104 protein-coding genes and 1 riboswitch (2 of these 105 only partly in view) are annotated in these 115,343 nt (G+C 66.2%); of the genes, 63 read left to right on the top strand and 41 right to left on the bottom strand.

Going from position 1 to position 115,343, the window contains the following annotated elements; genetic code table 11:
• From OG203_RS01510 to OG203_RS01500, 3 genes are all read left to right on the top strand, one after another.
• On the top strand, positions 1-517 hold the final stretch of the coding sequence (locus tag OG203_RS01510) for an MMPL family transporter (protein ID WP_405163829.1). 1,808 nt of this gene lie to the left of the window's left edge; 517 of the gene's 2,325 nt are visible here — the last part of the coding sequence; its start codon lies beyond the left edge, outside the window; the stop codon is at positions 515-517.
• A 27-nt stretch (positions 518-544) separates the two neighbouring features.
• Complete coding sequence (locus OG203_RS01505; protein WP_405163828.1) at positions 545-1,477, top strand: TIGR03621 family F420-dependent LLM class oxidoreductase; 933 nt, start codon at positions 545-547, stop codon at positions 1,475-1,477.
• A gap of 124 nt (positions 1,478-1,601) precedes the next feature.
• A complete protein-coding gene (locus OG203_RS01500) occupies positions 1,602-2,117 on the top strand; it encodes a MarR family winged helix-turn-helix transcriptional regulator (RefSeq protein WP_405163827.1) in 516 nt (171 codons plus the stop codon).
• Here the strand turns inward: OG203_RS01500 and OG203_RS01495 are convergent.
• Positions 2,077-3,267: an amidohydrolase family protein gene (locus OG203_RS01495; RefSeq protein WP_405163826.1), complete on the bottom strand. Its 1,191-nt coding sequence runs from the start codon at positions 3,265-3,267 to the stop codon at positions 2,077-2,079. The two genes, OG203_RS01500 and OG203_RS01495, sit on opposite strands and share 41 nt — an antisense overlap.
• Positions 3,268-3,361: 94 nt before the next feature.
• Between OG203_RS01495 and OG203_RS01490 the strand changes: the two genes are divergently transcribed.
• Complete coding sequence (locus OG203_RS01490) at positions 3,362-3,967, top strand: nuclear transport factor 2 family protein (RefSeq protein WP_405163825.1); 606 nt, start codon at positions 3,362-3,364, stop codon at positions 3,965-3,967.
• A gap of 402 nt (positions 3,968-4,369) precedes the next feature.
• On the opposite strand, the gene rox is transcribed toward OG203_RS01490, so the two are convergent.
• Positions 4,370-5,809 carry a rifampin monooxygenase gene (rox, locus tag OG203_RS01485; RefSeq protein ID WP_405163824.1) on the bottom strand — a complete coding sequence of 480 codons (1,440 nt, stop codon included), beginning with the start codon at positions 5,807-5,809 and terminating at the stop codon, positions 4,370-4,372.
• A 281-nt stretch (positions 5,810-6,090) separates the two neighbouring features.
• Here rox and OG203_RS01480 point away from each other — a divergent pair, with 281 nt between their 5' ends.
• The 3 genes from OG203_RS01480 to OG203_RS01470 are packed head-to-tail and all read left to right on the top strand — an operon-like array spanning position 6,091 to position 8,088.
• Entirely contained in the window at positions 6,091-7,416 is a 1,326-nt protein-coding gene (locus OG203_RS01480; protein WP_405163823.1) for a family 1 glycosylhydrolase, read from the top strand.
• A gap of 15 nt (positions 7,417-7,431) precedes the next feature.
• On the top strand, positions 7,432-7,641 hold the full coding sequence (locus OG203_RS01475; RefSeq protein ID WP_405163822.1) for a hypothetical protein: 210 nt from the start codon (positions 7,432-7,434) through the stop codon (positions 7,639-7,641).
• A 39-nt stretch (positions 7,642-7,680) separates the two neighbouring features.
• Positions 7,681-8,088, top strand: coding sequence for a hypothetical protein (locus OG203_RS01470; RefSeq protein ID WP_405163821.1), 408 nt, complete (start codon positions 7,681-7,683; stop codon positions 8,086-8,088).
• Here OG203_RS01470 and OG203_RS01465 read toward each other — a convergent pair.
• Both OG203_RS01465 and OG203_RS01460 read right to left on the bottom strand, forming a co-directional pair.
• Complete coding sequence (locus OG203_RS01465) at positions 8,077-9,228, bottom strand: helix-turn-helix domain-containing protein (protein WP_405163820.1); 1,152 nt, start codon at positions 9,226-9,228, stop codon at positions 8,077-8,079. The two genes, OG203_RS01470 and OG203_RS01465, sit on opposite strands and share 12 nt — an antisense overlap.
• Positions 9,229-9,335: 107 nt before the next feature.
• A complete protein-coding gene (locus OG203_RS01460; RefSeq protein ID WP_405163819.1) occupies positions 9,336-10,040 on the bottom strand; it encodes a TetR/AcrR family transcriptional regulator in 705 nt (234 codons plus the stop codon).
• 175 nt (positions 10,041-10,215) lie between these two features.
• Here OG203_RS01460 and OG203_RS01455 point away from each other — a divergent pair, with 175 nt between their 5' ends.
• Positions 10,216-11,937 carry a GMC oxidoreductase gene (locus OG203_RS01455; protein WP_405163818.1) on the top strand — a complete coding sequence of 574 codons (1,722 nt, stop codon included), beginning with the start codon at positions 10,216-10,218 and terminating at the stop codon, positions 11,935-11,937.
• Positions 11,938-12,183: 246 nt separating this feature from the next.
• Positions 12,184-13,752 (top strand): S10 family peptidase, encoded by a 1,569-nt coding sequence (locus OG203_RS01450; RefSeq protein ID WP_405163817.1) that lies wholly within the window; start codon positions 12,184-12,186, stop codon positions 13,750-13,752.
• A 6-nt stretch (positions 13,753-13,758) separates the two neighbouring features.
• Here OG203_RS01450 and OG203_RS01445 read toward each other — a convergent pair whose 3' ends face one another.
• On the bottom strand, positions 13,759-14,667 hold the full coding sequence (locus tag OG203_RS01445) for a helix-turn-helix transcriptional regulator (RefSeq protein WP_405163816.1): 909 nt from the start codon (positions 14,665-14,667) through the stop codon (positions 13,759-13,761).
• A gap of 152 nt (positions 14,668-14,819) precedes the next feature.
• On the opposite strand from OG203_RS01445, the gene OG203_RS01440 reads away from it, so the two are divergent.
• Entirely contained in the window at positions 14,820-16,049 is a 1,230-nt protein-coding gene (locus OG203_RS01440; protein ID WP_405163815.1) for a glycosyltransferase 87 family protein, read from the top strand.
• Positions 16,050-16,056: 7 nt separating this feature from the next.
• Positions 16,057-16,806 carry a nucleotidyltransferase domain-containing protein gene (locus tag OG203_RS01435; RefSeq protein WP_405163814.1) on the top strand — a complete coding sequence of 250 codons (750 nt, stop codon included), beginning with the start codon at positions 16,057-16,059 and terminating at the stop codon, positions 16,804-16,806.
• Between the two features lie 5 nt (positions 16,807-16,811).
• Here OG203_RS01435 and car read toward each other — a convergent pair whose 3' ends face one another.
• Positions 16,812-20,321 (bottom strand): carboxylic acid reductase, encoded by a 3,510-nt coding sequence (car, locus tag OG203_RS01430; protein WP_405163813.1) that lies wholly within the window; start codon positions 20,319-20,321, stop codon positions 16,812-16,814.
• Between the two features lie 242 nt (positions 20,322-20,563).
• Between car and OG203_RS01425 the strand changes: the two genes are divergently transcribed.
• The 4 genes from OG203_RS01425 to OG203_RS01410 all read left to right on the top strand — a co-directional run bounded on the left by OG203_RS01425 (position 20,564) and on the right by OG203_RS01410 (position 26,217).
• Positions 20,564-22,015: an MFS transporter gene (locus OG203_RS01425; protein ID WP_405163812.1), complete on the top strand. Its 1,452-nt coding sequence runs from the start codon at positions 20,564-20,566 to the stop codon at positions 22,013-22,015.
• A 264-nt stretch (positions 22,016-22,279) separates the two neighbouring features.
• Positions 22,280-23,329, top strand: a complete 1,050-nt coding sequence (locus tag OG203_RS01420) for an LLM class flavin-dependent oxidoreductase (protein WP_405163811.1) — start codon at positions 22,280-22,282, stop codon at positions 23,327-23,329.
• A 15-nt stretch (positions 23,330-23,344) separates the two neighbouring features.
• The gene (locus OG203_RS01415) at positions 23,345-24,709 is read left to right on the top strand and encodes an NtaA/DmoA family FMN-dependent monooxygenase (RefSeq protein WP_405163810.1); all 1,365 of its coding nucleotides are present in this window, start codon (positions 23,345-23,347) and stop codon (positions 24,707-24,709) included.
• Between the two features lie 161 nt (positions 24,710-24,870).
• Positions 24,871-26,217, top strand: coding sequence for a cytochrome P450 (locus OG203_RS01410; protein WP_405163809.1), 1,347 nt, complete (start codon positions 24,871-24,873; stop codon positions 26,215-26,217).
• A 55-nt stretch (positions 26,218-26,272) separates the two neighbouring features.
• Here OG203_RS01410 and OG203_RS01405 read toward each other — a convergent pair whose 3' ends face one another.
• From OG203_RS01405 to OG203_RS01365, 9 genes are all read right to left on the bottom strand, one after another.
• Entirely contained in the window at positions 26,273-26,758 is a 486-nt protein-coding gene (locus OG203_RS01405) for a glutathione peroxidase (protein WP_405163808.1), read from the bottom strand.
• A complete protein-coding gene (locus OG203_RS01400; RefSeq protein ID WP_405163807.1) occupies positions 26,755-27,981 on the bottom strand; it encodes a cytochrome P450 in 1,227 nt (408 codons plus the stop codon). Before OG203_RS01400 ends, OG203_RS01405 begins: the two co-directional genes overlap by 4 nt.
• Before the next feature lie 78 nt (positions 27,982-28,059).
• Positions 28,060-29,646: a succinic semialdehyde dehydrogenase gene (locus OG203_RS01395; protein WP_405163806.1), complete on the bottom strand. Its 1,587-nt coding sequence runs from the start codon at positions 29,644-29,646 to the stop codon at positions 28,060-28,062.
• A 107-nt stretch (positions 29,647-29,753) separates the two neighbouring features.
• The gene (locus OG203_RS01390; protein WP_405163805.1) at positions 29,754-31,358 is read right to left on the bottom strand and encodes an acyl-CoA synthetase; all 1,605 of its coding nucleotides are present in this window, start codon (positions 31,356-31,358) and stop codon (positions 29,754-29,756) included.
• A 24-nt stretch (positions 31,359-31,382) separates the two neighbouring features.
• Positions 31,383-32,627: a hypothetical protein gene (locus tag OG203_RS01385; protein WP_405163804.1), complete on the bottom strand. Its 1,245-nt coding sequence runs from the start codon at positions 32,625-32,627 to the stop codon at positions 31,383-31,385.
• Positions 32,628-32,632: 5 nt separating this feature from the next.
• Positions 32,633-33,181 (bottom strand): nuclear transport factor 2 family protein, encoded by a 549-nt coding sequence (locus OG203_RS01380; RefSeq protein ID WP_405167746.1) that lies wholly within the window; start codon positions 33,179-33,181, stop codon positions 32,633-32,635.
• Positions 33,181-33,387, bottom strand: coding sequence for a ferredoxin (locus OG203_RS01375; RefSeq protein ID WP_405163803.1), 207 nt, complete (start codon positions 33,385-33,387; stop codon positions 33,181-33,183). Before OG203_RS01375 ends, OG203_RS01380 begins: the two co-directional genes overlap by 1 nt.
• Positions 33,384-34,190 (bottom strand): SDR family oxidoreductase, encoded by an 807-nt coding sequence (locus tag OG203_RS01370; RefSeq protein WP_405163802.1) that lies wholly within the window; start codon positions 34,188-34,190, stop codon positions 33,384-33,386. The genes OG203_RS01375 and OG203_RS01370 overlap by 4 nt, the downstream gene beginning before the upstream one ends.
• Positions 34,190-35,392, bottom strand: coding sequence for a cytochrome P450 (locus tag OG203_RS01365; protein ID WP_405163801.1), 1,203 nt, complete (start codon positions 35,390-35,392; stop codon positions 34,190-34,192). The genes OG203_RS01370 and OG203_RS01365 overlap by 1 nt, the downstream gene beginning before the upstream one ends.
• A 302-nt stretch (positions 35,393-35,694) precedes the next feature.
• Between OG203_RS01365 and OG203_RS01360 the strand changes: the two genes are divergently transcribed.
• From OG203_RS01360 to OG203_RS01330, 7 genes are all read left to right on the top strand, one after another.
• Positions 35,695-37,164, top strand: coding sequence for an aldehyde dehydrogenase (locus OG203_RS01360; RefSeq protein ID WP_405163800.1), 1,470 nt, complete (start codon positions 35,695-35,697; stop codon positions 37,162-37,164).
• A gap of 13 nt (positions 37,165-37,177) precedes the next feature.
• Entirely contained in the window at positions 37,178-37,927 is a 750-nt protein-coding gene (locus OG203_RS01355; RefSeq protein WP_405163799.1) for an SDR family oxidoreductase, read from the top strand.
• Positions 37,924-38,793 carry an NAD(P)-dependent oxidoreductase gene (locus OG203_RS01350; protein ID WP_405163798.1) on the top strand — a complete coding sequence of 290 codons (870 nt, stop codon included), beginning with the start codon at positions 37,924-37,926 and terminating at the stop codon, positions 38,791-38,793. Before OG203_RS01355 ends, OG203_RS01350 begins: the two co-directional genes overlap by 4 nt.
• Complete coding sequence (locus OG203_RS01345) at positions 38,790-39,191, top strand: carboxymuconolactone decarboxylase family protein (RefSeq protein ID WP_405163797.1); 402 nt, start codon at positions 38,790-38,792, stop codon at positions 39,189-39,191. The genes OG203_RS01350 and OG203_RS01345 overlap by 4 nt, the downstream gene beginning before the upstream one ends.
• Positions 39,192-39,203: 12 nt before the next feature.
• Positions 39,204-40,673 (top strand): FAD-dependent oxidoreductase, encoded by a 1,470-nt coding sequence (locus tag OG203_RS01340; RefSeq protein ID WP_405163796.1) that lies wholly within the window; start codon positions 39,204-39,206, stop codon positions 40,671-40,673.
• Positions 40,674-40,701: 28 nt separating this feature from the next.
• Positions 40,702-41,280 carry a TetR/AcrR family transcriptional regulator gene (locus OG203_RS01335; protein ID WP_405163795.1) on the top strand — a complete coding sequence of 193 codons (579 nt, stop codon included), beginning with the start codon at positions 40,702-40,704 and terminating at the stop codon, positions 41,278-41,280.
• Between the two features lie 68 nt (positions 41,281-41,348).
• Positions 41,349-41,759 carry a helix-turn-helix domain-containing protein gene (locus OG203_RS01330; protein ID WP_405163794.1) on the top strand — a complete coding sequence of 137 codons (411 nt, stop codon included), beginning with the start codon at positions 41,349-41,351 and terminating at the stop codon, positions 41,757-41,759.
• Here the strand turns inward: OG203_RS01330 and OG203_RS01325 are convergent.
• Positions 41,708-42,151, bottom strand: a complete 444-nt coding sequence (locus OG203_RS01325; RefSeq protein ID WP_405163793.1) for a nuclear transport factor 2 family protein — start codon at positions 42,149-42,151, stop codon at positions 41,708-41,710. The genes OG203_RS01330 and OG203_RS01325 overlap by 52 nt on opposite strands.
• A 227-nt stretch (positions 42,152-42,378) precedes the next feature.
• Between OG203_RS01325 and OG203_RS01320 the strand changes: the two genes are divergently transcribed.
• Positions 42,379-43,965 (top strand): GMC family oxidoreductase, encoded by a 1,587-nt coding sequence (locus tag OG203_RS01320; protein ID WP_405163792.1) that lies wholly within the window; start codon positions 42,379-42,381, stop codon positions 43,963-43,965.
• Position 43,966: 1 nt separating this feature from the next.
• Here the strand turns inward: OG203_RS01320 and OG203_RS01315 are convergent, their stop codons facing one another.
• Positions 43,967-44,314, bottom strand: a complete 348-nt coding sequence (locus OG203_RS01315; protein WP_405163791.1) for a DoxX family protein — start codon at positions 44,312-44,314, stop codon at positions 43,967-43,969.
• 134 nt (positions 44,315-44,448) lie between these two features.
• On the opposite strand from OG203_RS01315, the gene OG203_RS01310 reads away from it, so the two are divergent.
• Positions 44,449-45,318, top strand: a complete 870-nt coding sequence (locus OG203_RS01310; protein WP_405163790.1) for a sigma-70 family RNA polymerase sigma factor — start codon at positions 44,449-44,451, stop codon at positions 45,316-45,318.
• A 215-nt stretch (positions 45,319-45,533) separates the two neighbouring features.
• A complete protein-coding gene (locus OG203_RS01305) occupies positions 45,534-46,754 on the top strand; it encodes a PucR family transcriptional regulator (RefSeq protein ID WP_405163789.1) in 1,221 nt (406 codons plus the stop codon).
• Here OG203_RS01305 and OG203_RS01300 read toward each other — a convergent pair.
• Complete coding sequence (locus OG203_RS01300) at positions 46,672-47,259, bottom strand: 4Fe-4S cluster-binding domain-containing protein (protein WP_405163788.1); 588 nt, start codon at positions 47,257-47,259, stop codon at positions 46,672-46,674. The genes OG203_RS01305 and OG203_RS01300 overlap by 83 nt on opposite strands.
• A gap of 554 nt (positions 47,260-47,813) precedes the next feature.
• Here OG203_RS01300 and OG203_RS01295 point away from each other — a divergent pair.
• From OG203_RS01295 to OG203_RS01275, 5 genes are all read left to right on the top strand, one after another.
• Positions 47,814-48,509: a response regulator transcription factor gene (locus OG203_RS01295; protein ID WP_405167745.1), complete on the top strand. Its 696-nt coding sequence runs from the start codon at positions 47,814-47,816 to the stop codon at positions 48,507-48,509.
• The gene (locus OG203_RS01290) at positions 48,506-49,693 is read left to right on the top strand and encodes an ATP-binding protein (protein WP_405163787.1); all 1,188 of its coding nucleotides are present in this window, start codon (positions 48,506-48,508) and stop codon (positions 49,691-49,693) included. Before OG203_RS01295 ends, OG203_RS01290 begins: the two co-directional genes overlap by 4 nt.
• On the top strand, positions 49,690-50,772 hold the full coding sequence (locus OG203_RS01285) for a hypothetical protein (RefSeq protein WP_405163786.1): 1,083 nt from the start codon (positions 49,690-49,692) through the stop codon (positions 50,770-50,772). Before OG203_RS01290 ends, OG203_RS01285 begins: the two co-directional genes overlap by 4 nt.
• A 126-nt stretch (positions 50,773-50,898) precedes the next feature.
• Positions 50,899-51,180 (top strand): LuxR C-terminal-related transcriptional regulator, encoded by a 282-nt coding sequence (locus tag OG203_RS01280; protein ID WP_405163785.1) that lies wholly within the window; start codon positions 50,899-50,901, stop codon positions 51,178-51,180.
• Positions 51,181-51,405: 225 nt separating this feature from the next.
• Positions 51,406-51,948: a hypothetical protein gene (locus OG203_RS01275; protein ID WP_405163784.1), complete on the top strand. Its 543-nt coding sequence runs from the start codon at positions 51,406-51,408 to the stop codon at positions 51,946-51,948.
• On the opposite strand, the gene OG203_RS01270 is transcribed toward OG203_RS01275, so the two are convergent.
• On the bottom strand, positions 51,841-52,956 hold the full coding sequence (locus OG203_RS01270) for an esterase/lipase family protein (RefSeq protein ID WP_405163783.1): 1,116 nt from the start codon (positions 52,954-52,956) through the stop codon (positions 51,841-51,843). The two genes, OG203_RS01275 and OG203_RS01270, sit on opposite strands and share 108 nt — an antisense overlap.
• 283 nt (positions 52,957-53,239) lie before the next feature.
• Positions 53,240-54,445: an esterase/lipase family protein gene (locus OG203_RS01265; protein WP_405163782.1), complete on the bottom strand. Its 1,206-nt coding sequence runs from the start codon at positions 54,443-54,445 to the stop codon at positions 53,240-53,242.
• Between the two features lie 343 nt (positions 54,446-54,788).
• On the opposite strand from OG203_RS01265, the gene OG203_RS01260 reads away from it, so the two are divergent.
• A complete protein-coding gene (locus tag OG203_RS01260; RefSeq protein WP_405163781.1) occupies positions 54,789-55,769 on the top strand; it encodes a MaoC family dehydratase N-terminal domain-containing protein in 981 nt (326 codons plus the stop codon).
• Here the strand turns inward: OG203_RS01260 and OG203_RS01255 are convergent, their stop codons facing one another.
• From OG203_RS01255 to OG203_RS01240, 4 genes are all read right to left on the bottom strand, one after another.
• A complete protein-coding gene (locus tag OG203_RS01255) occupies positions 55,770-56,795 on the bottom strand; it encodes an LLM class flavin-dependent oxidoreductase (protein WP_405163780.1) in 1,026 nt (341 codons plus the stop codon).
• Positions 56,796-58,846: 2,051 nt separating this feature from the next.
• Positions 58,847-59,848: an alpha/beta hydrolase gene (locus tag OG203_RS01250; protein ID WP_405163779.1), complete on the bottom strand. Its 1,002-nt coding sequence runs from the start codon at positions 59,846-59,848 to the stop codon at positions 58,847-58,849.
• Positions 59,849-59,877: 29 nt separating this feature from the next.
• On the bottom strand, positions 59,878-60,864 hold the full coding sequence (locus OG203_RS01245) for an acyl-ACP desaturase (protein WP_405163778.1): 987 nt from the start codon (positions 60,862-60,864) through the stop codon (positions 59,878-59,880).
• A gap of 59 nt (positions 60,865-60,923) precedes the next feature.
• Positions 60,924-61,895 (bottom strand): transcriptional regulator, encoded by a 972-nt coding sequence (locus tag OG203_RS01240; protein ID WP_405163777.1) that lies wholly within the window; start codon positions 61,893-61,895, stop codon positions 60,924-60,926.
• A gap of 616 nt (positions 61,896-62,511) precedes the next feature.
• Between OG203_RS01240 and OG203_RS01235 the strand changes: the two genes are divergently transcribed.
• Positions 62,512-64,059 (top strand): acyl-CoA carboxylase subunit beta, encoded by a 1,548-nt coding sequence (locus tag OG203_RS01235; RefSeq protein ID WP_405163776.1) that lies wholly within the window; start codon positions 62,512-62,514, stop codon positions 64,057-64,059.
• Between the two features lie 203 nt (positions 64,060-64,262).
• Here OG203_RS01235 and OG203_RS01230 read toward each other — a convergent pair whose 3' ends face one another.
• The 6 genes from OG203_RS01230 to OG203_RS01205 form a co-directional block, all read right to left on the bottom strand.
• Positions 64,263-64,847, bottom strand: a complete 585-nt coding sequence (locus tag OG203_RS01230; RefSeq protein ID WP_405163775.1) for a hypothetical protein — start codon at positions 64,845-64,847, stop codon at positions 64,263-64,265.
• Complete coding sequence (locus OG203_RS01225; protein ID WP_405163774.1) at positions 64,844-65,488, bottom strand: TetR/AcrR family transcriptional regulator; 645 nt, start codon at positions 65,486-65,488, stop codon at positions 64,844-64,846. Before OG203_RS01225 ends, OG203_RS01230 begins: the two co-directional genes overlap by 4 nt.
• 183 nt (positions 65,489-65,671) lie before the next feature.
• Complete coding sequence (locus tag OG203_RS01220) at positions 65,672-66,619, bottom strand: helix-turn-helix domain-containing protein (protein ID WP_405163773.1); 948 nt, start codon at positions 66,617-66,619, stop codon at positions 65,672-65,674.
• A 237-nt stretch (positions 66,620-66,856) separates the two neighbouring features.
• Positions 66,857-67,915 (bottom strand): fused (3R)-hydroxyacyl-ACP dehydratase subunits HadA/HadB, encoded by a 1,059-nt coding sequence (locus tag OG203_RS01215; RefSeq protein ID WP_405163772.1) that lies wholly within the window; start codon positions 67,913-67,915, stop codon positions 66,857-66,859.
• A gap of 199 nt (positions 67,916-68,114) precedes the next feature.
• Entirely contained in the window at positions 68,115-69,560 is a 1,446-nt protein-coding gene (locus OG203_RS01210; protein ID WP_405163771.1) for a lipase family protein, read from the bottom strand.
• A gap of 221 nt (positions 69,561-69,781) precedes the next feature.
• The gene (locus tag OG203_RS01205; RefSeq protein WP_405167744.1) at positions 69,782-71,005 is read right to left on the bottom strand and encodes a lipase family protein; all 1,224 of its coding nucleotides are present in this window, start codon (positions 71,003-71,005) and stop codon (positions 69,782-69,784) included.
• Positions 71,006-71,305: 300 nt separating this feature from the next.
• On the opposite strand from OG203_RS01205, the gene OG203_RS01200 reads away from it, so the two are divergent.
• Positions 71,306-71,548, top strand: a complete 243-nt coding sequence (locus OG203_RS01200; RefSeq protein WP_405163770.1) for a hypothetical protein — start codon at positions 71,306-71,308, stop codon at positions 71,546-71,548.
• Between the two features lie 104 nt (positions 71,549-71,652).
• Here OG203_RS01200 and OG203_RS01195 read toward each other — a convergent pair whose 3' ends face one another.
• Entirely contained in the window at positions 71,653-72,777 is a 1,125-nt protein-coding gene (locus OG203_RS01195) for a lipase family protein (protein ID WP_405167743.1), read from the bottom strand.
• 210 nt (positions 72,778-72,987) lie between these two features.
• On the opposite strand from OG203_RS01195, the gene OG203_RS01190 reads away from it, so the two are divergent.
• From OG203_RS01190 to OG203_RS01175, 4 genes are all read left to right on the top strand, one after another.
• Complete coding sequence (locus OG203_RS01190; protein ID WP_405163769.1) at positions 72,988-73,503, top strand: DUF2599 domain-containing protein; 516 nt, start codon at positions 72,988-72,990, stop codon at positions 73,501-73,503.
• Positions 73,504-73,537: 34 nt separating this feature from the next.
• Positions 73,538-74,233: an NAD(P)H-binding protein gene (locus OG203_RS01185; protein ID WP_405163768.1), complete on the top strand. Its 696-nt coding sequence runs from the start codon at positions 73,538-73,540 to the stop codon at positions 74,231-74,233.
• A gap of 30 nt (positions 74,234-74,263) precedes the next feature.
• A complete protein-coding gene (locus OG203_RS01180; protein ID WP_396993548.1) occupies positions 74,264-74,563 on the top strand; it encodes a putative quinol monooxygenase in 300 nt (99 codons plus the stop codon).
• A 296-nt stretch (positions 74,564-74,859) separates the two neighbouring features.
• Positions 74,860-75,087: a hypothetical protein gene (locus OG203_RS01175; RefSeq protein ID WP_405163767.1), complete on the top strand. Its 228-nt coding sequence runs from the start codon at positions 74,860-74,862 to the stop codon at positions 75,085-75,087.
• Between the two features lie 1,935 nt (positions 75,088-77,022).
• On the opposite strand, the gene OG203_RS01170 is transcribed toward OG203_RS01175, so the two are convergent.
• Together OG203_RS01170 and OG203_RS01165 are read right to left on the bottom strand one after the other, a co-directional pair.
• Positions 77,023-77,916: a helix-turn-helix domain-containing protein gene (locus OG203_RS01170; protein ID WP_405163766.1), complete on the bottom strand. Its 894-nt coding sequence runs from the start codon at positions 77,914-77,916 to the stop codon at positions 77,023-77,025.
• An 89-nt stretch (positions 77,917-78,005) separates the two neighbouring features.
• The gene (locus tag OG203_RS01165) at positions 78,006-78,227 is read right to left on the bottom strand and encodes a DUF397 domain-containing protein (RefSeq protein WP_405163765.1); all 222 of its coding nucleotides are present in this window, start codon (positions 78,225-78,227) and stop codon (positions 78,006-78,008) included.
• Positions 78,228-78,553: 326 nt separating this feature from the next.
• Between OG203_RS01165 and OG203_RS01160 the strand changes: the two genes are divergently transcribed.
• The 4 genes from OG203_RS01160 (at position 78,554) to OG203_RS01145 (ending at position 81,801) form a co-directional block, all read left to right on the top strand.
• Positions 78,554-79,354, top strand: a complete 801-nt coding sequence (locus OG203_RS01160; RefSeq protein ID WP_405163764.1) for an SAM-dependent methyltransferase — start codon at positions 78,554-78,556, stop codon at positions 79,352-79,354.
• A 210-nt stretch (positions 79,355-79,564) separates the two neighbouring features.
• Entirely contained in the window at positions 79,565-79,795 is a 231-nt protein-coding gene (locus tag OG203_RS01155) for a hypothetical protein (RefSeq protein ID WP_405163763.1), read from the top strand.
• Positions 79,796-80,035: 240 nt separating this feature from the next.
• On the top strand, positions 80,036-81,298 hold the full coding sequence (locus OG203_RS01150; protein ID WP_405163762.1) for a PucR family transcriptional regulator: 1,263 nt from the start codon (positions 80,036-80,038) through the stop codon (positions 81,296-81,298).
• A gap of 68 nt (positions 81,299-81,366) precedes the next feature.
• Entirely contained in the window at positions 81,367-81,801 is a 435-nt protein-coding gene (locus OG203_RS01145) for a CBS domain-containing protein (RefSeq protein WP_405163761.1), read from the top strand.
• 21 nt (positions 81,802-81,822) lie between these two features.
• On the opposite strand, the gene OG203_RS01140 is transcribed toward OG203_RS01145, so the two are convergent.
• Positions 81,823-82,245, bottom strand: a complete 423-nt coding sequence (locus tag OG203_RS01140) for a pyridoxamine 5'-phosphate oxidase family protein (RefSeq protein WP_405163760.1) — start codon at positions 82,243-82,245, stop codon at positions 81,823-81,825.
• 154 nt (positions 82,246-82,399) lie between these two features.
• Here OG203_RS01140 and OG203_RS01135 point away from each other — a divergent pair, with 154 nt between their 5' ends.
• The 9 genes from OG203_RS01135 (at position 82,400) to OG203_RS01095 (ending at position 93,384) form a co-directional block, all read left to right on the top strand.
• A complete protein-coding gene (locus tag OG203_RS01135; protein ID WP_405163759.1) occupies positions 82,400-83,716 on the top strand; it encodes an aminotransferase class V-fold PLP-dependent enzyme in 1,317 nt (438 codons plus the stop codon).
• Positions 83,713-84,993, top strand: coding sequence for a heavy-metal-associated domain-containing protein (locus OG203_RS01130; protein ID WP_405163758.1), 1,281 nt, complete (start codon positions 83,713-83,715; stop codon positions 84,991-84,993). The genes OG203_RS01135 and OG203_RS01130 overlap by 4 nt, the downstream gene beginning before the upstream one ends.
• A complete protein-coding gene (locus OG203_RS01125; protein ID WP_405163757.1) occupies positions 84,990-86,471 on the top strand; it encodes a decarboxylase in 1,482 nt (493 codons plus the stop codon). Before OG203_RS01130 ends, OG203_RS01125 begins: the two co-directional genes overlap by 4 nt.
• Positions 86,471-87,793 (top strand): pyridoxal-phosphate dependent enzyme, encoded by a 1,323-nt coding sequence (locus tag OG203_RS01120; RefSeq protein WP_405163756.1) that lies wholly within the window; start codon positions 86,471-86,473, stop codon positions 87,791-87,793. Before OG203_RS01125 ends, OG203_RS01120 begins: the two co-directional genes overlap by 1 nt.
• 110 nt (positions 87,794-87,903) lie before the next feature.
• A complete protein-coding gene (locus tag OG203_RS01115) occupies positions 87,904-88,311 on the top strand; it encodes a hypothetical protein (RefSeq protein ID WP_405163755.1) in 408 nt (135 codons plus the stop codon).
• Positions 88,312-88,382: 71 nt separating this feature from the next.
• Positions 88,383-89,012 (top strand): TetR/AcrR family transcriptional regulator, encoded by a 630-nt coding sequence (locus tag OG203_RS01110; protein WP_405163754.1) that lies wholly within the window; start codon positions 88,383-88,385, stop codon positions 89,010-89,012.
• A 106-nt stretch (positions 89,013-89,118) separates the two neighbouring features.
• Positions 89,119-89,289: riboswitch (M-box (ykoK) riboswitch) on the top strand.
• 258 nt (positions 89,290-89,547) lie between these two features.
• Entirely contained in the window at positions 89,548-90,264 is a 717-nt protein-coding gene (locus tag OG203_RS01105) for an MgtC/SapB family protein (RefSeq protein WP_405163753.1), read from the top strand.
• Positions 90,261-91,997: an ABC transporter permease gene (locus OG203_RS01100; RefSeq protein ID WP_405163752.1), complete on the top strand. Its 1,737-nt coding sequence runs from the start codon at positions 90,261-90,263 to the stop codon at positions 91,995-91,997. The genes OG203_RS01105 and OG203_RS01100 overlap by 4 nt, the downstream gene beginning before the upstream one ends.
• Before the next feature lie 40 nt (positions 91,998-92,037).
• Positions 92,038-93,384: an AAA-associated domain-containing protein gene (locus OG203_RS01095; RefSeq protein WP_405163751.1), complete on the top strand. Its 1,347-nt coding sequence runs from the start codon at positions 92,038-92,040 to the stop codon at positions 93,382-93,384.
• A gap of 48 nt (positions 93,385-93,432) precedes the next feature.
• On the opposite strand, the gene OG203_RS01090 is transcribed toward OG203_RS01095, so the two are convergent.
• Both OG203_RS01090 and OG203_RS01085 read right to left on the bottom strand, forming a co-directional pair.
• The gene (locus tag OG203_RS01090) at positions 93,433-96,771 is read right to left on the bottom strand and encodes a tetratricopeptide repeat protein (RefSeq protein ID WP_405163750.1); all 3,339 of its coding nucleotides are present in this window, start codon (positions 96,769-96,771) and stop codon (positions 93,433-93,435) included.
• A 21-nt stretch (positions 96,772-96,792) separates the two neighbouring features.
• Positions 96,793-99,822: a tetratricopeptide repeat protein gene (locus tag OG203_RS01085; RefSeq protein ID WP_405163749.1), complete on the bottom strand. Its 3,030-nt coding sequence runs from the start codon at positions 99,820-99,822 to the stop codon at positions 96,793-96,795.
• Positions 99,823-99,988: 166 nt separating this feature from the next.
• On the opposite strand from OG203_RS01085, the gene OG203_RS01080 reads away from it, so the two are divergent.
• The 5 genes from OG203_RS01080 to ligD all read left to right on the top strand — a co-directional run bounded on the left by OG203_RS01080 (position 99,989) and on the right by ligD (position 103,996).
• A complete protein-coding gene (locus tag OG203_RS01080; protein ID WP_405163748.1) occupies positions 99,989-100,222 on the top strand; it encodes a hypothetical protein in 234 nt (77 codons plus the stop codon).
• A 19-nt stretch (positions 100,223-100,241) separates the two neighbouring features.
• Positions 100,242-101,342 carry an SPFH domain-containing protein gene (locus OG203_RS01075; RefSeq protein WP_405163747.1) on the top strand — a complete coding sequence of 367 codons (1,101 nt, stop codon included), beginning with the start codon at positions 100,242-100,244 and terminating at the stop codon, positions 101,340-101,342.
• Positions 101,343-101,376: 34 nt separating this feature from the next.
• A complete protein-coding gene (locus OG203_RS01070; RefSeq protein WP_405163746.1) occupies positions 101,377-101,781 on the top strand; it encodes a cold-shock protein in 405 nt (134 codons plus the stop codon).
• Positions 101,782-101,915: 134 nt separating this feature from the next.
• A complete protein-coding gene (locus tag OG203_RS01065) occupies positions 101,916-102,998 on the top strand; it encodes an ATP-dependent DNA ligase (protein WP_405163745.1) in 1,083 nt (360 codons plus the stop codon).
• A complete protein-coding gene (gene ligD / locus OG203_RS01060) occupies positions 102,995-103,996 on the top strand; it encodes a non-homologous end-joining DNA ligase (RefSeq protein ID WP_405163744.1) in 1,002 nt (333 codons plus the stop codon). The genes OG203_RS01065 and ligD overlap by 4 nt, the downstream gene beginning before the upstream one ends.
• A gap of 7 nt (positions 103,997-104,003) precedes the next feature.
• Here ligD and OG203_RS01055 read toward each other — a convergent pair whose 3' ends face one another.
• Positions 104,004-104,771 (bottom strand): DUF4190 domain-containing protein, encoded by a 768-nt coding sequence (locus OG203_RS01055; RefSeq protein WP_405163743.1) that lies wholly within the window; start codon positions 104,769-104,771, stop codon positions 104,004-104,006.
• 195 nt (positions 104,772-104,966) lie between these two features.
• On the opposite strand from OG203_RS01055, the gene OG203_RS01050 reads away from it, so the two are divergent.
• A complete protein-coding gene (locus tag OG203_RS01050; RefSeq protein WP_405163742.1) occupies positions 104,967-105,320 on the top strand; it encodes a hypothetical protein in 354 nt (117 codons plus the stop codon).
• Between the two features lie 22 nt (positions 105,321-105,342).
• Here OG203_RS01050 and OG203_RS01045 read toward each other — a convergent pair whose 3' ends face one another.
• From OG203_RS01045 to OG203_RS01035, 3 genes are all read right to left on the bottom strand, one after another.
• Complete coding sequence (locus OG203_RS01045) at positions 105,343-106,029, bottom strand: TetR/AcrR family transcriptional regulator (protein ID WP_405163741.1); 687 nt, start codon at positions 106,027-106,029, stop codon at positions 105,343-105,345.
• Positions 106,013-107,158: an acyl-CoA dehydrogenase family protein gene (locus OG203_RS01040; protein WP_405163740.1), complete on the bottom strand. Its 1,146-nt coding sequence runs from the start codon at positions 107,156-107,158 to the stop codon at positions 106,013-106,015. The genes OG203_RS01045 and OG203_RS01040 overlap by 17 nt, the downstream gene beginning before the upstream one ends.
• A gap of 187 nt (positions 107,159-107,345) precedes the next feature.
• The gene (locus tag OG203_RS01035; RefSeq protein ID WP_405163739.1) at positions 107,346-108,032 is read right to left on the bottom strand and encodes a TetR/AcrR family transcriptional regulator; all 687 of its coding nucleotides are present in this window, start codon (positions 108,030-108,032) and stop codon (positions 107,346-107,348) included.
• 302 nt (positions 108,033-108,334) lie between these two features.
• Here OG203_RS01035 and OG203_RS01030 point away from each other — a divergent pair, with 302 nt between their 5' ends.
• The 7 genes from OG203_RS01030 to OG203_RS01000 all read left to right on the top strand — a co-directional run bounded on the left by OG203_RS01030 (position 108,335) and on the right by OG203_RS01000 (position 114,630).
• On the top strand, positions 108,335-109,264 hold the full coding sequence (locus OG203_RS01030) for an alpha/beta fold hydrolase (RefSeq protein ID WP_405163738.1): 930 nt from the start codon (positions 108,335-108,337) through the stop codon (positions 109,262-109,264).
• Between the two features lie 44 nt (positions 109,265-109,308).
• Positions 109,309-109,524, top strand: a complete 216-nt coding sequence (locus OG203_RS01025; protein WP_405163737.1) for a hypothetical protein — start codon at positions 109,309-109,311, stop codon at positions 109,522-109,524.
• Positions 109,521-111,044 (top strand): hypothetical protein, encoded by a 1,524-nt coding sequence (locus OG203_RS01020; protein ID WP_405163736.1) that lies wholly within the window; start codon positions 109,521-109,523, stop codon positions 111,042-111,044. Before OG203_RS01025 ends, OG203_RS01020 begins: the two co-directional genes overlap by 4 nt.
• Before the next feature lie 46 nt (positions 111,045-111,090).
• Positions 111,091-111,873: a hypothetical protein gene (locus OG203_RS01015; RefSeq protein WP_405163735.1), complete on the top strand. Its 783-nt coding sequence runs from the start codon at positions 111,091-111,093 to the stop codon at positions 111,871-111,873.
• Positions 111,874-111,959: 86 nt separating this feature from the next.
• On the top strand, positions 111,960-113,390 hold the full coding sequence (locus tag OG203_RS01010; protein WP_405163734.1) for an SDR family NAD(P)-dependent oxidoreductase: 1,431 nt from the start codon (positions 111,960-111,962) through the stop codon (positions 113,388-113,390).
• Between the two features lie 54 nt (positions 113,391-113,444).
• Positions 113,445-114,224 carry an O-methyltransferase gene (locus OG203_RS01005; protein ID WP_405163733.1) on the top strand — a complete coding sequence of 260 codons (780 nt, stop codon included), beginning with the start codon at positions 113,445-113,447 and terminating at the stop codon, positions 114,222-114,224.
• Between the two features lie 16 nt (positions 114,225-114,240).
• Positions 114,241-114,630 (top strand): DUF2784 domain-containing protein, encoded by a 390-nt coding sequence (locus tag OG203_RS01000; RefSeq protein WP_405163732.1) that lies wholly within the window; start codon positions 114,241-114,243, stop codon positions 114,628-114,630.
• A 34-nt stretch (positions 114,631-114,664) separates the two neighbouring features.
• Here the strand turns inward: OG203_RS01000 and OG203_RS00995 are convergent, their stop codons facing one another.
• Positions 114,665-115,343 carry the 3' portion of a thioesterase II family protein gene (locus OG203_RS00995; RefSeq protein WP_405163731.1) on the bottom strand. Its footprint extends 95 nt past the window's final position, so 679 of the gene's 774 nt are visible here — the last part of the coding sequence; its start codon lies off the right edge, out of view; its stop codon occupies positions 114,665-114,667.

Genomic DNA, 115,343 nt, shown 5'->3' with positions numbered 1-115,343 from the left:
CATCGCCATCATCTACGGCCTCTCCACCGACTACGAGGTATTCCTGTTGTCCCGCATGGTCGAAGCCCGCTCCAAGGGCGCGACCACCACCGAGGCGATCCGCACCGGCACCGCGCACACCGGCCGCATCATCACCGCCGCCGCACTAATCCTGCTCGTCGTCACCGGCGCGTTCGCGTTCTCCAAACTGGTGATGATGCAGTACATCGCCTACGGCATGATCGCCGCACTCATCATCGACGCCACCATCCTGCGCATGCTGCTGGTACCCGCCGTCATGAAACTCCTCGGCGACGACTGCTGGTGGGCACCGGCCTGGATGAAACGCCTGCACGAACGCGTCGGCCTCGGCGAACCGGTCCTCGCCGACGAGCACCCCGCCACTCGCAACATGACCGACCTCGTCGAAACCACCCCCGTCACCGACCCCGTCACGGTACGACTCCCCGTCCTCACCGCGGAACAGCCGAATTCGCCCTCAGCGGAACCACTTACGCCACACACCCGCCGGAATTAGCGTTGGCAGCTCGAAGGGAGGTCGAGCATGAACGCACCGATCAAGTTCTCGATGACCGCCGATGTGATCGAGGTCGGCTCCTGGCCGGACTTCGCCCGAGGATGCGAGCGCGAGGGCTTCGACGCCCTCATGGTTCCCGACCATCCCGGCTCGTTCGCCTCGCCATTCGTCGCCCTCGCCGCGGCCGCGACAGCCACGGAGACCATCCGGCTCGGGACCAACGTGGTCAACGCCGGGATGTGGGAGCCGTACCTGCTCGCGAGTGAGGTCGCCACGCTCGACCTCGTCTCGGGTGGGCGGGCACTGTTCGGGATCGGGGCGGGACACACCCCGGCGGAATGGACCATGCAGGGACGCCAGCACCCCTCGGCCGCCGCACGCGTCCATCGGATGATCGAAGTCACCGACACCACGCGGCAACTGCTCGCCGGTGACACCGTGACCTTCGCCGGTACACACGTTCAACTCAAAGACGCCGTGCTGACCCGACCACGACCGGTACAGGAGCCGGTACCAGTTCTGGTCGGCGGCAACGGCACTCGCGTCCTCCGATACGCCGCCGCGACCGCGGATATCATCGGCCTCTCCGGCCTCGGCCACACCCTGCCCGACGGTCACAGTCATGAAACCCGGTGGGCCCGCGATCAGATCGACGCACAGATCGACATCGCACGAACCGCCGCCGCAGGCCGCACACCCTCCTTCGAGGCACTCGTGCAACACGTGGAAATCACCGACGACGCCGAGGCCGCCTGCGCCCGCTTTGCCGAGGACATCCCGACCACCAGCGTCGCCGAGCTACTCAACGCTCCCTACGTGCTGATCGGCACGGTAGACGAGCTGGTCACCGAGGTGCGCGCACACCGGAAACGCTGGGGCTTCGACCGATTCGTCATCCGGGCCGCCGCCCGCCAAGCCGGTGCCCAACTCCTCGACGCACTCACCTCCGCAAAGGTCTAACACCCGCCACGCCGAACCCAGCACTACAGTCACCGACTGCTTGGGCACCGCCCTCGCCCTGGCTCCACCCACGGCGGGTGAGCCTCTCCGGGTTCTCATATACGTGTTGTTATATACTGCGTGGATGGCAGCCGACCAGAACGTGCCCAGCGGTGTCGATATCGCGATGCTGTTGCGGCGGGCGCAGCTGCGTAAGCAGACGGCCTGCGAGGCCGCGCTCGCTCAGGTCGGGGTGACATTGCCGCAGTGGGGCATGCTGTACGCCGTTGCGGCCGAGCCTGATTCCTCGACCCACGCGCTGGCCCTGTTCATCGGACAGTCCGATCAGTCGGCGGGCGCGGTGGTCGCCCGCCTCGAACAGCGAGGGCTGCTCGAACGCAGGCCCGGTGCCGGTAAGGCGATTCTGCACAGGATCACTCCGGATGGTGCGGAACTCCTGCAACGCTGCAACACCATTGCCGAGGACGTCATGACCCGGCTGCTCACCGGTCTCACCGATCAGAGTCTTCGGATACTGCGGACCTCGTTGGGGTCGATCGCCGATGCCGCCCTCCCAGCGCCTAACAGCTCGGATGCCGGGAGGGGGCCTGGCGATCCGCTCAGCGGGCTGTCCTGGATCCGCTCCGCCACACCTCCCTGATCGACAGGGTGTCGGCGATCGTGCTGGTGGGGTCGCCGCCGACCAGCAGCAGATCGGCCCGCGCGCCAGGGGTGATCCGGCCACGGTCATGGAGGCCGAATGTCGTCGCGGGCAGGCTGGTGGCGGCCCGTAGCGCCTCGACCGGGGTGAGACCCGCCCGGACGAGAAGCTGTAGTTCGCCGTGCAGGCTCACACCGTGTGCCATGCCGCGCGCACCGAAGTGATAATTGGCGTCCGAGCCGGCGAGGATCGGTACGCCGGCGGCATGTAACGCCCGCACCGCGGCGAGTGCGGCATCGAAGTTGCCGGTCGGGAGCGTGTCGAATTGAGCGCCGAGATTGTCCGACCAGGCCTGCGGCAGGCGCCCGGCGACCCGGCTGTCGCGCGCGAGGCCGGCACCGAGGCGCTGGTTGGTGATCGAGGCAAGGAGGTTCAGCGTCGGGATCATGAAAACCCTTGCCGCGGTGAACGCCTCGACCAGATCGGGCGTGCACGGGCCGTCGATGAACAGGTGGGTAAACCCGTCGACGCCAGCGGCCAACGCCGCCCGAGTCGCCTCGATGGTCAAGGCGTGGGCGAGCACCATGCGGTCGCGGTCGTGCGCGGCGACCACCGTCGCCTTGACGATGTCCGCATCGATGACGGGGACCTCCTTGCCGAGCGTCTCGCCGCTTTCGATCATCACCTTGATGTAATCGGCTCCCTCCGCGATCCGCGCGTCGACGAAACCGGCGGCGTCCTCGGGCCGGGCGACCGTCGGCAACTCAGGGTCGTTCACGCTGCCTCGCAGCTGAGTCGGATGCCCGCCGGGCGCCGTGATGCCCACCGAGGATGAACGGACATCCGCGATATCGGTCCGTTCGGCGGCGGCGCGACGAAGCGCATCCATCGTGCTCGGGAACGAGAACAGATCGAGCTCGGTGGTCACGCCGAACCGCAGGGCCTGGCCGAGCATTTCCAGGTCGGCGTGGGTATGCGCGTCGATCAGGCCGGGCAGCAGCGTGGCGCCGCTGCCGTCGATTCGCTCGACCCCGGCGGGCACGGGTGCGCCGACCGCGACGATCCGCGCACCCGCCACCTCCACTGTCCGCACGCCGATCGGCTGCTCGCCGTCGAACACCCGAGCACCCTCGATGACATATCTCGTCATGATCACTCCTATATACGTCTTGGTATACACTAAACCATATATGCGGAGTCTGCGGCGATGCGACAAGACTTCGGCCCGATCAAAGGAGTGCGCGATGCGACCCCTGTCCGAAAATGACTCCGAGCTGGCGAAGGTGCTGACCCTGGTCACCCATGAGCGACAGGCCCGCGACCGGGGGTGGTGGTCCATCCTCACGCGGTGCTACACGCCCGAGGCGACGATCCAGACAAGCTGGTTCGACGGCACCGCGGTCGAGTACATCGAGGTGTCCAAGCGCGTGTTCGACCACACCCCGTCCAACCACCGCCTCGGACAGCCCGTCATCGACGTCAACGGCACCCGCGCGATCGTCGAGGTGCCGATAACCATCGAGATGCGCGACACCTTCCGCGGCGTCGAGGTCGACCTCACCTCGTACTTGCGGATGCTGCATCGCGCCGAGAAGGGGAACAGCGGCTGGCGGTTCGCCGCGTCGGTGGCGATCTTCGACCACGACACGATGACCCCGGCTCTGCCCACCGCCCCGCCGACACTGCACCCGGAAGACCTCGAGGGCGCTCGGCCGTCCTATCGCATGCTGCGCCTGTGGATGACCGAGCGCGGGTACACCGTCCCCACCGATCGCTACGGCATCGACCGGCCCGCCGAGCTCACCACGCTGTATGACGCGGCGTACGACTGGGCCGGTCTGGCGCGCTGACCTGGTCAGCCACCTGCACTACGCCGCAGTGCCCCGACCCGTAAGAGGGTCGGGGCACGATTCGGTTCGGGCAGATGCCGCACCGCTACGACGAGCCCGCCCCTCTTCTCTTGGCTGATGAGGGGGCTGGGTTAGATGGTTCGGCAATGGTGATTTGTGGGAGGTTCCTATTGGAGCGATCTGCATGCGTAGATGCGCATATCTAAGTAACTATATGGATTATTCTCTTTGAAACCTTCCACGGACCTCGACGGAACCCCTTGTTCACTGGCCGTGAGACCTTCGGAATCCGAAGTCCCCCAACACAACTCCCTCTCCAGTTGCGCCCACTCCCCTACCTCCCACCGGAAGACCCGCCCGCCTGACTCCTCCCCCACGGGCCTTCCGGTGGTCACTCCTCGCTCAGCTGGCGACAGCTCCGAACCACTCGGACAGCCCGCCGAGCAGACTCTCCTGATCTTCACCGACCCACACCACGTAACCGTCCGGCCGCAGCAACACCGCGGGCACGTCCAACTCCTCGCTCACATCGACGACGAGGTCGACCCGGTCCGCCCAGCCTGCCACTGAGAGCTGGCCGGTCTGGTCGAGCAGCAACCCGCGCCCGCCGTGCATCAGCTCATACAGGCGTCCTTGCTTCAGCTCGATATCCCGCAGCCGCTTGCCGAGCAGCTCGTGCCCTTCGCCGAAGTCGTAGCGGATCCCGATCGCCGTGATCTTCTCGATCAGGTACCGGTTCACGTCCTCGAACTCGATCAGTTCCCCCATCAGCCTGCGCATTGCCTGCGGACCAGGCTCCAGCGACATCAGCAGCATCTGCACGCGCGTGTTGTCCAGCACGGCGGCGGCGATCGGACGTCGTTCGGCCGCATAGGTGTCGAGCAGCCCCTCCGGCGCCCAGCCGTTGACTGTCGCGGCCAGTTTCCAGCCGAGGTTGAACGCGTCCTGGATGCCGAGGTTGAGCCCCTGCCCGCCCACCGGCGGGTGAATGTGGGCCGCGTCGCCCGCCAGCAGCACCCGGCCGACCCGGTAGCGCTCGGCCAGCCGGGTGGCGTCGCCGAAGCGGGAGAGCCAACGCGGTGAGTGCGCGCCGAAGTCGGTGCCGGCGGTCGCCCGCAGCTGCTCCGTGAACTCCTCGAAGGTCGGCGCGACACCGCGGTCCTCGGTGACCCCGGCGGCGGGCACGACCACGCGGTACAGTCCGTCCCCGATTGGCCCGGCACCGAACCGCAGCTGGGTCTTGCGAACTTCGGCCATCACCGCGGTAAGCTCCTCCTGCGACGCGGTCAATTCCATTGCGCCGAGCAATGTCTCGACCCTGGAGGGCTCGCCGGGGAAGTCCACGCCGAGCAGCTTGCGCACCGTGCTTCGGCCGCCGTCGCAGCCGACGAGGTAGCGCGAGCACAGCTGGGTGCCGTCGGCCAATTCGACGGTCACTCCGTCGTCGTCCTGGCTCAGCCCGACCAGCTCAGTGCCGCGCCGGAACTCGACGCCGAGTTCGGTGGCGTGCTCGGCGAGCAGGCGGTCGGTGGTCGGCTGCGGGAGGCTGAGGACGTACGAATGCGCGGTGTCCATCCGTTCGGGCCACGACGTGCCGAGGCCCGCGAAGAAACCGCCGACCTTGTACTGCTTGCCGAGCGCGAGGAAGCGGTCGAGCAGCCCGCGCTGTGCCATCACCTCGATGCTGCGCACATGCATGCCGAGCGAGCGGACCACCTCGGTCGGCTCCGCCGCCTTCTCCAGCACGACCACCCGCACACCTTGCAGCCGCAATTCGCTGGCCAGCATCAAACCGGTCGGTCCGCCGCCGGCAACGATCACATCAATCACAAAAACTCCCATGGTTGCGTTTCGGCGTCCCACCAGACCCATATCCGCAGGTTCTGGCTTCGGCAGGAGATTGTGCGGCACGACCGGGGTCTTGCCGCAAGGCCCCGGGTGCGATATATGTTAGAAGTGGCAAGGAGTGAATGACCTCCCTGCCATTCTTTATGCCGTCTGTCGATGATGGACCCGGGTTTCCTCGAACCAACGCACCGCCACGGATCCACCTAAAACGGACATACGACCAGTTACGCTGTTTCCAGGTCCATGGCCCGGTCATCCCGTCGAACAGGAGTCCGATGCGAGCACAGCGCCGTCACGTCTTGGTCGTCCTCGCCCTCACCACCGCCGCACTGCTCACCGGCAGCACAGCCATCTCCGCAGCACGGCCGGAACCGCCCGCTCAGGTCGCGCCGCTCGGCTCGGATTTCCTGTGGGGTGTCGCCGCGTCGGGATATCAGTCCGAAGGCCATGCGCCCGACAGCAATTGGTCTCGATACGTCGCTGCCGGGAAAACCACTGACCCGTACGGTGATTCGATCGACTTCTTCACGCGCTACCGTTCCGATATCGCGCTGGCCGCGCAGCTCGGCGTGCGGGTCTATCGCATCGGAATCGAGTGGGCGCGAGTGCAACCGAGGCCGGGCGAGTGGGACGAGAACGGACTCCGCTTCTACGACAACGTGATCGCCGCGATCACCGCGGCGGGCATGCGACCGATGCTCACCCTCGACCACTTCGTCTATCCCGGTTGGGAAGTCGACCGCGGCGGCTGGCGCAACCCGGGCATCGTCGACGACTGGCTCGCCAACGCCCGCACCCTCGTCGACCGCTACGCCCCCGCCGACCCCCTGTGGGTCACCTTCAACGAGCCCACGTTTTACATCGTGGGCGAACTGCAAAAGGGCGGCATCTCACCCCTCGACGCGCCCGCCATGCACGATCGAATTGCCCAGGCGCACAACAGCATCTACGACTACATCCACGCCGTGCAGCCCGGCGCGCTCGTCACGAGCAACGTCGCCTACATCCCCACCGGCGAGGACCTCATCAACAAGCCCATGGTCGACAAGATCGCCGCGCACCTCGACTACATCGGCATCGATTACTACTACGGCCTCTCCCCCGAAAGCCTCCTGGCGGGTCCGCCCGACCTCGAAAGACTGTGGACCCAACCACTACAACCCGAGGGCATCTACTACGCCCTCCAGCACTACGCCCGCCAGTTCCCCGGAAAGCCGCTCTACATAGTCGAAAACGGCATGCCGACAGAAAACGGCGCGCCCCGCGCCGACGGCTACACCCGCGCCGACAACCTCCGCGACACCATCTACTGGCTGCAACGCGCCAAATCCGACGGCATGAACGTCATCGGCTACAACTACTGGAGCCTCACCGACAACTACGAATGGGGTTCCTACACACCACGTTTCGGCCTCTACACCGTCGACGTCCTGACCGACCCAACCCGCACCCGCAAACCCACCGACGCGGTCCCCGCCTACACCGAGATCACCCGATCAGGCGGCGTCTCCCCCACCTACCGCCCCACCCGATCCCCCCAACCCTGCTCCCTCGTCGACGCCGCGGCCAGCTGCCTCGACCCCGTCACCCTCCCCCGCTGACCCGATAGGACACCCATGTCCGACCCCCACAGCGAAACCCCCAACGCCACAACAATTCTCCGCCGCTGGCAAGACTCGGGAGCCATCTGGCGAGTAATCACCCGCCGCCCCGGCCACGTAACCATCGGCCTCTACGAATGCACCGGCGCCCAAGAAGTAGACCGCCTGACCTCCACCGACCCCCTCCTCCACCTCCTCGGCACCCGCTCCAGCAACGAAGACTGACCGCAGCGCGGGTCCGCAAACTCTTTGTATCCTGAATCCATGGGCGCCGGAACCGTTGCGAGCTTGCGAGACGCGGTGCAAAGGGCATGGTCCGCGGACACAAGCAACACTGCGGACTGGACCGAAAGCAACCCCGCAGAGGGGCAATGTGCAGTCACCGCATGCGTGGTTCAAGACCACTTCGGTGGCGACATCGTCAATACAGTTGCGACCCTGCCGAGCGGTAGAGCAGTCTCGCATTACTTCAATGTCATAGACGGCGAGAATGTCGACTTCACGTTCCACCAGTTCCCGGAAGGAACAAGTTTCTCTGCGCCAGAACATAAGACCAAAGGCCTACCGTCAACACGCGCTTACTGCATGTCTTTTCAAGACACGAGAGACAGATACGAGCTGCTGAGCAGCAGAGTTTGCCAGTTCATCGGCAAGCCTGCATCACCAGCATGAAGTCCACATGCCCAAGAACTCACGCACTTCTGCCACCGCAGTATGCGGTCGGAGATCTGATGCAATCTCACCGAGCGCTTCCCGCAATCGGGCCGAAGCCACAGCTCCGATGACGCCAAAGTTGTTGACCAGCAACGCACAGCCGTCAGCGATAGCACCGGACCGGATAGAATTCTGCGCCAGCCGGATCTGCCAGGCAAGGTGGTCACGCGGATAAGAGACCGACTTATCGATAGCCTCCTCCAGATAGCCCGCTGCCTCCCGATGACGACCGCCTCGCATGAACGCCAGTCCGGTCAAACCGCTGAACTGCCCTTCTGACAGATGAGCAAAATATTCGGGATCATGTCCCCTAGTAGACTCGTATGCCCGGTGAGCGCGACTCACCGCCGCAACCATTGCCGACTGATCACCAATCGCGCTGTGTGCCTCGGCCTCCCGAATGGCGGCCAGTGCACGTAGTTTCGGCCCGCCATCCCGCCGAGCTGCGAGTTGTGCCGCTTCCGCCAGTTTGACACCCTCCCTTGGTCGCGAGCCTTCCCGATACGACAGCAGGCACGCATTGATCCAGGCATGCCCAGCAGCAATACCGTCGCCTGCCGCAGCGGCGGCTTGGGCGGCACCCGCGTAATAGTGCCGCGCCTCCACATAACGGCCCGCGTCGTAAAAGACCCAACCTGCCGCCGTCTGCATCTCGGCAGCGGCGCTGGTCAAGGCTTTGCCAACCGTGTCGCTGTACTCACCCTGATCGAGCAACTGCTCGACATACCGAACCTGGTGGTCCGCAACCGCGCACAACCGGTCGCCGCCAACCAACAGCTGTAACTCGTGGATCTCATTGATACTGCACGTGATCCGCCCGACGTCGGCGATACCGACCTTCATGCCTACCGGGACAGTTTCGGCGTGACCTGGACCGACGGTCGTGGCAACGGCGACCGCACCCGCCTCGAGAAACTGGCGCCGCTTCAAATCCGCCTCCTCGTCCGACCCGACTATCAGCAAGGCCAATGGCACGTTCAGCGCCTTAGCCACGCGGCGCAGCACGCGCACATCGTAAATCGCCGGACCGTCATGCTCCAGCTGCGATACCGCGGGCTGCGTGAAATGGATGAAGGCGCCGAATTCGGCCTGCGTCATCCCGAGGGAGAGGACTCCCACGCCTGCCCTGCGAGCGACTGTTTCTCGAACCCTGACCCAGTGCCTGGCATCGTCCCGACGCATCGAACGTGACACTCGCTGTGCGGCTATCGGTTTGGTCGATACCCCAGCATGTCCACGAGGGTGTCCAGGTGGAGGTCGAAGAGGGCGTTGCGGTTGGGGAAGGTGTCGGGGCCGTACATGTCGAAGATGTCGGCGCTTACCGCGCCGAGGAGGCTGGTCCAGAAGGTGATGCCGCGGGCGATCAGCCAGTTGGGGAGGTCTAGGTGGAATTCGGTGCGGATTTGGGTGAAAGTGGTTGCGAGAGTGGGGGGTACGTGGGGGTCGACGGAGGGGGCGTTGAGTTGGTTTGTTTGGTAGGCGCGGGCGAGGAGGGTTAGTAGGGTGGTGATTACTCGGGTGCCGGGGGGGACGGTTTGGTCGGCGGGGGCGTTGTAGCCGGGGACGGGGGTGCCGAAAAGTAGTCCGTAGCGGGCGGGTTCGGCGCGGGACCAGCGGTGGATGGCGCGGGCGAGGGTGCGTAGTTGTTCGATCGGGTCGTCGGGGGCGGCCGAGAGGGCGGTGTCGACCTCGTCGCCGAGGGCGTTGTATCCGTCGACGACGAGCAAGGTGAGTAGTTCGTCGCGGCTGCTGACGTAGCGGTAGACGGCCGAGGAGACGACGCCGAGGTCGCGCGCGACCGCACGCAGCGAGAGTGCCGCGGCACCGTCGGTGGCCAGATGTTCGCGGCCGATGCGGACTATGTCGGTCATGGTCTGCGCTCTGGCTCGGGCGCGCGGCGTCGTCGGCATGACTCCACGGTGCAATATGCAGAGAGCGATGTCAACAACAGTGAGCGCTGCTCTCACATGCCGCGCCGAATTGGCTACCCGTGACACAAAGCCGGGTCCCCCGCCCTGGTTCGGCGCACAACCTACTCAGTAGTAGTGTTAGCCGAGTCACTGGCGACACGATCGAGGAGTAGCTATGGACCAGCGAGCAACGGATTTCGACGTTCTCATCGTCGGCTCTGGGTTCGGCGGCAGCGTCACCGCGCTCCGGCTGGTCGAGAAGGGCTACAAGGTAGCCGTCCTCGAAGCGGGCCAGCGGTTCGCCGACGACGAGCTGCCCAAGAACAGCTGGGAGCTGAAGAAGTTCCTCTGGGCCCCGAAGCTCGGCTGCTACGGCATCCAGCGCATCCACCTGCTGCGCGATGTCCTCATCCTCGGCGGCGCCGGTGTCGGCGGCGGATCGCTGAACTACGCCAACACCCTGTACGTGCCGCCGGAGCCGTTCTTCCGCGACGCGCAGTGGCGCGACATCACCGACTGGCAGACAGAACTCGCGCCGTACTACGAGCGCGCCAAGAAGATGCTCGGCGTGGTGCGCAACCCGCACATGACCCCGGCCGACGAGGTGTTCAAACAGGTCGCCGACGACCTCGGTGTCGGCGACACCTTCGTGCAGACCCCGGTCGGCGTGTTCTTCGGCGAACCGGGAAAGACCGTGGCGGACCCGTACTTCGGCGGCGTCGGCCCCGAACGCACCGGCTGCGTCGAATGCGGCGACTGCATGGTCGGCTGCAAGTTCGGCGCCAAGAACACCCTCGTCAAGAACTACCTCTACCTCGCGGAACAGGCTGGGGCGCAGATCATTCCGATGACCACCGTCACCGATCTGCGCCCACATCCGGACGGTACCTGGGACGTGTCCACCGCACGCACCGGCGCCTGGGTGCGCAAGCAACCGCACACCTACACCGCCGCACACGTCGTGCTCGCCGCGGGCACCCGGGGCACCCAGAAGCTGCTGTTCGAGATGCGGGACAAGGGCGCGCTGCCGGAACTCTCCGACAAGCTCGGCCAGTTGACGCGCACCAACTCCGAGTCGATCGTCGGTGCCGCGACCAAAAAGGTCACTCCCGGAGTCGATTTCACCAAGGGCGTCGCGATCACCTCGTCCATCCACCCGACGCCGGACACCCACATCGAGCCCGTCCGCTATGGCAAGGGCTCCAACGCGATGGCGCTGCTGCAAACGATCATGGTCGACGGCGGCGGGCGGATTCCACGCTGGCTGCGCTTCCTCGGCCTGTTGATACGGCGTCCGATGGACCTGATCAGCTTCCTCACCACCAAGGACTGGAGCGAGCGCACCATCATCACGCTGGTCATGCAGCACCTGGACAACTCGATCACCACCTACACCAAGCGCGGACTGTTCGGCCGCAAACTGACAAGCAAGCAGGGCCACGGCGAACCGAACCCGACCTGGATCCCGGTCGGCAACGACGTCACCCGACGGGTGGCCGCCAAGATCGGCGGCATCGCGGGCGGCAGCTGGGGCGAGATCTTCAACATCCCGCTCACCGCCCACTTCCTCGGCGGCGCGGCCATCGGCGCCGACCCCGAGCACGGCGTAATCGACGGCTACCACCGCGTTTTCGGCTACCCGACACTCAGCGTCGTCGACGGCGCGGCGGTCTCGGCCAACCTCGGCGTTAACCCGTCACTGACCATCACCGCCCAGGCCGAGCGCGCCGCCGCCTACTGGCCGAACAAGGGCGAGGCGGACACCCGTCCCGCGCTCGGCACCGCCTATCAGCAGATCGCACCGGTCGCACCGGCCAAGCCCGTGATCCCCGCGAATTCGCCTGCCGCACTGGTACTTCCGATCGTCGAGATCAGGAAAACGCCCGCCGCGGGCTGACCGCACACCTCGGTGGGCTCCCGCCTCGGATCTGCTTGATCCACGGAACCGCGACGTCGTTGCGCGCGCCCAGGGTGGCAAAGTCGCACATTTCCCCTATACCGGCAAAGTCGATACGCGCATTGCGCGTTTCCCCGAGGACGCCGAAGATCGGCCATAGAGCGGGCGAAACGTCCGTTCCGCGTCCGGCGACAAAACCCCCTTGTACGCTGGACACCCGAAGCTCCGACCTTGGGGAAGGTTACGATGAGCGTTCATTCCGCTGCCAGCGAAGGCTCGACCACCGGGGATGGCGGTGATCAGTCGTTCTTCGATCCGGTGGCCTACGGCACCGGTCCTGACGACAATGTCGCCGACACCGCCGAAAGCGCGGCCGTCACGCATCACACGATTACCATCAACGACCGCGAAATCGCGTATACGGCGACGGCGGGCCACCTCGTCACGGTCGATCCGAGCAGCTCACTGCCGAACGCGAAGATGTTCTATGTCGCGTTCACGCAGGACGCACAGCAAGAGGAGACGCGGCCGGTCACGTTTTTCTATAACGGCGGCCCAGGTTCCTCGTCGGTGTTCGTGCTGCTCGGTTCGTTCGCGCCGCGTCGGATCAAAACCAATATGCCCGACTTCACGCCGCCCGCTCCGTATTCGATGGAGGACAACCCCGACAGCCTGATCGACACCAGCGATCTGGTCTTCGTCAATCCCGTCGGCACCGGGTACTCGGCAGCCGTCGCGCCACACAACAATCGCGAATTCTGGGGCGTCGATCAGGACGCCGACTCGCTCAAACAGTTCATCAAGCGCTACTTGACGAAGAACAGCCGCTGGAATTCGCCGAAGTTCCTGTTCGGCGAATCGTATGGCACCGCACGCAGTTGCGTCCTCGCCTACAAACTGCACGAAGACGGCGTCGATCTGAACGGCATCACGCTGTTGTCCTCGATCCTCGACTATCGGCAGTCGGGCAACCCGATCGGCCTGTTGCCGACGGCGGCCGCCGACGCATGGTACCACAAACGCCTCGGAATCACGCCGCCGCCTGCCGATTTGGCCACGTTCATGGCGGAGGTCGACGAGTTCGCCAGCGGCGACTATCTGGCTGCGCTGCAGGCGTTTCCGAAGTCCGATCCGGCCGTGATCGACAAGCTCGCGGCCTATACCGGTATCGATAAGGTCGTCCTGACATCATGGAGCCTTGTCATCGGCTGGCCGTTCTTGACGACCCTGCTGCAGGATCGCAACCGGGCGCTCGGCGCGTACGACGGCCGGGTGACGGGCATCGACTCCGGTATCGCGGGCAAGGTCGACCCGAATTCCGGCGGCAACGATCCGACAATGGCGGCCGTCTCCGGCGTCTACACCGCGATGTGGAATTGGTATCTCGAAGAACAGTTGAAATTCACGTCGGACTCGGCATTCACCGACCTGAATGATCAGGTGTTCGCGAACTGGGATTACAGCCACGTCGATCCGACCGGCACGAAGCAGCCGCCCGATGCGTTCGCCACGGCGGGCGATTTGGCCGCGGTGATGGCGATCAATGTCGACCTGAAAGTGCTCTCGGCCAACGGCTACTTCGATTTCGTGACGCCGAGGTACCAGACGATCCTCGATTTGCAGCACATGCCGCTCGACGATCCGACGGTGCGGCAGAACCTCTCGATCCGCTTCTACCATTCGGGTCACATGGTGTACCTGGACGGCGATTCACGCACCGCGCTCAAACAAGACCTTGTCCGGTTGTACGACATTGTGACGAGCGATAAGGAAGCGATCAGCCGCGTGCTCACATTGTGGCAGAGCAAGCGCTGAACCGGCTCACACCGCGGCGGGCATCGAGTGGTAGCGCTGCCGATGCTCGTCCCAGGGCTCGCGTTGCTGCTCCGGGGTCATCGCGAGCAGCAATCGCAGTTGGGCCCACTGGGTTTCGTCGGTCGGGGTGTAGATCTGCACCCAGGCACCGGCGACGACCGGCAGGGACATGCTCGTGATGAACATCTCCAGCTCGCCGATGGCCAGGTTCCGGATCTGCTTGATCCGGTTCGACGGAACCGCGACGTCATTGCGGGCCCATAGCGCGGCGAAATCGGTACTCGCGCCGCACATTTCCTCGATGAACTCCTGCCAGCTCGGGTCGTCGAGGTTCTTCGCGTAGGCGCCGCGCAGGTAGGCGACCATGCGGCGCAGATCATCCCAGCTGCTCTTGTAGGTGTTGCAGCACGGCGGCGTGAGAAACACCCGCCGCGCGACATTGCGCTCACCCATCAGGAAGCCTGGGCACAGGGCCGCGTAGGAGTCGTTGAACGCCAACACGTCATAGCGTGCGCTCAGCACCGCGGCGGGCAGCGGCGACAGATGGTCGAGGATGGTCTGCATCTCTTCGGGCAGCGCGCTGTTCGAGTGCGGGCTCGGCACGGTCGGCACATCGGCGAGCCGGTAGAGGTGCGAGCGCTCGGCATCGTCGAGCGCCAGCGTCCTGGCCACCGCGTCGAGCACCTGCACGCTGACATTGATCGGACGACCCTGTTCGAGCCAGGTGTACCAGGTGACCCCGATACCGGACAGCTGTGCGACCTCCTCGCGGCGCAGTCCCGGTGTGCGCCGGCGCGGGCCGGGCGGCAGCCCGACGTCGTCGGGCGAGATCTTGGCCCGCCGCGACTTCAGGAAGGTTCCCAGCTCCGCACGGCGCGCTTTGCGCACCGCCCGGACGTCAAGCACATCGGTCATCAGATGATCGTGCCCGAAATCACTAGCGGTATCCAGGTGCTGCTAGTACCCGTTTTGCGGGAAGATTCCGGCATCCGAACGCGACCCGAAGCTTCGGGGCGTGCTCCGGCTCGAGTTATTCGGTAAGTTGATCACTTGTGCCCAAGTCCCGGATGCTGGAGCTTCCACGCTCGGGCCCAACGCTTTTCATACTGGCCGCAAGTGCCGCCCTGGCGGTGATCCTGCTGTTCACCACGGTCGATCCGTGGCTGGACCGGGCAGGCATCCTGGACGGCGGGCTGGACGTGCACGTCTATCGGGACGGCGCCTGGCGCATCCTGCACGACCAGCCGCTCTATACCGAGCCGACCATCGCTGGGCTCCTGTACACCTACACACCCTTCTCCACCATCGCCTTCATCCCCATCGTCGCGATTCCGTGGTCGTATGTCGCCGACACCTGGCTGGTGTTGAACCTGCTTGTGCTCTTCGGCTGCGTGCTGCTGAGCTGGCGCATCCTCGGGTACCGGATCAACGCCCAACTCACCGCCGTGAGCGCGTTATTGGCGATCACCTGCGCGTTCATCGAGCCCGTCCGCACCACGCTGTTCTACGGGCAGATCAACCTGATGTTGATGCTGCTCGTGCTGTGGGACTTCTCCCGCGCGGATCGGAGCAGGCTGCGCGGCATCGGCGTCGGCTTGGCCGCGGGGATCAAGCTCGTGCCGGCCTACTTCGTCGTGCAGTTTCTCGTGCTGCGCCAATGGCGGTCGGCCTGCACCGCGGCGGCGACCTTTGTCGCGTCGATCGTGCTCGCCTGGATCGTGCTGCCCGCCGATTCCCGGCAGTACTGGACTTCGACGTTCTTCCAGTCCAATCGGATCGCCGACGACATGCATCCGTCCAATCAGTCCATTCGCGGCGCGATCGCGCACCTGACGCACCACCCGGCGCCGGTGTGGCTGTGGCTGCTCATCGCTGGCACGGTCACCCTGGTGAGCTTGGCGATCACCGCGGGTCTGTTCCGGCGCGGTGAACGGCTGCTCGCGGTGACGCTGGCGGGCCTCACCGCCTGTGCGGTCTCGCCGTTCTCGTGGGATCACCACTGGGTGTGGTTCGTTCCACTGTTCGTCTACCTGGTGCACCGGGCCCAATCGCAGTGGGGCTGGTGGCTTGTCGCGGCAGCCCTTTTCGGCTCGATCGGCGCATGGACGTGGGAGTACGACCCGAACTATGTGGTCGTCGGGCTGTTCCTGTTCCCACCGTGGTGGCCGGGCGCGCAGATCCTGATCAACAGTTTCGTCATCGTGTACGCCGTGGTGCTGATCGGCGCGGGCCTGGTCCTGGTTCGGCTGCGCCGAGCGGGCGTCGAGGTCGCCGACGAGGCGTACGCGGCGAGATAATGTCGGCATGAGCCTGCCGCCTGGGATCCAAGCCGTACTCGACGAATTCGCGGCAGAGGTCAAACCCGCCGCCGATGTCGTCGCGCTTCAGGTGGGCGGTTCGCTGGCCACCGGTGACTATCGGCCCGGGGTGAGCGATTTCGACTTGGTGGCATTGGTCGAACGGCCGTTGAGCGACGACCAGCGACGACGAGTCGCGCAGCTCCATCGCGGGTTCATCGCCCGCCGCCCCGAGGCGACCAAGCTGCATTGCGTTTACGTGCCGGTACCCGACCTCGACGACGTCACGACACCGCATGTGACGTGGGCAGCCCAGATGATGTTCGAGCGACCATTCACCGGGATCGCCCGAGCGGAGCTGTCGCAGTTCGGGTTCGCCGTATTCGGCGAACCCCCGCGGGCCGTGATTCCGCCGGTGACCGCCGACGAGCTGAAGGAGGCGGTGCGCGCCGACCTCAGTCGATACTGGGTGCCCGCGCTGCGGCGACCGCGAATCTGGTTCCAAGACACCTACATCGACCTCAGCCTGTTCACCCTCGCTCGCGCCGAGGTCACCCTGGCGACCAATGAACTGATCACCAAGCGCGAAGCATTGCCGAGGCTGGCGCGGTTCCACGTCCCCGCCGACCTGATCGAGCAGATACGGCAGCGGCGAGAAGGACATACCGTGCCCATCTCGCCGCTGTCGCGGGTGCGCCGAGCCAAGTCAGTACACGGACTGGTCTCCGACGGTCTTCGAGTTCTGTTGTCCCGCTGAAGCGATCAGAGCAGCCGGAGCAGTTCCAGATCGCTGACGTACTTGTCGATCAATGCCTCCGTCAAATGCGGAATGTCCTTGTCAGGGCCGACTTTCGCGGCCTGCACCGCCGCCTGGAACTTCTTGGCCGGTAGCTGAGATCCCGCGACCGGCGCACGCTGGTAGCGGTAGGCATCGAGCAACGGCAGAACCGAGGCCTGACGCTGCTTTTCGGGCAAGGCGCGGATGGCGGTCTCGAAACGGCTGAACCAGTCCGCATAGTCGGTGATCCGCTGGATCGGCCGACCGGCTTCGATGAGCCAGTCGACGAATTCGTCCAGGGAGATGCCGTCGTCGTGCGGGTTGAGCACGTCGTAGGTCTGGAAGCCGTCGGTGGCTCGCACGCCAAGAGTGGTGATCGCCTCGGCGACGAAATCGGCTGGCAGACCGTCATAGTGGGCCCGCTGCCGGTTTCCGTCGGAATCGGTCTGGTAGAACGAGTACGGCGCGATGCCGGTGGCGACGAGGCTGAGGATCAGCCGGGTGAACACGTCGGGGACGTTGAGCTGACCGGCGTAGCGACGATCGGCCAGGATCATGTCCGAACGGAATACCGCGACCGGCAGACCGCACAGATCGTGCGCCTCCCGCAGCAGCACCTCGCCCGCCCACTTACTGCTGCCGTAGCCGTTCGCGTAGCCCTCGCGCACCTCGCGCACCGAGCTGATCTCGCGGACGTCGCCGTCCTCCTGGAAGGTCGCCGGATCGATCTGATCGGCAACCCCGACCGTCGACAGGTAGGTGACCGGCTTGCGTCGCGCGGTGAGGGCAAGGCGGATGATTTCGGCGGTACCAACCACATTCGGGCCGAACAGCTGGCTGTACGGCAGGACGTGGTTGACCAGCGCGGCCGGATGGATGATCAGGTCGACGGTTTCGGCAAGCCGCTGCCACGTCGCCTCGTCCAGACCGAGATCCGGGTCGCCGATGTCACCCGCGAGCACCTCGAGGTTCCTGGCGGCCAATTCCTGGTAGTGCGCGACCAATGTCGGATCGCCGCTGTCGAACGCCGCGTCGAGCCGCTTGCGCGCCGCGGCCGCGTCACTGCCGCGCACGATGCAGATCAGCTTGCCGCCGGTCTTGTCCAGTCGCTCCAGCCATTCCAGGCACAGGAAGCGGCCGAGGTAGCCGTTCGCTCCGGTCAGCAGGACCGTCTGCGCTGGCACGGGCGCGTGCGGAATGGTGTTGGCGGCGGCCAGGGTTCGCGCGTCGATGAACTTGTCCAACGTGAGATCGGCGGCCCGGATCTGCGAGCCTGCGCCGTGCACCGAGGTGACCGTGGGTCGCTTCGCGCCCGAATCACGTTCGGCCTCGATGTATTTCGCGATCTCGCTGAGGTTGTTCGCCGGGCTGATGATGACACCGACCGGCACCTCGACGCCGAATGTCTCGTTGAGCAGATTCGAAAACGACAGCGCCGACAGCGAATCGCCGCCGAGGTCGGTGAAGTGCGCGTCGGGGCGCAGGTCGGTGGACGCGATGCCGAGCAGTACCCGCGCCGCATGGCTGACCGTGTCCAGCACCGGACGGGTCGTGGCTTCGCTGCGCAGCGCGAGCAATTCATCGCTCTGGCGTGCGTCGTGATCGGTGTAGATCTGCTCGAGGCGCTCGCCGTAGCGCTCCTTCAGCTTGGGCCGCAACAACTTCGCGATACCGGAGAGCAGACCGTTCTCCATGGTGAACGGCTCGGTCTCGATCAGGAATTCGCGAGGAATCTCGTAGGACTGCAGGTCCGCGTCCTTGGCCAGCTGCTGAATCGATTCGGCCAGTGCCGATTTCAGCGCGTCGGTGTCGCCGCCGCGCAACGCGGCATCGGTCGGCACGATCACGGCAACCAGGTAGGAGCGTTCGCTGCTGCCGTAGATGAAGATCTGCCGGATCAGCGGACTGCTCGCGTACACCGCCTCGAGGTGGGCGACGGTCACGAACTCGCCCTGCGACAGCTTGAGCACATTGTTGCGGCGATCGACGTACACCAGCTCGTCGGGCCCGAGTTCGGCCACGATGTCACCGGTCTTGTAGAAACCATTCTCGTCGAAGATCTCCGCGGTGACCTCGGGCCGCTTGTAATACCCGGGAATCTGGGTCGCCGCCTTCACCAGTAGCTCGCCGCGCGGATGCGGCTGATCGGTGCGGAAGTAGCCGAGTTCGGGCACGTCGACGAGCTTGTAATCGGTTACCGGCGGCCGCTGCACCCGGTTGTCGATCAGGATGCCCGCGCCCGCCTCGGTCGACCCGTAGCCGTCGTGCAGCTGCACGTCGAGCACGGACTCCATGAACGTCAGCATCTCCGCGGACAACGGCGCGCTACCGACGATCGCCCCGAGGAAGCGCCCGCCTAGAAAGTTCTGCCGCAGTTCGGTTTTCACCTCTTGATCGAGCGCGGCCTCGTCTACACCCGCACCCGAGCGCCGGTCCATCTCGCTGCGATAGCGCTGAAAGATCATGTCGCACACGCGGGGAACGAAGAAGATCTCGGTGGGTCGCACCAGGGCGATGTCGTCGAACAGCGTCGACATGTCACTTTTCGCCGCGAAATAGGCGGTGCCGCCGCGGGCGAGCACGCCGATGAACGACAAACGTCCGGCGATGTGACTCATCGGCATGTAATTGAGATTGATCCCGACCCCGGCGAGCGTCCCCTGCCACATCAGCCGCGCCAGCTGCTCGGTGTACATCGCGCCCTTCGGCGTGCCGGTGCTGCCCGAGGTGTAGATGAGCAGCGCGAGCGGGTCGTCGTCGGCGTCGGGGACGTACAGCGGTGCTGGCGGCAGCTCGCTGCCCCGTTGGCGCACGGCGTCGAGCGTTTCCACGATCACCGAGCTGCCCGCATCGGCGAGGCGGTGGCGGGCGGCTTCGAATGCCGCGCGCTCGGCGTCGACGTCAGGGTGGTAGTCGAACACCACAAGGCGCTCCGGCGATGCGCCAGCGAGCAGGCACTCGACGGCCCGGTCGAGGTGATCCGGCGTCGAGGCGAGCAGGCGCGGTGTTGTCTCGGTGAGAATCGCGCTCAGCTGCGACACCGCCGCGCTGGCCTGCAACGGAACGGTGACCGCGCCGAGGTGGATGGTGGCGAAGTCCAGCGTCGCGTAGTCGATGCTGGTGAAGCCGAGAATGGCGACGAAATCACCTGCACGCAAAGGCTTTTCGGGGTCGCGCTGCCACGCTGTGGCGACCGCGCCGATGCGCTGCCACAGTTCGCCGTAGGTGATGGTCTCGAACCTCGGCAACAGCCGCAGCGACGTCGCGCCCGACGCGTCATCGGTGACCAGCTCGAACGCCCGCTGCCCGACCGCGGGACGGTCGGCATAGCCCTCCATCACCGTGGCGAGGACCTGCGCCAGCCGCAGGCCGGGTTCCCGCGCGGCGGCCCCGACCGCCTCGATCGGCCGAGCGGCCTTGACCTGCTCGTCCTCGGCGAACAATTGCGCGATTCGGCGCTGTAGCCGCTCGTCTCGTGTGTAGTCAACCGCCATGGCAAATCTCCCTCGTTGACAAAGTAGATGCGCCCTGCATTCTGTAAAACAGGTTAGCTTGTCTAAGTATTTCGGGAAAGGCTGTGCGCCAGCGACAAAACAAGTGGTCTCCACCACATCTGACCGCAATAATATGCCCAGAGCGGACATTCCTCGCGAACCGCGTGTCTTATCCAGGTGTTGCCGGTACCCGTTTTACTGGGCTCCTGTTACTGGTGTCGGGAAGCCCGCAAGATCAGTGCATGACGCAGATCTTGTCGCCGGATTCGGCAGCCGCACAGCCGGTTACCGCGCCACCGGCAGCTCAACCCGCCGCGCACGGTGCGCGGCGCACCCTCGCTATTCTCGCAGTGATCCTCACCGGCCAGTTCATGGCCGTGCTCGACGCCTCCATCGTCAATGTCGCGATTCCGTCGATTCGCAGTTCCTTGCACACCTCCGGCGCGGCTTTGCAGCTGATCGTCGCCGGCTACGTCATCGCCTACGCCGTTTTGCTGGTGACCGGCGCCCGGCTCGGCGATCGATTCAGCCAGCGGCGGATGTTCATCGCCGGTCTGGCGTTGTTCACGCTCGCCTCGCTGGTCTGCGGGCTGGCGTGGAACGAGATAGCGCTCATCGTGTTCCGTTTCGCACAGGGTGTCGGCGCGGCGGCGATGGTGCCGCAGATCATGACGCTCATTCAGCGGAACTTCACCGGCAACGCGCGGGCCAAGGCGCTCAGCGTGTACTCCGCGATCATCTCCGGCGGCATGGTCGCCGGGCAGGTACTCGGCGGGCTCATCGTCAGCGCCGACCTGTGGGGCAGCAGCTGGCGCGGGGTGTTCCTGGTCAACGTGCCGATCGGCCTGGTGCTGCTGGTGCTCGCGCCGCGGATTCTGCCGACGGTGACCCAGCGTTTCGATCGCAAGCTCGACCTGGCCGGGCTCACCATCCTCACCACCGCGGTGCTCGCGCTCGTGCTCCCGCTTGTCCTCGGCCGTGAGCTGAATTGGCCGCTGTGGTCCTGGATTTCGTTGGGCGCCTGCGTGCTCGCGTTCGCGGCGTTCGTCGGGATCGAGCGGGCGGTCGCGGCGCGCGGTGGTGAGCCGTTGTTCTCGCACCGGGTGCTCGCCGCGCCGGGACTGCTGCTCGCCGCGGCAACCCTGTTCGTGGTCATGGCGACCTTCGGCGGCTGGATGTTCGTGATGGCCATCCATCTGCAGAGCACGCTCGGTTACAGCGCGCTGCATGCCGGTCTGATGTTCATTCCGTTGGGCGTGACGTTCGCGATCGCCGGACTGAACTGGGAACGCATCCCGCATCGGTTCCACGCCAGGATGATTCCGCTCGGGCTCGTCCTTTCCGCGGCCAGCATGGTCGCCGTGGGTGCCCTGCTGCGCAACGGTGCCGATGTCGGGCCGCTCGTGCTGGTGCTGCTCGGGCTCTGCGGTATCGGCAATGGGCTCGCGTTCAGCCCACTGATGACCCGGACGCTGGCCAAGGTGCCGATGAGCCTGGCCGCGGACGCCAGCGGAATCCTGGTGACCAATGTGCAGCTCGGCATCGTGGTCGGTATCGCCAGCTTCGGCACGCTGTTCCTCGGTCTGGCGGGTAGCACCGCGTTATCCGCGTCGCACGCGCTCGGCGGTACGGCGATCGCGGAAGGGGTGACGGTGCTGGTCGCGGCGGGTCTGTCCGTCCGTGCCGCGCGGTAGCGAGCACGACACAGATCCCGGGACCCGTGTGGGCCCGGGATCTGTGCTGTGTGAAGGGGGCTTCGAATCATCACGACGCAAACCGTCGCGCGCGTCCGCGCCGGACAGCATGCTGAAGAGGGCTGCTTCGCCAGTCGGGCAGAGAGGTGTCGAGATGTCAGTCGGGCGAACCGGTCTCGTTGGTGCGCCGCGATCGGGCTCGCGCTGGTCGGTGCGGCGCCGGGGGTATCGGACCGTGGTTGTAGTAACGGAAGAAGGTGTCGGATGGGCGTTTTCGCGCTTGGCATAGAACTCGACGGCGAAGGCTTCCACCCGCAGGCGTGGCGGCGTGCCGCGCACGCACCGGACCGCCTGCTCACGGGTGACACTCTGCGCACCCGCGTCGCCACGGCCGAGAACGCGGGCTTCACGCTCGCGACCTTCGCCGACTCCATCCTCGCGCCGCAGCACGTGGCCGGCCGCATCGACGCGGTGACCCGTGCCTCGTTCGTCGCGGCGACCACAAGCACCATCGGCCTGGTTCCCACGGTCGCCACCACCTACGCCGAACCGTTCCATACCTCCTCGCAGATCGCGACGCTCGACTACGCGTCGCGCGGCAGGGCCGGGTGGATCGCCGAGCGGATCGATGACCCGCGCGCCGCCGCAACCTGGGGCCGCACCCAGGTCACCGGCGACGACGAACTCGCCAGGGAACACAGCGATTCCATCGAGGTGGCACGCCGCCTCTGGGACTCGTGGGAGGACGACGCGGTGATCCGCGACTACCCCAACGGGCGCTTCCTTGACCGGAACAAACTGCACTACACCGACTTTCGGGGCGATACCTTCTCGGTGAAGGGCCCGGCGATCGTGCCGCGCCCACCGCAGGGACAACCGGTCGTGTTCGGCGCCGACGGTGACGTCGACGTTCGGCTCGTCGCGGCCGACTCGGTCGCCGCCGCGATCGAATCCGCCGAGCAGGCACGTTCTGCCGGGGCACCGCTCGCCTTCGCCGAAATCGACGTCACCCTCGACACGCCCGGCGCGACGGCCGTCGAACGACTCGGTGCCGCGCCCTCGAATTCCCCTGCCCGGCTTGCCTTTTCCGGGTCCGCGGCCGAGCTCGTCGACCTGCTGACCCACCTCAGCGCCCACCTCGACGGCGTCCGCCTGCATCCGGCGGTCATCGACGAGGACCTTCCGGTGCTCGCCCGCCAGGTGCTGCCCGCGCTCTTGCGCACCGGTGTCGCGCACCGCCCGGTGCCGGGTTCGACACTGCGCGCGAACCTCGGCCTGGTCCGTCCCGCCAATCGCTACGCCGCCTCGCACTGACAGGAGACAACGGCCATGACAGTTCATCCACGTCCGGACGCCCAGGTCCACTTCGGTGTGTTCTTCCAGGGCGTCAACCACACCACCATCTGGTCCGACCCGGCCAGCGGCTCACAGATCGACTTCGAGACCTTCCGCCGGACCGCGCAGACCGCCGAACGCGGGCTGTTCGACGCGTTCTTCCTCGGCGAGGGGCTGCGGCTGCGTGAGCAGGACGGCAAGATCCTCGAACTCGATATCGCGGGCAGGCCGGACGCGATCGCCCAGCTCGCCGCGCTCGCGGGCATCACCCGGCACATCGGCCTGGTCGCCACCCAGAACACCACCTACAACGAGCCCGCGGACCTGGCCCGCCGGTTGAGCGGTCTCGACCTGATCTCGGGCGGTCGCGCCGGATGGAACGCCGTCACCACCGATAACGCGTGGACCGGTGAAAACTTCCGCCGCGGTGGCTATTTGGACCATGCGCTGCGTTACGAGCGGGCCGGTGAGTTCCTCGCGACGGCCCGCGCGATCTGGGATTCCTGGCGCGACGGGGCTATCGCCACGTCGCAGCAGAGCCCGTCGTGGGCGAGCGAGGACGCGGTGCGTCCGGTCGAAAGGTCCACCGACCACTTCCAGGTGTCGATCACCCCGACGCTGCCACGCAGCGCGCAGGGACATCCGGTGATCTTCCAGGCCGGTGACTCCCCCACCGGCCGTGACTTCGCCGCCGCCAATGCCGACGTCATCTTCTCAAGGCACGGAACACATTTCGACGACGCGCTCGCCTTCGCCAACGACATCCGCGCCCGCCTGCGCGCGGCGGGCCGACCGGAGGACGACATCAAGATCCTGCCCGGCACCCAGATCGTGCTGGCGGAGAAGGAATCCGAGGTCGAGGAGAAGGTCCGCTGGGTCAAGAACGGCCAATACACCGGCCAGACCACGCTTTCGCTGGCCGGTCAGGTTTGGGGCCGCGACCTGTCCCACCTCGACCCCGACGGCCCCCTCCCGAAAGAGGACCCCGAACACCGCCCCATCTCCGAAACCCGCGGCGCCCCACGCCACGGCCAAGACCCGCAATCCATCGCCCGCGAATGGCGCGCCCGCGCCGAGGCCGAAAACCTCTCCCTCCGTGAGACAGTCATCGCCAGCACCGAACGCTCCGGCTTCGCGGGCACCCCCGCCCAGGTGGCCGACGAACTCGCCCGCTGGGTCCGCCAAGGCGCCGTAGACGGCTTCAACATCTCCCCCTACCTCATCCCCACCGGCCTGGACGAAATCGTCGACTGGCTGGTCCCCGAACTCCAAGAGCGAGGCGTCTACCGCACCGAATACACCGGCACCACCCTCCGCCACCACCTAGGTCTCCGTCCTCCGCTGACCCACCGCTCCTGAGGTCAACTGCCCCATAGGTCGATCCCGCACCCGTAGAAGGCGTTCCGAGGACCGGATAGCGACGACGAGTCCAGTCCGGCCCTTGTTCGGCCATTCACACCGTAGTACTGTCCAGACAGGTGTCCATGGCAGGTTGGGCCGTGATCTCGGGAGTGCTCCTGATGACTTTGGTTACTCCGCAACGGGTTTCGGGTGGGCAGCGGGAGCACGGTCATCTGGAGGAGTTTCGGAGTGATCCGATCGGGTTGATGCGTCGGGTGCGCGCGGAGTGCGGGGATGTCGGGGCGTTCGAACTGGCGGGGCGGCAGGTGATCCTGTTGTCGGGGGCGCGGGCCAATGAGTTCTTCTTTCGGTCCGGCGATGAGGATCTCGATCAGGCCGCCGCGTATCCGTTCATGAAGCCGATCTTCGGCGAGGGTGTCGTGTTCGACGCACCGCCGGAGCGGCGCAAGGAGATGCTGCACAATCAGGCGCTGCGCGCGGAGCAGATGCGGGGGCATGCCGCGACGATCGGGCGTGAGGTGGATCGGATGCTAGCGCGGTGGGGCGATGCGGGGGAGATCGATCTGCTCGACTTCTTTGCCGAGCTGACCATTTACACGTCGTCGGCCTGCTTGATCGGGATCAAGTTCCGCGACGAACTCGATGAACGGTTCGCGCGGCTGTATCACGATCTGGAGCGCGGAACCGACGCACTGGCCTACGTCGACCCGTACGCGCCGATCGAGAGCTTCCGACGCCGCGACGCCGCACGGGTGGAACTCGTCGAGTTGGTGCAGCACATCATGGACCGCCGGGCCGCGAATCCGCCTGCGGGTAAGGACGATCGCGACATGCTCGACGTGCTGATCTCCATCAGGGACGAGCACGGGACACCACGCTTCAGCGCGAGCGAGATCACGGGCATGTTCATTTCGATGATGTTCGCGGGCCACCACACCACCTCGGGCACCGCGGCATGGACCGTCATCGAACTACTCCGCCACCCAGACCAGTTGCGTCAGGTGGTCGAGGAACTCGACGAGCTCTACGCCGACGGCGCCGACATCAGTTTCGGCGCGCTACGCCAGATCCCGAACCTGGAGGCAGTGGTCAAGGAGACACTGCGCCTGCATCCACCGCTCATCGTGCTGATGCGGGTGGCGCGCGGCGACTTCGAAGTCTGCGGGCATCGCATCGCACCCGGCGATCTGGTGGCCGCCACCCCCGCCATCTCCAACCGGATCGACTTCCCGAATCCGGAACTGTTCGATCCAGGCCGCTACGTTGACCCGCGCCAGGAGGACATCGTCAACCGCTGGACCTGGATTCCGTTCGGGGCCGGGCGACATCGGTGCGTCGGCGCGGCGTTCGCGCTGATGCAGCTGAAGGCGATCTTCTCGGTCCTGCTGCGGGATTGGGAGTTCGAGATGGCACAGCCGTCGGACAGCTACCGCAACGACCACAGCAAGATGGTCGTGCAGCTGCTGCAACCCTGCACGGTGCGCTATCGCAAGCGGCAGCGCTGAAGCGCCAGAACATGATTCGAGGCCCGGCCAACCGGACGGGCCTCGAATCGTGCACTCAGAGCAAAGATTCGATCGCCGCGACGAGCGCCGCCGCGTCGGGGGTGACGGTCGGCCGGAACCGCCCCGCCACCTTGCCGTCGCGATCGATCAGGAACTTCTCGAAGTTCCACTGCACATCACCGGCCGCGCCCTCGGCGTCGGCGGTTTCGACCAGCGTTTCATACAGCGGGTGCTGGTTCGCACCATTGACGTCGGTCTTCGCCAACAGGGGGAAGTCGACACCGTAGGTGGTCGAGCAGAACTCCTGGATTTCCTCGGCCGAGCCGGGTTCCTGTCCCATGAACTGGTTGCTCGGCACACCGACCACGCTGAAACCGCGCGGACCGTAGGTCTTGTGCAACTCGACCAGCCCGGAATACTGCGGCGTCAGCCCACATTTAGAGGCCACGTTGACCAGCAGCACCACCTTGTCGCCAACCAGCTCGGACAGCGTCGCGGATTCCCCGCTGAGCGTCTGCAGCGGTACGTCTCGAAGAGTCATTCGTATCGGACCTGCCAATTCTTGATTCCGTTGATCCACCCCGAACGCAACCGTACCGGATCGGCCACCTGCGTGATCTTGGGCATGGCGTCGGCGATGGCGTTGAACATCAGGTCGATTTCCAGCCGGGCCAGGTTCGCACCGACACAGTAGTGCGCGCCGGTGCCGCCGAAACCGACATGCGGATTCGGATCGCGCAGCACATCGAAGGTGAACGGATCGGTGAACGCGTCCTCGTCGAAGTTGGCCGAACCGTAGAACAGACCGACCCGCTCGCCCTGCCGGATCGGCGTGCCACCGATCTCGGTGTCCGCGGTGGCGGTGCGCTGGAACGCGGTCACCGGGGTGGCCCACCGCACGATCTCGTCGGGCGCGGTGCGCGGGCGCCGCTGCTTATAGAGCTCCCACTGCTCCGGATTGTCCACGAATGCCTTCATGCCGTGCGTGATGGCATTGCGTGTTGTTTCATTGCCCGCCACCGAGAGCAGGATGACGAAGAAGCCGAATTCGTCGGAGCCGAGCGACTCACCGTCGACGTCGGCGTGCACGAGTTCGGACACGATATCCCCCGCCGGAGTGCTACGCCGCTGTTCGGCCATATTCCAGGCGTAACCGAGGATTTCGGCGGAGGCGAGCGCGGGATCGCCGTAATCCGGATCGTCGTAGCTGAGCATCTGATTCGACCAGTCGAACAGCTTGCGCCGGTCGGCCTGCGGCACCCCGATCAGCTCGGCGATCGCCTGCAATGGCAGCTCGCAGGCGACCTGTTCGACGAAATTGCCGCTGCCTGCCTTTTTCGCCTCGTGCACAATGGCATGCGCTCGTTCGGTCAATGCGGCACGCAGTCCTTCCACCGCGCGCGGCGTGAAACCCCTCGTGATGATCTTGCGGAACTTGGAATGCTTCGGCGGGTCCATATTCACCAGCAGCACGCTCGCCGCCGCCGACTGCTCCGGCGTGGTGGCATCGGAGGGCCGGATGATCGAGCCTTTCCGCTCGGACGAGAACAGTTCCGGGTTGCGCGAGATCTCCTTGACGTCAGCGAGTGTGCTCACCACCCAGTAGCCGCCGTCCCTGAATCCGCCGGAATGATCATCGAGTTGCGGGTTCCACCAGACCGGAGCGGTCCGGCGCAGTAACGCGAATTCCTCGATCGGCCTTCGCGTCTCCCACAGCGCCGGATCGGTGAAGTCGAATCCGACCGGCAACGACGGTGTCGCCACGGGTACCTCCTAGGTGGTGCTGGTATTGCGAACCGCGCCCTCAGCGCAGCGAATCTGGCTCAGCGCGGCGAATCCGGCTCAGCGCAGCCGTGTTCGGCGCATCAGCCGCAACGACATCAGCGTGACCTTCAACTGCTTCTCGTACGGCTGCCCCGAGCGCGCCGAGAGCACCTGACGCTTGAGCACGCCGACGTTCACCGTGTCGGTGTACTTCAGTAACCCCTGATCACCGTGCCGCGTCCCTACGCCGGATTGCTTCACCCCACCCGACGGCGTGCCCTTGGCGGCGTAGGTCGCCACGAACCCGTCGTTGATATTGATATTGCCCGCCTGCAGCTGCGCGGCAATGCGGTTGGCGCGGGCCAGGTCTCGACTCCACACGCTCGCGTTCAAGCCGTAATCGGTGTCGTTGGCGAGCCGGATGGCCGCCTGCTCGTCGTCGAACGGATAGACGCTGACCACCGGACCGAAGGTCTCCAGGGTCGCGTGTGTCATCTCCGGAGTGACGCCGGTGAGCACGGTCGCCTCGTAGCACGCGGGACCGATATCGGGCCGCGCCTTGCCGCCGGTCAACACGGTGGCACCCTTGGCGCGCGCGTCCTCGACATGCGCGGCGACCCGATCCCGATGCGGCACCGATACCAGCGAACCGAATTCCGGGCCGTAGTCGTAGGCGGCGCCGATCTTGCCGTTCAATTCGTCAGCGGCGGCGACCAATCCGCGCACGAACTCGTCGAATCGGCTGCGGTGCACGTAGATCCGTTCGATGTGCATGCACGCCTGGCCCGAGTTGGCGAATACCGCGAACGCCGCCCCCGCGATCGCGTCGTCGAGGTTCGCGTCGGCCAGCACCAGCATCGGATTCTTGCCGCCCAGTTCGAGACTGCAGCCGATCAGGTTGCGCCCGGCCTGTTCGCCGACCACGCGGCCGCTGGCGGTCGAGCCGGTGAACATGACGAAGTCGACGCTGTCGATCAGGCTCGGGCCGATATCGGGCCCTTCACCACACACGACCTTGACCAGTCCGCGCGGCAGTCCGGCACGGTAGAGCAGCTCGACGCCGTAGAGGACGCACAGCGCGGTCTTGTTGTCCGGCTTGAGGATTACCCCGTTGCCCGCCATCAGCGCTGGCATCGCGTCGGACAGCGCGATCGCGAACGGGAAGTTCCACGGCGCGATCACCGCGACCAGGCCCTTGGGCCGGTGTTGCTCGGTCGAGGTGGTCACGATCGGCATCGGGCCGCCGCGCCGCTTCGAACGCAGCACGCGGCGTGCGGTTTTCAGGTAGTGGCTGATGACCATCGGCACGTCGCACGATTCCTCGACGGCCATCCGGCGGGTCTTGCCGCAGCCGATCTGGATGAGATCGGCGATGGTCTCGATCTCGGCGAGGATCAGCTCGTGCATCCGCTCGAACACGGGCAGCCTGCGGCGCACCGGCAGCGCGGCCCATTCCTGTTGTGCCGCACGGGCGATCGCGGCCGCGGCGACGACGTCCTCCGGCGTGGACTGCGGGAGCTCACCGACCGGAGCGCCGGTGTAGACCTCGGTCATCGAATACGGCGTGGCGGTGCCGTCTGCGACGACCATGCCGGTCAAGCGGTCGATCAATGATCCGGTGATCCGCGCGGGCAGGACCGGACTCTTCGTGGTCTCTGTACTCATCAGGACTCCATGACGGGTGGAATCGCCGCAGGTATCGGGCCGGGCGCTATCATCAAATTAGAACACGTTCTTATTGCGCGGCGTGGCCGTTCGCGCAGTCTCATCGATCAGTCCGCCTGATAGTCCGGCGCGTGTTTCGCTGTGTAGTCCTTGGCCCACCGGTAGTCGGGTTTGCCGCTGGGTGCTCGTGCGATGGCATCGGCAAGCCAGATCTGTTTGGGGACCTTGTAACCGGCGAGGTGCTTGCGGACGTGCCTGTCCAGTTCAGCGAAATCGACCGGCTGAGCGACCGACACGACGGCCGCGACCTGCCAGCCCCACCGCTCGTGCGCGACGCCGACCACCACGGCGTCATAGATCCCGTCGTGGGCCTTCACCACGCCCTCGACCTCTTCGACGAACACCTTCTCGCCGCCGGTATTGATGACCATATTGCCGCGACCGAGCAGCGTGACCGACCCGTCCTCCTCGATCCGCGCGCGATCGTCGGTGACCACGATGCGTACGCCGTCAACGGTTTTGAACAGTTTGTCGGTCTTGACCGGGTCCTTGTAGTAGCCGAGCGGAACCGCGCCGGTTTTCGCGAGCCAGCCTTCCTCGCCCGGTTGGACCGGACGCCCGTCGTCGCCGACCACGATCGACCCGCGCCCCGTCTGAACTCGCGGCCCGCGACCGGGATTGTCGTCCTTCTGCGCGAAACCCATTCCGCCGAAACCGGTTTCCGACGAGCCGATCGAGTCGGTGACGACGAGCGACGGAAACAGTTCCAGCAGTGCGTTCTTCACCGGCTGCGACAGCAGTGCGGCACCGGAGCCGACGGCGATCAGCCCCGACGCGTCGACAGGTGCGGCGCGGTAGGAGTCGATCAGCGGCCGCGCCATCGCGTCACCGGTGATGACCATGACCTGCGGGCGGTGCCGAACGACCGCCTGCCACACCCGATCCGCGTCGAATCGAGGTTCGAAGAGCACGGCGTTGCCGGACCACAGCGCGGCGAAGGTCGGCATCATGGCGGCCGCGTGGATCAGCGGCGGCAGCACGAACCAGGTGTGCTGCTCCCCCTGCGCACCGACCCGGGACTGCTCGTACTCGTCGGCCACGGGTACGCCGGTGTAGAAGTTGATGCCGCCGCCGAGCACCCGCCACATGTCTTCCTGGCGCCACAGCACGCCCTTGGGCAGGCCCGTTGTGCCGCCGGTGTACATCATGAACAGGTCGTCGGCGCTGCGCGGCGGGAAGGCCCGTGCGGCGGAACCCGCGGCGAGCGCGTCCTCGTAGTGCACGGAGTCGACCGGTGCGGCCGGGTCGGCGCTGTCGTCATGCACCACGATCCGGTGGCGCAGCGACCGGACCTGCGCGGCGGCCTCGTGCACCGCCGGTGCGTAAGTGGCATGGTAGACCAGCGCTTGCAGGTCCGCGTTGTCGTAGACATAGCGCAGTTCTTCGACGCCGTAGCGGTAGTTGATATTGATGGGGACGGCGCGAATCTTGAAGCAGGCGAGCAGCGTTTCCATCGTCTCGATGCCGTTGTGCATCTGGAACCCGACATGGGTGCCCGCACGGAATCCCGCGCCCGCCAGGTGCGCGGCAAGCCGATTCGCTCGCGCGTCGACCTCGGCGAAGGTCAGGCGGCGGTCGCCCGCGAGCAGTGCCACGCGATCGGGCATCGCGTCGACGGAGTGCTCGAACAAGTCGGCGAAGTTACGTGCCACGGCAATTCACTCTCTCGAAACTGGTCACACCACCGTCAGCGGCAGCGGGATGCCACGGTCGGTGAAGGCGAAGACGGCGCCGGTGCTGAATCGAGTCAGCGCGACCTCGGTGGACTCACGGAAGGTCCGGTCCGCGCGAGTCATCTCGATGGTCAGTGCACGATCGGTGGAATCGACTGTGCGCGCGGCGAACCGGGGGTTTACCGCGCGAGCCATCGCTGCGATCGGCGCGAGGTGATCGGCACCGATCAGCGCGGGCCAGGCACCGTCCGATTCGGCTCCGCTGTCACGTGGAATCGTCAGTTGGACGCCGTCTTCGACTTCCGAGACGCGGACGCCCGTGTAGGACAAGGGGTTCCACGCCGGATGCAGACGCAGCACCGTGGCGAGCGCGGCCGGATCGTCGCCGAGGTTCAGTGCCTTGCGCAGTCGTTCGGCGGTGAGCCCGGCGATGCCGGTGAACTGCTTGCGGCACAGCTCGATCGCCGCGGTCGGCTCGAGCCGGGAACGTAGCGCGATCAGGAAGCCGAGGGTCAGCAAGTGGTGCTGCAGGCACACCTCATCCGCCATGCGCACCAGCGCCGATTTCGAGAAGTCCGCGAAGCGAAGATCACTCAGCAGCGGGCCCGCGTAGTCGGACCGGCCCTCGTCCCCGGAGTCGATATCGGCCAGCGCAAGGCTCGCGGCAGCGGAACCTGCTATCTGGTCCGCGTTCGGCGGCACCGGCGGCGGGACGTGCGCGGCGTCGATGGTAACGGTCCACGCGCACATCGGTTTCCGATCGGCGGGCCGGCGCGGCGGCCGATGGATCGGACGAACCCGCGCGTGCGGGTTGGTCGCCAGCGCGGTGGCGTCGAAGGTCGGATCCTCGATGTCGTGGCACATCGCGACCACGAAATCGTCTCCCATCGGCTCCACGTCAAGTAGCGCACCGCAGTGGTCGAGCCAGAACTCGCCGTGCTCGCGATCGTCGACACGGAACCGGAAATCCATGAATTGCGGTGGGGCGCCGATGTCGAGCTGCAACCCCTTGAAGATGGTGACCACATCATCGCCGGTGAAGCCGAACGCACGTTGCATGCGCCGGGTGTACACCGGGCTGGCCAGCTGCCACTCCTCGATGGCGACGGCGGTCATCCCGGTCCGGCCCAAGGCCGCGATGGTGTGTGCCATGCCGGATCGGTCGATCAGATGACCGCACAGCAGCAGCTCGGGTAGCAGTGCGGCGAGCTGTGCCCGCGACAGCTGTTCGAAGTTGCTCCGCGACATGGCATTCACCACAGCGAGGCCGGGGATTTGCCGACTGGGTACCACCCGGGTAGCGGCCCGGCGACCGAGCGTTCGATGCGCTTTCGCATGCCAGCGGGCAGCACGTTGCCGGTGATCATCGCCATGAACATGTGCGAGACATTGCCGAAGTCGAAAAAGTCACGCTGCCAGGACCATTGGTAGTCGCCGCCGTAGCGGAACCAGCTGCCGCCGATGCCCGCTGGCGAATAGTGCTGCCCGTCTGGCCGTTTCACCTCCGACACCTGCTTCCAGAAACCGATGACGCTGCCGCTGCGGTCATCGACGACGAACTCCTGATACGGGTAGGTCCACCCGTCGAGTCCCTGCATCTCCTGGCCGAGGGCGAGGTCACGGATCTCGTCGCGGCCAACGGCCATGAATTCCTGCGTCGGGCCGTAGTTCCAGCCGTAGGTCGCGTCCTCGGTGTACATCTCGGCCAGGGGCTGCCAGTCGCCGTTCTCCTCGCAGCGCCGGTTCTCGATCAGCCAGCGCCGGACCATCTCGTCCAGCTCCTCACGCGCGAAACCCGCCATCATCGGCCGCCTTCCGTCGCAACGATCGACAGCGCCTGCGTCGGGCAGTAGTGGACGGCGCGTTCGATATCGGCACGGGCCGCCCGATCCGGTGCGTCGACGAGGATTTCGACCTTGCCCCGCTTGGGCACCCGGAACGCGTCCGGCGCCTCGTCCTGGCACACGGCATGGCCCTGACACAGGTCCAGATCGGCGATGACTCTCACTGTTGGCTCCCGCCTTGTTCTTTCGACGTGTCCCGCAGCGGCGCCTCCGGCTGGACCTCGACGAGCACGAGGTGCGCACCACGCGGTGTCGACACGACGGCAACCACTGCAGCGGCCAGATCGCGCGGGCGCAGCATGTTCGGATGCCGGGCGAAACCCCAGTCCTGCCACGCCCCGAGCAGCGGGCCGATGATTTCCGGGGTCGAGTTCATGCCCATGCCGGTGAGCGTCGGACCCGGCCGCACCAGGGAGGCGCGGATTCCGGTGCCCTCCAGCTCCATTCGCATCTGCTGGGACATTGCCTCGAGACCTGCCTTGGCCGCGCTGTAGGCGCCGGTGCGCGGCCGAGGCTCGGGCGCGCAGTCCGAGCTGATCAATACGACGTCACCACGCCGTCGGTCGACCATGCCGGGCAGCACCCGGTGCACCAGCCGATGGGCACCGATCAGATGCACCTGAACCTGCTGGAGGAACCGCTCCGGGTCCATCTCGCCCACCGGCGAGAACTCGATGTCCCCGGCACTGGAGACGAGAATCTCGATGGGCCCCAACGCGTTCTCCGAGGCACTCACGAATTCATCGATCGATGCGGCGTCGGTAACGTCCAGCCGGTGGGCGAAGGCTTCGCCGCCGTCGGCGCGAATCTTGTCCGCCACTTCGACGCACTGGTCGACCCGGCGCGCGCCGAGCGCGACCGGATGCCCGAGTTCGGCCAGCGCGACGGCCGTGGCGGCGCCGATGCCCGACGACGCTCCCGCGACGAGAACCGGGCGACGGGCCGGATGCGGTTCGAAACGAGGCACTATTTGACCTCCACCACGATGGGGAGCTTCGCGAAACCACGCACATTCGACGAGTGCACCCGCACGATGCCCGTCTCGACGACGCCGTAAGACCGCACCCGGCAAGCGAACTCACGCAACGCGACTGCCGCCTCGAGCCGAGCCAGGTGGGCGCCGAGGCAGTAGTGCACGCCCGCACCGAAACTCGCCAGCCCGGCCTTGTCGGCACGGTCGATGCGATAGCTGTCACCGTCGTCGAACACCGCCGGGTCGCGGTTGGCCGAGCCGATCAGCAGCAGCACCTTGGCACCAGCCGGAACGGTGTCGCCGTAGTAGTCAAGGTCCACGGTCGCGGAGCGCGCGATCACCTGACTGGAGGTGTCGTAGCGCAGGGTCTCCTCGACCCAATCCGGCACGTGCGCGGGTTCCACCGCGACCTTGGCGTACTCCCCCGGATTCCGTGCGCCCCAGTACAGCGCGTTGCCGAGCAGCTTCGTCGTTGTCTCGTTGCCCGCGACCACCATCAGGAACAGGAAACCGATGATCTCCTCGTCCGACAGTGTGTCGCCGTCGATTTCGGCATCCAGCAGCGCCGAGGTCAGGTCGGCGGTCGGGGTGCGCCTGCGCTCGGCCAGCATCTCGGTGTAGTAGGTAAGCAGCTTGATCGACGCCTCGACGGCCGCCTGCGGAATGTCGAGTACCCCGTCGTCGCGGTGCACGACAAGGTCAGCGAGCCTGCGGATTTCGACACGATCGCGCGCGGGCACACCCATCAGCTCGGAGATGACGTCCATCGGCAGCTTGCCCGCGACCTCATCGATCCAGTCGAAAGACCTAGCGGCGATGGCGGGTTCGAGGTAAGACAGCGTCAATTCCTTGATCCGGCCCTGCATTTCGGCCACCCGCTTCGGCGTGAACCCCTTGTAGACCAGCCTGCGCATGCGCAGATGCCGCGGATCATCCATGGCAAGGAACGACATCACCCGGTGCGCGTGCGGACCCCAGGCAGCCGGATCGAGGGAAACTCCGTTGGCGCTCGACAGCCTTGTGCTGTCCCGGAATCCGTTGGTCACGTCGATGTGCCTGGACAGTGCCCAGAAGTCCAGGTCGGCGTTGTAGTAGAGGGGCGCCTCGGTGCGCAGCCGGTGATACGTCGGATACGGGTCCTCGTGGAACCGGTAGTCATAGGGATCGAACGTCAAGGGTTCCAACGCGGCCGTCACATCACCCACCCACCATTCGAGAACACGTTCTCCCGATCGGCGCTGGGCTTGAAACCGAGGGGCGACACATAGCTGGACATGTGTCTGGACGGTACCATCGGCCAGCACCTCCGACAACGTTTCCGGTGGTTTCACAACACCATTGCGCACAAATCCACCGACCCGCCCGGGAACCGCCGAGATTTCCGTGACGGCCGTCTTGCTCGTAGTTCAGAATGACAGAGTTAGAACATGTTCTTGCCTGAAATCGCGGCAGGAGACTATATTCCGTACACCTGTCCAGACAGCATCGGAGAACCCGCATGACCAGCCTTCTACCCGCCGACGGTGCGCGCCTGCTGATCGGCGGCAAGCTGGTCGAGGGCGGCGACGGACGCTTCGCCACCGTGAATCCGGCGACCGAGGAGGTGCTCGGGCACGCCGCGAACGCGAACGCCGCGGACATGGACGCGGCGATCGCCGCCGCCCGCACCGCGTTCGACGAGACCGACTGGGCCCGCGACCACGCCTTCCGCGCGCACTGCCTCGAACAGCTGCGCACCGCACTGCGATCGCACATCGAAGAACTACGCGAACTCACCATCGCCGAGGCGGGCGCGCCCGCCATGTTCACCAGGGGGCCGCAGCTCGAAGGCCCGGTGGCCGACCTCGCCTACTCCGCCTCGCTCGCCGAAACCTACAGCTGGGAAACAGATCTCGGTCCCGCGACACCGATGGGCATCAAGACCAACCGGGTGCTGCGCCGCGAGCCCGTCGGGGTGGTCGGCGCGATCACCCCGTGGAACTTCCCGCACCAGATCACCTTCGCCAAGCTCGGTCCCGCGCTCGCCGCCGGAAACACCGTGGTGCTCAAGCCCGCTCCGGACACACCGTGGTGCGCGGCGGCCGTCGGCGCGATTCTCGCCGAGGAGACCGATATCCCGGCCGGTGTGGTGAACATCGTGACCTCCGCCGACCACGGGCTCGGTGCGCGGCTCACCGAGGACCCTCGGGTCGACCTGATCAGCTTCACCGGCTCGACGCAGACCGGGCGCACGGTAATGGGCAGCGCCGCAACAACACTCAAGAAGGCATTCCTGGAACTGGGCGGGAAGTCGGCGTTCATCGTCCTCGATGACGCGAATATCGCGGGAGCCTGTGCGGTGGCGGCGTTTTCGGTGTGCGTGCATGCCGGGCAGGGCTGTGCGATCAGCACCCGGCTGCTCGTCCCGCGCGCCGCCTACGACGAGGCGGTGCAGGCGGCCGCCGCGACCATCGCCGGAATCAAACCGGGCGATCCGGCGGACTCGCGGACGGTGTGCGGGCCGCTGATCTCCGGCCGGCAGCGCGCTCGGGTGGAACGCTACCTCGATATCGCGCGCGCCGAGGGCGGCCGGATCGTGGTCGGCGGCGGTCGGCCGAAGAACCGAGAGCGCGGGTTCTTCATCGAACCGACCCTCATCGCGGATATCCCCAATACCGCGACGGTCGCCCGTGAGGAGATCTTCGGCCCGGTGCTGGTGGTCATCCCCTACGACGGCGACGACGACGCCATCCGGCTCGCCAACGATTCCCCCTACGGCCTGTCCGGCTCGGTCTGGGGCACCGACCCCGAACGGATCCGCCACGTCACCGACGGCGTGCGGACCGGGACGCTGAGCGTCAATGGCGGCATCTGGTATTCCGCCGACGCGCCGTTCGGCGGCTATAAGCAGTCCGGTATCGGCCGGGAGATGGGCATCGCCGGGTTCGAGGAATACCTGGAAACCAAGCTGATCGCGACCGCTGGATAAGGAGCACACCGACATGGCCCGTTTCGCGGGAAGATCCGTCATCGTCACCGGTGCGGCACAGGGCATCGGTGCCGCCTATGCCGCCGCGCTGGCCGCCGAGGGCGCGAACGTCGTTGTCGCCGACAAGAATACCGAGGGCGGGCAGTCGACCGTTGCGAAGATCACCGCCGACGGCGGTACCGCGCTGTTCGGTCAGGTCGACGTGTCCGATCCCGAATCCGCCGCCGCGCTGGCCGAATTGACGGTCACCGAGTTCGGCGGCATCGACCACCTCGTCAACAACGCCGCGATCTACGGGGAGATGAAACTCAACCTGCTGCTCACCGTGCCATGGGACTACTACAAGAAGTTCATGAGCGTGAACATGGACGGCGCGCTGAACATGACCCGCGCCGTCTGGCCGCACATGCGCAAGGCAGGCGGCTCGATCGTCAACCAATCCTCCACCGCCGCTTGGACATACTCCAGCTTCTACGGCCTGGCCAAGGTCGGCATCAACGGCCTGACCCAGCAGCTCGCGTTCGAACTCGGCGGCTCCAACATCCGCATCAACGCCATCGCGCCTGGCCCCATCGATACCGAGTCGACCAAGGCGGTGACGCCCGCCGCCATTGTGGCGGACATGGTGAACCGTTTACCGCTCAAACGGATGGGGACACCGGCCGATCTGGTCGGCGCATGCCTCTACCTACTCTCCGACGAGGCGAGCTGGGTCACCGGCCAAATCTTCAATGTCGATGGCGGACAGGTTTTCCGATCATGAGCGATCCCAAGGTCGGCTTCATAGGTCTCGGTGCCATGGGTGCGCCGATGGCCAAGCGCCTGCTCGACTGGCCGGGCGGACTGGCCGTATGCGACGTACGCGCAGAGGCGGTGCGGCCGTACACCGAAGCCGGTGCCGATGCCGCCGACTCGCCCGCCCGATTGGCCGAGCAGGCCACGATCATCTCGGTGGCGGTGGTGAACGACGAGCAGGTGCGCGACGTGATCACCGGACCCGAGGGGTTATTGCGCAGTGGCGCGCCGGGAACCGTGGTGGCGGTGCACTCCACGATCAGTGACCGGACCGCCGAGGAACTGGGCGCCGAATGTGCCACGCACGGTGTCGAATTCGTTGACGCACCGGTGAGCGGTGGCGCACCGGGTGCGAAGAAGGGCACCCTCGCGGTCATGGTCGGCGGCAGCGAGGCGGCCTTCGAGCGGGTCCTCGCACCGTTCGGCTGTTTCGCCGATCTGGTCGTGCACGCCGGTCCGGTCGGTGCCGGAACGCGAATGAAGTTGGCGCGCAACCTGGTCCACTTCATCGCGTTCACCGCCGCCAGCGAGGCACAGCGGCTGGCAGAGGCCGCTGGACTCGATATCACCGTGCTCGCCAAGGTTGTTCGGCATTCCGACGCCGTCACCGGCGGTCCCGGCGCCATCATGCTGCGCGACCGCACCGCGCCGATCGAGGAGGGCGACTTCTGGCTGCCGATCCTGCGGCACGTGCGTGACCTCGGCGAGAAAGACCTTAGCCTCGCCCTCGAACTCGGCGCACGGCTCGACATCCCACTCCCCCTGGCCGAACTCGCGCTCGAACGACTCGGGCCCGGGCTCGGCGTCGGCGCATCCGAAAGGCAATCCAAATGAGCGACAACGGTTCCGCCGATTCCGTGCGTCAGCGCGGCCTCGCCAAGATGGCCGAGGTGTACGGCACCGAGTTCAAGGACTACCCCGGCACCCACTTCGCGGTCACCGCCGACCACCTCTTCGCCGACATCTGGTCGCGTCCCGCACTGTCCATCCGGGACCGGCGGCTGATCCTGCTCGGCGCGCTCACCGCGCAGGGCGCCATCGATACCGCGGGCATCCAGATCGGCGCCGCGCTGCGCAACGAGGAACTGACCGAGGAGCAGCTGCACGAGATCGCGGTATTCCTCTGCCACTACGTCGGTTGGCCGAACGGCACCAAACTCGACCTTCTGGTGGGCACCATTGTGGCGCAACAAAAAAAGGCCGCCCGCCAACAAGCCGAACGCACCGAGTGAAGGACCCGAAACATGTCTGATGCCAACACCCTTCGCCCACTGCGCGCGAGCAGCGTCACCGAATGGGACCTGCAGGCCGACGTCGTCATCGCCGGTTACGGCATCGCCGGGGTGTGCGCGGCGATCGAGGCGGCCCGCGCGGGCGCCGATGTGCTGATCCTGGAACGCACCGGCGGCTGGGGCGGCGCGGCCGCGATGGCGGGCGGCTTCATCTACCTCGGCGGCGGCACCCCGCTGCAACAGGCACTTGGCTTCGAGGACACACCGGAGAACATGGAGACCTTCCTCCTTGCCGCACTCGGCCCCGGCGTGGACAAGGCCAAGATCGCCGACTACACGCGCGGCAGCGTCGAGCACTACAACTGGCTCGTCGCCAACGGTGTGCCGTTCCGCGAGGCCTTTTGGGGTGAACCCGGGTGGGAGCCGCCGCACGACGAGGGGCTCATGTACTCCGGCGGTGAGAACGCCGCGCCGTTCAACGCGATCGCGAAACCCGCACCGCGCGGCCATGTTCCGCAGATGGCGAACAAGAAGATCGGCCGCAAGAGCGGCGGCTACATGCTGATGAAGCCGCTAGCGGAGGCCGCCGAAGCCCTCGGTGTCCGAGTCGAATACGACCTGCGCCTCGGCCGACTGGTCGTGGATGACGACGATCGCGTCGTCGGGGTGATCGCCAAGCGCTACGGCAAGGAGGTCGCGGTCCGCGCCGAACGCGGAATCGTCTTGGCCACCGGCAGTTTCGCCTACCACCAGCAGATGATCGAAGGGTATGCGCCGCGCCTGATCGGCAGGCCGGCGGCCGCGATCGAGGAACACGACGGCATCGGCATCCGGGTCGCGCAAGCCCTCGGCGCCGAGCTGGCGCACATGGACGCGACCGAGGTGGCGTTCTTCGGCGACCCGCAGCTCATGGCCCGCGGCATCCTCGTCAACGGGCGCGGCCAACGATTCATCGCCGAGGACACCTACCCGGGCCGCATCGGCCAGGCAACGCTCATCCAGCAGGAGAACCAGGCCTTTCTGGTCATCGACGAGGCCTCATACGAAGCTGGGCTCGCCACCGAGACCTCGACCCCGTTCTTCCGGCAGCCGCCGACCTGGGCCGCCGAAACGGTGGCCGAGCTCGAAAGCGACATGGGACTGCCGACATTGGCACTGCAGGGCACCGTCGACTCCTACAACCTGCACGCCGCCGACGGCAAGGACCCGCTGCTCGGCAAGAAACCGGAATGGGTTCGGCCACTGCAAGGTTCGCTGGCCGCGTTCGACATGCGCGGGTTCACAGCGGGTTTCACCCTCGGCGGGCTGCGCACCGACCTGGACTCCCGGGTGCTGCACGTCTCCGGCGAGCCGATCGCCGGTCTGTTCGCCGCCGGGCGCTGCACCTCCGGGCTGTGCGCGGGCGGGTACGTGAGCGGAGCGTCCCTGGGCGACGGCAGCTTCTACGGTCGCCGTGCCGGCATCGCCGCCGCGAAGAACTGAATCGGCCTCGGTAGTAGTATCCAGACACATGTCCGAACCCGATTCCGTCATTCTCGAGGCGACCCGCCGCAGACTGTCCGGAAAGCAGGCCGACACCGTCGACAAGCTCACCAGGTCGGCGGTGGAAGTGCTTGCCCGCGAAGGGTTCGCGGGGATGACGATCCGGATGGTCGCCGCGGCGGCGGGCGTCGGCGCGGCGACCGCGTACACCTATTTCTCCTCGAAGGAACACCTGGTCGCCGAGATCTTCTGGCGGCGTTTGATTTCCGCGCCGTCACCGGTCAGCGAGGACGCCGACCCGACGGTCCGGGTGGTCGCCGAATTGCGGAACATCGCCATGCTGGTCGCCGACGAACAGGAACTGTCCGGCGCGGTGACCAGCGCGCTGCTCGGCCGCGACCCCGATGTGGTGCATCTGCGCGGCCGCATCGGAACCGAGATCCGCAAGCGCCTCATCCGAGCGCTCGGCGAGAAACCGGATCTGGATGTCGTCGAATCGCTGGAGTTGTTGTACGCGGGCGCGCTCGTGCGGGCTGGCATGGGCTACGCGTCGTATTCGGAGATCGCCGACCGCATCGAGAAGTCCGCGTTGCTCATCCTGGAATAGCGATCCCCAGTAGCACGTGGCGATGTCCGAAAACTTGGGCAGCCCGTTATTCGACGTACGCTTGACGAGTGCAAGCTGGCGAGGTCGTCGCCGTAGACCAGCCCTACCGCGTGCGGCTGGCGGTGGCCTACGTCAACGGCCACCTCGACCAGGATCTGTCCATCGGCACCCTGGCGGCCGAAATCGGTGTCAGCGAACGACATCTCACCCGATTGTTCGTCACCGAACTCGGCGATACGCCGGGCCGTTTCGTCCGCCGCGCCCGCACGGAGGCGGCTGCCCAACTACTCGCGAGCACCCGCCTGCCGGTCGCGTGTGTCGCCACCCGCTGCGGCTTCGGCTCGGCCGAGACGCTGCGTCAGGCCTTCGTCGACCGCTACGGCACCTCGCCGTCACGCTTCCGTGTCGCGTATGCCGGGACGGGCGATCAGGACTCAGCAGGTATGGGAAGTTCGGTGAAGCCGAACGCGACCAGCTGACGCACCGGATCGTGGTAGCTGACCCACTCGGCGATCTTGCCGTCGCGGAACCGGAAGATATTGAGGTAATCGTTGCGGTACGGCCTGCCGGTTTCTCGAACAACCATGTCGCCCTTGACCTCGACCAGGAAACTGTCCGGATTCAGCATGGGTTCGACCTTGCTCACCGTTTGGGCGGTAGAGCTGTACTTATCCATCGCCCCATTCAATTGGCGAAGATTGTCCTTGCCCTCGCCATGATTGGGGAATCCGGGCAGCTGGTACGGAATCGACATCCGAACGTCGTCGGTGCACAGCTCGTACAGCTTCTCGTACTCCGTCGCCGAGATGAACTCGTAGAACTGTTCGATCATCGCGATCTTGCGCTCGCGCTCGTCGTCGTACATATCCATCACAGCCTCTCGATCAAAGGGAACCGAATGGTCTTAACCGAGCCTAGCAATTAATACGACCGATCGTTCGTTTTGTGACTGCGCTCACTCATTCCACTACCCTATCGGCCCTGCCAGCAAGATCAATATCCCTAGTCTGTGACTTGTCTCCGGTTGCGCCGAAATCGAACCCGGGCCCAACGGTTGCTCGTATCTTTGCCGTAAGCGGCACAGATCGGAGTGGGACAGTGCAACCAGGTGGGCTTTCTGCGGATTACGTGATCGTCGGCGCCGGATCCGCGGGCGCGGTGCTGGCAAACCGGCTCAGTGCCGATCCGAATACCTCGGTGGTGCTGCTCGAGGCTGGGCCGCAGGACAAGAACAAGTTCGCCCACATTCCTGCCGGTTTCGCGAAACTCTTTCGCTCCGAAGTGGATTGGGACTATCTGACCGAGCCGCAGCCGGAGCTGAAGAACCGGCAGATCTATTGGCCGCGCGGCAAGATGTTCGGCGGCTCGTCCTCGATGAACGCGATGATGTGGGTGCGCGGCTTCCGTGCCGACTATGACGAGTGGGCGTTGCTGGCCGGCGAGGAGTGGGGATTCGCGGCCGCCGTCGAGCAGTTCCGGCGGATCGAAAGTGTCGAGGACGCACAATATCCGGACGAAGGTGCCAACGGCCCTTTGCACATTTCGCGGCAACGCAGCCCGCGCGCGCTGACCGCCGCGTATCTGACCGCGGTGCGCGAAGCCGGTTTCGACGTCGAGCCGCCGAATCGGCCGGAGCCGGATGGCTTCAGCGAGACCATGGTCACCCAGCACGGCGGCAGGCGCTGGAGCACCGCGGACGGATACCTGCGGCCCGCGCTGAACCGACCGAACCTGACGATCCGCACCGAGGCACTCGCCACCCGGGTGCTGTTCGAGGGAACCCGCGCGGTCGGCGTCGAATACCACCAGGGCGGCGGACCGCACGTGGTCACCGCGCGCCGCGAGGTGGTGCTGTGCGGCGGCGCGATCAACAGTCCGCAGCTGCTGATGCTTTCGGGCATCGGTGACCGAGATGAGTTGGCGCGCCAGGGTATTCGTGCCCTGCGGCACGTGCCCGAGGTCGGCGCGAACCTACAGGACCATCTCGTCACCGGCGTCGGTTACAGCGTGGCCGCCGACTCGCTGTTCGCCGCAGAAAAGCCGCGCCAACTGCTCGACTACCTCCTCCGGCATCGCGGCATGCTCACCTCCAATGTCGGCGAGGCGTACGGATTCGTGCGCAGCAGGCCCGATCTCGACCTGCCCGACCTCGAGATGATCTTCGCCCCCGCGCCGTTCTACTACGAGGCTCTTGTCGATCCGACCGAACACGGCGTCATCCTGGCGACCGTGCTGCTGCGTCCGCACAGTCGCGGGCGCATCACCCTCGCGTCCGCCGATCCGGCCGCCAAACCGCTGATCGACCCGCGCTATCTCTCCGACAGCGCGGGCCTCGACCGCGCCGCCCTGATGTCGGGCCTGCGTACCTGCACCGACATCGCCCGCGCCCCGGCCATGAAAGCCGTGCTCGGCCCGATCATCTACCCGCCGCAGGCGCCGTCCCAACTGGAAGCGACCCTCGAGCTCGCCCTGAACGGCTACTCGCACACCCTGTATCACCCGGTCGGCACCTGCCGCATGGGCACCGACGTGGCCAGCGTCGTCACCCCGCACTTGGAAGTCCGTGGCGTACAAGGCCTTCGAGTAGCCGACGCCTCCGTCATGCCGTTACTCATTCGCGGCCACACCCACGCGCCTGCGGTCTTCATCGGTGAGCAGGCGGCCCGCTTCATCCAGAACGGGTAGCTCAGGACGCGACGAACAAGGTGAGCGAAGCGGCGGCAAGCACCAGGTAGGGCATCGGGTAGCCGAGGTCGCGGTAGCCGTGGCTTCGGATGATGGCGATGAGCGCCCCGATGAAATAGAGAACCAGGCAGAGGGCGGCGGCCAGGCCGAGCGGCGGAATGGCAAGGCCCGCGAGTAAGCCGAACGCTCCGGCCGCCTTGATGACGGCCAGTGGGTACAGCGTCCACTCCGGGATGCCGTAGCTCTTCATGTTGTCGCGCACCCATTGTGCGCGGAACACATCGACTCCCGACGCGATCAGCATGGCGATCGCGGCGGCGATGGTGACGATGACGTAAGCGGTGGACATGGGGTAACACCCTCCTGGTTCGTAGTGCGGCCGGTCTGCGATCGTGGTGTGGCGCTTGACGCAGCACCACGCCTCGACCGGGCGCTGTGGGATCTGTCGAACGTGTGACGGATGGCGGAACGGAAAGGTGACCGATGCAAGCCCAGGACATGTTGGCGCGGCGATTCGAGACCCATCGCGGCCACCTGCGGGCGGTCGCGTATCGGATGCTCGGGTCGGTCAGCGAGGCCGACGACGCCGTGCAGGAGGCCTGGCTGCGGCTGTCGCGGCACGACGTCGGTGATGTGGAGAATCTGGTCGGCTGGTTGACCACGGTGGTATCGCGGATCTGCCTGGACATGCTGCGGTCACGGGCGGCGCGGCGCGAGGACCCGCTCGACGAACTCGGCGAGACCGCCTACGACGGTGACCCGGAACACGAAGCGGTGCTGATCGATTCGGTCGGCCGGGCACTGCTGGTGGTCCTGGATACCCTCGGACCCGACGAGCGGGTGGCGTTCGTCCTGCATGATCTGTTCGCGGTGCCGTTCGACCAGATCGCGCCGATCGTCGGTCGGACGACGGCGACCACCAAGAAGCTCGCCAGCCGCGCGCGACAACGCGCACACGGCGAAACAACCGCGACGGCAACCGAACTCGCCGAGCAGCGGCATGTGGTCGAGGCCTTCCTCGCGGCCGCCCGCGGCGGCGACCTCGACGCCCTACTCGCTGTGCTCGCCCCCGATGTGGTCCGGGTCGCCGACACCGCCGCGCTGACCGCCGGAATGCCGGCGGTCGTGCGTGGCGCGCAGGCGGTGGCGAAGGAAATCGTACTGCTGCAACGTCGTTCGCGGATGGCGGAGCTGGCCATGGTGAACGGCGCGGTCGGTATTCTCGTCGCGCCGCGCGGCAAACCGCTACTGGCCCTTGTCGTTACGGTGCGCGACGATCGGGTCGCGGCCTACGACGTGATCGCCGACCCCGCCCGCCTCCTCGAGCTCGACCTCGCGGAGCTACCGCAATAAACCTGGGCCACAACGCACATGGCCTTTGGCACCTTTCACGACCCCTGGCATGCACAGCGCGCAAATGGTGACGAATGCACTGTGACGCCGCACAACCACCAACCGACCAGTCTCTGATGCTCGTCATAGAACCGTCGAATCGATCCGCGACCGGTATCGAGCGATTAGTGTGAATGCGCTGTACAGCTAGATCCCGGGGGCGTAAGGAGTCGTCAATGTCGATCGACAACTCGGCACGGCAGAGCCTGACTCTCGCAGGCAAGCCGATGTCGTCCCCGCTCAAGGACGTCCGCGCGCTATCGCGCCAGATGGTCGGGCACTTCGTCGAGAATGTCATCCCCTGTGGCACGTTGCCTGCGGACGCGATCTCCGGCGACGTCACCACCATCACCAGGGTCTGCCTCGAGTTCGCGGTCAGCATGCTCGACGGCCAGGACATCCCGGAGAAGTTGCAGCGCCTGCAGGACGCCGCGTCGAGCTGGGCACGCGAGGGCGTGCCGATCGACACCATTCACCACTCCATCCACGAAGGCTTCAAGATGGGCCTGGACCTGGTGGTGTCCGACGCGTCCATCAAGGACTACGACAGCCTGGTCGACGGCGCCAAAATGGTGCTGGAGATGCTGGACATGATCAGCTCGGCGATCTCGGTGGCCTACATCAGGGAACTGCGCTCGGTGGTCAGCGAGCACCACACCGCCGTGCACACGCTGACCTCCGCCCTGCTCGGCGGGCACAGCACCTCGACCATGGCGCGCGAATGCGGCATCGCCATCGCCACCTCGTATGCGGTGCTCGCCGTGGCGATTCCGCCGCATCGGGAAGAGAGCAATCCGATGCTCGACAGCCAGGTCGTCGCGCGCCGCAAGCTCAGACGGGTGCAGGCCGAGCTCGCCACCCGCTGCGGTGACAGCGCGCTGTCGCTGCTCAGCGTCGACGGCGGCACCGTGCTCATCCCGGCCGCGACGTTCGACAACGAGGGCTACGACGCCATGGTGACCCAGCTGTCGCATGCCGCGCAGGTCGGCATCACCGCGACCATGGTGGAGGCCACCCCCGAACAGATTCCGAACGCCGCCGATCAGTCCCACGAATTGCTCGACATGGTGCAACGATTGGAGGCGGTGGCCGGTCTGTACCGCTTCGACGAGCTCGCGCTCGAATACCAGCTCACCCGCCCCGGCCCCGGCCGCGAGTATCTCGGTCAGCTGCTCGACCCGCTCGACGAGCACCCCGAACTCCTGGAAACCCTGCAACGCCATATCGGCAACAACCTCAATCGCCAGCGCACCGCGCGAGTCCTGCACGTGCACACCAACACCGTCGACTATCGCCTCAAGCGCATCGGTCAACTCACCGGCTTCGACCCGTCCCAACCGTCCGGCCTGTGGTACCTGCGCTCGGCATTGGTCGCGCGCAGTTATCGCACGACCTGAGGGCGGTTTCGAATTCCGGCGCGCCATAGCGGTTCAGGCCGAGCGCTGAGCTGACGACAACTCGTCGCCGCGCCGATCCGCGTAACGCGAGATCGCTGGCCGTATCCGTCACGGCATGTTCGGTAACCAATGCGTCCACCGACGCGGCCAGCCACGGGAGCCGCTCGCCGAGCGCGGCGGTCGAGCGTCCGGAATACAGCAGGATATCGGCGGGACGGGTCAGTCCAGCACGCCACACGGTGATTCCGTCGAGCAGGGCGCGCAACGCGGCGGGCTGGTCGGTCGGCTCGTCACCACAGATCGTCACGCCGTCGACCTGCGCGGCGGGCAGTTCGCGCAGCCAGCCGAGTATCGCCTCGACGCCACACCGGGTGGATTCGTCGAACACCCAGGCCTTTCGGGCGAGGCAGCCGCGGCAGAAGACCGGGCAGCCTGGCAGCCAAATAGCGGCTCGAATTCCATAGCCGATGTGCTCTACCGGAAAACGCAGGCGCGACAACAACATCGTGGCTCTGTCCGGGTGCCGACTCGAGTGCACGTCCATCTCTCCTGAGTCTTGCCGCGGTGCGTCCGTGCGCCCCACGTCCTCACCTAGTGAGCTTCGTGGCGCCGATGCCCGCTGTCTGTCCGCTGAACGCCCGACATCACTCCATGATCCGGGACCTCGGCAACGACCATTCGCCCGTCGGCGAAGTCAAAATAGGTAATTCGAGGCAATTCTGGGAAATAGCGCGGCAGGTTATAGCACCTACACATTTAACACGGTAATGCGAAATTCCACCCGGAAGGGCACACTGAGCGGAGGCACCGGGAATGGACCGGGCCACGACCGAATCCCGCCGCTGATCACCACTGCCGCAACCAGATTCAACCACACAGTTATAAAACCGACCGGTCGACATCAACTTACGCCGTACGAGGCACAATCCAGAACCGACATTCGATCAGCATTGGCTCGACTGGAACCGTCACACAATCGGGATAAGTGAACGACTTCACTTGGCACCTTCGTTATCGAGTGATTTAATTCCATTCATGGTGATCCGTCGACTGCTCACTATGGCGGGGGTAGCCGTCACCGACCTGCCCGGCCCGTACGCGACGCCGGGGACGGTGCGCCGGATCGGCATCGTCGAGGACCACCAGGCGGTCGCGGTCGGCCTGGCCGCGATCCTGTCCGACCAACCCGACCTGACCGTCGTCGCGATCGCGCCGACCGTCCCCGCGCTGCTGGACCAGGCGACCGATCTGGACCTGGCCATTCTGGACCTGCGGCTGCCCGACGGCTCCAGCCCGCGCGCGAACGTCGAGATGCTGCACAACCTCGACATCCCCTGCCTCGTCTACACCACCGGCGATTGGCGCGACCTGATCCGTTCGGCGGCACGCGCCGGCGTGCTCGGCGTCGCGTTGAAGAGCGACCCCGCCGAACGCACCACCGCGATGATCCGCGCGGCCGCCTCCGGCAGGCAGGTCGCCACGATGGCCTGGGCCTCCGCCATCGACAGCGACCCGGCGCTGACCAACATCGATCTGCCGCCGCGACAACGAGATGTGTTGGAGCACTACGCGAATGGTGAGACTGCGGCGTCGGTGGCGCACAAGCTCGGGCTCTCCGAGCACACCGTCAACGACTACCTGAGCCGGATCCGCCGACGGTACGCCGAGGCGGGCCGGCCGGTCCGCTCGCGGGTCGATCTCTACCGCGAGGCGAAGCGGGACGGTTTCCTCGGCGGCGATTCCCGGCCCCGATGATCGAAGCGGCCGCGCCACGGCGCAGCGCCGAAGCCCGCCTCGTTCGCGGCGCTTGCCTGTTCGTCGGGTCGGGCGGCATTTTCTACGCGCTGCTCACCGTGCCGACCGCGCTCGCCCAGGCCGCGCTCGCGCCGCCATGGTGGACACCGTTGGCGCTCATCGTGATCTACGCGCCCACCGTGTTCATCGTCGCCGCCGCGCTGCGCTGGCGCATCGATCTGGTCCGTCATGCGGTACTGGCTTTCGCGCTCGGCTATCTGCTCGCCGCGGCCAGCTGGCTGGTCGTGCGGGCCGATGTCGTTGTGCCGCCCGAGGAATCGTTGTGGATCACCTGGATACCGGGATTGCCAGCGGTCGCGCTCTGTATCTTCTGGCGCCGCATGCCATTCGGATATCTGGTCCTCGTCGCGGCGCTCGCCCAGACCGACGCCGCGTCCGCCCGTGGACCGGACGCGCACAACCCGATCGTGCCGGATTTCCTTTTCGCCGTTGCCTATTCGGCGTTGCCCTGCGCGGCGTGCGTCGTGCTTGTTCGGGTCGGTCGGGCGCTCGATCAAACCTCGCACGCGGTGCGCGCGAAAGCCACCACCACCGCCGCCGCCGAGGCGCGCCGATTCGAGCGGCGCCGCTTCGACGCCCTCGCCCACGACTGGGTCATCGCGACGCTGCTCGAGGCATCGCGCACGCCGAACTCCGCGGTCCTGACCCACCATGCGGACGTGACGCTGCGCGACCTCGAACGACTACGCTCCGGACGGCCCGCACAGGACAACCTCGACCTCGACCAGGTAGTCGCGAGCATTCGCGCGACCGCGGCCGAGGTCGACGATTCGGTACAGCTGCGCACCGACCGGGCCGCGGGTATCGCGCTCGCCGTGCCGAGCGACGTGGCGACCGCACTGTCCGCCGCGGTAGGCGAGGCATTGCGAAACTGGCAGCGGCACGCCGGTTCACACACCCGTGAGGCCGCCTGCGAAGTGCGGGTGACCGCCGACGCGGACTCGGTACAGGTCGATGTGGTCGACGACGGCGTCGGATTCGATCCCGCGACCGTGCCGCCCGACCGGATCGGCTTGCGCGCAAGCATCACCGACCGGCTCGCCGAGCTGCCCGGCGGTTGGTCCGCCATCGATGCCGCGCCGGGTCGCGGCTGCCGGATCAGCACCGGATGGGTGGCGCGATGATGGCGAATCGGACCGTGCGCGACGACGTGCGCGACATTCTCGGGATGCGGACCCCGGCGGCGTGGCTGTTGTCGGGCCTGTTCGCCGTCGCGATCTCCTCGATGGCATTCGCCGCCGACGACGGCATCCGCGACATCCGGTTCACCGCACTCGCGGTGCTCCTCATCCTCGGCGCCGGGTCGGTCATGCTCCTCGCGCCGGGCGATCCGTTGCCGGTCCGGTTCGCCGCGCCCGCCGCGCTGGCCGCCCCGCTCGCGGCCGCGCTCGCCATCTGGCAGCTGCCGGTCCCGATCGTCAACTCCACCCAGATCTGGTTCCTCGGCGCCGGATCGGCGTATCTGAACTTCATCTGCGTGCGGGGTGCCCCACTCTGGGCGTGGGCCGGCGTGCTCGGCCAGATCGTCATCTGCGCCGGGTGGACCGAGTACACCGGACAGGGCTTGCTCACCGGCGTCGGCTTCTCGTTCATCAACCTGACCCCGCTGCTCATGGCGACCTTCTTCGGCAGGGTGGTCCGCCCGATGGCGCACTCGATTCTCGCACTGCGCCAACAAGATACCGATCGCGCCGCGGCTGAGGCCGCCGCCCAGGCCGCGCAGCAGGAACGCGACGAGCGCGTCGCCCGGCTGGACAGCGCGGCGCGGCCGCTGCTGGAGATCATCGCCTCCGGCCGCCCGCTCACCGCGCGGGAACAGGCCGAGTGCCGACTCGTCGAGGCGGAATTGCGCGACGAGATTCTGGGCGGTGTGATGATCGACGCCTCGGTCGGCGCCGCGGCACGTTGTGCCCGACAACGCGGAGTGACCGTCGTGCTCGACGATGGCGGCGGCCTCGACGAGGTCGACACCGACATTCGGGAACAGGTACGCACCGTCTTGCGTGACGCGCTCGACTACGCCGACGGCGGCACCGTCACCGCCCGAATACTGCCGCCGGGACGCAGCACCATCGCGTCAATTCTGTTGCGCGACAACGCGGAACTGCGGATCGAGGTCGAGGCGAACGGCTCGGTGCGCTCCGACCTGGACGGTCGACCACTCGTTCGCAATGCGAAGCAAGACCCTAGACCTGCGGGCTGAGAGCTGGGGAATTCCCAGAAACGACGACGGATCATATATTCAGTGGGCACATCGGTTATTGGACTGCAACCTTCGGGGAGGTGCGGCGCCGGAACCGACTGACACTGCACGAAGCGGGAAAAACTGATGACCTCCATCGTTCCGGATCCCCGATCACAACCGAACCGGATCGGGTTGTGGCGCGACCCGCACTTGTCGGCGCGAGAACTCGAAGTACTCGTCGCCTGGGTCAAGTGCGATTCGAAAACCCAAGTGGGAAAACAGCTCTACCTCTCGATCGGTACGGTCAACACCCACATCACCCGTATTCGCGCCAAGTACGCGGCGGTCGGCCGGGCGGCCAATACCAAGGCGGCGCTGGTGGCCCGCACCCTGCAGGACGGCCTGATCAAGCTGGACGAGTTGTAGTCGCATCGCGTCACTGTCTTTCTCTCACAACGACGCTAACACCGCGGTAGTCGCACCGAAATCATTCGAACGACCGAGGTGAACGAGCGTGACCCATAGGGGTGTCGGACATTTGACCGACAGACAACGATGCGAAATCGTGACATCGTCAGGACATTGTTTGTTCTGACCTCGGTCGCCATTGCGGCACATCGCGACCGCATGCGGAAGGTGTTGGCACCGATCGTGAACCGTCGACATGCGTATGAGGTGACCGTGGCTGCCTCGAATCTGGGCGAGCTCATCCTCGCGGTGCACGACGCCGCGGGACAGTCGGAGGGGCCGACGGCGCGCCGGTGGCGCTACGGCAACGTCGTCGGCATCAGCACGCCGAGGGTGCGTGATCTAGCGCTGGCGACGGTGCAGGTCAAGCATCTCGTCGAGCGCAGGGCGGTCGCGGCGATCACCGTCGCGGTGCACCGCCGAGTCGCCGTCGATGTGATCTTCGCGCTCGACGAGGCCGTGGCTTCAGCCCAGTTCCACTGTGCGACAACGCACTCCGAGACCACGCAGGAGACGTTCTGGGCCGAGTACCTGGCGAGCAGAACGTCGGCGGCGCTCATCGCGACCGATATCGCGACCTGTGTGTCGCGCGGTTGCGTGAGCGCCGCCGAGGCCGCGTTACAGGTGTCCGCCGCCGCCGATCAGCCACGGGTTGAAGGTGCAGGCGAGGTTCGGGTGGCCAGCGGGGTCAAGGGCGCGCAGGGCGATGGACAGGGCCCTGGGTGAGTACATCAGGGTCTGGTGGTCGGACAGGTCGAGTTCGCAACCGTCCTGCAAGGTGATGTTCTGGACGGACGCGCCACGGCCCTGACGAAGGAAGGTCAGGTTGTACGGGGTCATGATCTCGTCGTAGCGGGTGCCGACGACCGTGTAGTCGATGCCGGGGACGGTGTCGCCGTTGGCATTCAACCGGTTGACGAAGTCCGAGCCGATGGTCTGTTCGGCGACGGCGTGGCCGACGACGATGGAGCTGGCGCCGACGATATCGACGCCAATGTTGTTGATGGCACGGCCGAGTTCCGCGATGCCGTCGATGGTGGAGCCGTGATGCGTTGCGCCGTAAGTGATCAGGTGTTGCACCTTGTCGGCGCCGCCCTCGAACTTGGTGTACCAGTTGGCCATCAGGCCGCCCTGCGAGTACCCGATGAGGTCAACGGCGGGCGCGCCGGTGGCCGCGAGCACCCGGTCGACGAAGGTGGCCAGCTGCTTGGCCGAGTCCTCGATATTGCCGGTGCCCATCACGCCGGGCAGCACCGGCGGGACACCGCCGCCCTGCGCCGGGTTGGACCGGCCGTAGTTGAAGGCGAAGGTGCAGAAGCCCGCGTCCTTGATCGGCTGGCTCATGAACGCGAAGCTGTTGTAGGCGTTCATCCAGGTGCCGTGCAGCAGCACCACCGGGCGCGGATGCTCGGCGGTCGGCTTGCAGTTCCAGTCGTTGGCGCCGGGCGGGGCGGCGTCCGGGTTGAAAAGGCCGTAGCCGAAGGCGGCCAGCCAGTAGGGCAGCTGCGGGCCGGAACCGACTGTGTCGCTGGCGAATCCGCCGGACAGGCCCGCGCTGAAGCCGTAATCGGCGACCGCGGCACCCCGCCCGTTCACCTCGATGAGGTCGGCGATGGTCTGTTCGACCGACTCGTCCGGTGCCGCCGCGCTGACGCCGCTACCGGCGACGACGAGCGCCGTGACGCCGACAAGTACCGCCGCGATCGACGACCGGTGGGAAGTCCTTCGCTTCATGGACACACCTTCCTGCGTCGAGCGCAGCGTTCGAGGTAGACGGAAACGGCACAGTCCGGCGCGGGAAGGTTCGGTGGCGGAGTTCCTTCTCCGAACAAACCCGTGCCGGACGGTGTGAGTAATAGGCAAACAGCGGATCATGGAGCGGATATAACCACGTGACCAATTGCGCGTAAATCTCATCCAGATTCGGTAAACCTCTTACAGATTCGATGAAAAGCACACTGCCCACCGGGCGACGCGTGTGGTCGACGCTCGGTGGGCACTGTCGCCACGGGCCGGGTTAAAGCTGACCGCCACCGCCGATGACCCAGGGGTTGAACGTGCACTCCAGGTTCGGGTGGCCCGCGGGGTCGAGGGCACGCAGTGCGATGGACAGCGCGCGTGGCGAGTACATGATCGTCAAATGGTCCGAAACGTCTTGTTCGCAGCCGTCCTGCAGGGTGATGTTCTGTACCGTCGCGCCCGGTCCCTGCTTCAGGAAAGTCAGGTCGTAGGGGTTGGTGATTTCGTCATATCGGGTGCCGACGATCGTGTAATCGACGCCGGGAACGGTGTCACCGTTGGCGTTGAGCATGGTGACGAAATCGGACCCGATCGTCTGCTGGATGCCGGCGTGGCCGACGAAGATCTCGATGAAGCCGAGGATGTCGATGCCGAAGTTGTTGATCGCCCGGCCGAGTGCGCCGATGCCGTCCAGTGACGTGCCGTGATTCGTCGCGCCGAAGGTGACCAGGTTCTTCACCTTGTCCGCGCCGCCGTTGAACTTGGTGTACCAGTTCGCCATCGCGCCACCCTGCGAGTGCGCCACGATGTCGACCTCGGGCGATCCGGTGGCGGCGATCACCCGGTCGACGAAGGTCGCCAGCTGCTTGGCCGAGTCCTGGATGTAGCCGGTGCCCATCACGCCGGGCAGCACCGAGCCGAGGCCACCGCCCTGGATCAGGTTGGACCGGCCGTAGTTGAAGGTGAAGGTGCAGAAACCGGCATCCTTGATCGGCTGGCCCATGAACGCGAAACCGTTGTAGGCGTTCATCCAGGTGCCGTGTAGCAGCACGACTGGGCGCGGGTGGGCCGCCGTCGGCTTGCAGTTCCAGTCGTTGGCGCCGGGCGGGGCGGCATCGGGGTTGAGCAGGCCGTAACCGAAGGCGGCCAGCCAGGAGGTCATCGGCGGGCCGTAACCGACTGTGTCACTGGCATATCCGCCGGATAGTCCCGAACTGCTGCCCGAACCGCCGTAACAGTTCCCGGAGCCGTTACCCGACCCGGCGCCGCTGCCGGAATTGCACGCGGAACCGGACGCGCTGCCGGAATCGGCGACCGGCGCCGCCTTCCGGCCAGCGGCGATGTAATCGGACAGTTCCTGTTCGGTCGATTGCCCCAGCGGTTCGGCGCTCGCACCGATACCGGCGATGCCCATGACGAGCACCGAGACACCCATCATCACCGCCGCCGCGATCGACGACCGGCCGGAGGTACTTCGTTTCATTGCAAGCCTTCCCATTTCGAGCACGGAGTTCGCAGTGCCTGGTATTCCGGTCGGTGGCACCGAAACTGCGCCAACGCTAAATCCGGGTGGCCTGGCGTTACAGCAGACGACCCGGTCTCTGGACACCTCACCAAAGCGGTTGCGGCGGTTAGGGAAACGGCACAGTGCGGCGAATACGGGACGGATCAATCGCGTCGAGGCGAATCGCGTGTGCTTTTCACAAACAAGCCAGCGGCCAGCGGTGAACTGTCCAGAAGATGTGGCCGACCGCTCGGGAAATGTGGCCGGATGTCCGACCATGGGTGGATCTTTACCAGCCGGCGGCCGAGGCAGGGAGCACGTTATGGAACCGTCCGAACAGGTCAGCGCACTGGTCGACCGTCGATGGACAGCTCCGTATGACGTGCTTCCGGGAAAGATCCGCGAATTCGCCCGCGCCGTCCAGGATTACCATCCGGCGCACTGGAGTGAGGGGGCCGCCGCCGACCTGGGTTTCGCCGGGCTGCTCGCGCCCGCGGCATTCGCCTCGACAATCCTGGGCAGGATCCAACAGGAAATGGTGGACGCGTTGACCGAGGCGCAGCGGACCCGAATTCTGCACGTGGATCATGTGCTCGACTTCGGCGGACCGGTGATCGCGGGCGATCGGTTGAGCTGTGCCATCTCGGTTGAATCGTTTCGCCATTTTGCCGATTACGACGTGCTCGCGATCAGAAGCATGGTCACCGATCAGCGTGGGACGGTGGTGCAAACCGGCGCGACCACGCTGCTCGCTCGCATCGGTCGGGGCGATCCTCGGCTCATCGATACGAATGTCGTGCGGGGCTTCTCCCCCAGTCCGGACACCATTGGCGCGCACCGTGTCAGTCCGCCGAATATGACCAGAATTGGTTGCACCGCTGTCGATTTCGAGACGCTCGAGATCGGCACCGAGCTACCGGCGCGCACCGTGCAACTGTCGCGGGGTGATCTGATGACCTACGCGCGAGTCGTCGAAGGCACCATCCCGGACTCGGTCGATACCGCGGCGCGCGGGCGAACCCGGGTCGCACCCGGAATGCTGAAACTCGGTATGGCGTCGGCGTTTGCGAGTTCCTGGCTGGGTGATCCGATGGCAATCACCACGTTTCGCGCTCAGTTCGGGCATTACACGCACTACCTGCGCGTCCCACCGCTTGCTATGAGCGCTCTCGAATTCCGTGGCCGGGTAACCGCACTCGATCCACGCCGTCGTCGTGCCACCGTGGTCATCGACGCACGCGCCAACGGGCGCAAGCTCTTCGGTTACGCGGCCGCGGAAGTCCGCTTCCCCCTTGCCGATTGACTATCTCGCCGCGACGGCGCGATCAGAGCCGAGCAGTCCGGTCAAACGTGCCAGTCGGCGATGCGACTCCAACCGTGCCGCACGGTCGTAAGTGCTTGTGTGCACCAGGATTTCGTCGGCACCGGTCCTGGTAACCAGCTGCTCCAACTGATCGGCGACCTCGTCCTCGGTGCCGTGCACGTGGCCGTGCAACGATTCCTCGAAGATCCTGCGCTCCCGATCGGTCATGGTCAGCGCCTCGATTTCGGCGGGCGGGATCAGCGTCGGAAACTCGCCGCGTGTCCGCGAATACGCGCTCGACCATGCCTCCGGCAACAACAGCCGATGCGCCTCCTCGGTCGTATCGGCGATCACAACCGACCCCGACACCACCACATAAGGCTCAGCACCCCAAGCCGTCGCACGGAACCCGGCGCGATAACGTTCGATCGCCTCGACCATCCGGTCCTGCCCACCCACCGCGGCGATCACCAACGGCAGCCCGAACTTCGCCGCCCGCTCCGCCCCCGAACCGGTAGCCAACAGAAACGCCGGAATCCGCAGCCCCTCGGCAGGCCAGCCATGCACGCCGTTGCGACCGTTGCCGAAGTAGTCGAGCAGTTCGGTCAGCTGGGCGTCGAAGTCCTCGGCGTCCCGCTTATCGTGACCGAGCGCGCGACGCACACCATCGGTAAAACCAACCGACCGCCCGAGCCCCATATCGATCCGCCCCGGATACAGCGACTCCAGCACCCCGAACTGTTCAGCGACGATCAACGGCTGATGATTCGGCAACATAACCCCACCGGTCCCGATCCGGATCCGCTCAGTCGCCGCCGCAACGCCCGCCGCGAGCACCGTCGGCGCCGACCCAGCCACCCCAGGCACACTGTGGTGCTCAGACACCCAAAACCGGTAATAACCCCACTCCTCCGCCAGCCGCGCAAACTCGACAGTGTCACGCAACGCCGCAGGATGGCTCTGACCGCGCCGAACGCGGGAACGGTCCAGGATAGAGAACCGCACGGAGGGAAGTACCGAGGTCATACCTCTGTCAACGCTCCACCTCACCACTGATTCCACAGTGCGGCGTCGATCACTACCAACCTCCACACTGCCCCTCGGCATCCTCCCCACTCCAAACCCCTTAACCCGGCATGCCCCAACAAGCAAGTCCACCACCAACGGCACGCCGAACGGGACATAGCGGCGGGCTTACTCGCACTTCCCCGCCGCCATGTCCCGTTGGACGACCAACCTCACCCCGTTCGGGACATGAGGGCGGCCCCACTCGCACTTCTCCGCCACCATGTCCCGTTCGACGACCAACACCACCCCGTACGGGACATGACGGCGTCCCCACCCACACTTCCCCCGCCACCACGTCCCGTTCGACGACCAACACCACCCCATCCGGGACATGACGACGGCCCCACCCACACTTCCCCGCCACCACGTCCCGTTCGACGGTCAACACCACCCCATCCGGGACATGACGACGGCCCCACCCACACTTCCCCGCCACCACGTCCCGTTCGACGATCAACCTCACCCCGTACGGGACATGAGGGCGGCCCCACTCGCACTCTCCCGCCACCATGTCCCGTTGGGCATGAAGATCCCACTACCTGAGACCGCCCCACCTGGAAAAACGCCCGAAAACAGCACCACAGCCAGTCCTCCCCTCCCCAACCACCACCTCCCACACCCAAGCCGCGGCAGAGAAAGTCGGGTACCCCACCTGACGCGCTCAGCACTACTCGGGCATCCCACGGACGGCCGGAAACCTTGGGGCAGTACACCATTGAACTTCTCTAAGCACTCGATCCTGGGCGGGTATACCAAGAGATATCCGTCAAGGTGAACCTTCCAAGGTGTTTACCCAGCAGTGCTGGGCACGTCGCCTGCCGTACCCGACTGTAGTTATTCGTCAAGTGCGCGGGGTGAATGTTCCAGCGTGGTCATCTGGCTGTGGTTACGTCACAAGCGCTTTGGACAAAAGGCGGGTGGGTCGGAGGCGGTGTAGAGGAAGGCCCACAAGCCGCGCATACCTCTCACAGGCGATAGAGCCCCTGTGAAACGTATGGGCGCTCTGGCGGTTTCGACGGTCGAGGCCCGGTGCAGCCAGTCAGGCGCCAGTCAGCACCACCGCTTCGAGCCCGGACTGAACTCGCGCCCGGTCCCAGGCTCAGCGTCCATGATCCGCACCCCGACTCGGGATCTGCACTCGGAATAGGGCCCTAAAGCCAGTGCAGATCCCGATTCAGAGTGCAGATCCTGCCGAATGCGGTGGCATTCAAGATCATGGGGAACTGGTGGCGGGGGCTTCTCGAACTTTGCCGCCACCAGTTCCCCATGATCTTGAACGCGACCCTCGCAACGCACCATCAACCCCACGCACCCCATCGGGTTGAGACCCGCACCCTAACTCAGGATCTGCACCCGCATTAGGCGCTTTTCCCGGTGCGGAACCCAAGTCAGAGAGCAGATCCTGCCGAATGCGGTGGCGTTCAAGATCATGGGGAACTGGTGGCGGGGGCTTCTCGAACTTTGCCGCCACCAGTTCCCCATGATCTTGATCGTGAGCCTCGGAGCGCACCATCAACCCCACCAGCCCCATCGGATCGAAACCCGCACCCTAACTCGGGGACCCGCACCCACTACGCGCACCTAGAGGGGGTGCGGGTCCCGAGTCAGAGTGCGGGTTCTGCTGAGCGCGGGGCGTTCAAGAGCACTGCCGCTTCGGGCCGGACTGAACCCGCGCCCGGTCCCGGGCTCAGCGTCCATGATCTGCACCCCTACTCGGGATCTGCACTCGGAATAGGGCCCTAATGCCAGTGCAGATTCCGAGTCAGGGTGTGGATCCTGGTTAGTGCGGGGCGTTCAAGATCATGGGGAACTGGTGGCGGTAAAGGTCGAGAAGGGGCCGCCATGAGTTCCCCATGATCTTGATCCTCGGAGTGCACCAGCAACTCCACCAGCCCCGTTGGGGTTGGGATCTGCACCCTGACTTGGGAGCCGCACCCGCTATGGGCGCCTAGAGGGGTCCGGGGAGAGGGGGCGGCTGTTCGAGCAGCGGCGGGGTGGTGGTGGGCGGCTTACTTTGGGGAGGGGAGTTCGAGGGCGGGGGCTAGTACTTGCCAGGCTCGTGGTAGTTCTGCTTCGAAGTCGGGCCAGGAGTGCATGCCTGCGGCGTCGTAGTCGACGGTGGCGGGGATGTTCAGGTCGCTGAGGCGGCCGGCGAAGCGTTCGGTGCAGGAGCGGGCGCCTGCTTCCAATGCGGCGCCGCCGCCTGCTAGGCGCAGGGCGTCGACGACTGTTGGGGACTGTGCGATGGCTACCAGGTCGGCGCCGGTTGGGATGCCGGTGGCGGCCGAGAGGTAGATCGCGGTGCCGCGTAGGGATTCGGCGCCGAGCACGCTGTCGTGGGCAGCCCATTCGGGTGAAGTTGGTGGGCCCCAGAGGTTTTCGACGTTGCCGCCGCGGGAGGCGACGGTGATGGTTGTGACGGCGTGTCCGATCGGGTCGGCGGTGGAGTAGCAGCCGCTCATGCCCGCTACCGCGCGATAGCGGCCAGGATGGCGTTGGGCCAGCATCATTGCCGCCTGCGCGCCCATCGAGACACCGGCGATGGCGCGGCGACCGCTGGACTTCAGCAGCGATTCCACGATCGGTGGGAGTTCCTCGGTGAGGAAGGTTTCCCACCGGTTGAGTCCGAGGGCCGCGTCGTGCCGGTCCCAGTCGCTGTACATGCTGCCGGTGCCGCCGCTGGTCAGCACGACGTCGACGGGCTTGTCCGCGAAGAACTCCGCGGCGCCGCCCTTGGTCAGCCAGCCGGAAGTTGCTTCGCCGTCGACGCCGTCGAGCAGATACAGCGTCGGGCGCGGTGTCGAGCCACTGCCGTGCAGCACGTCGATGTCCATGATTCGTCGCATGGCCGCGGACGCGATCTGCAGGTGGTCGCGGTGCGGGCCGATGCTCTCGACCGAGATCAGCCCGGTCCGCGTCATCGCCGGGTCGATGGCGGGCGGCGGTCCGCTCGGCACGCCGGGCGGATCGGCCACCGCTGGCACAGCGACGGTCGCGGCGATGACTGCCATCGCTGTTACGGCGATCGGACCTCGGAGTCTCATTGTGTCGCGGCGGCTCGTTCCGCCTGTCTGGCCGCCACGCGATCCCGCTGTTCCTCGAATCGTGTTGCCTTCTCGGTCAACTCGTCGAGGTAGGCGCTGAGCTCGTCGCGGGCCCGTTCGCCGTCGCCGGATAGATCGGTGCGCTCGAACACATTCCACGCCCGCAGCACCGGCCGCACCACCACATCGAGGTGCTGACGAAGGTCGTAGATGGCGTGCGGCCTCGGACATTCGTCGCTCGCAAGCGCTTCTTGTTTAGCGAGCACGACGGCGCTGCGTCGGAAGTTCGGCTGGGTGAGGCCAGGCATCTGGAACCGGGTGACGATGTCGGTGATGGCGCGCAGTGTCGCGTTCGGCAGCAGGCCGAGTGCGGCGGCGCTGATGTTGCGATAGCGGATCATGTGCAGGTTTTCGTCGGCGGCGATCCGGTGCAGCATACGCTCGGCGATGGGTTCGGCGCAGGCGGTTCCGGTGTTGCGGTGACTGATTCTGGTCGCCAATTCTTGCAGGGTGACATAGGCTATCGAATGCAGAAACTGCTTGCCCTTTTCGGGTTTCGCGATGCCCGCGGTCATATGCGTCATCCTGGTCTGTTCGAGCAGCACGGGATCGACCGCGCGGGTGACCACCAAGTAGTCACGTATGACGATCGCGTGCCGGTTTTCCTCGGCGGTCCAGCGACCGACCCAGGTGCCCCACGCGCCGTCCAGTGTGAACGTCTCCGAGATCTCCCGGTGATAGGACGGCAGATTGTCCTCGGTGAGCAGATTCGTCACCATCGCGGTCCGGGCCACCTCGCTCAGCTTCGATTGACCGGGCTCCCAATCTATTCCGCCGAGTGCGGCGAAATTCCGGCCGTCGTCCCATGGTACATAGTCGTGCGGATGCCATGCCTTGGCTTTGCGCAGGTGCTCATTGAGCAGACGTTCGGCGACGGGTTCCAGCTCGCGGAGAATATCGCGATCGGTCAACGCGGTGGTCACACGTACTCCTTATGCTCGACGCGGGCAGCGCAGGCGAATTCGACAGTAGGCGTATGCAGTCAGGCCGAGCGACCGATTTCGTGATCGTTGGTCGAGGTGACGACGGGAATCCGAACCTGCTGGGCCGGATCACAATCGGTCGTCTCGTGCGGATCTGCCACCCGGTAGAGGCCCGGTGGCCGGTCGGCGGCGCGGATGCGGTCGAGCAGGTCGTGGGTGCGCGCGGCGAGGTCGGGGATGCGCGCGGTGCCGCCGGTGGCGACCACTGCGGTCAGCGGCACCTCGGCGGCCTCGGCCAGCATGGCCAGCACGTCGGCGGTCATCGCCGGTGCACCGATGCGGGCGGGGCGGATATCGGCGGGCACGAGCACCGTGCCACCCGCCGCGGACAGCAGCGATAGCGCGCGGGAGCCGAGCGGATCGGCCAGCGCGGCCTGCACCCTGCGCAGCTTGCGCCGAGCCGCCGCGGCGCCCGCGCCCGGTCTTCGCTCATCGGGATGGGCCGGAATGCTCAGCGCCACCACCTGATACGCCGATGCGACGGCGATCCCGGTTTGGGTGACCAACTCTCCGACGGCATGGCCGCCGAGCAGGGCCGACACCAAAGTCTGTGCCGCGGTCTGGTGTTCCCTTGCCACCAGGCGATGTTCGTCGACGTAGGCGGTCGAGGCGGCGACGGTCACCATTTCCAGCACCCGCAGGATCAGCTGTGCACCGGCGACGACGTCATCGCCTTCGGTATGTGCCGCAACGAATTCCAGGCCCGAACGAATTTCGTCGTGACAGGCGGCCAGCACGGTTTCCAGCGCGACACCCTCGCGCGCCCAACGCGTTGCGGCGCCCGCGATTTCGGGTGATTCGGCCACTCGGTGCGACGTGCGCGGCGCGAGCAACTCGACGGCCGCGGTGACACAATCCCTGGTGGTCGTCGCTACCTCACCCGGTAGACCGCTACCCTCGTGCTGTGCCAGGTAGTCGAGAAGTTTCGACGCCAGACTCTCCGAACTCGAATTCACCCGTGTAGCCGTCATGACTAACGAAGGCTAGCGACGAATCGTGATGAAATCGGGATACGATCACGGAATCGGGAATGTCATCAGCGATCACGCGACTCTTTGGGCGAAATCACAAGCACCGGAGTGATTTACGATACGTCAACGGCCCAATACAATAGGAAATTCGTTAGCGACGGCGTACTCTGCGCACAGATATTCTCACTGCGCCGCTCGGCCCGGTCCCCCAAAGAGCTTGCGACGCAGCGCCGACCGCGCATTCCGGCGCTGCGTCGGCGTCACTGTAACGCCACCTACTCGTCGCTGGATAGACATCTGCGCGTTCCTCGCGATCTGTCATCGGCGTGTCCGCGCGAGACTGGTAAGTTGCACAAACACCGCGCTCCACCGCAGGCCGCGTGGGGTGTCGCGTGGACCGTGAACGCCTCGGCCAAACCTGTGAGCTCTCATATAGGTTGCGACGAACAACTGTGCGGTAGCTCTCACCACGGATAGCATCGAACGCTGCGCCCCGTACGGCGACGCTGCGAAGTTTTCGAAGGGCAATGAGGACACACATGAGTGAACGAAGTGAGCGAATCATGTGCCAGCGCGCCTCGCGCATGACGAAGCCGAGCGCCAACGAGGCGCGGTCATGAGCGGTACGCGAGAGAAGCTGGAAGAGCTGCGGGGGATCCTGGAGCTTGCCGCGGAACCCGCTGGCGAAACCGGCATCGCGAAGCGCAAGCTCAAGGGGATCCCGAGCGCGCGCGAGCGGGTGCGGATGCTCCTCGATCCCGGCACCTTCATCGAAACAGGCGCGCTGATGCGTCAACCCGGTGCCACCGGCGCCATGTACGGCGACGGAGTGGTTACCGGCCGCGGCCACATCGACGGCAGGCCGGTGGTCGTGATCGCACACGACCAGACCGTGCACGGCGGCTCGGTCGGCGAGATGTTCGGCCGCAAGGTCGCCGCCGCAATGGAGTTCGCCTACAAGAACGCCTGCCCGGTCGTGGCGATCAACGACTCCGGCGGCGCCCGAATCCAGGACGCGGTGACCTCGCTTGCCTGGTTCGCGCTGATGTGTAAGCGGCAGAAAGACCTGTCCGGATTCGTGCCGACCGTGGCGATCATGCTCGGAAAGTGCGCGGCGGGTTCGGTCTACGGCCCGGTGAACATGGATTTGCTTGTCGCAACGGACAAGTCGTACATGTTCGTCACCGGCCCCGAGGTGATCAAGGCGGTGACCGGTGAAGTGGTCACCGCGGACGACCTCGGCGGCGCGGCAACCCTCACCAGCAACGGCACCGTCCACCACGTCGCCGACACCGAGCAGGCCGCCTTCGACTGGGCCCGCACATACCTCAGCTACTTGCCGTCGAGCTGCCTCGAGCAACCGCCCATCGTGAATCCCGGCCTCGAGCCGGAGGTGACCAGCCACGACCTGGAGCTCGACACGATCATCCCGGACACCGACAAGGTCGGCTACGACATGCACGAGATCCTGCTGCGGATCTTCGACGACGGGGACTTCCACGAGATCAGCGCCGCCACCGCGCAGAACCTGATCACCGGTTTCGCCAGGGTCGACGGCCGAAGCATCGGCGTCGTCGCCAACCAGCCGCAGGCGCTCGGCGGCGCCCTGGACGGGTTGGCCTCGGACAAGGCAACACATTTCATCCGACTCTGCGACGCGTACGGTCTGCCGGTGGTGTTCGTCGTCGACACCCCCGGGGTGCTGCCAGGCCTCGAGGAGGAACGCAACGGCGTCATCAAACGCGGCGGCCGATTCTTCCGCGCGGTCATCGAAGCGACCGTGCCGATCGTCACCCTGGTGACCCGCAAGGCATACGGGGGCGGCTACGCGGTGATGGGGTGCAGGCAGCTCGGCGCCGACGTCAGCCTGGCCTGGCCCACCGCGCGGATCGCGGTGATGGGAGCCGACAGCATGGTCAGCATCACCGGCCGCAAACAGCTAGAGGCGACCCCGCCCGGCGAGCGTGCCGCCGTGCGGGAACAGATGATCGACTTCTACAACGCCGTCCTCTGCACCCCGTGGATCGCGGCCGAGCGCGGCTACATCGACGCGGTCATCGAGCCGTCACAGACCCGCCTGGAGATTCGCAAGGCGCTGCGCTTACTGCGCGACAAGACCGGCGCGACGCCGAATCCGCGCAAGCACAGCCTGCTGCCCGTTTGATCAACGCTCGTCCGGTTGTATTGTGTCACAACGCAACCGGACACCGATCGTGGGGTGTCCCGCGATTGCGTTCTCGCCCAACGCCTTCGGGCGCGATAGCTTAACGTCGACGATGCCCGGCCGTCGTTCGCCGCGATCTGGCCGGGCAGCGACGTGCCCGCCGAGTCTGAACCCTACCCTCGCCCGGCGGGCACGTCGCACTCTCAGCTGTGGCTGCCCCAGCGCAGATCCGCTGTGGCCCACTCCATTTCCCACATCCGCAGGCGCCGACGGTCCAGGCTGCGGCGCAGCGTGAAGTAGCAGCCGACCACCAGGAGCATGGCACCGAACAGGGCGCCGGAGGTGAGCAGCACCGCCTTGCTGAGCGCCTGGGTGGACGACGGCGGCTCGACGATCTTGTTCGCGCCGTTCAGCCACACCGTCACCGACTGACCGGGTGACACGACCGTGGTCGATTGATAGTCGTCGGTGTGCACGACGCCGTCGGCGTCTTTCCATTGCACCTTGGCAGGCATTATCGGCGCGTACAGCGGCGCCTTGCCGGTCTCGGTCACCGTCGCGTCGACCTGGTGCAGCTGCGCCGTCTTGGCTTGCACCACAGCGGTTTCGGTGCGATAGACCCTGGCGCCCACCGACATCACCAGCAGCGGAACGAGTATCAGGAACACCAGCGCCAGTGCCGCGGCGACCATGGTCTGCACGCGATCTTCTCTGCGGCGCATCGGATTACGGTCCAGCCCGACGCGGCGGCACGTCCTGCGATACATATTCACCGACCCTGTGGTCATGACGGTGACTCCTCGGTCCGGAATTCGGTGGTGAGTGCGACGAGTGTGGCGAAATAGTCCTCGATGAGATCGGGCAGACCGCTCGGATCGTCTCCGGCGGCCCAGGTTTGCAATGCGGAGATCAGCAGGCCGGCACCGGCGGCGACCGCAGTGGCCGGGCGCAGGTCCTGCGCGGGGTCGACGTCGAGCCGGGCGGCGATGATCCGTATCGATTCTCGCTGACCTTCGATGCGGATGCGCTGATATCCGGCGAACAGCTCGGGTTCGTCCTCGAAGCGCTGGAACAGTTCCCACCGCCGGGCCAGCAGCGCCGCTCGTTCGCCGCGGTATTCGCCGTCGAACCAATCGTGGATGGCGTTGCGGTAGGCGAGCAGCGGGGATTCGCGCGCCGGGCGGCGGCACAGGGCCTCGTTGAACAGGTGCACGTCTTGGTCGACATCGCCGAGGATGGCTTCCGCGATGGACGTGAAGTGCCGACTGAAGGTGCGCCGGGTTACCCCGGCCCGCACCGCGATGTCCTCGACGGCCACCGCGCCGAGCCCGCGCTCGGTGAGCAGGTCGAAGGCCGCACGCGACAACGCTTCCCGGCTGCGCCTGGTGCGCTGCCTGCGGCCATCGAGATCGACACCATCGTCGCTCATGTTGTCAGTTTACCACCTTATTGTCCCAATGGGACAATACTTCGCGCCGAGCGCCGACCGGCTTCGGGGTCACTCAGCGGCGAGCTGGTCCCTGCCGAGCGCGCGACACAGCGCGATACGAGCAGTTGTCTTGTTTGTCGGATGCCCAATTCGGCGTCGCCGAATCATCTGCCGTATCGAACGTCAGGGCCTGCGGATACTCGACGGCTGATCGAGGATCGGCGGCTGACGGCGGCGCAGCGCCTGCAGCAGCGAGATGGTGTACTCCGGCGGCGCGGCGTGCACCGAAAGCTGGTTGGCCACAGCGCGATACGCGTCAAGGTCGGCCTGCTTGTCCAGGTACAGCGCGCTGGTGAGCTGCTGCAGGTAGACGATGTCGGGCAGGTCCATCTCGGCGAAGCGCAGGATGGTGAAGGCGCCGTCCGCGAGCGCGGGTCCGCCGACGTGATCGGCCAGCACCTGGACGATGACGTTGCGCTTGGCCATGACATGCAACAAATGATCGATCTGGTCGTTCCACACGGTGGACCCGCCGATCGGACGCGACAGCGCCGCCTCCTCGACGACCACCCACAGTTGCGGCGGATTCGGGCGGTCGAGGATCTCCTGACGACGTACCCGCAGCGCGACCCGGCGCTCGATCGCGTGCTGCGGCTCGCCCGAGTGGGCCAGCGACAGCAGCGCGCGGGCGTACTCGGGGGTCTGCAGCAGTTCGGGCACGGCCCTCGGTTCATAGGAGCGGACCAGCGTGGCCGCCTGTTCCAGACCGAGATAGGTGTCGTACCACTTGGGCAGCCAGTCGTTGTCGCGGTGCCACCAGCCCGACTCGTTGCCCTGCCGCGCCAGCTCCAGGTATTCCTCGCGCTCAGTCGGGTCGGTGACCTGATAGAGGTCCAGCAGATCGACCAGGTCGCGGACCCGGAAACCGGTGCGGCCGAGTTCGAGCCTGCTGATCTTGGAGTGCGAGCCGCGAATGGCTTCGCCCGCGTCCTCGCGGGTTATCCCGCAACATTCGCGAAGTTTGCGCAGCCTGCTGCCGAGCATCATCCGGAGCACGGTCGGTCCGCCCGCCTGAGCCATCTCACTGACTAGCGGGGAATCAGCCGAGTGCCGCACCTCCGAAGGACGCATGCCCCGAGTGTGCCATGCGAAGCTTGTCTGTTTCTACTGACCAAAGACCCTGTGCCGATATCGGTGCACAGGTTAAGTGGCTGCCCAGAACGGGAAATTCCGGGCGGCGGCTCGGTTCGAACGCCGTAAACGGGCAACCGCAGCGCGCTTTCTCGGCGCGGCGCAGCAATGTCCCAGCGCGGCAATGTCCCAGCGCGGCAATGTCCCAGCGCGGCAATATCCCAGCGCGGCAATACCTCAGCGCAGGGCGACATCCGCCGTCGAGCGGCCGAACAGCTTCCTGCCGTCGCACGTCGCGGTGAGAGCCACGGTGGCCGAACGCCGCTCGGGGTCGAGCGATTTGATCTTGCCCCGGAACTCGATGGCACTGGCCTTGGTCGCCGCGACCGGCGCGAACCCGGCGAACCGCACGCCGTACTTACTCACGGCGGCCGGATCACCCAGCCACGAGGTCAGATAACTCGCGCCGAGGCCCATGGTGAGTAGACCGTGCGACACCACATCGGGCAGGCCCGCGCTGCGGGCGACCACGTCGCTGAAGTGAATCGGATTCGAATCACCGGACACGCCTGCGTAATTCACCAGATCGCCGCGAGACAGCGGCATCGAAAGCGCCGGAAGTTCCATGCCGACGGAGAGTTCGTCGAAACTCGGCACGGTATGCGGGGTCCGCAGACGGTCGAGCGGATCGGCCTGCGCGGGTTCGTCGAAACACTCGACAACGCCCTCGCCGAGTGCGCGTTGTGTCGCGGCGTTGTTCCGGTCGGCCGTCGACTGCCCGGTCATGATGACGCCGTCGACCGCGGTAACCAGCTCTGTGGCGAGGTCGACGCCGGTCTGCGCGACCGCGGTCGAGGTCGCGGTCTGCAGCAGTTCCTTGTTCTGGTTGGTGAGCACGTTCTTGGTCACCATGAAGTCTTTGTCACCGAACTGCCGGAACGACTCGATATAGGAGACGCAGTGCAATTGGTCCCCGGCCAGCACCGGACGGTGCACCTGGATCGACTGTTCGGTCTGCAGTACCTGGCCGATGTCGTAGGCACTGAGCACCGACTCGAACATCCTGCGCTGCATCAACATCAGCACGATCGAGGTGAAGGTCAGCGGCGCGATCAGCGCGTCATAGCCGAGCTCGGCCGCGGCCGCCTCGTGCCAGTGCGCCGGATGCTTCTCGTGCACGGCACGGGCGAATTCCCGGATCTTCTCGCGACCTGCCTCGTAGTGCTCGGTCATCCGGAAGTGCCGTCCCACCAAGGCCATTGCCTGTTCGGACGCGGTGGTCGTGATGTCGTTCATGTGCCTCTTTCGCGAATCCGAGCGTCGAACCCGCCCGGACCTGCCCAGAATACCGAAACGCGGCAGGGACTATCCGCAGGGGCGGTCCGGACTCGGACATCGGTGGCGGGGGTCGTCCGTCATAGATCGAGCCGAACGCGGCAAACGCTAACACCGATTATCTACCGGGCTTGACGACGCACCGGCCAGCCGCAAACCATCAGCACTCATTGGGTGCGGGCACACCTTGCAGCCGTTGATCCAACCAGAGCATCGCCTCCGGATAACCGAGCGCGCCCGCGATGAGGTGCTCGCCGGGCACACTGCGATACACCGCCGACACCCCGAGCCGACATTGCTCGAGGTAGAGGTTGCGTGCGCCCTCGGCCGGGATCCAGAACTCCTGCTCGCCGTTGTAGATATAAAGGGGCGTACCCGACTTCATATCCGCCATCTTGGTCACCCGGTATATCTCGTCGGCGACCTCGGAGTGCAGCGGGTCGGGGATGTTCGCGGCGATGTCGATCGGCAGCATGAGCACGCCGATCAACCCGTAGGTGCTGCCGCACAGGTTCTTGGCCGGCGAGGTGACCACCCACTGCGCCAGATTGTTCATCCTGGCAAGGATTTCCGGGCGCTCCCTGCCGATGCCGAGGACCGCGGCCATGAACACCGCCGAGGCGAGGTTGCCGTTCATGCTGCGCGCGAGGATCTGGTAGTCCGCTGGCACGCCGCCCAGTGCCGCGCCGACGATGACGTCCGCCAATTCCGGTGCGTACCCGTCGATCAGTTTCACCGCGCCGTGGGTCGCGATGGCGCCGCCGGAGTATCCGGCCATGCCGAACTTGCTCGCGCCGAACTCGTCCGGGAGCAGGCCGCGCACCGCGCGGATCGAGTCGAGCACCGCGTGACCGGCGACGACCGGTTCGGCGTATGCCATCCACGGGCCCTCGTGATCCGGGATGAGCACCGCGTATCCGCGCAATGCCGCGACATGGGTGGTCGGCGGGATGAAGTCGGTGGCGCTGGTGTCGGCGTTGAATCCGTGCGACAGCGTGTATCCGGGGGTGCAGGTGCGGCCGAGCGCGTCGATCGGCAGGTTGTTCACCACGACCGGTCGGGGACCATGCCCCGGCCAGGCCGCGGCCGGAACCACCAGTGTCGCGGTGGCGAAGGACGGCGCGCCGTGCGCGTCGGTGGTGCGGTACTTCAGCAGCAGTGCGCGTTGGATCGGCATCAGCATCAACGGCGCGGTGGTCGCGGTGACATCCCTAGACTCGATGACCTGTCCGTCGGCGAGATCCGCCAGGTTCGGTGGCCAGGCATCGAACATCGGATCACCGATGTTCCCTGGTAGCGCGGCGTCGCGCAGCGCGACCAGCGGCGGCGACATGCTGGCCGCCTCCCAGCCCGGCGTTGGCGCTTCCGAGGCAGGCGGCGCGATCGGCGGGGGCGGGATCACCCGATCGATCAGATTCTGGATGCCGGGCAGCAGCGAGCCGCCGTCCGGCGGCGGCGGGATCAGGCCGGGAAACTGCGGCAGCGCTGGCAGTTCCGGCAGCGCCGGTAGACCGGGTAGGGCAGGCGGCGGCTCGGCGGCCGCCCGCCCCGTCACTGTCGGGCACGCGATCAGTAGTGCCACGGCAATGGCAGGCAAGCATCTCATGGCACACGCCTTCGGGTGCGGATGTCGGGTTCACCTGGTGCCAAGGGAGATGCGGCTTCCACCCCCGAATGCCCCTGTTGTACCAGACAGTCAGGCTAACCCGCCGTACGCGCGGCGACGCGCTGAAACGACCGAGTTGTGTGTGACACGTGGCCGAACCGCAACAACCGAGCCGACTGTGGCTCAGCGCGAATCAGATCGGCTCGGTCGTGGTGGTGCGTTCAGCAGTTGGTCGGTGCCGGCTCCCCTCGGAAGCGGGCGTCGAGCCAGTTCAGCGCGTCGGGGATGCCGAGCACCGCCGCGGTGAGGTGATCGGGCACCGGGATCTGTTCGGCCTCCACCTTCGCACCGGCCGCGCACCAGCGCCTGTCGGTATTGACCACCGCGTCCACCGGGATCAGCCCGTCGATCGGCGAATGCCATTCGAACACAGGCGTTTTCGGCACGCCGTCGTAGAGCTCGAGGCTGTTCTCCTCGACCACCTGGCGTGCGGCGGGGTCGTTGATCATCGACGTCGTCTTCGCGAAATCGAGCGCGCCGTGGCCGGCGCCCGCGGAGAGGATGTCATTGGTGCAGCTGTTGGCCATCTGCGCGCGTGCAGCGAGGCCGCGGTCGTTCAGCTGATCGCTGAGCGGGAAGCGGTCGGGATATTCACGTTCCAGGCCGAGACCGGCGGCCAGCGCCAGCCCGAACACCGGATGCGAACCAAGGCCGAGCGATTCCAGCATTTTCACCAGGTTCATCGGCACGCCGCCCATAGCCGCGCCCGCGATATTCAACTCGGGCGCGTAGGTCGGCGCGAGCGCGGCCGCCCACGCGGTGGCCATGCCACCACCGGAGTAGCCGACCATCGCCACCGTGCTCTTCTGCACCTCGAGCTCGGCCACCTGTTTGACCGCGCGGATCCCGTCGAGGGTGATCTGGCCGCCCAGTTTCGCCGCGCCATAGGCGAAGTTCGGTCCGAGATGATCGGGCAACGCGACGGTCCAGCCGCGAGCGAGCAGTACATTCCAGCCCGGCGCCTCGCGGACGATCAGGTTCGGGTCACCGGTGTAAAGCACTTTGGAGACCGAGCATTCGGCGCCGAGGCCATTGATGATGTGCTGGAAGGACAGCAGCGGCCCGTCCTTGGCGTGTATCCGCGGGGTGAGCACGGTGGTGGTCGCCGCGATCGGCTGACCCTCGGAGCTGGTCGAGCGGAAGCGCACCACCGTCACCGTGGTGTCCGGGAAGATCGCCAGTGGCGGCATCGGGCGGGTCGCGATGACGTCGCCTGGCTTCTTGTCCGCGATGTCCGCCGGTGTCGCATAGAAGGGGTCCGGGTCGGGTACTGGATACAAGGGGGAGCTGTGGCCCGCGCCTGCCATGGTGGCGACGAGCACGAGCCCGGCCGCCATCGCGCCGAACGCACGAGCCAATCGTCTGCGGGTCGCTCCCCTGCCCATCGAACGTAGGGCCTGACTCATCGATAGGTGCCTCTCGAATGGTCCAACGTTGTGACTCATCCTCGACAATTTCGGCACCGAACGGCAGACAGCGCGGCGATCGTGTTGAGATGTCACAAGTGTGGAGCGACCAGTCTGTGATGGTTCTCCGCATTCGCTCGTGACACTGCCCCACCGCCGCGACCGTGCCCTGTGACATGTCCAGCCAACGAGACGGAACATGTTGCTATCCATGGCGCGGGCTCTACCTTCACAGGTACCGGCTCGGTGAACGCGCCGGGTCCGGAAGGAGACGGTGGCATGGACGGCACTGTGCGCAGACTCGCCTACCGCGAAGACGTCGACGAGGAGCCGACGCGGCGCGTCACCGTCTACTTCGACGGCCCGACCCCCGCCGACGCGATGGTTCTCGAGTACGCGGCAAGCCACACGGAGGCTTGGGAATTCACCTCCGCCGCGGTGTACGCGGGGCTCACCGTCACGGTGGACGGCATGGTGCGTCCCGGATTGCGCCGACTCCCCTGCCGATCACTCTGGCACTGAGCGGATTTCGGCCGACATGCGGCGAAAGTGGCCCAGTCTCAGCATCTTCTGCACGTCGGCAGCGCACGCCGCTCTGCACCGCGTGCATTTCTGGTCGAACTCGCTCAGTCCGGGTCGAGCACGCGACGTAGGAAGGCGACGGCGTCGGGCAGCGCTGCCCGCGCGGCGCCGAGGTGATCGCCTGGGTAGATGTGGGTTTCGAGATCGGTGCCCGACACACTCAGTTCGGCAAGCAGTTTCGCGGTCAACGGCGGCGGGACCTCCATGTCGGTCAGGCCCTGACCGATGAACAGCGGAACCGTATACCCGGCGGTCGGTATCCGCATCATCGCCGTGGCCGCCGCCACCAGCGCCGGATCGTTCAGCGGCTTGGCAAGCATCTCGCCGATCGGGACATCGGCAAGGCGGGCGTTGGCCTCGGTGACGCACTCGGACTCCACCACGCGCAGCGCCTCCTCGCCGGTCGGTGTCAGATAGCTGTCCACGTCGAGTTCCGGTGCGCTGGCCCGCAATCCGGCAAGCAGCATGGCGACGTAGGCGGTGGTCTTCTCCAGCGGCAACCGCGGTATCCACGGCCCGGCCAGCGGGAGCAGCAGGTCGAGATTCGACGGCGGACCGGTGGCCGCCGCGCCGCGCAGCCGCAGTTCCGGCGCGTCGGCGGGCCCGAGATGCGCGGTGAACAAAGCGGCTTGCGCACCCTGCGACTGGCCGAGCACCGCCCACTTGGTGCCGAGCGTCGGCGCGATCGCCCGCGCCGCCCGGACACCGTCGATCACGCTGCGCGCCTGCGAGGGTCCGTCCAGATACGGGTGCGTGCCCGGCGTGCCGAGCCCGACGTAGTCCGAGATCACTACCGCGTACCCGGCCCGCAACAGCTCCGGATACAGCGAATCCAGGTAGTACACACGGGGTTCCAGGGTGAACGCGCATTGGTCGGCGATGCCGGTGGTGCCGTGCGCGTAGGCGACGATCGGCCAGCCGCCCGGCGGCGGCGGGCCCGGCGGCACGTAGACCGCGCCGGTGCTCTGCATCGGCCCGCGAGGCCCGCGCGACCAATAGGTCAGCCGCTCGGCCGTCGCCGCGCCGTCCACTCGGAATTGCCCGGTCAGTTGCGCCAGATTCGTCACGGTCCCCGGCGCTTCACCGGCACCGGCCATCGCCGGGGTCGACAGCGCGACCCCCACCGAGATCACGACGCCAGCCGCCCCCGCCATGATCCGTGTACACATCATCGAACGACTATCCCCACCGCCGCATCCGCAGGCAAGCCACCACAATCGGTGGCCGACGCGGGGCCGCCCGTCGTTTCCCAGTCGGTTGCCGGGCCAAGGCTAGGCTTGGCTACGGGCACAAGCACTGTCGAAGGTACCGGCCGGTCGCTAGGCTCGGAGACAGGGTCGGGTCGCACACGGCCCGATACGACGCGGAAAGGAGCCGGAGTGGGGCACCCGAACCGCGCACCGCGGCGGGCCGATGTCGTGCTCCACGCCCGAACGACCCTGCTGTTGTGTGCGGCGCTGCTACCGACGGCCTGCGGATCGAGCACCTCCGCGCAGCCAAGCACCACTTCTCCTGTCACCACAACGATTTCCGCGCCGCCGCCGACACCGACGTCCGCGGCACCGCCCAGCGTCGACCCGTACGCGGGGATGCCGCTCATCGACCACGCCGACTGGACCAAGGCCATCGACGGGCCCAGGCTGCTCGTCTACCCCACGCCCGCCGGACGGCAGGACACCTTTCCCGGCACCGACGAACGCGCCTGGCAGGAGGTGATCGCGCAGGCACCCGACGCGAACACACCAGGCATGCGCGATCAATTCCTTTGCCATTGGACCTGGGCGCGGCTGGTCGAACCGGACAAACCGAGTTGGAATCTGGAACCCTGGCGTCCGGCGGTCGGTTATCAGGCCACCGTCGAAGCCAAGTGCAATCCGGGTGGCCCCGAACGCTGAGTCCGAACCCACCCCCGACAGGAAGGACCGACCCATGCGCACTGTCATCGCAGGCGGACACGGAAAGATCGCCCTGCTGCTCGCCGAGCTGCTCAGCCGTCGCGGCGACCAGGTGGTGTCGCTCATCCGCAATCCGGACCACGCCGCCGACGTGACCGCCGTCGGCGCCGAACCCGTTGTGCTCGATCTGGAAAAGGCCGATGCGGCGGACCTGGTCGCGACCCTGAAAGGCGCCGACGCGGCGGTTTTCGCGGCGGGCGCGGGACCGGGCAGTAGCGCCGAGCGTAAGTACACGGTCGACCGGGACGGCTCCGTCCGGCTGGCCGAGGCCGCCGAACAGGCGGGTGTTCGCCGTTTCGTGCAGATCTCCACGCGGGGCGCCGGTCAGCCGCCCGCACCTGGGTCCGACGACATCTGGGCCGCCTATATAGACGCCAAGACGCAGGCCGAGTCCGACTTGCGCGGGCGCGCGCTCGACTGGACGATCCTGCGACCGGACCGCCTGGTCGATACCCCGGGTACCGGCCTGGTCACCTTGACCACATCCCCCATTCCGCACTCCGAGGTCGCCAGGGCTGACGTCGCCGCGGTGGTCGCCGAACTACTCCCCGCGACACACACCGCCGGCACGACACTCGAGCTCGTCGTCGGCGACACGGCGATCAGCCAGGCGGTCGCGGACCTCGCCGGGCGCGTCACTTCGGATGGCGCTGCCCCCCTTACCGATTGACGTTCACCTTCTCGTTAGGAGTGAGCAACCTTGTTCAGCCGCATCGTATCCATGAAAATCCGGGAGGGATCGCGCGCCGACTTCCTCGACGCCATCTCCCGCAGCGCCGTGTCGTCGCTGCGGGACGAGCCGGGTTGCCTGCGTTTCGATGTCTGCGCCGACCGCCTCGACCCGCATCGATTCTTCCTCTACCAGCTATATACCGATGACGAGGCGGCCGAGGCGCATCGCTTCACCGAACATTTTCTGGCGATGCGGGCCGCCGCCGACAAGTACGTGGAGCCCGGGACCCAGATTCACTACAGCACAGACGTCCTTTTTGCCAACTAACGGTCTTATTGGTACACCGTGTCAGCAAACTTGCAGACGCCTAATCCCGCAGGTGCGCTTGCAAATCGATCGTGCAGATGTACTTGCATCTGAAAGCCACAGCGACCTAAACTCAGTCGCGCAACGCTTTACAGGGGACATCAGGGGATGGCCGGATGGTCGAGCCGAAGGCCGAAGTCGCCGTTGGTCCACTGCCGCCAAACGTCAGGGGCGTTCGAATGAACCAACCACTCTCTGGCGGTCGGCTCGGAATAGCCGCCGCCGCACTGGTCGACAAGCCAGCGAACGGTATAAAAATGAGCACACCGTCGGCCCGTAGCGGCCAAAGGAACACCGCGTACTCGCGGGAAACCGCCGTCGCGTTCGTCATCGATGCGGTCGAGTCCAAGGGTGCGGCCACCCGGCACGATTTCGATATCGACCGGATCGTTACCACGGCGCACGATGTGGTGGACGATTGGGACTTCCACACCATGCAACCGTCGACATTCTGGCGGATAGCCTCCAGCTTCATCAAACAGTGAGACTTCCGGGCATCTCGATGTCCGGCGGACGCCGAATTGCCTTGTGCCGCAAGCACTGAGCCACCTAGCTCCACTGGCGATGATCCACCCTCTGGCCCAGGGTTTGCGGCACAAGGCACTAAGGCGCCGACTAATGTCGAACTGCCCGACGGCACATACGTCACATGACGCAGTGTCCATAGTGAACTACCTTGCGCCCACGTCGAATTGACTGGCGCACAGAACGCACCCGCCGAACCGCATTGCCCCCGCGCCGATCCGCTCGACGCATATACCGAACCGCACTGCACCCGCGCCGATCCGCCCGACGCATATACCGAACCGCACTGCACCTGCGCCGATTCGCTTGACGCCGAGGCAGAGCATGCCGACTCGCATTGCGCCCGAGCCGGTCCGCGCGACACACGGGCTGCACACCCCAAATCACGCAGCCCACGCGCTAATCTACATCGCACGCGCTCCACACAAGCAGAATCGCATGCCCCTCGGGCCGATTCGCTTGACGCGGAGGCTGCGTATACCGAATCGCCTTGCATCCATACCGGACCGCGCCACACGCGAGCCGCACACCCCGAATCACATCGCCGTCGTATCGCTCCGCTCGACGCGCATACCGAATCGCATTGCCCCCGCGCTGATTCGCATGACGCGGAGGCCGCGTATACCGAATCGCCTTGCATCCATACCGGACCGCGCCACACGCGAGCCGCACACCCCGAATCACATCGCCGTCGTATCGCTCCGCTCGACGCGCATACCGAATCGCATTGCCCCCGCGCTGATTCGCATGACGCGGAGGCCGCGTATACCGAATCGCCTTGCATCCATACCGGACCGCGCCACACGCGAGCCGCACACCCCAAATCGCCTTGCTCTCGTGTCGATCCGCATGCCGCGCGCTCCGTACCCACCGAGTCGTTTCGGCCGCGCGCCGCGTCACCTGCCGCACCTGCCACCCACGCCGAATTGCCTTGCCCTCGTGTCGATCCACATGGCACGCGCTCCGCACATACCGAGTCATATCGGCCACTCACCGCTCCACTTGTCGCGCCTGCCGAACTGCATTGCCCCCGTGTCGCTCCACCTGACACACGCGCGGTACATCCCGAATCGCATTGCCCCCGTGTCGACCCGCATGCCGCGCGCCCCGCACATACCAAGTCGCGTCGCCCGAGCGCCACCCCACCTGCCGAATCACATTGCCCGCGCGCCGATCCGCCTGACATGCGCGCGGTACTCCCCGAGTCACATTGCCCACGTGCCGACCCGCATGCCACGCGCCCCGCACATACCGAGCCGTGTTGCCCGCGCGCCGATCCACCCGCCGCGCGTGCCGAATCACATTGGCCGCGTGCCGCTCCACCTGACATGCGCGCGGTACACCCCGAATCGCGTTGCCCCCGCGTCGATCCGCATGCCACACGCCCCGCGCATACCGAGCCATGTTGCCCGCGCGCCGATCCACCTGTCACACATGCCGAATCGCATTGCCCGTGTATCGATCCGCTTGGCACGCGCTCCGCACATACCGAGTCGCATTGCGAGCGTGCCGAATCGCATGGCGCTCGTGCTGAGTTGACCAGCGCCGCCGACCCTGCGCCCTTCGGTGCCATCGGCCCGGTATAGCCTTGCTTTCCCCCACCGAATTGCCCTGCGCCACAGGTACTTATCTCGCGGTTCAGTATCGAAAGCGTGGGCCGCGGCAGCCCATTATCGGCAGCTGATTGCGCATTGGACCGCGTGGCGCGCGAAGCCATCGGATAGGTCCCCACCGAATAGTTATGTTGCGCTGAACCGCGCACAGAGCCCGAACGAACCCGATATGTCCGGGAGGGGACAGCGCACGATCCAGACCACCACGGCCGACTTCGTGACGCGCGGTGTTCTGGTCTGTACGTTGTGACGCGTTCCCGCATGATCCCCTCGAAGGGGTGATCAGTAACCGTAACCTTCGGCGTACTTTCCGAGGATTTCCACCGACTTCTCCGGCCGCTCGGCCTGCACGCTCAGTCGGTCCATGACCGAGAGATACAGCGCCAGGTCTTGTCTGCGATCCAGATACAGTGCACTGGTCAGGTGTTCGAGATATACGATGTCCGGCAGCTCGGACTCAGCGAAGCGCAGGATGCTGAATGAGCTACCCGCGGCGGCGTGTTCACCCGCCGAGTACGGCAGCACCTGAACGGTGACGTGCGGCAGACTGGCGAGCTTGATCAAGTGCTCCATCTGCTCGCGATGTACCCGAGGACCGCCGACCGGACGATGCAACGCAGCCTCGTCGATGACCGCCCACACGATCGGCGGCTCCGTCCGATGCAGAATCTCTTGCCTGCGTTGGCGTACCTGGACCCGCCGATCGGTATCGGCATCCTCATACCCGAGCGCCACTACCGCCCTGGCGTATTCGGGGGTTTGCAGTAGTCCGGGAACAAGATGCGCCTCGTAGGTGCGGATCTTGCTCGCTGCCTGTTCGAGACCGAGGTAGGTGCCGAACCACTGCGGCAGCAGATCGCTGTAGCGATGCCACCAACCGGGCTCGTTCGCCTGCCTGGCCAGATCGAGGAACCGCTCGCGCTCTTCGACGTCGTCGACGCCGTATAGCGACAGCAAGTCCCGGATATCGCGTTCCTTGAAACCGGTGCGGCCCAACTCGAGACGACTGATCTTGGCATGCGAGCCACGGATGGCGTCGCCCGCCGCCTCTCGGGTGATTCCTTTTGCCTCACGCAGTCTGCGCAACTGGCCGCCCAGTGCGATTCGTAGCACCGTCGGACCACGTTCCGCGACAACGGGATGCACCTGACCATCGTCGTCGGGTTCAGCGATCATGGAGTTCGTCTCCGATACTCGGGGGTTACCCACAGTGTGTCACAACCACCTGTCGCGAAACACACCGCACCGATCGCTAATGTTACCGCTCAGCTCGTCAGATAGTCGAACTCCCCGGCCTTCGCGCCGCGAACGAACGCATCGATTTCCGGGCGGGTGTAGAACAGCGTCCCGCCTTCGGGATCCCGGGAGTTCCGCATAGCTACCTGGCCGTTGGTCGCCTCGGCGACCTCGACGCAGTTGCCACTCGGGTTGCTGTAGGTGCTCTTGCGCCATGAGCCAGTGACCTTGTTGATGGATGTATCCGACATGTTCCCCACTCCTCCGGTTAACGCTAGGTTTGGCAATCGGTTGTGCATCTGCACGCTCAAACGTTCTTGCATCTGCACCAACACTTTGGACGATAGCACGAAGTTCGCCGCAGCGCGCCTACTAATTCGGACCATCCGGTCCGGGATCTGAGGCGCCAATGTTTCGACCAACGAAGGGACTGGTCAGGCCGTCGATCGCGACTGCCGGGAAGGGTTGAATCTTGTACTGTCGCAGGGCAGATCGGATGTATCAGTCATTCGCGACACCCCCGGTGCACGCTCGCCGAACACGTGCTGACACCGGCATTCTCGAGGAGCCCAAGCCCATGCCAGAAGAGGACAACAGCCCCGTGATCCGGACCGATATTCCGCACTCGGCGCGCATCTGGAACTACTGGATGGGTGGCAAGGACTATTACGAGATCGACCGGATCGCGGGCGACGCCGGCATCGAGGTCGATCCCGAAATCACGACCATGGCGACGCAATCGCGCCAATTCCTCATCCGCGCCGTCCGTTATCTGACAGACACGGCGGGGCTGCGCCAGTTCCTCGACATCGGCACCGGCCTGCCGACCATGCAGAACACCCACGAGGTCGCCCAGGCGATCGCGCCGGAATCGAAGGTCGTCTATGTCGACAACGACCCGATGGTGCTGGTGCAGTCAAGAGCCTTGCTGACCAACACGACTCGCGAAGGCGTGACCACCTATATGGACGCCGACTACAACGATCCCGACGGCATCGTCGCCGATGCGCAGAACGTGCTGAACTTCGACAAGCCGATCGGCGTCATGTTCATGGGGGTACTCGGCCACGCCGCGTCCGCCGCAGACATGTCCCATATCGTGCGGACCGTCGTGGCCGCCGTGCCATCCGGCAGCTACCTCGTCGCCTGGGACGGCACCGACGACAGCGCGGACTACGTGAAGCTCTGCGAAAACTACTCCGGCACCGGCGGCGCGCCCTATCTGCCGCGTCCCAAGGAACAGATCCGCGAAATCTTCGACGGCCTGGAACTCGTTGAGCCAGGCTTCGTTTCGATCACCCAGTGGCGAACCGAACCCGCTGAAAACGCCCTGACCAGGCCGATCTCTGCCTACTGTGCGGTAGCCCGCAAGCCATAGTCCGATCGGGTACGACAACGGCGGTCATCGATGACCGCCGTTCCGCTCGAATTCGACCTCAGTTCATCGCGACCGTCTGTGCAAATGTACTTGCATCTGTAAGCGACGGCGGCATAGACTCGGACCCATATCGGGGAGGTACGCAGGGAGATTCGAGCCGGCGGCGCCTACACAGCAACTCCCCACACGCCACACGCGAGGGGCGGTCGAATGAGCCAGCCATTCCGGACTCCCCGCCGGGTTGCCGTCATCGGCACCGGCGTCGAGACTTTGCGGCACTATCCCGCTCCGGTCACGGTATCCGACTGCGGTGTCGAACCACCCGGCCTTACCTATCGGCTAGCGCGTGACATCCTGTCTGCCCACGAGGTACACGGCCCGCAGTGCAGGCAGTGGCTCGCTGCGGCCGCCTACCTGTCCGCCGGACTCGACGACGAGTAGTCGCTCGAATCCGTTGGCACGCATCGATGTTCGCGGCAGCCGCACATTCCGTGCAGCATAACGCGCGAGCGCGCCGATGTCCCGGCACAGTGCGATGTCACGAATGGGTCACCCCGATAATGCCGTAGGCTCCCAATGGATCTCGCCGATAACTTCCCAGGCGCAGTACCCTTTCGTATAGTGAGCCGAACGATTCGGGCACAGTTCTATTACGCCCGACGTGGCAATGGAGCGACCCGAATGACCTTCTCCGCGCTGCATCTTCCCGCTGATTCCTCCGACACGGCGCTGGAAATCGGCGGCCAGCCGGCTTCGGTACCGCTGCAGAACACCGACCGTGTCGCCGCACGGATGGTGGGTTACTTCGCCACCTGCATGGCACCGTGCCGCTCCCTTCCCGGCGAACAATTGCGCGGTGACATCACCAAACTCACCCGCAGCTGCCTCGGCCTCGTCGCCGAAATGTTCGACCGGCGTACCGTTCCCGGCGACGAGCAATTCGGTGAGGTACGCGAGGCCGCCGCCCAGTGGGCCAGGGAGGGCGTGCCACTCAGTACTATCCTGCGCGGCTACCACGAGGGCGTGCGCATCGCGTTCGGCCTGGTCACCGCGCCCGCCAGGGCCGACGACGTGGACGAACTGCTGGTCGCCACCGATCTCATGCTGGAACTACTCGAGGCGGTCACCGCCGCCGTGGCCGATGCCTATGTCGATGAACAGCATCTCGTCGCCAAGGAACATCAGACCGCCGCGCAGACCCTCGCCTCGGCGCTGCTGAGCGGGCGGGGCAGCTCGGCGCTGGCCAGGCAGGCCGGCATCCCGATCGCCGACGCGTATCAGGTAGTGGCGCTATCGCTTTCGGAGCATCCGGACGAACGCGATCAGCGGGTCGACGCGCACGTCGCGGCCCGCCGCAAGCTGCGCAGGCTGCAATCCGCGCTGGCCACCGTGTTCGCCTCGCGCGCACTGGCGCTGCTCAGCACCAAGGGCGGCACGATGCTCATCCTGGCGGGCGACGGCGGCGACGCGACGATGACCGCCGAGACATTGGCCCGGCTGGCCGAGGCGGCCGAGGTGCCGCTCACCGCGACGGTCGTCGCCAGCGGCACCGACGAGGTGCCCGAATCCGCCGACCAGGCACACGAATTGCTCAATCTGGTCCGGGTGGGTGGCAAGCCCCCTGGCCTATATCACATGGCCGATTTGGCCGTGGAATATCAACTGACCCGCGGCGGCCCGGCGACCCGGCGGATCGCCACGATTCTCGACCCGCTCGAAGCGCACGCCGAACTGTTCGAGACCATGCGCGCTTACCTCGGCAACGATATGAACCGCCAGCTCACCGCACGTCAGCTGTATGTGCACCCGAATACCGTCGACTATCGGCTGCGCCGCATCGCGCAGCTCACCACCATCGACCTCGCCACCTCGGCGGGGATTTCGCAGGCGGCGATCGCCCTGCTTGCCCGCGATTTGGACAATAGCGTCACCCGTCGTTTGTGACGGGGCACTAGCCACCGGGGCGCGAACTTGGGATCCTGAAACTGCCGCGGACACTGGATGGTGAAAGTATGCGAATAGCCGAGATATTGCGCAGAAAAGGTAGCGACGTGGCCACTGTCGCTCCCGATACGACAATACGGAGCCTGCTGGCCACGTTGGCCGAGTACAACATTGGCGCGGTTGTCGTGTCACGTGACGGCGATGGGATCGTCGGGATCATCTCCGAACGCGACGTGGTGCGCAACTTACACGCGCGCGGCGCGGAGCTGCTCGATACGCCCGTGTCGGAGATCATGACCACCGATGTGCGCATCTGTGCGCCCGACGACCTGGTCGACGGGTTGCGAAACACGATGACCGAGCATCGGATTCGACACCTGCCCGTTGTCGATCAGGGCAGGCTGGTCGGCATCGTCAGCATCGGCGATGTAGTGAAGAGCGCGATCTCCGAACTCGCCACCGAGCGTGAGCACCTTGTCGAGTACCTACAGGGTAACTACTAGCCCGGCGGCGACGGTTCGGCCTCACACGCTCCCGAGGTCGGCGGACAGCCAGTGCTCGGGCCGCAGATAGATCGCGACCTGATCGCCGAAGCCGGCCGCATGCTCCATGTACTTGTCGACGGCATCCCCGCTCAGATAGCGGTGCACCATTTCCAGGTGCAGTTCTTCAGTGATCGGCACGATCCTGGAGACCGAGCCCTCCACCGTCACATACCGAGTGGTCGGCTTCATTCGGTGCACCATCAAGGAGAAACGCCCGGACTCCTTGATCAGCCGTAGCTTCCGTGACTCGGCCCCGGTCAGCACCCACAGCTCGGATCCGGGCTCGTACTGGTACCAGATGGGCACGGTCAGCGGGCCCCGGCCGGGACCGCCCGCCACGGACAACGCCGCGATATGCGGCTGCGCGAGGAACTCTTGACGCTCTTTCAAGGTCAAAGCCATGGGTCCACCCTAGTAGGTGAAAGCTGTTGCCCTCGAAGGGCATGCGGGTAGGAATGTCCGAGGCCGCGATAACCTTCGAAGACGCTGCCAAAAGTGCGTATCGTTGGTGGCGTCCAACGCACGTGTGAAGCGGTTTTGCGGAGGGAGCGTCACGTTGCGATCCCATGCCTCGAGGTCGCATTTCGCGCGGCCATCGGCCGCCCGACTATCGGCGGCGTCGACGCAGACCCCCGCCGACATTCGCAAGCTGTTTCCCGCGCTGGCCGAATCCACCGAAATCTATCTGGACAGCGCCGCGACGACGCAGAAGCCGCTGCCGGTCATCGAGACCATTCATCGGTATCACAGCTCACGAACCGCCAATGCCGGGCGCGGCACCTATCCGTGGGCGACCAGCCTCACCACCCGACTGAGCAGAATCCGTGATCGCACGGCGACCTTCATCGGCGCCGAGCATCCCGACGAGGTGGTCTTCACCGCGGGCGCCACCGCGGCGCTCAACGCCGTCACGCTGTCCTGGGGATTGGCCGTCCTGGAGGACGGCGACGAAATCCTTTACAGCCCAACCGATCACGCGTCGAACGTGCATCCGTGGTATCACCTGCGCGGGCTGCTCGCCCGGTTCGGGCGCCGAATAGAGTTGGTCCCCTACCGGGTCACCGACACCGGCGAGGCGGACACCGCCGACATCCTCGCCAAGGTCACCCCGCGCACCCGACTGATCACCACCAGCCACCTGCACCACGTCTACGGCGGCCTGACCACGCTCGCGCAGCTGCGCGGCCTGCTCGATCCCGCCATCCTGCTGTGTTTCGACTGTAGCCAGAGCGGTGGGCACGTGCCGGTGGACGTGACCCAGCTCGGCGCGGACTTCGCGATCTTCGCCGCGCACAAGATGTTCGGCGCGCCGGGAACCGGAATCCTGTACTGCCACAGGCGAGTCCACGATAGTCTTGTGCCATTCCTGCCCGGCGGTAACTCGGGGGTGCTGGTGAGCGAGGCTGGGCTGGTGCCGGCGGCGATGCCCGCGCTGCTCGAGGGCGGCACGCACAATATCCCCGGTATTCTCGCGCTCGGCAGCGCGCTCGAGGTGCTCGAGTCGTTCGATATCGGCGTCATCGCGGCGCACAATCGCGAGCTGACCGTGCGGCTCATCGAGGGTCTTCGCCCCATCAGCGGCCTCGAATTCCTGCCTGGCCCAGCGCATGCGCCGAGCGCGCGCGGCTACGGCATCGTCTCCTTCACTCTCGACGGGATCTCCGCGACCGACCTCGGATTCGTACTGAGCGAACTGGGTTTCCTGGTGCGCACCGGCCTGCACTGCACCGTCGCGGTCAAGGACAGCGCCGTCGATCAGCACCTCGCCGACGCCGACGATTCCGTGCGGGTCAGCACGCACATCTACAACACCGCCGACGAGATCGACCGATTCACCCAGTGCGTCATGACGATTGCCGAGGAGGTCAGATGACCATGGACACCCCGCGCTACGACCGGCGGGCCGCGTCCCGGGTGCTCGCCGGGCTGGCGCAGCCTGGTCTGTTCGCGACACCGGTGCCCGTCCCCGACCGGCGCAGGTTCGAATTCACCTGCACCGCACTGCATACCGAGCCGAACAGTCACCTCACCTATTCGCAGCGGCTGTATCTGGAGCGGTTCATGCGGCCGTGCCGGTCGTACCAGGTCACCAGTGCGACCCATCGGATCACCTGGACCGACAGCGACGGCATCCCCAATACCGGCCACTATCGCGCCGACGGGCTCGGCCCGCTGGTGCCGATCGCCATGCGCGAGACCGTCCTTGCGCTGTGGCACGCGTTGGACGCGAATACCGCCTTTGCCCAACGCATTTCCGCGCTCGGCCCACGTGATCACGCGATGCTGGACGGCACGACCACCGACCACGAGCCGATGGATATCTTCCGGGTCGGTATCGAGGCCGCGGGGCGAGCACTGGCCCAGCACGCCCTGCTTGCCAGGCAGACGCCGTATCGCGGCGCGGCCGAATTCGCCCTCGGCATGCGCGAATCCGGCCTCTTCTCCGCCGTCGCCACGCGCTGGTATTGGGAGCTGCAGGCCTCGACCTACCGGCGCGGGATGATCCCGGTGACCCTGATCGCGCAGCCGGACGGCACGGTGCGCTATTCCGCCGAGACGGTCGCGACGTTGCGCGCGATGAAGGACGCGACGATCGCCGACGCGCACACGGTGATGCGCCGGGCCACCCACGTCGAAGGGCTCAGTATTCCGGCGGCACTGGCCAAGTATCACGACGACCTCGACCTCATCTCGCGTCAGTACGCGCTGCTGCCCGCGGGTACAAGACCCGCCTGCCTGGCCGCGATGCCGCATCATCTCGGCGGCGGGCACTACAGCATCCTGCCGGTGGTGGTCGATCAGTTCGTCGCGGTATTCGGCCAGCTCGCGAACCGATGCGAGCTCGTCGAGGTGAGCGCCGACCTGGACGAGAGCATCGCCGATCGGGCAGCCACCGCCGAGGATCAGGTGTTCTACGTGCCGGATATGACCTGTAAGCACTGCGTCCGGACGATCGGCGGGGTACTGGAGTCGATGGATATCCGGGTGGTCGAGATCGATCTGATCAGCAAGCGAGTGGTCGCCGAATTCCGCAGTCCACGCAACCGTGCCAGGGCCTTCGAGGCCATCCGGGACGGCGGCTACAACCCGGTCGCCGAACGGCCCGAGATCGCGGCGGAGGGTGCCCTGCCGTCGGAAACCGCGGTATGACGGCACCGACTCCGGCGCTGCCCGCGAAGATCGATCCGCTGGTGCGCGCCTTCCTGGATACCCCCGGCGCCGTTGCGGCGGCGCTGAAGCGGTTCGGCTCGCCGGTGCACCTGGTGTTCCCGCAGGTGTACGCGGAGAACCTCGCGCAGTTTCGCAATGCGCTCGATCAGCTGCTGACCCAGCACCGAATCTGCTACGCGCACAAGGCGAATCAATCCCGCGCGTTCGTGCGAACGGCCGCGCGGGCCGGAATCGCCATCGACGCCACCTCGCCGCAGGAGGTGACCAGTGCGATCGCCGCCGGGTTCGGGCCGCAGCATATCGAGGTGACCGGGCCGAAAGGTGATGTGTTCCTGCGTGATCTGATCGATCGGGGTCTCACGATCAACGTGGACAACCTGTGGGAGTTGGCGCGCATCCCCGAGTTGGCCGGTGCACACACCGAAGTGCCGGTGCTGCTTCGGGTTTCCGGATTCGACGACGGTCAGGTGAGCCGGTTCGGGGTGCCGCTCGGGCACATCGAGCGCGCCTTCGATCTGCTGGCAGCGCACCGTGATCGAATCATGTTCCTCGGGTTCGCGTTTCACCTCGACTCCGGTGACACCGGCGAACGGATTCGCGCGATCGACGCGTGCCTGGCGCTGGTCGAACGAGCCTACGGGCGTGGGTTGACGCCGTCGGTGCTGAATATCGGCGGCGGGTACCGCCAGGTCTTCACCGAGGACGCCGATCAGTTCGACGCGTACGTGCACGCGCTGCGCGAATCGCTGCTCGGCCGCGGCGAGCCGATGAGCTGGGGCAGCAATACCTTCGGCTATCACGTGGCCGGTGGCGCGGTGCACGGGATACCGGTATTCCATAAGTACGCCAACACGATTCCGGCGACCAGGATGCTCGAGGACTTGTTCACCGCGCCGCTGGAACGGCACGGCGGGCGCACCGTCGCCGAGGTGGCCTCGGACAATCTGTTGGACATGTGGCTGGAGCCGGGCAAGGCGCTGGTCGATCATGCGGGGGTGACGGTGGCCATGGTCGAGTTCGTCAAGGAGATCGCCGACGGCAGTGTGCTCGTCAATGTCGACCTCAGTCGTGACTCGGTGACACCGGCCGATCAGGAGGTGATGGTCGATCCGATCATCCTGCCGAGGCACGGCGTCTCGAACGAAACCTCGCCCGTCGGCGTGTATTTCGCCGGACGGCTCTGCTTGGAGCGTGACCTGATCACCAATCACAAGGTGTGGCTATCGGAGCGACCGCGCCCCGGGGATCTGGTGGTGTTCCCGAATACCGGTGCCTACCACATGGATCTGTCCGCGGCGACGGCGTCGATGCGGCCGCCGCCGATCAAACTGGCGGTCGCGCACCGCGGTGGCGCGTTCCACGTCTGCCTCGACGCCGACTACGAACCGGACCCGCCGATCGGGCCACCGCAGCAGCACACACCACGGCGTTCGCCGATGCCGAGCGAGGCGCCCTGATGCGCTACGACCACATCACCGAACTCATCGGCAACACTCCCCTGCTTCGCCTCGACCCCGCGGTGCACGGCCTGCGCAATGTCGAGCTGTACGCGAAGCTGGAGTCGTACAACCCCTTCGGCTCGGTCAAGGACCGGGTGGCGTGGGGCATGATCCGCGACGAGCTCGATGGCATCGTCGCCAACGGGCAGAGCTTCATCGAAGCGTCGAGTGGCAATACCGCCAAGGCGCTGCGGATTCTCGGCGCGATGCACGGTGTCGGGCTGCGCGCGGTGACCAACCGGATCAAGGTCGCCGAGGTGCGAGATCTGTTGCAGCTGTTGGGGACCGAGATCGTCGAGCTGCCCGGCTTGTCCGAATGCCCCGATCCGACCACGCCGAACGACGTGTACTCGGTGATCGAGGCGACGATGGCGCAGCAGCCCGACGCCTACTTTCATCCGTCGCAGTACACCAACGAGAAGAACATCGAGGCCCATCACCACGGCACCGGCCGGGAGATCCACGAAGACCTGGCCGCCGACGGCATCAACCGGGTCGACTATCTGATCGGCGGACTCGGCACGACCGGTTCGACCAGGGGTACCGCCACCTACCTGCGCAAGCACAATCCCGAATTGCGCACCATCGCAGTCGTTTCCGACCGCACCGACTTCATTCCCGGGATCCGCTCGGAGAGTGAGATGTGGGATGTCGGCCTGTTCCAAGCCGACTTCTACGACGACATCGTGAGCGTCGAAGCCGGGAACGCGGTAGACGCCGCGCTTCGGCTTGCCAGCGGTTACGGCATCCTGGCCGGTCCGACCAGCGGGGCCAGCTATGCGGCTGCGTTGGAAATGCTTGCTGCATTAGATGTTTCGGATCACGACGGCCCGGTCGTCGCCGTGTTCATCGTCTGCGATCGGCTGGAACCGTACCTGTCCTACATCAAGAAGCGCAGGCCCGAACTGTTCGACCGCGGCGGCCGCCGACCCGCGCTCACCGCGGCCGAACAGGCTGTCACGCCGACGCTTTCGCCCGGCGAGCTGGCCGAGCTGGAGCGCACCGGCAAGCCGACCATCGTCGACACCCGCGGCTCGATGGCCTATCGGATCGGGCATGTGCCCGGCGCGTTGAACATTCGCGACGATCAGCTCGATGACATGTTCGCCCAGGGCATCCCGTTCCCCCGCTCACGACCGGTGGTGTTCGTCTGTCCGGTGGGCGAGCTGTCGCTGCGCTTCGCCACCCGCGCGAAGCAGGCGGGTTACGACGCGAGCAGCCTGGCGGGCGGCATCGTTGCCTGGCGGGATGCCGGACTGCCGCTGGAAAGTGGCGGGTGACGCGCGCGGGCCATCCGCCATTCCGCGCGTGTCTCTTTCGGGTCGCGCGGAGACTACACACCAAGCGCGGAAGCCAGCGCTGTCGCCACGTCCGAGAGAGATGATTCCTCATGTACCGGTCGAAGAAATCCATCGCCGCCGCCCTGACCTCGTTCGGTGCCATCACCGCTGCCCTGGTGCTCACCGCGCCCGCCGCACCGGCCGCGGTCACCGCCGTCGGGGTGGCGCCCGGACTGAGTTTCGGCAGCTCCAGCTCGTTCGGCACGAACTGCTCTTACATCGCGACGGCCACCGCGGCTCCCGGCGACGTCGTCGGATTCTTCGATCCCACCGGCACCTTCGACCCCGCGGGCTGGGTCACCGTCCCGACCTCGGGCACCGTCACCGCGAAGTGGACACCGCTGATCCCCGGCAATCACACCGTTTTCGCGGTGCACAACTCCGGCGCGTTCGTCTCGACCGCGGCCACCGTCGGCAACGGCGTCACCCTCGGCCCCGCTTGCCTCGTATTGCCCTGAGCACGCGGCCGAGCGGCCCGTCGGCACCCACGCCGACGGGCGCGCCGCCGACCAGGCACTAGTCTGGTGCGGTGCAATCAGGCCAGGAATCAGACGACGACGCGGGCCCGCGGATCTGGGGCGGCACGACCCTCACCGAACGCAGAGAGGCGCGCCGCACCGCGCTACTCGAGGCCGCGCTCGATCTGATCGGCGAAGCGGGCGCCAGCGGGGTCACCATGCGCGCGGTCTGTCGCAGGGCCAACCTCACCGACCGGTACTTCTACGAGAGCTTCACCAGCCGCGACGAGCTCCTTGACGTGCTCTACCGGCAGGTCGCCGAGGAGTTCCTGCAGCCGATGACCGCGTTCGCCGCGACCGACGAACCGACCCGCGACCGCGAACTGGCCAGAATCCTGGTCGACAAGGTGCTCGACGACCCGCGCAAATCCCGGCTGTTCCTGGTCGAGCCCTACTCGAGCACCGGCCTCGGCCAGACCACCATCTCGGTGATGCCGGTGTTCACCCGGCTCATGCAGGACCACCTGTTCGCCCACATCGACGACCCGGTCAAACGCAGGCTCGCCGCGGTCACCATGGCCAGCGGCAACGCGGGCATGTTCTCCGCCTGGCTCAACGGCTCGCTACGTGCCACCCGCGACGAGATCATCGACCACTGCGTCGCGGTGATCACCGCGTACCGCTCGCTCTACAAGTCCTGACCCGACGCGTTCTCGGTTCGCGCACAACGGAATTGGGCCCGAAGTGCGACCGCGATCACATCCGGGTTGCAGATGTTTCCGTTCAGGTGTTTACTTGCGACCGCAAGGTGCCGATCGTTCGCTGAGGCTCCTTCACGGAAACAGGCCAGCGACCCCGAACGTCGAGAGACGCCCCGGGTCAGGACAGATCTCCCCGGCTTAAGGGGTGATCCCGATTGGCTCCCGACCCACCGGGTTCACGCCGTGAAGTGCCAAAGGTCTTACGAGGAGGGGCACGACCGGCGCTTTCTGCCAAGAAAGATGACCCAGCGCTGGGTTCCCTCGTAGCGCTCTGCAACGATCAAGTACGTGACGCTCGGCTTTGCCGTGCGCTGATGGACGAAGGAGGTGAGCCGGATGCCCGGCGGTAATAGTCCGTATCCCCCGTTAGCCAATTGTTCACCCGGTGACACCTCAACAGCCGATTTGATTTCGGGACATACCCCGTAACCTGCTGTTTTCGACGGTGCGCTGACAAAGTTCAGGGAGTGCGGTCATGACAACAGTGGAAATGATCCTGCGGCTGCTCGCCGGCGTCGGCCTCGGCGCGGCCATCGGCTTCGAGCGCCAGTATCGGGCCAGGATGGCGGGCCTGCGCACCAACGCGCTCGTCGCCGCCGGCTCCACACTGTTCGTGCTGCTTTCGGCGAACGGCTTCTCCGGCGGCGACGCCGACCCGACCCGCGTCGCCGCACAGATCGTGTCCGGCATCGGCTTCCTCGGCGCCGGAGTCATCATTCGTGACGGGCTCAACGTGCGCGGCCTCAACACCGCGGCCACCCTGTGGTGCGCGGCGGCGGTCGGCGCGCTGGCCGGTGCGGGGATGTACAGCACGGCGGCGGCGGGAACGGTCGCGGTGGTCGGCGTCAATGTCGCACTGCGTGCGGCCGGACGCGCCGTGGACAAGCAACCCGAAGCCGGTCACGAACAGCCCGCCTCCTACGCGTTCGCCGCCGTCACCAACGACGACAACGAAGCCCACGTGCGCGCCCTGCTCGTACAAGCGTTGACCCGCACCGACTTTCAGCTCATCTCCATCTCCAGCGCGAACACCGGCACCCCCGGCCGGGTCGAGGTGCGCGCCGAACTGTTCGGCGACCAGCGCGACGACCGCCAGATGGAGTCCGCGGTCAGCAGGCTCAGCCTGGAACCGTCGGTGACCAGCGTCGGCTGGCATATCGCTACTACGGATGTGAAGGGCCCGCAGGCATGACGTTGCTTCGTTCTTTCCCTGCGGGCAGCGCGCTCGACCGGCCGCGCAATCGGTTCGCCGACGCCGTCGTGTTCGTCGGGGCTGCGGTGCTGATCTGGCTGGTCGTGCGCGTGTCGGCCAGCGCGAACGTGCCGTTCGACCAGGCCGCGGCGCCCGCCACCGTGTCCACCGATCCGGCGCAGCTGCCCTACTACGCGGCGCGCTCGCTGCTGCGGATGTTCGCCGCGCTCGGGCTGTCGATCCTGTTCACCTTCGTCTACGCGACCGCGGCGGCGCGGTTGCGGCGAGCCCGGACGGTACTGCTTCCGCTGCTCGACATCCTGCAGTCGGTGCCGATCCTCGGGTTCCTGTCGATCACCGTCGCCGGGTTCATCGCGCTGTTCCCCGGCTCCCAGCTCGGCCTCGAAAGTGCCTCCATCTTCGCGATTTTCACCTCGCAGGCGTGGAACATGGCGTTCGCGTTCTATCACAGCCTGGCCGCGCAGCCGCGCGAGCTGGACGAGGCGGCGCGCAATCTGAGACTGTCACGCTGGCAACGGTTTTGGCGCGTCGACGTGCCAAGCGGCATGATCCCGCTGGTCTGGAACGGGATGATGAGCTTCGGCGGCGGCTGGTTCTTCCTGGTCGCGTCCGAGGCGATCAGCGTGAACAACCACGAATACGCGTTGCCCGGCATCGGCTCCTATGTCGCGACGGCCACCGGGGACGGCGATCTCGGCAAAGTGTTCATCGCGATCGGCGTGATGATCGTGATGGTCGTCGGGGTGAACTTCCTCTTCTGGCGCCCACTCACCGCGTGGGCCGAGCGGTTCCGGGTGGAGGACACCGGTGCCGCCGAAGCGCCGCGCAGCGTGATGCTGAATCTGTTGCGGCGCTCGCACATTCCGCTGTTGCTCGGCAAGGTGTTCGGTCCGCTGGTGTCGCCGATCGATCGGCTGATGAGCGTGTTCGGGCTCGCCGAGTACCCACTGCACTCCTCGCCGGTTCGGCGCCGCGCCGGTGATCTCGTGTTCGCCGCGGTCGTCGCGGTGGGTGTCGCCTACGGCGGGTATCGGGTGGCCGACTACATCGAATCCACCGCCGGATTCGGCGAGGTCGGGCATGCGTTCGGGCTCGGCTTCCTGACGCTGCTGCGGGTGGTCGTGCTGCTGGTGTTCGCCACCATCGTGTGGGTGCCCATCGGCGTGTGGATCGGGTTGAACCCCAAGGTTTCTCGGCTCGCGCAGCCGGTGGTGCAGGTGCTGGCCAGCTTCCCGGCCAACTTCCTGTTCCCGTTCATCACCGCCGTTCTCGTGTGGAGCGGAGCCAGCCTGAACTGGGCTGGCACCATCCTGATGGCGCTCGGCGCGCAGTGGTACATCCTGTTCAACGTCATCGCGGGCGCGAGCGCGGTGCCGACCGATCTGCGCGAGGCCGCGGCCAACCTGCAGCTGCCGCGAAAACTGTGGTGGCGCAGGCTGATCCTGCCCGCCATCTTCCCCAGCTATGTGACCGGCGGGATCACCGCGGCGGGTGGCGCGTGGAACGCGTCCATCGTCTCGGAGGTCGTCGACTACGGATCGACAACGCTGGTGGCGGCGGGGCTCGGCTCCTATATCCACGAGGCGACCAAAGTCGGTGACTCACCACGGATTCTGATCGGCGTGCTGGTCATGAGCATCTATGTGGTCGGCATCAACCGGCTGTTCTGGCGGCGGCTCTACGCACTGGCCGAACGGCGGTACTCGCTGTGAACGCCCGCTGTTTCTCCATTCGTTCGACGGGAGACCGACCATGACCGTGACCACCACCGACGCCAACCGCGATGTGCTGCTCGACATCTCGGGGGTCGGCAAGCGATTCACCGGTGCCGCGGGCGACGAGTTGCGGGTGCTCGACGGTATCGATCTGCAGCTGCGCAGCGGCGAAATCGTCGCACTGCTCGGGCGTTCCGGCTCCGGCAAGTCCACGCTGCTTCGCATCATCGCCGGGCTCATCGCGCCGTCCGACGGCGAGGTGACCTACCGGGGCACCCCGCTCAACGGCAGCAATCCCGGTGCCGCGCTGGTGTTCCAGTCGTTCGCGCTGATGCCGTGGCTCACCGTGCAGGACAATGTCGAGCTCGGGCTCGCCGCGCGCAACGTGCCGCCCGCCGAGCGGCAGCAGCGGGCGCTGGCCGCCATCGACATGATCGGCCTCGACGGCTTCGAATCCGCCTATCCGAAGGAGCTTTCCGGCGGCATGCGCCAGCGGGTCGGGTTCGCCCGCGCACTGGTGCTCGAGCCGGACCTGCTGCTCATGGACGAGCCGTTCTCCGCGCTCGACGTGCTCACCGCGGAGAACCTGCGCACCGAACTCGTGAACCTGTGGGCCACCGACGGTTTCCCCACCAAGGCGATCTGCGTCGTCACGCACAACATCGAGGAGGCCGTGCAGCTCGCCGACCGGGTGCTCGTGCTCGGTTCCAATCCCGGTCGCATCATCGCCGAAATCGCGGTGTCGCAACAGCGCCCGCGCGATCGGCGCGCGCCGTGGTTCGAGGCCATGGTCGATCAGATCTACGGCCTGCTCACCGGCCGTGACACCGAACCCGTTGTCGCGGAACCGGATAAGGCCACCCCCACCGCGCAGCCGCTACCCGACGCCTCGGTCGGCGGCCTCGCCGGTCTGGTCGAACTCGTCTACGCCACCGGCGGCCGCGCCGACCTGCCCGATATCGCCGACGAACTCAACTTCGAGATCGACGACCTGCTCCCCCTCGTCGATGCCGCCGAAATGCTCGGCTTCATCACCGTCGAGGACGGCGACGTCCTGCTCACCGACATCGGCACCCGCTTCACCACCGCCGATATCCAGGAGAGCAAGCGCATCTTCGCCGAACAAGCCCGCCACCGCGCCCCCCTGGTCCGCACCATCTGCAAGGGCCTCACCGGCAGCTCCGACGGTAGCTTGCGCGCGGGTTTCTTCCTCGATCTGCTGCGCCGCGGGTTCGGGCCGGAAGATGCTCGGCGGCAACTCGATATCGCGATCGATTGGGGTCGGTACGCCGAGTTGTATGACTACGACACGGATTCCGACAAGATCACGGCGGATCCGGCGGCTCAGGTCTTCGACGGCGTTCGGGGTAAGTGGACGACGTAGGGTAGGTCGGCGCGACCCGACTTGCGCGCGATCTGCGTTGGTCGCGCCCTACTCGCCGAGTTGGGACCGCCAGTGCGCCAGGTGATCTCGCGTCACCACGGTGTCGAGGTGATCCGCACCGAGCACTCGCTCGCGATCGGCGAGTAGTTGCTCGAACTCGGCCACCGCGCGCTCCAGATCGCCGGAGTCCGCGCGGTAGGCGGCGAGGTTGTTGCGGGTGAGCAGGGTGTCGGGGTGGTCGGGGCCGAGCAGACGCAGGCGGTCGGCGAGTAGGTTCTCGGTGTCTTGGACGGCGTGGGGCAGGTCGCCCGCTTGCTCGCGGTAGGACGTGAGGTTGCTGCGGGTGATCAGTACGTCGGGGTGGTCCTTGCCCAGGACGCGCAGTTGGTCGGCAAGCACCTGCTCGGCTTCGGTGATCGCGCCGCGCAGGTCACCGTCGCGCGCCAGAAACAGGGCGTGATTGCCTCTGCCGTAGAGGATCTCGCGGTGATCGGGACCCTGCACTCGGATTCGGTGATCCAGTGCGTCTTCCAGGTCGATCAGCGCGCGGGTCAGGTCGCCCGCGTGCGCCCGGAATGCGGCGAGGTCGGTGCGTGTGCGCAGGGTGTTGGGGTCGTCGGGGCCGAGAATGCGGAGTTGGTCGGCGAGTAGAGGTTCGGACTCGGCGATCGCTGCTTCGATGTCGCCGCTGCGCGCACGCACGACCACGAGCTTCGCTCGAGTGAGCAGCACGCGGGGGTCTTCTGGACCGAGCACCCGAAGCTGCTCTGCGAGTAGGTTTTCAAGATCCGCGATGGCACCGGTCAAATCCCCACTGTCGCTGCGATATCCGGCGAGGTTGCTGCGCGTGGTCAAGGTGTCGACGTGATCGGAGCCCAGGATGCGACGTCGGTCGTCCAGCAATTGCTTGGCCGCCGCGATCGCACCGGACACGTCTCCCCGCAGCGCCTGTAGCGAAATGAGCCTGCTCCGAGCAGCCAGCGTCGCTTCATGATCAGCTCCGAGAGCGCGGCGCAGGTCCGCGAGCAGTCGCGCCAAGTCGGCCGAAGCACCCGCCAAGTCGCCAGTCTCACCACGGCAAACGGCTAGATTATGGCGCGTCATGAGCGTGTTCGGATGATCAGGGCCCAGGAGGCGGAGCTGATCGTCGAACAATCGCGCGTATTCGGTCATCGCGCCCCGTGGATCGCCGCTCGCCGCCCGCCGTGCGGCGAGATACTCCCGCGCGTGCAGAGCGTCGGGATGATCCGCGCCGACCGCTGCCACGATCGACGGCAACCACGCGGACCACAGGTCGCGGTTGTCGGCGGCACGCGATGTCTCGAGGGTGGCGAGATAGGCCAGTGCCCGCCCGCTGTCCCCGTATGCGAGGTAGTGGCGTGCGGTCGAGCCGCGGGCGTACTCGGCGGCCCTGGTCGTGCTGCTGCGCATTGTTGCCGCGATGATCGCTCGGTGGGCGTCTTCGATGGCAACGTCGGACCGCGCGCAAAAGGCTGTCAGGGCCGGTAGCAGTGCGTTGTGGGCGATACCGAGCGATTCGTGCGCGGTGCCCGGTTCGCTGCGCGTGATCAACGCGCCCAAACTCACCGCGGTGTCGCGAATCCGGACCGCTGTCATGTCTTCGTGCAGCGACGATACCGCCGCGTCGAGCAGCTCGATGGGTAGCACCGGTCCCGCACCCGCCGCGACCAGGATGGCGAGCAAGGGCACGACCGCACCGGAAACACCGGTCCCGGTGGTGACCATCGCGGTGACAACACGTTGTCCGACAACAGTTTCCAACTCGGCATCGACGAGGGCGGTGCGCGCTGCCACGGCCGGATGCACCTCGCCACGCAGCCGGGCCAACAACCAACCCCCAGCTGAGACAACAAGATCCTTGCCCGGCGGCTGCGCGGGCCCGGCCGCCGGGTGACCAGGCCACTCGGGGATCCCGTCCACATTCCTAGGCGACCCCGACGGTCTCTTGCGACCCTTACGCACAACCGTCGGCGCCTCGAGCGGAACGAGTTCGCGCCACCCGGCATCGACGAGGGCGGCGATATCTCTGGCCGTCGGTTCGGGCAACTCGACGCGGTGCATGTGGGCGAGATCCGGGTCCGTGTCGGTGCCGGACCCCTGGCGGATTCCGGCGATGACTCGGACATGTCGCAGATCGTCGCGACGAGTGAGCTCGGCAACCGCCGCGACCAACAGCTTTCGAGTGCCCGCTTCCGGCTGGTCAAGGCCGTCCAAGACGAGGGTGATCCGACTGCCCGGCCGCGCCACCATGGACAGCGGCTGCCGGACACAGAGGTCGAAGACGTCCGATTCGGTAGGGACGGAGCGATCCAAGGCAGCACGCAGCGCTGAGTCGTACCCGGGGACCCGCTCGACCAGTTGCGCAGACAATTCCTCAGCGACCGACTCGAGCGAACTACTCACCGTGAGAAACATTGCGGCAGTGACATACTCGGACCCGATGGACAGGCCATCGGCCACACTCGGACGAATGAGCAACGCCATCAGCGTCGACTTGCCGCACCCCGCGGGACCGACCACCGCACGCAACCGCTGGCCACCCGCATCGATCAGCTCGGCAAGGCATTCACGCATCGTGTCGCTCAACAACAATCGACGCGTCAGCTGATCGACGACGCCCGCGCCGGGCCGACCGGTCAGCGCGTCCCTGCGCCGAGCCGCGTTGGGCACCAACCACAGTCCGGCATCACCACCCGGACTGGTGGACACCATGCCCGCCGTGAACGACAAATGCAACGGCTGCTGCATGACACAGCCGCGTGCAACGGGATCAACCAGGTCATACGGCAACAGATTCTCCCCGCGCAACGGCAAACCGGCCGAAAACGTGGAAAGCATTGTGCGCGTGAAGCATCCCGCATAAGCGGGCCCATCCCCCGCGGCGACAAGCAACTCCATCCGCCCCGCCGAACGCGCAAGCGGCCCAGTCCACAGCCGCGCGGCGCCGCGCACCCCCTGCTCGGTCTCGCAGGCATCGACAAGCACGATCAACCCGTCCAACGCCGACGTATTGAGCCGCTCCCTGATCCCCTGCGTCAAATGAAACGCATTGTCGGACCGAGGCATCGAAGGCGAATCACGCGCCATCAAATAGAAGTCTCCCGCATTGGTCGCGGTCCCATGCCCGATGAACGCCACCAACAACGTGGCCCGCCGCTCGGACGCATTGGCGAACGCTTCGTCAACCGCCGCAACCAACTGCGCGGTAGTCGGATCGAGCACCGGCCCATCGATCTCCGTCGCCGATTCCCACCCGCCCGACTCCCGCAACCGCGCATACAACCCACCGGCCAGCGAGCCGCTGAACCCGAGTTCGCCGAGCGCCGCACACTCCGACCCCACCACCAGCGCCAGCCGTCCTCCCATGCAAGGAAGATACTCGCGCGGCTACTGGACGAGTTGACCTCTCCAGTGGGCCAGGGTGGTTTGGGTGCGGATAGTAGCGACGTGGTTGGGGCCAAGGGCGCGGAGTTCGGCTACCAGGAGGACCTCCAATTCGGCTATTGCTCGGGGCAGGTCGCCGTTCTCGGCTTGGCGGGTGGCCAGGTCGTTGCGGGTGGCGAAGGTATCGGGGTGGTCGGGGCCCAGCACGCGGAGGCGGTCGGCGAGGATTTGTTCGAGTTCGGCGATCGCGCTGGGGAGGTCGCCGGTGTTGGCGTGGTAGTCGGCGAGGGTGTTTCGGGTGGTGAGAGTGTCCGGGTGGTCGGGGCCGAGCACGCGCAGGCGGTCGGTGAGCAGGTGGTTGAATTCGCTGGCCGCGCCGGTCATGTCGCCGCTGCGGGCCCGGAAGGCGGCAAGGCTGTTGCGGGCGGCCAGGGTTGCCGGGTGGTCGGGGCCGAAGATGCGCAGGCAGTCGGCGAGCAGTTGTTCGAATTCGGCTCGGGCGGCGGCGAAATCGCCGTTCGCGCCGTGCCAGTAGGCGAGGCTGTTGCGGGTTCGCAGGGTCTGCGAATCGTCGGGACCGAGTACCCGCTCACGGTCGATGCGTAGCTTCTCGAAATCGGCGATGGCACCGACGAGGTCACCCAAGTCGGCGCGGTTGGACGCCAGGTCGTTTCGGGTGCGCAGGGTATCGGGGTCGTCGGGGCCGAGGAGGCGGCGCTGGTCGGCGAACAGGCGCTTGTATTCCGTTCTGGCGCCGATGTAGTCACCGCAGCGGGCCCGATAGGTTGCCAGATTCGTCCGTGTGCCAAGGGTTTTCGGGTTGTCCGGGCCGAGGACGCGCAGGCGGTCGGCGAGCAGCAGCTCGAAGGCGGCGATGGCGCCGACCAGGTCGCCGCTTTCGGCGCGGTGGTATGCCTCGCGGCTGCGGGTGGTCAGGGTGTCGGGGTGGTCGGGGCCGAGCGTCTCGACGAAAGCGGGCACCCAGGCGGCCCAAAGATCGCGATTATCAGCGGATCTCGTGGTTTGCAGCAGCTCGAGGAAGTGCAGCGCACTGGCGGAATCCCGGTAGGCCAGGCAGTGGCGCACGGCCGAGCCGCGTGCGTAGTCGGCGGCGCGATCGCTCGGACTCTCCTTGATGGCCGCCACGATGGCCCGATGCGCGTCTTCGAGTTCCGCGCCGAGATGTTTGCATTCGCTACGCAGTCCTGGCAGCAGGGCGCCATGGGTCACGCCGAGCGACTCACGCGGGGTGCCGGGGCGACTGCGGGTGACCAGCGCGCCCAAAGCTACTGTCATATCCCGGATTCGGGCGATATGCAGGTCGACGCCGAGCGCCGTCAGCGCGGCGTCGAGGAGCTCGATCGGCAGCACCGGCCCCACTCCGGCGGCGACCATGATGCTGAGGAAAGTACCTGTCGCACCGGCGGTTTCGGAGTACATCCCGCGCAGCGCCGCATCGACCCGCAGCGCGACGATCCGATCGAGCCCGATACCGGCGGCGACGGCACCGTCGGTAATGCTCGACGCCACCTCGAGCAGCATGCGGGCCAGCAGCCAGCCGCCCGAGACGACATGGGATCCCTCGACATCGGTCGGCGTTTCGGCCAGCAACGTCTGAATCCAGTTCACCCAATCCGCCGGGTCGGCGGGCGCACCGCTGCCGCGCGCGGATCCGACGGCGGTAGCGATATCGTCGGCGGCGGGCTCGCCCACCTCGATCCGATACATATGCGCCAGCGCCGGGGCGTCCTCGACGCCGGTGCCGTCCCGGATGCCAACGATGACGCGCACATGCCGCAGATCATCGCGCCTGGTCAGATCGGTGATGGCGGCCACGAGCAACCGCCGCGTGCCCTCCGGCGGTTGGTTCAATCCATCGAACACCAGCGTCACCCGGCGACCCGAGGTCGACAGCCGGGCCAGCGGGTGCCGCACCGACAGGTCGAAGATGTCGAACTCGTCCCTGGCCCGGTGCGCGCGCACGGCCTGCGCCGCCTCCGCGAACCCGGGCAGCCGCGCACTCAGCTGCGCGGCCAATTCGGCGGCGACCGCCTCGATCGAGCTGGCGGCGGTGAGAAACACTGCGGCAGTGATGTATTCGGGCGTCACCGACAGGCCCTCAACCAAGCTCGGCCGAATCAGCATGGCGAGCAAGGTCGATTTACCGGCACCCGCCGGGCCGATCACCACGCGCAGCCGATGACTGCCCGCGTCAACGATCGTGTCGAGGTGCTCGCGAACATCCGGCGTCACCAGCAGACCACGGGTGAGCTGATCGACGAATCCCGCGGCGGAACGCCCACTCACCGCGTCGCGGTGCCGCGCGGTATTGGGCACCAACCACAGCCCGGGGTCCGCACCGTGCGCCACCGACACCGCACCCGAGGTGAACGAAAGATATTGGGGCTGTTGATGAACGCATTCCCCCGCGATCGGATCGACCAGGTCGGCGGGCAGCAGGTTCTCGCCGCGCAGCGGCAGCCCACCGTGGAAGGTGGACAGCATGGTCCGGGTGAAGCAGCCGGAAAACGCGGGCCCCTCCCCCGCCGCGACCAGCATCTCCATCCGCCCGGCCGACTGGGCGAGCAGATCGGTCCAGCGCCGCGCCGCACCGATCACGCCCTGCCCGGTCTCGCAGGCGTCGACAAGCACAACCAGACCGTCGACGGCCGACTGGTTCAGCCGCTCCCTGATCTCCTGGGTGAGATGAAACGCGTTGTGCGAGTTGGGCACTGCTGGCGAATCATGGCCGAGCAGATAGAAATCCTCGGCACTGGTCGCCACGCCGTGCCCGATGAAGGCGAGCAGCAGCGTCGCCTGCCGCTGCCCGGCCGCGACGAACGCCGCGTCTACCGCCGTCACCAGCTGCGCCGCAGTCGGATTCAACACCGGCGCATCGTTATCGGTCGCGGATCGCCACCCGCCCACCTCGGTCAGACTCTCGTACAACCCAGTGGCGAGTTCGCCGGTGAAACCCAGTTCCCCCAGCGCCACACACTCGGACCCGACAACCAAAGCGAGTCGTCCTCCCATGCAAGCAACATACCCGCGTGCTATCGAAACGGATCACACACCCGCAACCTGGGCATTCCATCGTCACAACGATCGCGCCACGTTCGCCGATCCATACCTATACCGAAACGTGCTGTGTGAGACGTAGTGTGGCGTGCCTGGATACGAGTGGGAGGAGATCGTTACGATGAGCGACCCCGTAGTCGGTCTGACGGGTACGCTCACATCGCCGATCCGAGCCGCGGGCCTACTCGGGGAGGTGCTGGTGGCGATTCGAGGGGGAACGGAGCTGTACATCGCACGTGCCGCCGAAGCGATCCCAGCGGGAACAACCGTATTGGTCATCGATGTCAGCCCTGGGCGCATCGTCGATGTGGTGCCCTGGATACCGCTGACGCCGGATCCGGCCGAAACAATCTGAAACAGTAAGGGAGACAACCGTGCTGGGTTACCACGTACCGGACCCGGACGAGGCGATGCTGATCAGCGGCGCCAAGAGCAAGGACAACGCGCCGTTCAAGGTGGTGATCGGGCGCGGCAGCTGGGTGGTTCCACTGTTCCGCAAGGTCAGCTACCTGTCGCTGGCCATGTTCGAGGCCGAGATCAAGGAACGCTGCGTCACCAAGCAGGCGATTCAGCTCGAGGTCCGCGCGGTGATCGCGTTCAAGGTGGCCAACGACACCAGCTCGATCGTCAATGCCGCGCAACGCTTCCTGTCCGAGCAGGAACGGGAGATGTCGGTCCTTACCGGCCGGATTTTTTCCGGTCATCTGCGGTCGATCGTCGGCTCGATGACGGTCGAGGAGATCATCAGGGAACGCCAGAAGCTGGCCGATGAAGTGCTCGTCGCCTCGAAAGTCGAGATGGGCAATATCGGGCTCTGGGTGGATTCCTTCCAGATCCAGTCGATCGATGACGGCAACCTCGGCTACATTCAAGCGCTCGCCGCGCCGCATAATGCCACCGTGCAGCGCGACGCGCAGATCGCGCAATCGCAAGCGGCACAGCTCTCGGCGCAAGCCGAGCAGGAATCGTTGCGCAGGCAGGCGGAATACGCGCGCGAGACCGCGATCCTGCGCGCGCAGTACCAGCGCGACATCGACAAGGCGAATGCCGAAGCGGCACAGGCTGGTCCGCTCGCCGAGGCGATGGCGCTGCAGGAGGTGCTGACCGCGCAGGCCGAGCAGGCCCGCAAGACGGCGGAGCTGCGCGAGCAACAGCTGCAGACCGAAGTGGTGAAACCCGCTCAGGCAGAAGCGGAACGGGTGCGCATCCTGGCCGAGGCTGAGGCCGACCGCACCAGGATCCAGGCCGCGGCCGCCGCGTCGAACAACCGGATCGCGTTGGACCAGTTGCTGATCGAACAACTGCCGGAAATCGTGAAGCAGGCGTCGAACGGGCTGGCCGGCGCGAATCTGACCGTGCTCAACGGTCCGGACGGAGTCAGCGAACTCGTCAACGGAATGGTCGGTCAGGGACTCACTGTTTTCAATTCATTACAAAAGGCGCTTTCGTCCAACGACAACGATAACGCGGGCTAAGGTGACCGGGTAGCGACGGCGCGGCGAGGAGCGGGTGTTGGTGTCCATCGGGAAATTGGTGTCGTTCGACAGCTCTCGGGGATTCGGGTTCATTCGACCGGAGGACGGCGGGCCGGACGTATTCGTGCACGTCAACGACATCGGTCTGGATGAAGACGAGTTGCGGCAGGGTCGGATGTTCGAATTCGACATGACAGAGGGTGATCGTGGGCCGAAGGCGGTCAATCTGAGCGTGGTCGGTGGCCAGCCGAGTCCGCCGCCGGCTCAGCATAAATCGAAACACAGGTCGAACTCGGGTCAGCTCGATGCCGCCGAACACAAACGACTGATCACCGAGCTACTCCTCGACGCGAGCCCCGCATTGACCGCGGGCGAGATTCTCACCATCCGCGACCGACTAACCGTCTTCGCCGAACAACACGGCTGGCTCGACGCCTGAGGTTGCCTCGTCACGCCGCATCCGCGCGTTCGATCATCTTGTCGGATGCGGCGCTTACGATCATCGGCAAGTACCGATGAGTTTCGATCTTTCACACCGTCGGTACGGGAGACAGACGAACCGAGGAGGATCGTGTGGATCTACCGGTGATGCCACCTGTTAAGCCGATGCTGGCCAAAACCGCGCCCGGCGTGCCGCGTGAAGCCGGGCTGAGTTATGAGCCCAAGTGGGACGGGTTCCGCTGCATCGTCTTCCGTGACGGTGCCGAGGTAGAGCTCGGCTCCCGCAATGATCGGCCGCTGACCAGGTACTTTCCCGAGGTCGCCGAGCTGCTGAAGCAGGCGCTGCCGGATCGGTGCGTTGTCGACGGCGAGATCGTGGTGGTCACCGAGGAGGGCCTCGACTTCGACACCCTGCAGAATCGGCTGCACCCGGCCGCGTCCCGGGTCAACAAGCTGGCCGTGGAGACCCCCGCCAGCTTTGTCGCCTTCGATCTACTCGCCCTCGGCGACAAGGATCTGACCGAGGAGCCGTTCGCCGAACGCAGGCGGCTGCTGGAAACGATTCTGGACACCGAGCTCGCGCGGGTCCATCTCACGCCGCTCACCCAGGATCCCGATGTCGCCGAGGACTGGTTCACCCGGTTCGAGGGCGCGGGGTTCGACGGCGTCATGGTCAAGGCCAACGACCTGGCCTACCTGCAAGACAAGCGGGTGATGCTGAAGGTCAAACACGAACGCACCGCCGACTGCGTGGTCGCCGGATTCCGCTGGCACAAGGACGGCGAGGGCATCGGGTCGCTGCTGCTCGGACTCTTCGACGACGAGGGGCAGCTGCACCACGTCGGTGTCGCGAGCAGCTTCACCGCCGCCCGGCGCAAAGAACTGGTCGAGGAATTGAAGCCACTGCGCGAGAACGCGCTGGAAAACCATCCGTGGCGCGAATGGGCCGACGCCGCGGCGCAGGCAAGAGCCGACGGCAAGATGCCAGGCGGGGTGAGCCGCTGGACCGGCGGCAAAGACCTTTCCTGGGAGGCGCTACGCACCGAACTGGTCGCGGAGGTCCGCTACGAACACGTGCAATCCGGGCGGCTGCGACACGGCGGCAGGCTGGTCCGCTTCCGATCCGACCGCACGCCCGAATCGTGTACCTACGCTCAGCTCGACGAGGCGCCGCCCGCGGAATTGAGTGCCATCTTCAGTGAGGCGAAACCATGACCGAGTCCGTCGATATCGAGGTGGATGGCCGGACCGTCAGCATCAGCAATCCGGGCAAGGTGTATTTCACCAAGCGCGGCGACACGAAACTCGATCTCGTGCATTACTACCAGGCGGTGGCCGAACCGTTCCTGAATGTGGTCGGCGGGCGCCCGCTGCTGCTGGAGCGTTATCCCGACGGCGCGTCCGGTAAGTCGTGGTTTCAGAAGCGGGTGCCGAAATCCGCGCCGGACTGGTTGCATACCGTCGAGGTGTCCACTCCCAACGGCACCACCGCCGACGCGCTCGTCGCGCACGATCTCGCGCACATCCTGTGGGCAGTCAACCAGGGCTGCTTGGGTTTTCACGTGTGGCCCAACCGGGCGGACAATCTGAAGATCGCCGACGAGCTGCGCATCGACCTCGATCCGTCCCCCGGCATCACATTCGACGACCTCAAGCGCGCCGCCGTGCTGACCCGAGAGTTGTTCGTGGAGTTGGACATCGAGTCACGAATCAAGACCTCGGGTTCGCGCGGCCTGCACATCTACGTTGCGCTGCAACCGAATTGGGATGGTTACCAGGTGCGCGCCGCGTCCGTCGCGTTGGCGCGCGAGCTGGAGCGCCGCCATCCCGAGGAGATCACCGCACAGTGGTGGAAGGAAGAACGCGGCAACCGTGTCTTCGTCGACTTCAACCAAAACGCCCCGCACAAAACGGTTTTCGGGGCGTGGTGCGTGCGCCCGAAGGTCGGCGCGCAGGTGTCGACCCCGATCGCCTGGTCCGAATTGGATACCGTTGTCCCGGACGAACTGACCATCGCCACCGTGCCCGCCCGGCTTGCCGAACTGGGTGACCCGTGGGCCGATCGCGCACCGCAATCCATTGTCCCGCTGCTGGAAATGTCGGAGCGCGATATGGCCTCGGGCCTCATGGACGCGCCGTGGCCGCCGCAGTATCCGAAGATGCCGAACGAACCGCCGCGCGTTCAGCCGAGCCGCGCCAAGAAAGAGGAGTAGCGCGCCGCTATTCGGTCCACAGCACCCAGGTGCCGCTACGAGTCGCGGGTTCGCACACCAGCGCGCGACCGTCCGCGGTACGGCCCGTCTTCGTGCTGGTGCCATCGCATTTCGCCCCGGCCTGCTGGACGGTCGTCGACACCGTGTACGGGCCAGACCACTGGTAGCCGCTACCCGAGCCGAGGCAGATCAGGGTGCCGCCGTCTGCGGCGCTGCCGATCTGCCCGACCTGTCCGTCGGTGCACGACGCGCCCTTTTTCAGGTTGCTCTGATTCGACGTCGACGGGCTCGCCGTCGTCGTCGCGACCGGCGGCGCGGCCGAGGCCGTCGGCTGGGGTAATTGATTCGCCGTCGTCGGCGGCGCGAGGAGCGCTGTCGTCACGGATCGGTCCGCGCGAGTCAGCGAGTCAGGCAACATGTTTCCCGACAGCACCACCAATCCCGCGACCGCCGTCACCTCCGCGACACCGATCAGCAGCGCGAACATCGCCATCACCCGGCCGCGCGGATGCGAGAACGCGATGAAGCCGAAAACGATGGCCACCGGGAACAACCCGACCAACGCGGCCACCAGCGCGACAATCGCGTACGGATTCACAATGGGCGGAATTTCCACCCGCAGCCGACCCGTCCTGCGCCGACTCGGCGCCGGTTCCTGCCATCGTTCCTCGGGCTCCGGCTCGGCCCACTGTTCCTCTTCGCCAGCCTCCGGCCACCGGTCGTCCTGCCCTGCCGCAGGCCAACGTTCACTTTCACGGCGTTCCGCCCGTGCCATGCCAGGACCCTCTCCACACCAACCACCGTGCAGGAACCTCGGACTGCCCGGACCCGCCCCGATATCCCGACCCACAATAGGGGCCTAACGGCGCGACATCATCTGAAACGTCCAATTACTAGCCGTTTTCCCGATCGCAGTAGATGATGATCCGGATGTGTCACTGATCTTGCGCTGACTCCCCAAGGAGGATCCATGCTCGGTAGCACCACCCCTGACGGCCGCGAAAATCGGCCTTGGCACGCTCAAGCGGGCGATCTGCTCGGCGACAATTACAACGTTCCCGGCCTTATTCTGTGTGCGCTCGGCATCGTCGCGATGGCGTGCACGCTCACCGCCGCCGGATACGGCTTCAACGAATGGACCCAGACCGGCGCGATCGTGACGGCCGCGCTGTGGATCCTCGGCATCGGCGCGCTGCTGGTCGAGCATCGGCGCGAGGAGGTGATCGAGCTGAAGTACGGCAGGCACGGTCACGCGCCGGGACATCGGCGGCCGGTGCGCTATAGCGCCGATCCCGGCGACCCCGCACCGGAGGCGCTCGGTTAAACGGAGGAGGACCGCCGTGCGCTCAGCGGCGGCGGTCCACCTTCGGTAGCGACTCGGTGACCAGCGTCATCAACATGTCGGCGAGCAGCTCGTGCACCTGCGGGCGGGTCAGCGTGCCGCGGGTGATCCATTCCCGGCCCGCCACCTTCACCAGCCCACCATAGGCGCGGACCATCGCGCGCAATGCCGCACTGCGTGCCGAATCAGCGAGGCCGACCATCAGCAGCAACCGTTCCGCGGCCGCGTCGTCGGCCTGATCGAGGATGTGCTGCACCTCGGGGTCGTCGCCGACGCCCTCGTGACTGGTCACCTTGACCCAGGTGCTGCCGTGCTCGGCGATGGTATCCAGCAGCCAGTGCACACTCGCATCGACTCGCTCACGCTCGGTGCCGGTGGGCACGATCATGTCATCGAGTTTGGGCAGGGTGACCATGCGACGCACCACCGCGAGGTAGAGGTCGCGTTTGTTGCCGAAGTAATGGTTGATCAGGCCGCGGGCGACACCGGCGCGCTGGGCCAGCTCGGCGGTGGAGACGGCCGCGTACGGCCGCTCGCCGAACATGTCGATCGCGCACGCCAGGATCTGCGCCCGCCGCTCGTCGGGTTCGAGGCGACGGCGGCGCGGCACGGGGACGGCAGCCGACGGGGCCGGCGCGTCCAGCGCGGCACCGTCAGCGGCCTCACTCGTCGTATCAGAGAGACCGGGCAATGAGATCCTTCATCACCTCGTTGCTACCCGCCAGGATGCGCAAGACGCGGGCGCCGGTGTAGAGCTGCGAAATCGGATACTCCGTCATGTAGCCGTAGCCGCCGAACAGTTGCAGGCAGCGGTCAACCACGATACCCAGCTGGTCGGTGAGCCAGTACTTCGACATCGCCGCGGTGGGAATGTCGAGCTCGCCGCGCAGGTGTTTGACGAGGCAGTCGTCGAGGAAGGTGCGGCTGACCTTGGCGATGGTCGCGCACTCGGCCAGCTCGAACTTGGTGTTCTGCATCGCGAACAGCGGCTTGCCGAAGGCCTCGCGGCCCTTGGTGTACTCGATGGTCAGCCGCACGGCCTGTTCCATCATCACCACCGCGATAATGCCGGTGACCAGGCGTTCCTGGGCCAGCATCTGCATCATCTGATAGAAGCCGAGTCCCTCGGCCTCGCCGAGCAGGTTCGAGGCGGGCACCCGGAGTCCGTCGAAGAACAGCTCGGCGGTGTCCTGCGCCTTGCCGCCGATCTTGTTCAGGATGCGTCCGCGCTTGAAGCCGGGGGTGTCGTCGGACACGTCGGCGAAGATCAGCGAGACGCCGGACGCGCCCTTGGTCGGGTCGGTCTTGGCGGCGATGATGATGCCGTCGCAGAGCCAGCCGTTGGTGATGAAGATCTTCGAGCCGGTGATGACGTACTCATCGCCCTCGCGGACCGCGCGGGTCTTGATGTTCTGCAGATCCGAGCCGGTGCTCGGTTCGGTCATGCCGATCGAGAGCACCATTTCGCCACTGGCCGCCTTGGGCAGTACGCGCTGCTTGAGTTCTGTCGAACCGAATTCCTTGAGGTAGGGCGCGATGATCGAGGTGTGCACCGGCATGCCCATCGAGCCGTCGCCCGCCCTGGACTGTTCCTCGATGATCGCTGCCTCGTGCGCGAAAGTGCCGCCGCCACCGCCGAATTCGGTGGGGATGGCGGTGCACAGCAGGCCGAGTTCGCCCGCCCGGTTGTACAGCGCGCGGTCCGGGTGGCCCTGGGCGACGAACTTCTCCTCGTGCGGGACGACCTCTTTCTCGAAGAACGCCTTCGCCAGGTCGCGTACCGCCTCGACCTCGTCGTCACTCCATGCGGCGCGTGCCATCATCGGATCCTTTGCTCGCAGCTGTATCTGGTGGCGGCACTCCCGGGTCTCTTAGTAACGCGAGCCCGCTCGTGCCGCCCCGGCGTCGCCGCCGGTGCCTCGCCATCAGATTCTCGCACTATTGGCAACGTGTCAACAAAGCGGGCACGCGTCGAACCAACCAGGTTCGATAAGCACTGGTAGTGGTTCAGCTCGCGGGCTGTTGCGCCTGATTGACGGCGGCGAGTGAGGTGAAGATCGGCGTCTCCGGGTCGGCCGAGATGCCTTGCCTGCGTAGGAAACCGTCGATCAGACCCCAGACGAACTCGGTGGCCTGATCGATGAATTCGGCGGTCCGCTCCGGCGGCGGCGCCGCATCGGCCAGCCACAGGTCGGTGATCGAGACGACGACGCCGACCACCGCGCGGGACAGATAGTCGATGCCTGCGGTGTCGATCGGGATGGACTCGGCGATATCGCGCGCCTGCCTGGTGAACCGATCCGATGCGGCGCGGCCGAGATCGAATTGCAGCACCGTTCCGTCGGACTGCTGGGTCACCTGCGCCTGGCCGAGGAAGCGAAAGACGTTGGGATGCTGCAGAATACTGTCGGCGTATCCGGTGAGCACCCGCCGCAACGCGGTCCGCGGCGGCTGCAGCATGAGCGTCAGATCGTTGCCAGCGGCGGCCGCGGCGGCCTTGGCCATCCGGTTGCCGATCTCAGTGTAGAGATCGGCCTTGTCGGCGAACTGCCGATACAGGCGGGGCTTGGTGATGCTCGCCTCGCGGGCGATGTCGTCCATGCTCGGCCGCGGTCCGTCCCGGTCGATCACCCGGATCGCGGCGTCGACGATCTCCGCACGGGATGTCGTCGAACGAACGCTGGGCCGGGGCACGACCGCAGCATACACGTACCGGCGGTACGGATATCGGCGTGAGCGAGCGCAGCGAGCGAACCATCAACACAGCGGTCCTACCGTACGGCGTAGCCGAGCGCCAGCGAGGCGTAGCCGTGAGGTACGCCATAGTCTGCGTCTAACTCTCCCACTCCCGGGCATTTCTTCGTACTGTCAGTATCGGAAAACGTACTACCGGTACGGGTGATCGTTCCAGCGACCTGCACGCAGTCGCCAGTGTCCAGCGCCCGGCCGACAACCGTGTGACCGTCCGGCAGCCCGCACCCCAACGAGGCAACAACATGACCAACCAGATCGACACCGATACGCCCCGCCCGGATCGGCAGTGGACGGTGACCGCCGATGGCACCGAACTCGCCGTCTACGAATGGGGCGACCCCGCCGCTGCTCCCCTGGTCCTGGTGCACGGCCTCACCGACACCCACCGCGTGTGGGCGACGGTCGCCGCGCTGCTGACCGACGGTTTCCGGGTGATCACCTACGACGTGCGCGGTCACGGCCATTCGGCCACCCCCGCACTGCTTTCGGAGTTCCGGCTCGACCGGCTCGCCGCCGACTTCTTCGCGGTGATCGACGCGGCGAGCCCGAAGCGACCGGTGCACACCTGCGGGCACGGCTGGGGCGCGGTGCAGCTATGGGAGGCGGTGTGCGATCCGAGGGCGAACACCCGAATCGCCTCGTTCACCGCCATTTCCGGCCCCAACCTCGATCACCTCGGCCTGTGGCTGCGCGCCGCCGCGCCGCACGCCCGGCTGCACGCGGGCGACCTCGGCTGGTGGTTGAGCGGCGTGCGGTGGACGCTGAGCCCGGTGCCCGTGGCGCGCAGGCTCTACCCGCCGCGCGTGCGCACGCTGCTCGTCGAACGACTCGGCGGACTCTCGCCGATACCCGCCAGGATCGCGCGCACCTGGCGCACGGACCTGCTCGCGGGCGCCCGGATCGCGCAGGCCAACCTGCTGCATCATCTGCGGCGGCCGCGGGTGCGGCGCACCGCGGTGCCGGTGCAGCTGCTCGTCGACACCACCGACCCGTTCGTGCCCGCCTCCATCTACGACACCTCGACGCGCTGGGTGGACCGGCTGTGGCGGTGCGCGGTTCCGGCCGATCACTGGCTGCCGGTCACCGAGCCGCTGCTCGTCGCCGAGGCGATCGCCAATTTCGTCGACGACATGCGGGCCGACCACGCCGCGATCACCCCGCGCAGCAGCTGAACAACCACCGCTCGACGACAACTCGACACCGATACGGAGATCCCATGCCGGACGCAGCCCAAGCGCTGATCCGCACCCTTGGCGCACCCCTGCCCGACGAATTCGACCGGCTCACCGACTCCGATCTCACCGAACTCGACCGCCTGCTGCGCAACGCCGTGACTGCCCGCGGCGAGCGCCTCGCCACCGCGATCGAATCCTCGCTCCAGCTCATTCCCCGGCTGATGCGGCCCACCGTGAAGCGGGCGCTGGGATTATGAGTGCCCAACTGATGGCCCGTGCCGAGACCACCAAACTCGCACGCCTGCTTGATCTTTCCGACCCGGCCGACCTCGCTTTCCTGAACGGTCTTTCGCCGGAAGCGATTCGAGCGTTCCGCGAGCGCGCCACCGATCTACTGTTCGACCGCGACGCCGCGCGCATGAAACGCGTTGCCGCGGCGACGAAATTGGTGCCGACCGTGATCAGCGCCAAGGCCGCCGAGCGCGCGTTCGGCCCGGTGTTGTGCGCGGCCGTCGCCGGTTCGGTCGAACCTTCTCGCGCGGTCGATATCGCCAAGGCGCTGCCAGCGCGGTTTCTCGCCGAGACCGCGATTCAGCTCGACCCGCGCCGCACCGCCGAGATCATCGCCGCGGTGCCATCGCGATTGGTCGTCGAGGTAGCGCGAGAGCTACTGCGCCAGCAGGACCACGTGACGATGAGTCGTTTCGTCGGCGTGGTTCCGGAGGAGTCGATGCGAGCTGCGGCGCCCGTGCTCGGCGACGCGGATCTGCTGCGCGTCGGCTTCCTCATGGAGGACAAATCAGCGGTGGACCGGCTGATGGCACTGTTCACCGACCGGCTCGCCGGGGTGATCCGCGCCGCGCACGAACAGGATCTCTGGGCCGAGGGCCTCGATCTGCTCGATAGTGTCGGCCACGAGAACCGGGCCGCCCTCGGCGATATCGCGGCCGGGCTCGGCGGCGAGGTGCTCGACGGCCTGATCGAGGCGGTGCGGGCGCTTGACGCCTGGGACTCGCTGCTGCCGGTGACCAGCGCGATGAACGCGGACAGCTTGCGCGCATTCGCCGAAAGGCCTGCGGTACAGGAGGAATCAGTGCTCGCCTCGATCATGAACGCCGCGTTGAACAAGGGTTTCTGGCTCGACCTGCTGCCACTGGTCGTGCATCTGCAGCCGACCCAGCTTGCCATTCTCGCCGCACGGCTGGCCGACAAGTCCGACGAGGAACTCGAAGACCTTGTCGCCCAAGCGGATGCGGCGGGCCTGTGGCATGCCATGCTGCCGGTCGCGCTCGCCATGACCGACACCGATCGCCGCCGCATGGCCGGTCTGCCGATCATGCGGAACCCCGACGTGCTCCGCGCGGTGATCAACACCACCGCCGAACACGAACTCTGGTCTCAGGCACTGCCTTTGGTCGACGCACTGCCCGATTCCGCGACGCCGATCCTCGCCTCGTGTATCGGCGATCTCAGCACCGACCAGATGCTCGCCGCGGTCCTGGTCGCCTCGCGCAGCGACAATATCGACACCCTGGTCGATATCGCGCTCGCCCAAGACGCCGAGGGGCGCGCCCGGGTGCTCGACATCATCGACGGGATGGACGATCTCGACGAGTTCCTCGCCGCGTTGACACCGGACACACCAGATGTGGTGTGGCAGGGGCTGATCGAGGTGCGCGCGGAAATCCCCGCCGCGCTGCGCATTCGGCTGGCCGAACGGGCCGACAGCTGCGGTCGCGGCGCCGAGGCCGCCGGACTGCGCGACGATCAGGCCTGACGCGAACGACCGGCGGCGTCGGCGGCGAGGTGATAGCTTCGCCCCCATGATGGGACCGGCAGGTCAGGGGCCTCCTCGCCTCAGCAACGCCGGATGGCTGCACCAGCCGCTGTCGCCGATCGGGCCGATGCGGCCGCACCCGGACGGACCGGTGCCGCCGCAACCGCTCGGCCGGTGGAAACAGCCAGGCGATAACCGGGGCCGACTATGGGCGCTCGGCGCCGTGGTCGGCGTCGCGACGCTCGCTGCCGTCTGCGCGTTCGGCAGTCGTCGCGCCGACCCGGCGCCCGACCTGCGCGGCTACCACTACGTCGACAACCTCTGCGCGATCACCGACACCGCGCCCTACGCGCACGCCGGATTCGCCTTGGCACCGTCGAGTCCGGCGCGGCTCAAGTATCCGGTCCACCAGACCCGGCTGCATCCGGCCGTCGACTCGATGAGCTGCGCGATTCGCCTCGCCCCACCCGGACCCGGCGAACGCGCCGACGACACCACCCTCATGGTGAACGCGTCAGTGCACAAGCGGGCCGATCCCGGTCCCGAATTCACCGCCCGGTTCGAGACCTGGACCCAGGCCGAACTCGCCCAAGACGACACCGTCACGAAGGTCGACGGCCTCGGTGACGAGGCGTACGTCGTCCGCAAACAGTCCGAGCACGCCAAGAACACCGGCGTCACCCTCGCCGTTCGCGACGGCTGGACCACCTTCGAGATCAGCTGGCTGCACCCGCCCTCGGTCGTCACGACCACCGACATCAAGGTGTCGGAAGTGATCGAGTTGCTGAAGCGAACGGCGAGCACGACCATGGCGCTGCTTCGCGTGTAGGGGCAACCGGGCGGTAACCGCGTCGCGGAGTTTGCGACAATGGTTCGGTCGATTTCCCAGCTCACCGAAGGATGCCTGTACCACCGATGGCCGAAAGCATGATTGATCCGGACGAGCTCGCGACCTGTCTGCGGGTACTGGACCAGGCCGGGCAGCTGGAAAAGGAGCATCCCGACTCGGTGGCGGTGCAGCGCGCGGTCGGCCACATGTTCAAAAAGCTCAAGCAGCGCCGCCGGATCGAGGCGAGGACGGCGGTCGCCGACGCCGACCGCGAGGTGATCGCCGCGACGGCCACCGGCTCGCCGCAGCGCATCGACGATGAGACCGCCGGCATCCCGCTGGCCTCGAACGCCCGCGGCGCGACCGCAGGGACGCTCATCCGGGCGCGCCCCTGCTACATCTGCAAACAGTCGTACACGCAGGTCGACGCCTTCTACCACCAGCTGTGCCCGGACTGCGCCGCGAGCAGCCACACCAAGCGGGACGCCCGTACCGATCTGACCGGCCGCCGCGCGCTGCTCACCGGTGGGCGCGCCAAGATCGGCATGTACATCGCGCTGCGCCTGTTGCGCGACGGCGCGCACACCACCATCACCACCCGCTTCCCGAACGATGCCATCCGCCGTTTCGCCGCGATGGACGACAGCGCGCAGTGGTTGCATCGGCTGCGCGTCGTCGGCATCGACCTGCGCGATCCGGCCCAGGTGGTCGCCCTCGCCGACGACGTCGCGGCACAGGGCCCGCTCGACATCCTGATCAACAACGCCGCCCAGACCGTGCGCCGCTCCCCCGGCGCCTACAGCGCGCTGGTCGACGCCGAGTCCGGCCCGCTGCCCGCTGGCGCGCTGCCCGATGTGGTGACGTTCGGCAAGACGATGCAGGCGCACCCAACCGCGCTCACCGCCTCGCTCACCCCGACGCTGTCCGCCGCCGATGTCGCCGAACTCGCGTTGGTCGCGGGATCGGCTACGCCCGAACGCATTTCGCGTGGCGTCGCGATCGACGCCGGTGGCCTGGTGCCCGATCTGGCGCACACCAACAGCTGGGTGCAGACCGTCGCCGAGGTCGATCCGACCGAACTTCTCGAAGTGCAGCTGTGCAATTCGGTCGCGCCGTTCATCCTGGTCTCCCGGCTGCGCCCGACCATGGCCGCCGCGGCCGCACGACGCAAGTACATCGTCAATGTGTCGGCGATGGAGGGCCAGTTCGCCCGCGCCTACAAGGGGCCCGGCCACCCGCACACCAATATGGCCAAGGCCGCGCTGAACATGCTGACCCGCACCAGCGCGAGCGAAATGCTCGAAGCCGACGGTATTTTGATGACCGCCGTCGACACCGGCTGGATCACCGACGAGCGCCCGCACTACACGAAAGTCAGGCTCGCCGAGGAGGGCTTCCACGCGCCCCTCGACCTGGTCGACGGCGCGGCACGGGTCTACGACCCGATCGTCCAGGGCGAGCACGGCATCGACCTCTACGGCTGCTTCCTCAAGGACTACCGGCCTTCGCCCTGGTAATCCCGCTGTGCCCCAGGCAGAATCGGCCGCACATCGACACGGCTGAGGGGCAACATGGTGAATCAGAGTGGGCTGGGCGCGAGGGTGCGCGATCGACTACCGTTCCTGCGCTGGTCGATCATCCGGATGGGGCTCGGCATCGGCAGCGTGCTGCGCACGGGGCAGGTGGGTGACGGTCGCGAGCAGGCATTGCTCGACCACGTTCGCGCCACCGCCACGGCGGGCGATCCGGACAGCGTGCTCGCCGCGATCGACGATTTCGCGCGCAACCGCAGCCTGCTGATGAACGTCGGCGACGAAAAGGGCCTGATTCTGGACAACGCCATTCGGCGAGCCGAACCGACCCTGTTGCTCGAGCTGGGCGCCTATTGCGGATACAGCGCGGTGCGCACCGGCCGGGCGATGCCTGCTGACGCGCGGCTGGTTTCGGTGGAGGCGAGCCCCGCCAATGCCGAAATCGCGCGCGCGGTCATCGAGCATGCCGGGCTCGCTGACCGGATCGCCGTGGTGATCGGCAAGATCGGCGACGGCGGCGCGACCATGCGCCACCTCGCCATCGACCACGACTTCGGTCCCGGCGCAGTCGATTTCGTGTTCATCGACCATCTGAAGACCGCGTATCTGCCGGATCTCGAAACCATCATGTCCGCTAGTTGGCTGCACCCCGGAACGGTCGTGGTCGCCGACAATGTCAGAATTCCCGGCGCCCCGGGCTACCGCCGCTATATGCGCGAGCACGAAGGTTCGAGCTGGCGAACCACGGAACACAAAACCCACGTCGAATACCAATCCTTGGTCGCCGACCTCGTGCTCGAATCCGAATACCTCGGCTGAGGGCTACGCTGGTGGGGTGCTGTATCGGCTGCTGGCCGATGCCACCGCCGCCGCGCATTTCGTGTTCGTGGCGTATGTGGTCGTCGGCGGCTTCATAGCGTGGCGTTGGCCGCGCAGTATCTGGCTGCACTTGATCGCGGTCTGCTGGGGGTTCAGCACGGTTTTGTTCCGGATCGATTGTCCGCTCACGCATTTGGAGAACTGGGCGCGGCATCGGGCGGGCGAGGCCGGGCTGCCGTCGAGCGGGTTCATCGACCACTACATCACCGGGGTGCTCTATCCGGAGAGCGCGCTCGGGTTGGTGCGGGTGCTCGTCGCGGTGTGTGTCGCGGTGTCCTGGGTGGGGTATGGGTGGCTGCGGCGGCGGGCGGGCGGATCGACAGCCCGCCTGCAGGCATCCCACTAGTTACATACTCGAACAGTGTGGCCGAGAAGCGGTTTCACGCACGCGAACGGTCGCGCGCCAGATGGGCCGCGACGAACTCGGCGACCTCGGCGGAGCGCTCGTCCAGATAGAAGTGACCGCCGGGAAATGTTGCGCGATCGAAGGTTCCGGTGGTGAAGTCGCGCCACTCGTCGACCTGCTCGGGTGTCATCGTCGGGTCTTCGGTGCTGACGAGGGCGGCGATATCAGCGGTCAGCGGGTCGCCCTCGGCGTACCGATAGGTCTCGACGGCCTGGTAGTCGCCACGCACGGCGGGCAGCACCAATTCCGCGAGACTCGGTTCGTCACGCAGCATTTGGATCGGCGCCGGGTCGGCGGCCAATCGCTCCAGGTCCGCGATCAGGTCGTTGTCGGAGCCGAGGTGGATCCGCTTGGTTTCCACGAAAGTCGGTGCGGGACGGCCGGAGACGAACAGTGTCGTCACCGCCTGTCCCCTGCGCTCTAGCCGCCGCGCGGTTTCGAACGCGACGGTGGCACCCATGCTATGACCGAATAACGCTAGCCCATCAATGATTCCGAGCCGCAGCACTTCTTCAGCAATCTGATTCGCGAGCGCCGCGAGGTCGGTGATCGGCGCCTCGGCGAGCCGGTCCTGCCGACCCGGATACTGCACCGCGGCGACGGCGACGCCCGCGCCGAAGCGTTTCGCCAATTCTCGGTAGGCGGTCGCCGGA

This window comes from Nocardia sp. NBC_01499, from assembly GCF_045040275.1.
In the GTDB taxonomy this organism is placed as follows: Bacteria; Actinomycetota; Actinomycetes; order Mycobacteriales; family Mycobacteriaceae; genus Nocardia.
This window is presented reverse-complemented; position numbering and strand designations above follow the sequence as displayed.

Excerpts from the sequence above, each read along its gene's own strand:
- OG203_RS01475 (WP_405163822.1), top strand. The coding sequence starts at position 7,432 with ATGTCCGACCCCCACAGCGAAACCCCCAACGCCACAACAATTCTCCGC.
- OG203_RS01115 (WP_405163755.1), top strand. The coding sequence starts at position 87,904 with ATGTACCGGTCGAAGAAATCCATCGCCGCCGCCCTGACCTCGTTCGGT.
- OG203_RS01505 (WP_405163828.1), top strand. The coding sequence starts at position 545 with ATGAACGCACCGATCAAGTTCTCGATGACCGCCGATGTGATCGAGGTC.
- OG203_RS01405 (WP_405163808.1), bottom strand. The coding sequence starts at position 26,758 with ATGACTCTTCGAGACGTACCGCTGCAGACGCTCAGCGGGGAATCCGCG.
- OG203_RS01355 (WP_405163799.1), top strand. The coding sequence starts at position 37,178 with ATGGCCCGTTTCGCGGGAAGATCCGTCATCGTCACCGGTGCGGCACAG.
- OG203_RS01025 (WP_405163737.1), top strand. The coding sequence starts at position 109,309 with ATGCCGGACGCAGCCCAAGCGCTGATCCGCACCCTTGGCGCACCCCTG.
- OG203_RS01360 (WP_405163800.1), top strand. The coding sequence starts at position 35,695 with ATGACCAGCCTTCTACCCGCCGACGGTGCGCGCCTGCTGATCGGCGGC.
- OG203_RS01450 (WP_405163817.1), top strand. The coding sequence starts at position 12,184 with ATGAGCGTTCATTCCGCTGCCAGCGAAGGCTCGACCACCGGGGATGGC.
- OG203_RS01340 (WP_405163796.1), top strand. The coding sequence starts at position 39,204 with ATGTCTGATGCCAACACCCTTCGCCCACTGCGCGCGAGCAGCGTCACC.
- OG203_RS01480 (WP_405163823.1), top strand. The coding sequence starts at position 6,091 with ATGCGAGCACAGCGCCGTCACGTCTTGGTCGTCCTCGCCCTCACCACC.
- OG203_RS01490 (WP_405163825.1), top strand. The coding sequence starts at position 3,362 with ATGCGACCCCTGTCCGAAAATGACTCCGAGCTGGCGAAGGTGCTGACC.
- OG203_RS01030 (WP_405163738.1), top strand. The coding sequence starts at position 108,335 with ATGACCAACCAGATCGACACCGATACGCCCCGCCCGGATCGGCAGTGG.
- OG203_RS01230 (WP_405163775.1), bottom strand. The coding sequence starts at position 64,847 with ATGACCACAGGGTCGGTGAATATGTATCGCAGGACGTGCCGCCGCGTC.
- OG203_RS01225 (WP_405163774.1), bottom strand. The coding sequence starts at position 65,488 with ATGAGCGACGATGGTGTCGATCTCGATGGCCGCAGGCAGCGCACCAGG.
- OG203_RS01460 (WP_405163819.1), bottom strand. The coding sequence starts at position 10,040 with ATGCCGACGACGCCGCGCGCCCGAGCCAGAGCGCAGACCATGACCGAC.
- OG203_RS01085 (WP_405163749.1), bottom strand. The coding sequence starts at position 99,822 with ATGGGAGGACGACTCGCTTTGGTTGTCGGGTCCGAGTGTGTGGCGCTG.
- OG203_RS01470 (WP_405163821.1), top strand. The coding sequence starts at position 7,681 with ATGGGCGCCGGAACCGTTGCGAGCTTGCGAGACGCGGTGCAAAGGGCA.
- rox (WP_405163824.1), bottom strand. The coding sequence starts at position 5,809 with ATGGGAGTTTTTGTGATTGATGTGATCGTTGCCGGCGGCGGACCGACC.
- OG203_RS01325 (WP_405163793.1), bottom strand. The coding sequence starts at position 42,151 with ATGGATATGTACGACGACGAGCGCGAGCGCAAGATCGCGATGATCGAA.
- OG203_RS01380 (WP_405167746.1), bottom strand. The coding sequence starts at position 33,181 with ATGGCGGGTTTCGCGCGTGAGGAGCTGGACGAGATGGTCCGGCGCTGG.
- OG203_RS01020 (WP_405163736.1), top strand. The coding sequence starts at position 109,521 with ATGAGTGCCCAACTGATGGCCCGTGCCGAGACCACCAAACTCGCACGC.
- OG203_RS01280 (WP_405163785.1), top strand. The coding sequence starts at position 50,899 with ATGACCTCCATCGTTCCGGATCCCCGATCACAACCGAACCGGATCGGG.
- OG203_RS01385 (WP_405163804.1), bottom strand. The coding sequence starts at position 32,627 with ATGTCGCGGAGCAACTTCGAACAGCTGTCGCGGGCACAGCTCGCCGCA.
- OG203_RS01080 (WP_405163748.1), top strand. The coding sequence starts at position 99,989 with ATGAGCGACCCCGTAGTCGGTCTGACGGGTACGCTCACATCGCCGATC.
- OG203_RS01215 (WP_405163772.1), bottom strand. The coding sequence starts at position 67,915 with ATGAACGACATCACGACCACCGCGTCCGAACAGGCAATGGCCTTGGTG.
- OG203_RS01165 (WP_405163765.1), bottom strand. The coding sequence starts at position 78,227 with ATGTCGGATACATCCATCAACAAGGTCACTGGCTCATGGCGCAAGAGC.
- OG203_RS01310 (WP_405163790.1), top strand. The coding sequence starts at position 44,449 with ATGCAAGCCCAGGACATGTTGGCGCGGCGATTCGAGACCCATCGCGGC.
- OG203_RS01145 (WP_405163761.1), top strand. The coding sequence starts at position 81,367 with ATGCGAATAGCCGAGATATTGCGCAGAAAAGGTAGCGACGTGGCCACT.
- car (WP_405163813.1), bottom strand. The coding sequence starts at position 20,321 with ATGGCGGTTGACTACACACGAGACGAGCGGCTACAGCGCCGAATCGCG.
- OG203_RS01210 (WP_405163771.1), bottom strand. The coding sequence starts at position 69,560 with ATGAGATGCTTGCCTGCCATTGCCGTGGCACTACTGATCGCGTGCCCG.
- OG203_RS01200 (WP_405163770.1), top strand. The coding sequence starts at position 71,306 with ATGGACGGCACTGTGCGCAGACTCGCCTACCGCGAAGACGTCGACGAG.
- OG203_RS01350 (WP_405163798.1), top strand. The coding sequence starts at position 37,924 with ATGAGCGATCCCAAGGTCGGCTTCATAGGTCTCGGTGCCATGGGTGCG.
- OG203_RS01015 (WP_405163735.1), top strand. The coding sequence starts at position 111,091 with ATGATGGGACCGGCAGGTCAGGGGCCTCCTCGCCTCAGCAACGCCGGA.
- OG203_RS01160 (WP_405163764.1), top strand. The coding sequence starts at position 78,554 with ATGCCAGAAGAGGACAACAGCCCCGTGATCCGGACCGATATTCCGCAC.
- OG203_RS01345 (WP_405163797.1), top strand. The coding sequence starts at position 38,790 with ATGAGCGACAACGGTTCCGCCGATTCCGTGCGTCAGCGCGGCCTCGCC.
- OG203_RS01425 (WP_405163812.1), top strand. The coding sequence starts at position 20,564 with ATGACGCAGATCTTGTCGCCGGATTCGGCAGCCGCACAGCCGGTTACC.
- OG203_RS01220 (WP_405163773.1), bottom strand. The coding sequence starts at position 66,619 with ATGCGTCCTTCGGAGGTGCGGCACTCGGCTGATTCCCCGCTAGTCAGT.
- OG203_RS01005 (WP_405163733.1), top strand. The coding sequence starts at position 113,445 with ATGGTGAATCAGAGTGGGCTGGGCGCGAGGGTGCGCGATCGACTACCG.
- OG203_RS01290 (WP_405163787.1), top strand. The coding sequence starts at position 48,506 with ATGATCGAAGCGGCCGCGCCACGGCGCAGCGCCGAAGCCCGCCTCGTT.
- OG203_RS01255 (WP_405163780.1), bottom strand. The coding sequence starts at position 56,795 with ATGACCTCGGTACTTCCCTCCGTGCGGTTCTCTATCCTGGACCGTTCC.
- OG203_RS01295 (WP_405167745.1), top strand. The coding sequence starts at position 47,814 with ATGGCGGGGGTAGCCGTCACCGACCTGCCCGGCCCGTACGCGACGCCG.
- OG203_RS01500 (WP_405163827.1), top strand. The coding sequence starts at position 1,602 with ATGGCAGCCGACCAGAACGTGCCCAGCGGTGTCGATATCGCGATGCTG.
- OG203_RS01095 (WP_405163751.1), top strand. The coding sequence starts at position 92,038 with ATGACCGTGACCACCACCGACGCCAACCGCGATGTGCTGCTCGACATC.
- OG203_RS01090 (WP_405163750.1), bottom strand. The coding sequence starts at position 96,771 with ATGGGAGGACGGCTGGCGCTGGTGGTGGGGTCGGAGTGTGCGGCGCTC.
- OG203_RS01105 (WP_405163753.1), top strand. The coding sequence starts at position 89,548 with ATGACAACAGTGGAAATGATCCTGCGGCTGCTCGCCGGCGTCGGCCTC.
- OG203_RS01300 (WP_405163788.1), bottom strand. The coding sequence starts at position 47,259 with ATGTTGTTGTCGCGCCTGCGTTTTCCGGTAGAGCACATCGGCTATGGA.
- OG203_RS01040 (WP_405163740.1), bottom strand. The coding sequence starts at position 107,158 with ATGGCACGCGCCGCATGGAGTGACGACGAGGTCGAGGCGGTACGCGAC.
- OG203_RS01235 (WP_405163776.1), top strand. The coding sequence starts at position 62,512 with ATGAGCGGTACGCGAGAGAAGCTGGAAGAGCTGCGGGGGATCCTGGAG.
- OG203_RS01395 (WP_405163806.1), bottom strand. The coding sequence starts at position 29,646 with ATGAGTACAGAGACCACGAAGAGTCCGGTCCTGCCCGCGCGGATCACC.
- OG203_RS01155 (WP_405163763.1), top strand. The coding sequence starts at position 79,565 with ATGAGCCAGCCATTCCGGACTCCCCGCCGGGTTGCCGTCATCGGCACC.
- OG203_RS01445 (WP_405163816.1), bottom strand. The coding sequence starts at position 14,667 with ATGACCGATGTGCTTGACGTCCGGGCGGTGCGCAAAGCGCGCCGTGCG.
- OG203_RS01415 (WP_405163810.1), top strand. The coding sequence starts at position 23,345 with ATGACAGTTCATCCACGTCCGGACGCCCAGGTCCACTTCGGTGTGTTC.
- OG203_RS01465 (WP_405163820.1), bottom strand. The coding sequence starts at position 9,228 with ATGACGCAGGCCGAATTCGGCGCCTTCATCCATTTCACGCAGCCCGCG.
- OG203_RS01250 (WP_405163779.1), bottom strand. The coding sequence starts at position 59,848 with ATGGCAGTCATCGCCGCGACCGTCGCTGTGCCAGCGGTGGCCGATCCG.
- OG203_RS01185 (WP_405163768.1), top strand. The coding sequence starts at position 73,538 with ATGCGCACTGTCATCGCAGGCGGACACGGAAAGATCGCCCTGCTGCTC.
- OG203_RS01270 (WP_405163783.1), bottom strand. The coding sequence starts at position 52,956 with ATGAAGCGAAGGACTTCCCACCGGTCGTCGATCGCGGCGGTACTTGTC.
- OG203_RS01420 (WP_405163811.1), top strand. The coding sequence starts at position 22,280 with ATGGGCGTTTTCGCGCTTGGCATAGAACTCGACGGCGAAGGCTTCCAC.
- OG203_RS01435 (WP_405163814.1), top strand. The coding sequence starts at position 16,057 with ATGAGCCTGCCGCCTGGGATCCAAGCCGTACTCGACGAATTCGCGGCA.
- OG203_RS01050 (WP_405163742.1), top strand. The coding sequence starts at position 104,967 with ATGCTCGGTAGCACCACCCCTGACGGCCGCGAAAATCGGCCTTGGCAC.
- OG203_RS01055 (WP_405163743.1), bottom strand. The coding sequence starts at position 104,771 with ATGGCACGGGCGGAACGCCGTGAAAGTGAACGTTGGCCTGCGGCAGGG.
- OG203_RS01175 (WP_405163767.1), top strand. The coding sequence starts at position 74,860 with ATGAGCACACCGTCGGCCCGTAGCGGCCAAAGGAACACCGCGTACTCG.
- OG203_RS01410 (WP_405163809.1), top strand. The coding sequence starts at position 24,871 with ATGACTTTGGTTACTCCGCAACGGGTTTCGGGTGGGCAGCGGGAGCAC.
- OG203_RS01440 (WP_405163815.1), top strand. The coding sequence starts at position 14,820 with ATGCTGGAGCTTCCACGCTCGGGCCCAACGCTTTTCATACTGGCCGCA.
- OG203_RS01315 (WP_405163791.1), bottom strand. The coding sequence starts at position 44,314 with ATGTCCACCGCTTACGTCATCGTCACCATCGCCGCCGCGATCGCCATG.
- OG203_RS01195 (WP_405167743.1), bottom strand. The coding sequence starts at position 72,777 with ATGTGTACACGGATCATGGCGGGGGCGGCTGGCGTCGTGATCTCGGTG.
- OG203_RS01120 (WP_405163756.1), top strand. The coding sequence starts at position 86,471 with ATGCGCTACGACCACATCACCGAACTCATCGGCAACACTCCCCTGCTT.
- OG203_RS01130 (WP_405163758.1), top strand. The coding sequence starts at position 83,713 with ATGACCATGGACACCCCGCGCTACGACCGGCGGGCCGCGTCCCGGGTG.
- OG203_RS01455 (WP_405163818.1), top strand. The coding sequence starts at position 10,216 with ATGGACCAGCGAGCAACGGATTTCGACGTTCTCATCGTCGGCTCTGGG.
- OG203_RS01285 (WP_405163786.1), top strand. The coding sequence starts at position 49,690 with ATGATGGCGAATCGGACCGTGCGCGACGACGTGCGCGACATTCTCGGG.
- OG203_RS01240 (WP_405163777.1), bottom strand. The coding sequence starts at position 61,895 with ATGACGGCTACACGGGTGAATTCGAGTTCGGAGAGTCTGGCGTCGAAA.
- OG203_RS01265 (WP_405163782.1), bottom strand. The coding sequence starts at position 54,445 with ATGAAACGAAGTACCTCCGGCCGGTCGTCGATCGCGGCGGCGGTGATG.
- OG203_RS01100 (WP_405163752.1), top strand. The coding sequence starts at position 90,261 with ATGACGTTGCTTCGTTCTTTCCCTGCGGGCAGCGCGCTCGACCGGCCG.
- OG203_RS01260 (WP_405163781.1), top strand. The coding sequence starts at position 54,789 with ATGGAACCGTCCGAACAGGTCAGCGCACTGGTCGACCGTCGATGGACA.
- OG203_RS01125 (WP_405163757.1), top strand. The coding sequence starts at position 84,990 with ATGACGGCACCGACTCCGGCGCTGCCCGCGAAGATCGATCCGCTGGTG.
- OG203_RS01010 (WP_405163734.1), top strand. The coding sequence starts at position 111,960 with ATGGCCGAAAGCATGATTGATCCGGACGAGCTCGCGACCTGTCTGCGG.
- OG203_RS01150 (WP_405163762.1), top strand. The coding sequence starts at position 80,036 with ATGACCTTCTCCGCGCTGCATCTTCCCGCTGATTCCTCCGACACGGCG.
- OG203_RS01205 (WP_405167744.1), bottom strand. The coding sequence starts at position 71,005 with ATGGGCAGGGGAGCGACCCGCAGACGATTGGCTCGTGCGTTCGGCGCG.
- OG203_RS01140 (WP_405163760.1), bottom strand. The coding sequence starts at position 82,245 with ATGGCTTTGACCTTGAAAGAGCGTCAAGAGTTCCTCGCGCAGCCGCAT.
- OG203_RS01495 (WP_405163826.1), bottom strand. The coding sequence starts at position 3,267 with ATGACGAGATATGTCATCGAGGGTGCTCGGGTGTTCGACGGCGAGCAG.
- OG203_RS01170 (WP_405163766.1), bottom strand. The coding sequence starts at position 77,916 with ATGATCGCTGAACCCGACGACGATGGTCAGGTGCATCCCGTTGTCGCG.
- ligD (WP_405163744.1), top strand. The coding sequence starts at position 102,995 with ATGACCGAGTCCGTCGATATCGAGGTGGATGGCCGGACCGTCAGCATC.
- OG203_RS01305 (WP_405163789.1), top strand. The coding sequence starts at position 45,534 with ATGTCGATCGACAACTCGGCACGGCAGAGCCTGACTCTCGCAGGCAAG.
- OG203_RS01335 (WP_405163795.1), top strand. The coding sequence starts at position 40,702 with ATGTCCGAACCCGATTCCGTCATTCTCGAGGCGACCCGCCGCAGACTG.